The sequence below is a fragment of the Planococcus dechangensis genome, assembly GCF_042654465.1.
Lineage (GTDB): Bacteria > Bacillota > Bacilli > Bacillales_A > Planococcaceae > Planococcus > Planococcus dechangensis.
This window is the reverse complement of sequence record NZ_JBHSGL010000016.1, coordinates 1-95,683: the sequence shown is the minus strand read 5'-3', so window position 1 is coordinate 95,683 and position 95,683 is coordinate 1. Positions and strand designations below refer to the sequence as shown.

Sequence of the window (95,683 nt, the reverse complement as noted above, 5' to 3'; positions counted from 1 at the left end):
GTGAACGTCGAAGCGTTCAGTTCGTGGTCGGCATGCAAGACGAGCGCTTTGTTGAATGCTTCGACTTCGATGTCTTCCGGCAGTTCGCCGGACAGCATATACAGGAAGTTCGCCGCGAAGCTCAAGTCCGATTTCGGTTGAATCGGCTCTTTGCCGGCGCGGATGCGGCCGAATGCCGTCACCAGCGTCGAGATCTTCGCCTGGATCTTGATCGCTTTGCGGTAGTTTGCCGCGGGTTCCATCACTTCGGCTTCTTCGTCGAATAGGCCGAGCATCGACACAGCTGTACGCAGTGCCGCCATCGGATGGACGTGTTTGATGTCGTATGTCTTAAAGTGGTCGAGCACCGCTTGCGGCACCGCCATGTTGTCGGCAAGCTGCTGTTTCAACTCGGCCAGTTCGTCCGCTTTCGGCAAACGCTGATGCCATAGAAGATAGATCACTTCTTCGAAACTGGCGTTATCCGCCAAGTCATCGATATCGTAGCCGACGTATGTAAGTGTGTCATCGATGATCGAGCTGATCGCCGATTGTGTGGCGACTACACCTTCTAAACCTTTTGATGATGTCATGGAAATCTCTCCTTCTTCACTCTACTTCATCATTCCAAAAAAAAAACAGAACAATGAGCTATCTGCTTTTATGCATTTTACGAAAATAGACTTACCTAGTCATTATAATCAACTTTGTATAATTTGTGAATGAAAACGCTTGGTAAAATTTAAAAACGATTGCCCAATGATGAATGAACCCGGAATTATCCAACGATAATCCGGGTATTTTTCATCTTCTTCTGCAGCATCCGGTAAACAAGAGGCTTGTATAATTTTTGGGTCGGGCTGAACAATAAACTGAAACCGACAGCGTCTGAAATAAAACCGGGCGTCAGCAATAAGCTGCCACCGACCAAAATGAATGCCGCACCGATCAATCGGTCGCCAGGAGCTTCCATTTGGCTCATGCTCGACTGGATATCACGGATGGCTTTCAGGCCTTGGCGTTTTGCCAAGAAAGCACCGAGTAATCCGGTCGAAACGATTAAGCCAAGCGTCCAGAAAAATCCGATCTGTCCACCTGCCCATATTAATATTGCAAGCTCAGCTGTCGGTACGATTACCAATGCCAGAAAAATCCACTTCATCATAGTCAATCGACCTCCAAATTTTCTTTACAAAACGCTAGCATGTCCGTGGTAAACCACACCAGAATCCGCATCAATCGTTATTTCTTGGCCGGATTCGATTTTAGATACAGCATCTTTGACGCCAACGATTACCGGAATTCCGAGGCTTAATCCGACAACAGCTGCATGGCTAGTCAATCCGCCTTCTTCTGTTACGATGCCTGCACATTTGTTGATAGCATCCATCATGTCCCGGTCTGTGCCGTATGTGACGATGATCTTTCCATCAGTATCCATGGCAAGCGCCTCGTCAGCTGTACGTGCAACGACCGCTTCACCGAAGCCGACACTCTTGCCGATGCCTTGGCCTTTAGCCAGAATATCACCGATGACGCGGAGTTTCATGAGGTTAGTTGTTCCAGCTTCACCGACTGGCACGCCAGCTGTGATGATGACCAGATCGCCGTGCTTGATCAATCCGTGTTTCAACGCTTCCACTACTGCAATATCCAACACTTCGTCCGTCGACTCGACACGCGCACCGACGATTGGATGAACGCCCCAATTCAATGTCAGCTTGCGGGCTGTACGTGCTGAAGACGTGACTGCAATTACCGGTGAACCTGGACGGTATTTGGAGATCATTTTCGCTGTGTGGCCGCTTTCAGTCGGGGCGAGTATCGCTTGAACACGCAAATTGAGTGCGGTGTAAGCTACAGCTTGCCCGATCGCTTCAGTCATATTCGATTCTTTTTCTTTGCGGCGATTGGAGACGATTTGTTTATGGTTGAGAGCCGCCTCAGTCGTTTCAGCGATGCGGTGCATCGTTTCGACTGATTCTACTGGATAAAGCCCTGCAGCCGTTTCTCCCGACAACATGATCGCATCGGTGCCATCAAAGATGGCATTCGCAACATCGCTAGCTTCTGCGCGCGTCGGGCGCGGATTGCGCTGCATCGAGTCGAGCATTTGCGTTGCAGTGATGACAGGTTTTCCTGCGCTATTGCATTTGTCGATCATCGATTTTTGCACAAGTGGTACTTCTTCTGCCGGGATTTCAACGCCAAGATCGCCACGGGCAACCATCAAGCCGTCTGACACCATGATAATTTCATCCAAGTTGTCGACGCCTTCCTGGTTTTCGATTTTCGGAATGATCTGGATATGTGACCCTCCATTTTTCTCCAACAAGCTGCGGATTTCCATGACATCCGAACGTCTGCGCACAAATGAAGCCGCTACGAAATCGACGTCTTGGGAAATTCCGAATAACAGGTCTTCTGCGTCTTTTTCTGTGATTCCAGGCAATTGAACGGAAACTCCAGGCACGTTGACGCCTTTTTTCGTTTTCAAGGTTCCTGCATTCTCGATGATTGTGCGGATCAAGCCACGTTCACTATCGATACTTGTCACGCGCAATTCAATCAGGCCATCGTCGAGCAAGATAATTGAACCTTCTTGAACATCTTCGATCAGTTTGTCGTAAGTGATGGAAAACATTTCTTTGGTTCCAAGTACTTCTGTCATCGAAATGGTGATTTGCTCGTTTGTTTCAAGTTCGATGGCATCGTTCTCCATCTTGTGGGTTCTGATTTCAGGGCCTTTTGTATCCAATAGGATCCCGACCGTGATGCCGGTCTTCTCGGAAGCTTCGCGAATACGCTTGATGCGCAGTGCATGTTCTTCATGGTCACCGTGCGAAAAGTTCAAACGCGCAACATTCATGCCCGCTTCCATTAATTGTTCGAGTATTTCTGGTGATTCACTTGCCGGACCGATCGTACAGACGATTTTAGTTTTTCTCAATAAACTCACTCCATTTAACATTTTAAATTGATAATTCTTTTGAAAGCTTGTACAAACTCATATCGGCATCGTGTTCTTGATTGAACGCCGTTGTCATATCATAGTCTACCACCTGATGATTTTTCATGCCAATTGCCAAGCCGCCTTTGCCTTCAAGCAGCACTTCCACTGCTCTGGCTCCGAATAAGCTGCCTAACACACGGTCGCGTGCTGTCGGCGAACCGCCGCGCTGGATGTGCCCGAGAACGGAAACGCGTGTTTCAACATTGGTCTTGTCAGCGATCAAATCAGCCAGCTCACCGCCGCTCATGACACCTTCCGCTACGATGATGATGCTGTGTTTCTTGCCGCGCTTGCGGCCACTTTCGAGACGTTCAAGCATATCATCGATGTCATACGGGTCTTCAGGAATGAGAATTGTCTCCGCCCCGCCGGCAAGGCCTGCCCATAAAGCCAAGTCGCCTGCATCTCTCCCCATTACTTCGACGATGAATGTCCGCTCGTGGCTTGTCGCTGTGTCGCGGATTTTATCGATTGCTTCGATGACGGTGTTGAGCGCCGTATCAAAACCGATCGTGTAATCTGTTCCCGGAATATCGTTGTCGATTGTGCCTGGCACGCCTATGCTCGGAAATCCTTTTTTGGTCAAGGCCATAGCACCGCGGTATGAACCGTCGCCACCGATGACGACCAGTCCTTCTAAACCTTTTTTCTTCATCTGCTCGATTGCTTTCCACTGTCCTTCGTCCGTGCGGAATTCATCACAACGTGCAGAGTATAGCTTTGTACCGCCACGCTGGATGATATCCCCTACGTCGCCTGCCTGCAGATCATGGATATTGCCTTCAATCAAGCCTTGGTAGCCATAATATACGCCAGCTACTTCAATGCCGTGATAGATGCCTTTACGTACTACAGCGCGGACCGCCGCATTCATCCCCGGCGAATCACCGCCACTTGTCAACACTCCGATTTTTTTCACCCGAACCGCCTCCTACACTTCCTTTTTACTTTATTCACCTTACCACGCGAACTGTGCGCTGTCAGTCCTTAACACCTATTTGCTGAGCGTTTTTTTACTTCTCACCCAAAATAAAAAGACCGCAAAATGCGGCCTGATTTTATTCGCTGAACACACCGATTGCCCTGAATTTATCATAGCGCTGGGCAATCAATTCTTCTGGGCTTAAATCTTTCAGCTCATTGAGTGAATAACGGATCGCCCCGCTGATCAGTTCCCCTTGACGAGCAGGGTCGTGGTGGGCACCTCCACGCACTTCCGGAATCATGTGTTCGATGATGCCCATCTCCAGAAGATCCGGCGCTGTAATCTTCATGGCTTCAGCAGCCGTTTTGGCAAGTGCCGCGTCTTTCCATAGGATGGATGCGGCACCTTCTGGTGAAATGACCGAGAATGTCGAATTCTCCAACATCAGTATTTGATTCCCGACACCGAGTGCCAGCGCTCCACCGCTCCCGCCTTCGCCGATAACAATCGACAAGACCGGCACTTCCAGTCCGGCCATCTCCACAAGGTTGCGGGCAATCGCTTCACTTTGTCCACGCTCTTCCGCCGCTTTCCCAGGGTATGCGCCTTTAGTGTCGATCAAGCAAATGACCGGGCGTCCGAATTTTTCTGCCTGCTTCATCAAGCGCAATGCTTTGCGGTAACCTTCCGGATGCGGCATGCCGAAGTTGCGGCGGACATTTTCCTTCGTGTCTTTTCCGCGCTGATGGCCGATAATGGTCACCGGCTGGCCTTCAAAGCTGCCAATGCCGCCGACGATCGCTTCGTCGTCGCCGTAAAGGCGGTCGCCGTGCAATTCAATAAAGTCTGTAAAGACGAGCGGCAAATAATCTAGCGTCGTTGGGCGTTCCGGGTGGCGTGCCACTTGTACGCGGTCCCACGGCTTCATATTTTCGTAGATTTCCTCTTCTAATTTGGCGAAACGTTCTTCGAGCGAGCCGATTTCTGCGCTGAGGTCAACATCGGCTGTTTTAGTATATTCTTTCAATTCCAAGATTTTTCTTCTCAGTTCGATCAACGGTTCTTCAAATGCCATTGTTTTCACTTTCTTTTTAGGCATTGGATTCAACTCCTTTCACGTGCAGGCGAATGATGGTTGCGAGCGTTTCGCGCATTTTGCAGCGATGGACGACTGCGTCCAATTGACCATGCGCGAGCAGGAATTCGGCGGTCTGGAAGTCTTCCGGCAATTTCTCGCGTACCGTCTGTTCGATAACGCGGCGACCGGCAAAACCGATCAATGCTTTCGGCTCTGCCAAGTTGATGTCCCCGACCGAAGCAAAACTGGCTGACACTCCGCCTGTAGTCGGATGGGTCAAGATCGATACGAACAGCAAGCCTTCATTTGAATGGCGCTTTAAGGCAACACTTGTTTTGGCCATCTGCATAAGCGACAGAACGCCTTCTTGCATGCGGGCTCCGCCACTCGCCGTAAATATGAGAAACGGCACTTTTAACTCGGTCGCGAGTTCGACGGCACGGGTGATTTTCTCCCCGACAACCGAGCCCATCGAGCCCATTCGGAAATGAGAGTCCATGACCGCTATAACCACTCGCTGGCCTTTGATCATCCCGCTGCCTGTCAACACCGCTTCGTTCAATCCGGTTTTTTGGCTATCGGATTTCACTTTTTCGCTATAACCTGGAAAATTGAGCGGGTTTTCCGATGTCAAATGGTCATCCACTGATTCGAAGCTTGAATCGTCCATCAAATGAACAATGCGCTCGTGTGCGGTCATTTTGAAATGATGATCGCATTTCGGGCAAACTTTGCCTAATTGCTCGAGTTCTTTCGTCAAGGTAATGTGTTTGCAGTTCGGGCATTTCGTCATCAAGCCTTCCGGCACATCTTTTGCCGCTTTGGAAGGAATCGTTGCCTGTTTTTCATCGCGGTTGCGTTTGAATATATCTCGGATCATTGCCATTCTTTATTCTCTCCTTTAGTAAAAGCGCTGCTCCATGCTTTAAAGTCACGGATTGCTGTCTTTGCATCCCGCTCTTCAATTGCTTGCAGGATGTTCGTCAATAAGTTTTTTTCTTCTGGCGATACTTCACCATCATATGGGTTGCCGCTAAATTGTTTTAATAAAAACCAAATTTTCAATGATAACCGGTTATCGGATAATACCATCAATTCACGGACAAAATCTTCACGCTTGAAATCATGCGCATCCAGCCGTTCCAGAAAGCTGTCCCACACCGGTAGCTTTGCAGCATCGGACGAGCAAATTTGTTGGATCGCAGCGGTTTCGTGGATGCACATCGTCTCCCGGACATCTTCTTGCGACTTATTATCTTGAAGAATGAAGGTGGATAATAATTCGACCATTCGATGCTTTTTCGGATCTGCCAAAAAAGTACCTTCCCCGCGGCGCGTTTCAATGAGCCCCAGCAATTCCAGGCTGCGAAGCGCTTCGCGGATTGTTGAACGTCCCACGGCCAGTTTTTCTGCCAGTTCGCGTTCGGATGGAATCCGGTCGCCCGGGCGTATATTTTGTTCGCGGATCATGTCCCGCATCTCACTTACGATGTTTAAATAGCGCTTAGGCTGATTCATGAAAACTCCTTTTGTTTCCATTTTTTTGAAAGTGGTCTGACCACTAATCTTTCTATACTTTACAAAAAATTTCGGCTCCCGTAAAGAAAAAACTGCATTTCTTTTTAAGAAATGCAGTTTAATAGGAAAAGTTTATTCAATTTGCTTTCCAGAATTTCATTCATTGACGATTGTTTTGCAGATGATGGCGCTTTTGCCTTGGCGGTTTTCAACCGTTCCTTGGATTTCCAGCAACGCGTCTTTTTCCAATCGGTCATTGTACTCGGCGTATTCTCTCGGAAATAAGGTAATCGATGCCACGCCGGTTTCATCCTGCAAGGTGACGAATGCCATCGCATCCCCTTTTTTCGTGCGGATGCGGCGGACATCCTCCACCAAACCTAGCACTTCTATGCGTTCCCGGTCTTTTTTCTGTGGCAGGTCATGGAGCGCCGTATAGTTGTTGGCGCGCAGCTCTTTCTCCCTTGCCACCGGATGCGTACTCAAATAAAATCCGAGTGCTTCTTTTTCAAAATCCAGTTTGAGGCTTTCTGGCATCGGGTCGGCTTTTGTGTATTTCGGCTTCATGAATGATGACCCCATGTCGTCAAACAACCCTGGCTCTTCATTCGGCTTCACCAACTCCGCATGCTTGATCGCACTGTCAAGCGAGGCAAGCAGCACTGCGCGGTCTTTTCCAAGCACGTCGAGCGCTCCCGCTTTGATTAGCGGTTCCATCGCTTTGCGTGTAAAGTGGACCGCTGAGATCCGTTCGGCTATATTGAACAGACTATTGAACGGGCCGTCATTTCTGGCTGTTAGAATAGCTTTGATGGCCGTTCCGGGAACGCCTTTAACCGCGTTCAACCCTGTTCGTACTGATTTGTCTTCCGAGGAAAAGCCGTAACGGCTTTTCGTGATGCAAGGCGGGGCAAGCAGGATGCCCCGTTCTTTCATTTCGCGTATAAACTGTGCGGTTTTTTCCTGGTTGCCTTGGCTGTTCGATAGTAGCGACGCATAAAATTGCACCGCGTAATGAGCTTTCATATATGCCAGCTGATAGGAAATCATGCTATAGGCGACAGCATGGCTCTTCGGGAAGCCATAGTCAGCAAAACGGACGATCAAGTCATAGACTGCTTCAGCTTCAGTCGCTGCATACCCTTTGCCTTTTGCACCACCAACGAAGTGTTGGCGTTGTTCGTCGAGCGTCTGGCGGCTTTTTTTACTGACGGCGCGGCGCAGCAGGTCCGCTTCCCCTAAACTGAAGCCCGCCATCTCGGCGGCAATTTTCATAATTTGCTCCTGATAGACGATAACCCCGTAAGTTTCCGCGAGTATTGGCTCGAGCACCGGGTGTATATACGTGACCGCTTCCTGCTTATGTTTGCGCCTGGCGTAAAGCGGGATGAATTCCATCGGGCCCGGACGATACAAGGCGTTGACGGCGACAATGTCACCGAATGCGCTCGGCTTGATCAGCATCAACGCACGACGCATGCCGGGAGATTCCAGCTGAAAAATTCCTGCTGTGTCGCCTTTAGCCAATAATTCATACGTTGCCGCATCAATGAGCGGCAAACTCCGATAATCGATATGTTCGTTCAAATCGCGCTTGACCATATGCGCCATGTTCTCCAATATGGTCAAATTACGCAATCCGAGAAAATCCATTTTCAATAAGCCGATTGCTTCAAGCTCCTGCATCGGCCATTGTGTAATAAAAATATCTTCATTGCCTTTTTCAATCGGCACGTAATCCACCAGTGGTCCGGGGCTTAAAATGATGCCTGCCGCATGAATCGATGAATTGCGCGGCAAGCCTTCGAGTTTCAATGCGGTTTTAAACCAGCGTTCACGCACTTCATTCCCAATGATCCAGCTTTCCAACGCTTTTGATTCACGTAAGGCTTCGCGCAGCGTAATGCCGAGACGGCTCGGAATCATTTTGGATATTTTATCGAGCTCTTCAGATTCAAATCCGAACACTCTAGCCGTATCGCGTGCTACTGCTTTGGCGGACAATGTGCCGAATGTAATGATTTGGGCAGTTTGCAATGCGCCGTATTTGTGCGCCACATATTCCACCACTTCCTGCCGCCTGTGGTCTGCAAAATCGATATCGATATCCGGTAAAGTGACACGTTCCGGGTTTAGAAAACGCTCGAACAACAAGCCGTGTGCAAGCGGATCGACATCGGTGATGCGAAGCGCAAAAGCGACGAGTGAGCCGGCAGAAGACCCACGTCCAGGGCCTGTTAATATGCCTTTGTTTCGTGCGAATGCCATAAAATCCGAGACGATGAGAAAATAATCGATATAGCCCATCGATTTAATAATGTCCAATTCATAGCCGAGGCGTTCGCGATAATCTGCGGTGACTGCTTCGATGCGCTCCTCTAGACCGCGCATGCACAGCGTATGAATCACCTGTGCTTTGTCCTGACCGTCTTTCAACGGATAATGCGGTAGCAGCTGGCGGTGCAGCGGAATGCTAACTCGGCATTTCAAGAGCATCTTTTCTGACTCCTCGAGCCATTCGGGATGATCCGCAAACCATTCCGACAGCTCTTCGCCAGACGGTACGTATGCGTCAGTATGTTGCGGCCGCGGCCGCTCCGGGTCGCTTAGTTTAAACCCGCCGCCGATCGCACTTGCCACTTCGTAGGCAAAGGCGTCTTCTTTTTTTACGTAGCGGCTTTCTTGGCTTGCCATAACTTTCAAGTCAAACGAATCGCACAGCTCGCGAAAACCTGGCTCTGTCTCAAGGACCGCGCCCCCCGGCCTTTCGATACTCGCTAGCAAGCGGTCACCGAATATTTCTTGCACATGACGGAGGGCTTCGCTGCGGTCGGTCAATACCCACTCCGCTTTGTTCGGGATGACGCAGATCAAACCTTGCTGGTAAGCCTCCAGCCATTTTTTCGGTATCGCTCCCACTTGTCGCGTAGATAGTGCGCTTGTAAGCTTCAAGAGCATTTGATAACCTTCATTCGTTTCCGCGTATAAAATAATCGGCAATGCCGTCCCTTCAAAATCGATCGGCACGGTAAGGCCGAGCACCCCGTGGATGCCGGCCTTTTTGCATGCGTCCCAAAAAGGGAGAACGCCGTATAGTTTGGAATTGACAAGTGCTGCAGCGCGTGCATTTTGCTTGGTGAGAACAGAGAAAAGTTCTTCCAGGCGGACCGTGCTCTGCAGCGGATCAGCCGCTGTCACGATATGCGGATAGACCATTTCAACACCTTCTTTCCTCAAACGCTTGCGCAAATCTCCTCAAGGCGCTCGATGACGCGGTCCGCTTCTTCCCAAGAATACGCGACAGCACCAGAAGCCATCGGATGGCCCCCACCCCCGAATTCTTTTGCCAAGTTATTGATGACCGGTCCTTTCGAGCGCAGGCGTACGCGAATTTCCGATTCTTCTTCAATTAAAATGACCCACGCTTTGATACCTTTTACATTGCCGAGTGTCCCGACAAGCAAAGAAGTGTCGGTCGGCGTCACGTCAAATTCTGCTAAAATATCACGAGTGATTTTAACGAAGGCTGCGCCATCTTCATTCATTTCGAAGTTTTGATACATATATCCTTGCAGATGCAGCAGTTTACGGTCCATTTCGTACATGCCGTTATGGAGTTCGTTGCGGTCGAAATCGTATTTGATCAATTCCCCCGCCACGTCAAAGGTTTTCTGAGTCGTGCTCGGGAACAAAAAGCGTCCTGTATCACCGATGATACCGGCATATAACAACCTTGCGCTAGCGGCTGTCAGCGTCCAATTTTCTTCGATTTGCCCGTATGTAAATAATTCATAGATCATTTCAGAGGACGAGCTGGCGGTTACGTCGACTTGGCAAATATCGCCGTAATTATCGTCGTTCGGGTGATGATCGATTTTGATCAGTTTGGCACCCGTGTCGTAGCGTTGATCATCGATGCGGTCTGTATTTGCCGTATCGGTGACGATAACCAACGCGCCTTCAAAGTCCGTGTCCTCGACCGCATCGGGAAAATCGAGAAAATCCATTGTATAATCGTGTCCCCCTGCTGCCAACACACGCTTGTTAGGATAGTTGTGGCTGATCATATATTTCAGGCCGATCTGCGAACCGTATGCGTCCGGATCTGGCCTGACATGGCGATGGATGATGATCGTATCGAATTGCTTAATTGTGTCGATGATTTGACTGTACATTGGCTCAATCCTCCAAGCGCAAAGGAAATCCATTCGCATTTTCTCGCTATCCCCATTACAATGGATAGTAGATTTGCACAACAGGAGGTTCCCCATGCTCATATTTATATTTTTGATTATCGTTTCTGCTGCTTTTTATCTCTATTATAAAACGAAACAAATCCGCACACGCCTGCCTGTTCGGAAAAACTGGTATGCAAGCCGCGCTTCAATGGCGCTCGGAAGCTTTATCACCTTTTTCGGGATCAATCAGCTGTTCATTTTCCAAACAGCGGTCACGTATATCATTGCCGGGATCTTCATCATTCTTGGCGTCATGCTTATTTTCCATAATTTCAAAGCAAGCCGCCATTACCAAGAATTCCTTGACGAAGAAACACGCCTCAACCCATAAAAACAGCCTCTCCTCTGCGGAGAGGTTTTTTATGTTCACCGGTCAAGCAATTGGAACGTCATCATCGCCTTGCCGATGACTTTTTGCTGGTACAGCACTTCTACATCGACTTTGGCCGATTTTCGGCTGATGTCCAGAATCGACGGGCGGATGGTCAAGGTGGCATCGAGCTGGACAGGCTTTAAATAATACACCGTCATATTTTCCAGTACGCTGTCTTTACGGTTTTTCGTCTTTAAAGCCGTGGCCGCCGCTTCCGTAAGGATCATCGTATAGGCGCCGTACGAAATCGATCCATAGGCATTGGTCATTTGAGGGGTTACTTTAAACTCCAAACTCAGTGTATCATCTTGCAATAAAGTCAATTGGCTTTTGATGATGTCATCAATAGTCTCACCTTGCTGCGGCTGGCGCTGAGCGGTTTGAATAGCTTTTAGGACGTCCTGGCGGCTGATGATGCCCATCAGGTTGTGATGATCGTCGGTAATCGGCAAAAGGTCGATCCCTTCCCAGATCATCCGGTGTCCTGCTGCGGCAACGCTTGTTTGAAGCGATACGGTAATCGGGTCTCGCGTCATGACTTTGTCGATCACATCGGTAGATGAATAACCAATGACGTCACGGGAGGTCACGATGCCGACGAGTTTACCGTTGGAATCGACAACAGGGAAACCGCCGTGCGTCGTCTCATTGTTCAACTCGTGGTAACGGCTGATTGGATCTTTGTAATGCAAGAAATGGGTATTTTCAAGCGGTATTAAAATGTCTTCGATAAGCAAGATTTCTTTTTTGATCAATTGGTCATAAATCGCCCGGTTTATCATCGTCGCTACCGTGAACGTATCGTAGCTTGTCGAAATGACCGGCAACTCGTATTCATCGGCAAGTTTCTTTACTTGATCGGATGCCTCGAAACCGCCCGTCACCAGCACGGCCGCTCCTGCTTGAAGTGCATATTCATGGGCTTTATAGCGGTTCCCGACGATGAGCAGGTTGCCTGCCTCCGTGTAGCGCATCATGTCTTCAAGCTGCATTGCGCCGATAACGAACTTGTTCAATGATTTATGAAGCCCAGCGCGTCCCCCGAGCACTTGCCCATCAACGATTTTGACGATTTCGGCATAGGTCAGCCGCTCGATGTTTTCTTTTTTCTTGCGCTCGATGCGGATGGTGCCGACCCGCTCAATGGTCGAAACGAGCCGGTTGTTTTCCGCTTCCTTGATGGCACGGTAAGCGGTGCCTTCTGAAACTTGTAACTCTTTGGCGATGCGGCGGACGGATATTTTTTCCCCTACCGCTAAAGTTTCTATATAGTCTAAAATTTGCTCATGTTTTGTTGCCATTGTTTCACCAAACTTTCTGCTGTCCTCTATCCCTTAGTTTATCACAAACCGAATGGAAGTCGATAACCGCACAATGCTTGCGGCGAATCCATTTCCGCCCTGATAAATTGCATAAAAAAAGCCAGTGAAACGGCATAGTTTCACTGGTCTTTTGGTTCAGTTCAATTGCTTCTATAAATCGATACTGTCGCCGGGCTGCATGATATTGACTTGCGCACCGGTCACTTGCGATTTGAAGTGTTCGGGATCCTGCTTGATCGGCGGGAACGTATTGTAATGGACCGGCACGACCGTTTTAGGCTTGATGAGTTCCACAGCATAAGCAGCATCGTCCGGCCCCATCGTGAAGAAATCGCCGATCGGCACAAAGGCCAGATCGATTGAGTGGCGCTTGCCGATCAGTTCCATGTCGCCGAACAATTCCGTATCCCCTGCATGATAAACCGTCTTGCCTTCCGCCTCGAACAAGATGCCAGCCGGCATGCCGCCATAGACGACGTCTCCGCTTTCTGTCGTGTAGGAAGAACTATGGAATGCTTTCGTAAATTTTACCGTGCCAAAGTCGAAATGATGGGCACCGCCAAGGTTCATGCCGACCGTCTCGATGCCTTGAGTCCCTAAATAATTCGCCAGCTCGACTGTTGCCACGACAACCGCTCCGCTCGCCTTGGCAAGTTCTACGGTATCACCGACGTGGTCATTATGCGCATGAGTCAATAGAATGGCATCGGGCTGTTCGCCGCTGACTGTCAAATCGGTCAGTTCGTTGCCGTTGATGAATGGATCGATCAAGATGGTTTTGCCTTGTGTTTGAATTTTCACGACCGAATGGCCATGATACGAGATTTTCATAGTATCCCTCCAATGGAATTTTTCACTCTCTGCTATCTGCTGTTTTATACCCTGATTTTTGATATGCTACACATGAAGGGGAGGAATACATATGAATAAATTAACTAATATCCAGCAAATCCTGAAACAAATGCAAATCGATGCGGCATTAATTACCGACCCGCATAACGTCTTTTATTTAACCGGCTTTAACAGTGACCCGAAAGAGCGGTTGCTTGGGGTGATGGTTTTTGCACAAGCGGAACCGTTTTTGATTTGCCCCGCGATGGAAGCACCTGATGCCAAAGCGGCAGGCTGGATGGGTGAAATCGCTAGGCACACGGATACACAGGATGCCATGCACATCCTCTACGAAACTTCGAATAAGCGCAAACAGCCCATGAACAGCATCGCCATCGAAAAAGCACATATGACAGTCGATCGCTATGATGCCATCAACCGCTATTTCCAGTCACCCGAAATCCATGCGATCGATGACCAGCTAAATGCCATGCGCGTCGTTAAAGACGAAGGGGAACTCGACATCCTGCGCCATGCAGCCGGATTAGCCGATTATGCGATTGAAGTAGCTGCACAAACGATGCGCGAGGGCATGACCGAAATCGAATTGATGACTGAAATCGAAACCGCACTTAAAAAACGCGGAATTACCCATATGTCATTTGATACGACCGTCCTGACAGGACCGAAAGCGGCCTCACCGCACGGTAAAACAGGCGATCGAAAAATCACAAAAGGCGATCTCGTCTTGATGGATTTAGGCGTCATTTACGAAGGCTATTGCTCGGACATCACCCGCACATTGGCATTCGGTGAACCAGGTGAGCAAGCTAAAGAAATATACGAAATCGTCAGACGCTCGGAACAAGCAGCATTAGAGGCAGTGCGCCCAGGCATTACAGCCGCTGAGCTTGACGGGATTTCACGCAGCGTAATCGAACAAGCCGGCTACGGGGAGTATTTCACCCACCGCCTCGGACACGGGCTCGGCATTTCCGTCCATGAATTCCCGTCGATCCATGGCGGCAATACTATGCTGCTCCAAGAAGGCATGGTCTTCACGATCGAGCCGGGCATTTATATCCCAGGTCAAGTCGGCGTTCGCATCGAAGATGATGTGGCCGTCACGAATGACGGATATGAAGTGTTGACCAAATATCCGAAACAATTAACCATCATCAATCCATAAAAAAAGAGCTGTCCCATGAAAATCCGTCTAACGGATTCTCGGGACAGCTCTTCTTTTTATTGAAGCAATTCGTCGACTGATTTGTACTCGAGGCCTTGATCGTCTGCGACTGCTTTATAGGTCACATGGCCGTCCATCGTGTTGACGCCTTTTTTCAATGCTTCGTTGTCAATGATCGCTTGCTTGAGGCCTTTGTTGGCAATCTGCACCGCATAAGGAACCGTTACATTCGTCAAGCCGATCGTTGATGTACGCGGAACCGCGCCCGGCATATTCGCCACAGCGTAATGGACCACATCATGTTTGATATATGTCGGCGCATCGTGAGTCGTGATGCGGTCGCTCGTTTCGAAGATGCCGCCTTGGTCGATTGCGATATCGACTACGACCGAACCTGGTTTCATCGATTTGATCATGTCTTCAGTAATCAATTTCGGTGCTTTCGCTCCAGGAATCAACACCGCTCCAATGACCAGATCCGAGTTTTCAACCGATTGTGCAATGTTCAACGGATTTGAAATCAATGTTTGAACATCTTTGCCGAACAAATCGTCCAATTGACGGAGACGCTCAGGGTTCAAGTCAAGGATTGTCACATCAGCACCCATGCCGATGGCAACTTTTGCAGCATTCGTTCCAGCTACACCGCCGCCGACAACCGTTACTTTGCCTCGGGAAACGCCTGGGATGCCGCCGAGCAAGATCCCGCCGCCTCCGTGGATTTTCTCAAGGAATTGCGCTCCGATTTGTGTCGACATGCGTCCTGCAACTTCGCTCATTGGCGTAAGCAGCGGCAATGAGTTGTTGGCCAATTGAACCGTTTCGTATGCGACGCCCGTCACTTTCGAGTCAAGCAATGCTTTCGTCAATTCCACTTCCGGCGCTAGGTGCAAATAAGTGAATAGCACTTGCCCTTCGCGGAAATGCTTGTATTCGCTTGCTACCGGTTCTTTGACTTTCATAACCATTTCCTGTTCCCACGCTTGTTCTGCCGTTGGAACGATCACAGCACCTGCAGTTTCATAATCTGCATCCGTGAAGCCTGAGCCAAGTCCCGCTCCGGATTGGATGTAAACTTCATGGCCAAATAGTGCCAGGTTGACTACTCCCGCAGGTGTCATCGCCACGCGGTTTTCATTGTTCTTAACTTCTGTCGGTACACCGATACGCATTGCAAAACCCTCCAATATATTGTGTGTGAAATAATAAAATGATGCAATCTTTCAGTATTTGAAACCACATCCATTCTACCAGATTCTTTTGAATTGTGCTCTCTTATTTTCTTTATAAAAGAGATATATTTTTATTGGTAGAATTTCAGCCGAAGCCGCAGAATGCAAGATCTAAAAGTATTTCACAATAATTAACAAAAAACTAATTATAAAAATTTTAAGAATTTTCATCGATTAGGGAGGAACAATTCACATGTGCCTCGAAAGTTACAGTATAGACAAAGGAGGAATGCTGAGATGACATTAAAGTATAATCAAATTATGGTAGCGGTAGACGGTTCTAAAGAAGCGGAATGGGCTTTCAAAAAGTCCATCGGCATCGCCACACGGAACCATGCGACATTGAATTTAGTGAATATTATCGATACCCGTTCATTCGCCGCTATCGAAGCCTATGACCGCTCGATTGCAGACCGGGCGCAAAAGTTTGCTGAAGACCTGCTCGGGGATTATAAAAAAGAAGCCGAGGCTGGCGGCGTTGAAAAAGTCAACATCGTCGTTGATTACGGTTCTCCGAAAACGATGATTCCGCGTGAACTTGCAGAAAGAGTTGAAGCGGACTTGATCGTTTGTGGTGCGACCGGCTTGAATGCTGTCGAACGCTTCCTAATCGGCAGCGTATCCGAACATATTGTCCGCTCTGCGAAATGCGATGTGCTCGTCGTACGTACGGACCAGGCACAAAGTGATGCACCGGATGATTATTATTCGGAAGAACGCTCCGGCAAACCGGAATAAGACAAACAAAAGCACGCGGCCATTGATGCCGCGTGCTTTTTATGTTTCTTTCACCTTGATGACGATCTTCCCTCTGGCGTGGTGCGTTTCACTCAATTCATGCGCTTGGCGGACATCTTGTTCCGTCAAATGAAACACATGGCCCACCTCCGGCCTCACTTCCCCAGTGATGAACAAATCAGCGAGTTTCCTCAATTGCGCACCGTCCGGCTCCAGCCAGAAGCTGTTGACGGAAATGCCGAATTGTTCTGCTTTTGTTTCATCCGGCTGTCCTGCAATACTGACGAGCCTGCCACCACGCTTCAATACGCCATAGCTTTTCTCCAAGGTTTCTCCACCCATCGTATCCAAAACAAAATCGAAATCCTCCAGCACTTCCGAGAAATCTTCTTCGTGATAGTCGATAACGCGATTCGCACCGAGTGAAGTGACCAGTTCGTCGTTTTTATCGCTCGCTGTCGTCGCTACAAAACAGCCGATGCTGTTGGCGATTTGGATAGCCATGCTGCCGACGCCGCCTGCACCAGCATGGATCAGTACTTTCTCGCCTTTTTTAATATGGCCGATCTCCACCAGGCATTGCCAAGCCGTGAGCCCGGTCAGTGGAATAGCGGCCCCTTGTTCAAAACTCATGATTTCCGGCATTCGGGCCAGCAAGTTTTCATCAACCGGCACGAATTCCGCGTAGGTGCCTTGACGCGTCGTCGCTGGCCGGGCAAACACGCGGTCCCCAACATGGAAATGAGTGACCTGCGAACCGATCTCGCGGACGACGCCTGCTACATCCCATCCGAGAATAATCGGAAATTCCCAAGGCAGCATGTCTTTTAGGTAGCCTTCCCGCAGCTTCCAGTCGATCGGATTGACCGAGGTCGCATGCACTTCGACAAGCACTTGATTTTCGGCAATGGATGGTGTTTCAACATCCCGTTCTTTTAATTGCTCTTTCCCTCCATACTGATCTATGACAATCGCTTTCACTCGCAGCCACCCCTTCCATTTTAGTTATCTATACCCTTTTATGGCTTTACTACACACGAAAAAGCGCCATTGGTATTTCAATTATGCTATTATGGAAACTGTTTCATAAAGAGGTTCGCAAACTCCCTCTCAAAAAAACTAAGGAGCTGTAAGTCATGAAGAATGAAAAAGCTGTCGTTGTATTCAGCGGCGGACAAGATAGCACCACTTGCCTGTTTTGGGCACTTGAACAATTTCAAGAAGTGCTCGCTGTCACTTTCGATTATGGGCAGCGCCATGCCCAAGAAATCGATCACGCCAAACGCATTGCCGAAACACTCGGCGTCACGCTTCAAGTACTCGACCTCGGGCTGATCAATCAATTGTCCGCTAACGCCTTGACGCGCGATTCAATCACCGTAACGGGCCAAACGGACGGCTTGCCTTCGACATTCGTGCCGGGGCGCAATCTTCTGTTCTTATCCTTTGCCGCCATCTATGCCGATGCATTCGGTGCGCGTCATTTGGTGACGGGCGTCAGCGAGACCGACTTCAGCGGCTACCCCGACTGCCGCGATACATTCATCCGCTCGCTGAATGTCACCTTGAATTTGGCGATGGACAAGCAATTCATCATCCATACGCCACTCATGTGGCTCGATAAAGCAGGCGTTTGGGAATTGTCCGACGAGCTTGGCGCTTTGAAATTCGTCCAAACCGAAACATTGACTTGCTATAACGGGGTAGCCGCTTCAGGATGCGGAACATGCCCAGCATGCGTGCTGCGGAATGACGGGTTAGCTAAATACTTAGGCGAAAAAGCTGGTGACGAGTCATGATGCAGCAATTTTATCCTTCAGTCGCACACGCTTTTCGCTTTGAATTGAATAAAGACATGCATTTTTCTGCAGCCCATTATATCCCTGCAGAACAAGCGGGACAGTGTGCGCGCATGCACGGCCATACGTATACACTTAATATCACGATTGGTGGCAACGAGTTGAATGCGACCGGTTTTCTAATCGATTTTAAAGAGTTGAAAAACTTGATCCATAGACGCTATGACCATACGGTGTTGAATGACCACGCCGAATTCACCGAAACGTTTCCGACGACTGAACAACTCGCGGAACAAATATTTCTCATGACACAAAAAATGCTCGACGGGACCGACAACCAGCCGCGCTGCCTCCAGGTCATAGTCCGGGAAACCCCGACAAGTTATGTCGTTTATCGCCCATCGAAGGAGGAGTCATTATGAAGATTCCGGTAATGGAAATATTTGGCCCGACAATCCAAGGCGAAGGCATGGTCATGGGGCAAAAAACGATGTTCGTACGGACTGCGGGCTGTGATTATTCTTGTTCGTGGTGCGATTCCAAATTTACGTGGGACGGAACAGGAAAAAGCGTCATGATGACCGCACCGGATATTGCCGATCAACTGGACGAACTCGGAAAACAGGCATTTTCCCATGTCACCTTATCCGGCGGCAATCCGGCGCTTCACAAAGGCATTGGCGAATTGGTCGCCTTATGCCAGGAGAATGGCTGGCAAACAGCGGTCGAAACGCAAGGAAGCATCTGGCAAGATTGGCTATTGGAAATCGACGAGGTCACCGTTTCTCCCAAGCCACCCAGTTCCGGGATGATTTTAGATTACTCGAAACTGGATGCGATGCTTGGAAAACTTTCTTCAGCCAAAGCCAGCTTAAAAGTCGTTGTCTTCGACGAAGAGGATTTTTTCTTTGCCGAACAGCTTCACTTGCGTTACCCGGCATTTCCGTTCTTTTTGCAAGTCGGGAACGACGATACAGCGACTACCGACGATGAAAAGCTGACACAGCATTTACTGGAACGTTACCAATGGTTGATCGACCAGCATCTATCTTCCACTGTCATGAACGACGCCAAAGTATTGCCACAGCTTCATACATTGCTGTGGGGCAACAAACGCGGTGTGTAAGCGCAAAAGGGTGTTCATCCATTAGATGAACACCCTTTTTGCTTGCTGCTATTTTCTTGATGCACCCAAAATCGGCTATGCTTTTTTGACAAACTCGGATTTCAGCTGCATCGCGCCGAATCCATCGATTTTGCAATCGATGTTATGGTCGCCTTCAACCAGACGGATGCTTTTCACTTTGGTGCCGATTTTTAATGTGTTTGAACTGCCTTTCACTTTCAAATCTTTGATAACCGTCACTGCATCTCCGTCTTTAAGAATGTTGCCTACTGCATCACGTACAGTCTCCACTTCTTCAAGGTTTGGATTCCATTCATGAGCGCATTCTGGGCAGACGAGCATATCGCCATCTTCGTACGCATATTCAGAACCGCATATCGGGCAGTTCGGCAATTGCACCATTCTTATATCCTCCAATAATTATGCCTAATCGTTCAGCATGTCTAGTTCATTATACCAGACGGTCCAAGGTTTATCAGTGCTCCATTATTTAACGACAAGGACAGGGCATTCTGCATGGTTGACCACTTTGTGGCTGACACTGCCAAGCATCACTTCCCGGATCGGGGATAATCCGCGGCTGCCGATTACGACCAAATCGTATGGGGTTTCCTTCGTCATCTTGACGATAGAAGGGCCGGGAATTCCGTGCAATACCTCCACTTGATAAAACACTTTTAGGCGATCCATCATCTCAGTTACTGGCTGGATTTTTTTGCGCCGTGCCAAATCGAACTCCATTGCGGATGCATCATGAATCACTTCGTTTTGGTCTTCTTTGTAATCCGATACATAGACGACCGTCACTTCCGCCCCCTCAGTCGCTGAAGCAAGTTTGGCCGCTTCTTTTGCAGCACGGATTGAGTTATCGGACCCATCGACCGCCAGCAATATATGTTGGTACATACTCCCACTCCTTTCCATCTGATTACTATCCATCTTTCTACGCTATTCGCCATCCGCTGGAAAACTCCTGCCTTGTCCGCAAAACGGAAAAAGGCCGGCTCTTGTAATTTGAGCCGGCCTGTAGCTTATGCTTTATTTTCTTTGAACCATGCATTGACTTGCGTGAAAAACTTCGCCATCGTTTCAGGCTTGGACATATTTGGAACGCGTGCGAGCAAGACTTCCTTCGGTGCTTTCAAGCCTTCTTGTTTTTTTTGCAGCACGAGAATAGCCTTTGCATGCTTTTCATGCTTGAAAATATTGTCCGGCAATTCCATCACCGCTTGAATGTGTGCCTGCTGTTTCAGGAAACTATGCAAATCGCCGGCAAGCGGCGACTCGAATATATTTTTAGGGATAACGAAAAATAAATAGCCGCCTTCTTTTGTATGTTTCAGCGATTGTTCAATAAATAAATGATGCGCATAGGACATGCCTTCTTGGGCTTTCAATTCAAAGCCCGATGCGATTTGTTCATCCGGATAATAGCCGACCGGCAAATCCGATACGACACAATCGACCGGATCGATCAATAATGGCTGCAAGGCGTCCTGCAAATAAAATGTTACCGGCTGCTCGATTAAGTTGCCGATGTTCGAAGCAAGGCGGATCAACAAATCGTCTATTTCGACTGCTGTTCCCGTCATGCGGCCATCCAGATAATTCATGACCGTGAACAAAAGATTGCCGGTCCCCGCCGCCGGATCGAGCACTGTCGCTTGCGGTTCTTTGACAAACAGCTCGACAAGATAGCCGACGAGTAGGCCTAGCGCATCCGGCGTCATTTGGTGATGAGGTTGGACATGCTCTTTCATGCCTTTTAAAATCGCCAATTGAATGGCTTTGCGGGTGTCTTCTTTTGTTCCGCCTGTAGGTACGCTCAATTGCCCGTCGAGCCAGCTTTCTGTCGTGGTGAGCAGGCTTTCCAAATAGGACAGCTCCTGCTGCTTCTGGATCGACACCGTTTCGTTGTCGATCATGGTAAAAATGCTTTCCATCGATGAATTCATAAATCTCCGTCCTCATGATAAAACCCACTCCAGGAGAGTGGGTTTCTTGTATTAGTTGGTCAGTTCTCTTACTGCTTCAATCGCTTTATCGTAATCCGGGTGATCAGTGCCTTCGGATACATACTCCACATAAGCCACTTTATCATTTTCATCGACGACGAAAATGGAGCGTGCCAACAAGCGAAGTTCCTGCATCGTTAAGCCGTATGCATCTCCGAACGATAAATCGCGGTGATCGGACAATGTCGTGATCGAATCAACGCCATTGATTTCCGTCCAGCGTTTTTGTGCGAACGGTAAATCACAGGAAATCGACAGCACTTCTACGTTGTCGCCGAGAGCAGCCGCTTCTTCGCTGAAGCGTTTCGTCTGATCCGAACAAACTCCGGTGTCAAGTGATGGAACAACACTGATCAAACGTACTTTCCCTTCAAAATCCTGCAAAGTTTTCGGCTCCAAGCCATTGGATAATACCGTGAAATGCGGTGCCTGTTCGCCCACTTTCACTTCATTTCCGGGCAATGTGACAGGGTTTTGCTTGAATGTGATTTGTACCAATTGCAACGCCTCCCTTTTCAAATTAACTCTATCATACTAAATGCTTTCACTTTCATGCAACCGAGACCCTTCCAAACGGGTTCTTGCCATCTCGCGTTTGCGGTAAGATTCCTCATGGACGACCGTTGTATCGGCGATAAAATCATGTACCCCTTGCTTAAGCGGGGTAAAGCCGACAATCCAATATAACGGCAAAATCGTCACCGAGATAAAGCGGCCGATCCATTCACGGAACAATAATGTCGACCAAGTCAAATCTTCCGTTTTCAACGAAATGACACGCAAACCGAAAATCATTTTGCCGACAGTTTGTGCGAAAAATTTCGTCATCAAGACGAAATAGCCATAGAACACCATCGCCGTCAAAATCGCATACGGCGCATACCATGCGTTACCAGATGTCTCCCATCCGAATAGCGCAAACAGCGGCAGGATGACGATGGAAGAAACAGCGGAAATGACCAGGATGTCGATCAAGTATGCCCAAAAACGCATCCAAAATCCGGCTGGCCTCCGTTCATAAAACAGCACATTGTCAGCAGGCCGAACCGACGGCGCAGCCGGTTGAGGCTCAAGGTCTGTATTGACGTGATCTGTCATGCTTCTCCACCTCCTTAGTTGTCACCGTAAAGATACATCATACGCGGTCCGCTGTTTTGCGTTAGCATATCCGCGATCAATTTCGTTTCCATATCCATGCCGAAGAAAGAGCCTGCCTTCATGGCGAATAGGGAAGTCCAGTCATTGCTTACTCCGTACTCGAATACTTCACCATTCAAATTAAAATCATCCCGCATCGCCTGGATGACATCCTCTTCATAACCGAAATCATCCGCCAGGTTTGCTTCAACTGCTTGGCGACCGTTCATGATGCGGCCATCCGCATATTCCTTGACCTCCGCTTCAGTCATATCCCTGCCTTGCTCGATGACATCGACAAATTGTTCATAGGAACTATCAAGCATTTCCTGCAAGAGCGCCCGTTCGTCTTCGGTCATTTCCCTTGTCGGGCTCATAATATCTTTGTAAGGTCCGGATTTGATCGTGACAAAATCCACGCCGTAGCGTTCAGCAAGTTCGCCGTAATTGACGCTTTGCATGATGACGCCGATCGAGCCCGTCAAAGTTTCTTCGTTAACAAAAATCTTTTCCGCAGGTGCAGAGATGTAATAGCCGCCGGAAGCAGCCATCGAGCCCATTGACACGTAAAGCGGTTTACCTGTTTCTTCTTGGATCTCTGTGATTTTGTCATGGATCTGAGCAGATTCAACCACGCCGCCACCCGGTGAATTGACGTTCAAGACAACACCTTGCACACTATCGTCGGCTTTTACCGCTTCCAATTGTTCCATAAACAAATCATGGTTATATCCGGCTGCAGCAAATAACGAGGCATCTCCTGTATCTTGAATCGCCCCATCCACTGTCAAAACAGCAATTCGATTCGAGGCGTCACCAGTTTCAATGACTTGTTCGCCAAGACCTGTTTGTTCTGTCCCCATCCAGTCGTTAAAACCTGATGTGAAATCTGATTGCAGCACGGCGAATGCCGAGTTGATGACGAGTGAAATCCCGAGCAACGCAGCAGCGACGATCAATGCAATCCAACGTTTCGTATTCATTTTCGAATTCCCTCCTTAGTTAGTCCCCTATACTATACGGGAAAGCACTCGAAATGTTTCACTTTCCGTGTAATTCAGCATGAAGAATGTGGCGATTTTTCCTCATGCGCCTCGCTTCCATGATTTTGGATCCCGTAAATAAAATCAACGCGCCCCAAATAAAGGAGAACGAAACGATCGACACTAGCCCGAATGCTTCTCCGTAAATGAACACGCCAATCAACAGCATTAAGCTTGGCGCGATGTATTGTAGAAAACCTATCATGTATAAAGGAATGAGCGGTGCTCCCATTGCAAAAAGCAAAAGCGGCAATGCGGTGAGAAATCCGCTAAGGATGACGAGCAAGTCGGTCGAGACGCCGCTATGCAAAAATGCCGCGCGGTCGATGGAAAACAAATAAATATAATACGCGGTGGCGAACGGCAGGACGAACAAAGTCTCAATCGCCAAGCCCCTCAACGCATTCAATTGGATGGTTTTTTTGATCAATCCGTAAAATGCGAAGCTGAACGCCATGCCTAGAGCGAGCCATGGCAAGGTCCCGTAGGAAATGGTAATGATCGAGACACCGATCGCCGCCAATATAAATGCGACTTTCACTGCCGGAGACAGCTTTTCCTTTAGAAAAAATGAGCCAAGCAAAACGGAAATGAGCGGATTGATATAATATCCGAGGCTCGTCTCGACAATACGGTCGTTGGTTACAGCGTAAATATAAAAAAACCAATTGGCCGAAATAAGAAATGACGCAAGCATCAGCAGGAAAAATGTCTTTTTGGAAGCCCATAAAGACTTCACATCAGCCAATAGCTGTTTTCCGCCCCCCGTCAACACGATAAAACCAAGCGTCAGCCAAAACGCCCAGAAAATACGGCCAGCCAATAACTCATCAGCCGGCACATGGTCGACTTGCTTCCAAAATATCGGTAGGAACCCCCAAATCGTATAGGTTAGAATCGTCAGCAGTGTCCCTTTTTTCTCTTCAGTCATCTTTGCATCGCGCACCATTCTCAAAGTATTTTTGTAATCGAAATAACAGACTCATTATATGCCTGCCTCAAGAGAATGTAAATAAAGCAAAAGCCTCCGCTTTGAGCAGAGGCTTGATGATAAAATGCTATTATTTTGACGATTACGATCGCCGTTCGACAGACAAGCGTGAACTGAGCATGATCAAAAGCGTGATCGTTCATCTGCACATATTCCTAAAGAAGCATTACAGCATGTCTTCAAAGCGCTGCTTTTTGATTCGCGGGAACTTGATGACTTCCCGGGTCGCGACCGCTTTTTCGATCATTTCATCGAATGAAACAAAACTCTCGTAATGTTCCACTTTATCGGTTTTCGGTTTTGTTTTCGGATTGGCGGGTGTAAAAATAGTGCAGCAATCCTCAAATGGGCGTATTGAAATATCGTACGTATCGATTGCTTGAGCCGTTTCGATGATCTCCAATTTGTCTTGCGCGATCAGCGGCCGCAAAATCGGCGTCGTAGTGACCGCGTTGATAGCCTGCAGGCTATCTAGCGTCTGGCTGGCCACTTGTCCGAGGCTCTCACCGGTGATGATGGCCTTGCAGTCGGTTTTCGCGCGCACCGAGTCGGCTATGCGCATCATCATGCGCCGCGTGGAAGTCATGGTGATATTATCCGGCACTTGCTTATGGACTTCCTGCTGAATTTCCGTAAACGGAATAATATGCAATGTGACCGGTGAACCGAAACCGCTGAGCTTCTCTGCCAAATCGAGCACTTTCTCTTTTGCGCGCTCGGTCGTAAACGGCGGGCTGAAAAAATGGATCAAGTCGAGCTTTACACCGCGTTTTAGCATATGATAGCCGGCAACCGGGCTGTCGATGCCGCCTGATAGCATCAATAAAGCTTTTCCGCCGGCACCAATCGGCAATCCCGCAGCTCCTTTTATCGTTTCAGCCATCATATAGGCTGCATCTTTACGGATTTCTACATTCAAATCAATATCCGGATTTTTCATGGAGACGGTCAGTTCAGGTGTATTGCCCAAAACATAGCCGCCTATTGCCTGCATGATTTCCGGTTTCTCATAAGGAAATTCCTTGTATGGCCTTTTGACGGACACTTTGAAGCTTTTGCCTTGTGTGTCCATTTTTTTGATGATCGATAACGCTGTTTCTTTCATGACCGCAAGATCCAGACTCGTTTCCGTTACTGGACTGAACGATTGGATGCCGAAAACATTCGGCAGCCGCTTGATAATATCCTCCATATCCTGCTCGTCATCGCAAAATAAAAACATCCGGTCGCGCTCCGCTTTGATGCGAACGCTCGGGATACCCGCAAAAAGTTGCAGGATGTTATGCCGAAGACTTGCAATGAACGCTTTGCGGTTGCGGCCTTTCGTCGACAGTTCTCCGTAACGGATCAATATTTGGTTGGTTCTCATGATTGTTCGACTCCTTTAATCAATTTATACACGTGTATGAAATGTTTCTTGAACTCGATGATTTCCCGATGGGCCGTCAGAGCGCCGAAGCTCATGCGGATTGTGCCGTCGCGGTATTCACGCGGCAACCCGATCGCTTCGATGACATGGCTCGTCTGTTTGTTTTTTGATGAGCAGGCACTAGATGTCGAGACGAATACGTTTTCCTGCTGCAACCCACTCACCAAAGTTTCTCCGCGGACACCCGCAATCGCTATAGCGAGAATATGCGGGGCAGCTCCAATTGGGCTGACAATGTGTATGTCCTGAAAGCCAGCAAAAAACGACCGCAATTCAGCATTCCATGTTAAGTGGTCTTCAACAGGGCTGGCTAGGCGTATGGCTTTGGCGATTGCTGCGGCATTCGGTACAGAGACCGTGCCGCTCCGCAATCCCCCTTCTTGCCCGCCACCGAAAAGGATCGGCATAAGTTCCGCTTTATTGATGGCCAATAAGCCGCTGTTTTTCAATCCGTGCAGTTTATGACCCGATACCGTCAACAGATCCGGCATAGCCTGCGAATCGAGTGGGAGCCGCCCGATGCCTTGGACCGCATCCACATGCAATAGTGTCCGAGTTCCGCTCAGTATTCGGTGGATATCGGCTATCGGATGAATGGTACCGATTTCATTATTCACCTGCATGAGGCTTACAAGAATGGTATCTGCGCGCAATTTTTTCTTCAATTGTTCAAGGTCGATAGCGCCTTCGCTATCTACATCCAGTAAACTGACTTCAAAGCCTTCCTTTTCAAGCTGCTTTAATGGTTCAAGAACGGATGGATGTTCGGTTTTGCAGGAAATGATATGGCGGCCCTTCGCTTTGTTCGCATAAGCGACACCGCGCAGCGCAAGATTGTTTGCTTCAGTACCGCCTGAAGTGAATACGACCCGTTTAAACCCAAGCAATGTCTGGAGTTGTTTTCTTGCTGATTCCAGTAAATCTTCCGCTTCGTTCCCCAAACGGTGCAAAGAGGCAGGGTTCGCATAATATATGTTGCTCGCCTTGACGAATGTGTCGAGCACTTCGGCATGCGGCTTTGTTGTTGCACTATTATCCAAGTAAATCATAGAATCCCCCCGACAAGAAAACCACCAGCCTGTATGCTGGTGGTTTTCCGTTTTCTTAGTTGTTTTCTTTGACAAGTACTTCAATGCGCTTCATCGATCCCGGTTCGAAGTTTTCCACAGCGGTCGCTGCTTCTTCCAGTGCTTTCGTATAGCGCAGCTGGCGGAACGACTCTTCCGCTTCCATTAAATTGGCCTGGAGCTGTGGGTTCGTTTTGCGGTAACGGTTGCCGTATTGAATGATGCGTTCAGTAAGCAAAACATTTTCAATCATTTCTTTTGCTTTCGTCTCTACATCGACAATGCTCGTTTCCGTTTGTTCCATATAATTGTCGACGAGCTTCATGTTGAGCGGCACTTCACGAAGCGCGCGCATGGCGATGAAAAGATGCTCTTCGGCTTCTTCAAGGCGAACATCTAAATCTTCCGGCACTCCTGGAATGTTCGCTTTATGCAGCATGCGGTCTGTTTCCTGCAAGCGTCGTCTCAACTGCTCCACTTTAATACGGGCATTGTTTTCCTCCACGCGCAAGTTTTTCAAGGAATCGGTAAAGTCCATCTGTGTTGAGTCGACAATCGACAAATCTTCGCGGATATGCATCAGCTCGTCCTGTAAGCTGGAATAGGCGGATTGATCTTCTTCCAAACGGCTCGCCAACAGTTCAAAGCGTTTCGCGAGCTGTTCTACTTTATCGAGGCAAGTTTTCGGAATCGCCGCTTCCTGGTCGGTGATCTTATAGCTATGCTGCACGTAGCGACTTTCTTCTTCCAGTTCTGACGTATCGCGTGCCACGACTTGCAGATGACGCTCGGTTTCCATTAAATGCTGGTCGATATAATGTTTAGCGGCAACTTCTTTTTCCAATAGATCATACATCGCATCGATGCGATCTTTGATCTCATCGACTTGTTGTTTGCTGTCTGCCACTTCCAGCACTTCGAGCTTATGCTGTAGACCTTTCAGCTCCTGCTCAATCTCATCGAGCTTTTCAGTCAAGCCGAGGTGGTTCAAATAATACGATTGCTCTTCCATTTCTTGCTTGCCTTGGCGCAGCTGCACCAAATCCTGAGGAATCTTTTCATTGATTTCCGTCAGTAGCATCGGAATGTCGTCCACAAGCATGAATGCCTCATCGCTTTCAGCCGATAAATTAATGACGGTTTCACGCGCCTTTAAATAATTTCCTTCTCCAGTCAGCTGATCGTATTCCTCGAATCGTGGAACAAAAGACTCCAAGCGTTTTTCGAGCGGTTCTGCTGAAGCGCCATATGATGATTTATGCGCCAGCAAGTTTTTGCGGGCACGCACATATTTGTCTTGGATCAAGTCCATTTCGCTGCGATTTTTTTCTTCGCTGCCGATCAGTTCATCCAGCTCTGAAAAAATGACTGCAATTTGCTGGTCGGCATCGTCAATCTTCACTTCTGCCTGCTTTTCCAATTTGGACGCTTTCGAAAAATTAAAGCGTTTAATCGACTCTTCGGCATCGTACAAAGTGGCGTCTATTTTCGGGATGTCTACATCCATGATTTCAGTCCAATTTTTGCGCCAGCGCTCAAACATTTCCTCGGTCTGGCCGTTCAAGTTCAATTGTTTCACTTTGGTAAGTTCTTCCATAATAGGTTTTTCTGTCAGTTGCAGTTTCAGTTGTTCCAGGCGCTCGATTTCTGCATTATGTTTTTTTCGAAACACCATGCCGATGATAAGCAACGCCAATAGAATGATGACCGCAATGATGATATACTCCATCATAAGTCATTTAGCCCCCTGTTCCAAATACATTACCGGTTACATAAGTATATTCATGATTCTTTTATTTTAACATGTATTCTACTCTTTTGTTTGGCAAATTAGAAGAAAATAGGGAATAATTTTATCAATATGAAAAGATGGTGAACAGATGATAAAACGAGATGGCCATATCCATAGCCCTTTTTGTCCTCACGGTACGAGCGACCCTTTCCGCGCATACATCTATAAAGCGATCGACAGCGGTTTCCAAGACATCAGTTTCACTGAACACGCCCCGCTGCCTGAAGGGTTTTGGGATCCGACGCCCGCACAGGATAGCGGGATGAAACGCAATGAGCTGCTGCATTATTTAGCCGCACTCGAACAATTAAAAGAGGAATTCTCAGGAAACTTGCGGATCCGCTCCGGCCTGGAAGTGGATTTCATCCAAGGATTTGAACAACAAACCGCACGCCTATTGGACGAAATAGGCCCACAACTTGACGATTCCATTTTATCTGTGCATTTTTTGGCGCACAAAGACCAGTGGATTTGTGCCGATTTCAGCGCTGAGGTTTTCATGAAACTTGCCCAGGATCTAGGTTCGGTTCGAGCGGTCTATGACTTATACTACGATACTGTCGAAGCTTCCATTAAAGCGGACCTCGGCCCCTATAAACCGAAGCGCATCGGCCATGCGACCTTGATTCACAAATTCCAGCACAATCACAGGGAAGCAATCGACGATGATGCACGCATCCGGAAGATTTTGCGGCTGATCAAAGAACACGGTTATGAACTCGACGTCAACTCTGCCGGTTTGTCAAAACCTGGATGCCTGGAATTCTACCCGCCGCTTCCTTATATTGACTATGCCCGCCGACTCGGCATTCCGCTCGTCTTCGGATCGGACGCCCATAATGCGGCGGGCTTGCACAAATACGCCAATCAATTTTATACTGAACAATAAACTTCTAGAAAAGAGATGATTCCATGTTTGCTACAACAGCATATAGCGGTACACGTGAACAACAATATAGTTTACTCAATAAACAATTGGATGCCTTGCTCGATGGCGAGCCGAACCGGATCGCCAATTTATCGAACGCCTCTGCGTTGCTTGGCCAATTCCTGGACCGCATCAATTGGGTCGGCTTTTACTTGATGGAGGAGGGCGAACTTGTGCTTGGGCCTTTCCAAGGCATGCCTGCTTGTGTCCGGATCCCTGTCGGCAAAGGTGTTTGCGGAACAGCCATTGACAAGAACGAAACAATGCTCATCGATGATGTCCATGCATTCCCTGGCCATATTGCTTGTGATGCGGCTTCCCGCTCCGAAATCGTTATCCCAATCATTAAAGACGGTGAAGCGCTCGGCGTCTTGGATATCGACAGCCCTGAACTCGCACGGTTTACAGAAGACGACCGCATTGGCCTTGAGCAATTCGTCCAAACACTGATCAAACATATTTAATCAACCAAAAAGATCCCGGCAATAGATGCCGGGATCTTTTTTTAAATTTCCTGCAGATTGGATTTGATTTGCGCAAATGCGTGCTGCAAGTCCTGCATCAAGTCGTCGACATGCTCTAAACCGACCGATAAACGCACTAGGGAGTCGCTGATGCCCATTCGCTCGCGTTCTTCTGGCGGCACGACCGCATGGGTCATTGTTGCCGGATGTTGAATGAGTGTTTCTGCATCCCCTAGGCTGACCGCGATTTTTATAAGCGACAAAGCGTTAAGGAAATCCTGTGCTTGCTTTTTGCCGCCTTCTAGTTCAAAGGAAATCAAGCCGCCCCCTCTGCGCATCTGGTCTTTTGCAATGGACATTTGGGGATGGGCGGCGTCGAACGGATAGAATATCCGCTTGACGGCTTGTTCGCCGCGCAAAAATGCGACGATCTTTTCAGCATTGTCGACGTGGCGGTCCATGCGTACATGCAAAGTCTTCAAGCCACGCAGCAGGAGCCAAGCATCAAACGGGGACATGATGCCGCCGAAATCCTTTTGAACCGTCATGCGGATCGTCTGCATCTCCTCTGCTTCCTTGCCGACCAAAATCCCGCCGATGACATCGCCATGGCCGTTCAAATACTTGGTGGCGCTGTGGAGTACAAAATCAGCGCCGAACTGAATCGGGTTTTGCAAATACGGCGAACTGAATGTATTGTCTACGACGACGCGCAGACCATGCTTTTTGGCGACCGACTCGACTGCCCGTAAATTGACGAGTTCCATCGTTGGATTGATCGGGGTCTCGACGTAAATGACTTTTGTCTCGGGAAGAATCGCTTGTTCAATCTGCAGTACTGTCGTCATTTCAATAAGCGAATGTGTAATATTGTATTTCTCTTCCATGATGCCCAGCAAACCGAATGTGCAGCCATAAATCCCTCTTGAACACAGCACATGATCGCCTGCCTTCGTCAAATGCACTAAGATGGCACTTGCTGCAGCCATGCCGGATCCGAACGCCAAAGCGGATTGGCCCCCTTCGATCTCAGCCATACGTTCTTCAAGTACACGCACCGTCGGATTGCCGAGCCGTGAATAGATGTTTCCGGGAGCCTCTCCCGCAAAGCGCGCTTCCCCCTCCTGTGCAGAAGAAAACGAATAAGTAGACGTCTGATACAATGGAGTCGCCAAGCTGTCATGATGAACAGTGCTATCATAGCCTTTATGGATTACTGCTGTTTCAATTTTTGCTGATGGTTTCATCATCAAAACACCCCTTGCATCTTTTTAGTAAGCGCTTACATTAGTTATTATCTCCATTCTAACTTGTGGGCACAAAAAAAGAAAGCTCCCTGTACGAGCTTTCTTCCATTAAAGATTGACGGACACAACCCATATCGGTTATACTAGCCTTTGTGTAAAATAATCGCAGCAGTTGTATGTGCGGGTTCGTCCATTTTGTTCCTTGTCTAGAAAAGTGCAGAGCGTTCTTTCGAATACTCCCGTCTAGCACAGAGGTGTATCGCGTAACTCTTGGCTGCTGAGCGAAGGTACATGAAAACAAAATGGCTTGCAGCATGAATGCATCTGGTTTTTATTTTACTCTAAAAACCAAAACAGAGGAGGAGACTTATATGTCTCGTTATACAGGTCCAGCATGGAAACTGTCACGTCGCCTAGGAATTTCTTTGAGCGGCACAGGTAAAGAACTCGAAAAACGCCCTTACGCACCAGGTCAACACGGTGCTAACCAACGCCGTAAGGTTTCTGAATACGGTTTGCAATTGCAAGAAAAACAAAAATTACGCTTCATGTACGGCGTAAACGAACGTCAGTTCAAAACGATGTTCAACAAAGCTGGTAAAATGGACGGCAAACACGGTGAGAACTTCATGATCTTGCTTGAAACTCGCCTTGACAACGTTGTTTACCGCCTTGGCCTTGCGCGCACTCGCCGCCAAGCTCGCCAAATCGTAAACCACGGCCACATTCTTGTTGATGGCAAGCGCCTAGACATCCCGTCTTACAGCGTGAAACCAGGACAGACTATCACTTTCCGTGAAAAGTCCAACAACCTTGATGTAGTCAACGAAGCGATCGAAGTGAACAGCTTCGTTCCAGAATACGTTTCAATCGACGCTGACAAAAAAGAAGGCACATTCGTACGTCTTCCAGAACGCAGCGAATTGTCTGCTGAAATCAACGAGCAATTGATCGTTGAATTCTACTCACGTTAATCGATTCAACTAAAACCCTTCCAAGCAATTGCTTGGAAGGGTTTTTCTGTCTCCCGCAGTTTCTGGCTATGGTAAACTAGAGCCATGAAAAAGGAGGACTAATTATGCGAATCGTATCCATTTGCCCGAGCAATACAGAATTGCTCGCTTTCTTGAACGCTGATCATTTGCTTGTCGGAGTCGACGATTATTCCGATTGGCCTAAATCAATCGAACAGCTCCCCCGCCTTGGACCTGACCTGTCCATCCGGATGGACGAACTCCAAGCGCTCAACCCTGATCTTGTGTTGGCATCTTTAAGCGTGCCCGGTATGGAGAAAAATGTCGACGAACTGGTAAAACGCAATATCCCGCACCTCGTATTGGACCCTCAATCTTTTGCGGATATCCGCCACGACCTCGAAACGGTCGCTGCAGCACTCGGGATGGATGCACGATCACTTCTTGCGCAATACGATGCCACAATAGAAGAGCTAACAAAACGCGGACAGCAGGCAGATTCCACACCTTCTCTTTATTGGGAATGGTGGCCAAAACCTGTCTTCACTCCGGGCGGCATCAATTGGCTGAGCGAAATGAGCCGCATGGTCGGCGCACGCAATTGTTTCGATGATGAACAAATGGCCAACGTTCAAACAGACTGGCAAGATGTTCAGTCGCGGGATCCGGATTATATCCTGCTTGCCTGGGTCGGTGTTTTGACTTCTAAAGTGAAACCAGAACTTGTCCTGAAACGGCCTGGCACTGCCAATATGAAAGCGGCCGGACATATCCATGTCATGGAGGAAGCTTTATTTTGCCGTCCCTCACCTCGCTTGCTTGAAGGGGCTATCAAACTCGGCAAAATCGTCCATCCTCAAGCTTTTGCAGACTTTCCGCTTCCGCCATTTATCCAGGAAAAACAATTACGCTAAGAAAAACCCGCAAAGCTTCAAAAGCTTTGCGGGTTTTGTCTAATAAATTTGTTTATAATCGCTCTGAGCTTGGCCCTTGGCCACTGCGGTTTGTTGTTGAACGCTCGCTGCCAATCAATGGCTCATCAGTTTCGGTATAGGTATCCACGTCGTTGCGGTCTGCTGGCTGCACAGTTTCCCCATCTTCCAATAAAACGAGAATCCTGCCTTCTTTGAATTGTGTTTCATAATCTCTCGCCTCATCTTCCGGAACACCGATCCCAATCAAAGCTCCGGCAATACCGCCGACTCCCGCTCCCGCAACAGCCCCAGTTAGGCCTGCAGCGATGGGCCCTGCCGCAACGATGGGGCCGATGCCTGGAATCGCCAGTGCCCCAAGCCCTGCAAGCACCCCGCCGAGTCCACCTAGCGCACCGCCTGTCGCAGCTCCGGCTGCTGCTCCTTCACCAGCTTGCGTGCCCGTTTCTTGCGTCACTTGCTCGACATCTTTTTTATCTTTGCTAATGACCGAAATATCTTCACTGCGGTACCCTTGATGCTGCAAATCTTCAATAACTTCCACTGCTTCCATTTCCGTATCATATGCTCCGACTACTCGTGACATCTTGATCATCCTTTCGCGGTTTATCCGAATTTGGTATTGCTGCTTCTAATGTTTGTGATTCCCTGCCATGCCCAAACTAAACCTCACCCATTTAACAAAACAACACCGCCTGCTATGGTCAGGCGGTGTCGCGGTTTTATACGAACTGGACCATATGGTATTTTTTCTTGCCACGTCTGATGATGGCGAATTCGTCATCCAAGCGGTCTTTTTCATCGACGATATAATCCAAGTCGCGAATTTTTTCTCCGTTTATCGAAATCGCTCCGTTTGTAATATCTTCACGGGCTTGGCGTTTAGAAGGAGAAATTTTCCCTTCGACGATCAAATCGACGATGGAGTTTGGTTGTTTTTTCATTTCGACAGACGGCACGTCTTTGAATGCGGCTTTCATCTCTTCTGCAGTCAAGCTTTTCAGGTCTCCACTGAACAACGCTTTCGTGATGCGTTTAGCATCCTCGAGAGCAGACTCGCCGTGGATCAAGTGAGTCATTTCTTCTGCCAGCACGGTCTGCGCTTTTCTAAGGTGTGCTTCTGTTTCCACGCTTTCAGCCAAGGCATCGATGACGTCTTTCTCGATAAACGTGAAGATTTTCAAGTATTTGATGACATCCGCATCTGCTGTATTGATCCAGAACTGGTAAAACTCATATGGGGAAGTTTTTTTTGCATCAAGCCAGATTGCCCCTCCCGCTGTCTTGCCGAATTTCGTGCCGTCGGCTTTTGTGACGAGGGGAATGGTGATACCGAATGCTTTCGATTCCTCTTCGTGGGTTTTGCGGATGACTTCCAATCCTGAAGTGATATTCCCCCATTGATCGGAACCGCCTATTTGAACACGGCAATTAAACTCATTGTAAAGATGGTTGAAATCGATGGCCTGGATTAATGTATAGGAAAACTCAGTGAATGAAATGCCGCTTTCAAGGCGGGATGCAACCGAATCTTTTGCTAGCATATAATTGACTGAAATCAATTTGCCATAGTCGCGTAGAAACTCGATGACGCTCATGCCGCCGATCCAGTCGCGGTTATTGACCATTTTCGCTCCGTTTTCTGTCTGGAAATCAAAAATCCGTTCCATTTGTTTTTTGATGGATTCCACGTTGCGGTCGATTTGTTCGGTAGACTGCAACTGGCGCTCTTCATTGCGTCCGGACGGATCCCCGATCATCCCTGTCGCGCCGCCGACGAGTAGAATCGGCCGGTGGCCATGAAGTTGGAAACGACGCAGTGTCAAAAGCGGGACGATGTGCCCGATGTGCATGCTGTCGGCAGTCGGGTCGACGCCGCAGTACAATGAAATTTTTTCTTTGGACAGCAAATCCGCCATGCCCTCTTCATCTGTCTGCTGATACAGCAGGCCACGCCAGTTCAAGTCTTCTATTAATTTATTTGTCATATGATTTCCTCCTCTAACATTTTACTCTCCATGCATGGACATAAAAAAGCCCCTGCATGAAAAATCATGCAGGGACGCGTATGCGCGGTACCACCCAGCTTGAAGGACGAATCCTCCCACTTGAAATGTGCCAGACGGGACACTGCCGCAAACTCCAGGACTGTAATTCGCCACATGCGTTTTGACCGGTTTACACCACCCACCGGCTCTCTGGTTTCAAAACAGCATGTCCTACTTCGGACCTTTCATCGTTCGTTTATAAAGAATCTATTATGTAGTTTACTCGATTACAAAAGATTGTCAATATGTTTCGTCCCAATTATCGGAATATGCTATAATGGAAAAGATTTTTGAGGGGGGAATATTGTGCAAGACAAATTAAGAAGATGGATGCTGAAGGCAGAAGAAACAACAGATAGATGGACCTCGCATAAATGGTTCAGGCGTTTTAAAGTCACCACGGGAGTCATATGGAACTTGGCGATTATTTTTGCCGTTATTCTAGTGGCTGGAGGCGTGTTCGCCGCTTCAGTCGGAGCAGGTTATTTCGCTTCCCTCGTGAATGAAGAAGAACTCCGGACTCAAGAGGAGATGCTCGGGGACATCTACAGTTATGAAGAAACCTCGCAATTGTATTTTGCCGACAATACGTACCTGGGCAAATTACGGACCGACCTTGACCGCGAAGAAACCAGTTTGGAAAACGTATCGGATGCTGCCATCGATGCTGTACTGGCAACTGAGGATGAATATTTCTACGAACATGAAGGCATCGTTCCGAAAGCGATCATGCGCGGATTGTTCCAGGATGTCTCCAACTCGGACAGCCAAACAGGCGGCTCGACATTGACACAGCAATTGATTAAGAACCAAATTTTAACAAATGAAGTCTCCTATGAACGAAAAGCAAAAGAAATTCTACTGGCTATGCGCTTGGAGAAATTCATGAACAAAGAAGATATTATGGAAGCTTACTTGAACATCATTCCATACGGCCGAAACTCAGCCGGCACCAATATTGCAGGCATTGAAACGGCTGCTAAAAGCATATTTGATATTTCCGCAAGCGAATTGAACTTGCCACAGGCTGCATTTATTGCCGGCATTCCGAAAGCCCCCTTCAGCTATACGCCTTTTGCTTCAGGCGGCGACCTGAAAGATGAAGAAGGTCTTCAGCCTGGCCTTAACCGAATGAGAACGGTGCTATACCGCATGCTCGAAACAGGCTATATTACTGAAGCGGAATACCAAGAAGCGCTCGACTATGATCTTGCCGCTGATTTCCGGACAGATGAAACACGTTCGTATGACGATTTCCCGTTTGTAACAGCAGAACTTGAGCAGCGCGCCACACGCATCATCATGGATGTGCTCGCTGAACAGAACGGCGTCGATCCTGAAACACTCAATCAAGACCAGAACCTCTACGAGGAGTATGCGATTTTGGCAGACCGTGCTGTCCGTTCGAACGGTTACCGGATACACTCCAGTCTTAATAAAGATTTATATGTAGCACAAGAAGAAACACAAAAAGCTTACCAAGGTTACGGCACTACACTTTCTGAGGAATACGTCGATGAAGACGGCGAAACCAAAACCCGCCAATTGCCGGTGCAAGTCGGCAGTGTGACTTTGGAAAACAAAACTGGCCGCATCCTAAGCTTTGTCGGCGGGCGTGACCATGAAGTTGAAAATTTGAATCACGCTACCCAAGCCTACCGCTCGATCGGCTCTACCGTTAAGCCATTGCTTGTTTATGGCCCTGCACTCGAAGCTGGCGTTATCGGTGCCGGCAGCCCGGTAGTCGATGTCAAGTTCACCATGGATGATAATGGTACGGATTACGAACCGACGAACTTTATTCCGACGAGTGAACAAGGGATCATGCCTGCACGCGATGCACTGGCACAATCCCAGAACCTTCCTGCCCTCAGATTGTTTGCGCAATTGCGGGACGAGATGCCAATCCAATATTTGATGGACAATGGATTTTCCCGCGTTTCGGAAAGCGATGGCGTCGTCTCTTCCGCACTAGGCGGAGGAATCGAAGGTTCCGTTGAAGAAGTTGCCAATGCATACGCTACGCTTGCGAACGGTGGTAAATTTATCGAAGCGACGATGATTGATCGGATTGAAGATGCGGACGGCAATGTTATTTTTGAACACGAATCCGAAGCACAAGAGATTTATACGCCACAAGCTTCCTATGTCTTGACCGACATGCTGCGCGAAGTGTTTGAAAACGACCGCGGGACAGCAAACCGAGCCAACGGCATGTTGAATTTCAATGCAGACTTTGCCGGCAAAACAGGAACAACCCAGGCCACTCGCGATGTATGGCTCGTTGGCTATAACCCAAACATTACGATGGGCGTCTGGCTCGGATATGACAAAGAACGTTATTCACTAGACAATTTCAGCAATCAAAACTTGCAGCCTTCTGCACGCGTCAATCAATTATGGGCCAATTTGATGAATAAAACATATGAAGTCGTTCCTGAGCAAATCGGCTCGGGAGATCGATTCCAAGAGCCGGATGGCGTCGTCAACCGCTCATTCTGCGGCATTTCCGGCTTTGCGCCAAGTGATGCCTGCAAGAAAGCCGACCTCGTTCGCTCCGACTTGTTCATTGCTGACGTCATGGTACCAGAAGACGGCGATGACAGTTTAAGCACTGGGGAGTATACCACAATCAACGGCAAACGCTATGCTGCACTTTCAAGCACGCCAAGCGAATTTGTTTCTGGCGGAGGCATCGGGGTATCAGAAGAATACGTTGATCGCATGCTCGCTCCATTCGGCGGCGATGCAGACAAACTGTTCCCTGGCAACTCGATGTTCAGCAATGTCGTCTCCAGTGCGACGTTCGAAGCAGACAGCGCTGCACCTGCACCTGTTGGAACGTCCATTAACGGGCGGACCATCACGTGGAGCGACTCCCCATCCAATGATGTTGTCGGTTACCGTGTATTCCGCAACGGCAACAAAGTCGCATCCGTTTCTGAATCAAACAGCAATACCTATAGTGCGTCTGGTCCCGGTACTTATACGGTCGTTGCTGTGGATATTACCGGCAGACAATCTGCCGCGTCCAACAGTGTGTCGATAGAAGCCCCTCGACCAGAACCAACTCCAAAACCCGAGCGAAATGAAACTCCTGCTCCGGAACCGGAACGCCAAGAACCTGAAGAAGAGGAAGTGGAAGAGGAAGAACCTGCAGAAGAACCTCAGGAAGAACCTCAGGAAGAAGCAGCGCCGGAAGAACCTGAAGAAGAACCTGAAGAGGAAGATACACCACCTGAAGAACCCGAAGAACCGGAAGAGCCAGAAGAGCCGGACACTCAGGACTCGGAAAGCGATGAAGACGCAGCATAACGAAAAAGCCCCTCTGCAAATTTTGCAGAAGGGCTTTTTTCGTTTAATCTTCCATTGTAGACAAATCGCCTGTCGGTAAATCCAATTCCCACGCTTTCAAGACGCGGCGCATAATTTTTCCGCTTCTTGTCTTCGGAAGCTTATCTTTGAACTCGATTTCACGTGGTGCCGCATGGGCTGCCAGTTCTTTTTTGACAAATTGCCGGATATCCTCGATCAGCTCATCGGATGGTTCATAGCCTTCTACAAGTGCAACGAACGCTTTGATGATTTCCCCGCGCACAGGATCAGGCTTGCCGATGACCCCCGCTTCAGCGACTGCAGGGTGTTCAAGTAGTTTGCTTTCTACTTCGAATGGCCCGACACGTTCTCCTGAAGTCATGATGACATCATCGACCCGTCCTTGGAACCAGAAATACCCGTCTTCATCCATATAAGCCGAGTCGCCTGAAACATACCATTCACCCTTCAAGAAATACGAATCGTATTTCTGTGGGTTGTTCCAAATCTGGCGCATCATGGATGGCCAACCTTTTTTGATTGCCAAATTCCCCATCTGGTTCGGGGGCAATTCAATTCCTTGGTCATCGACAATCGCAGCGACGACACCAGGAATCGGTTTGCCCATCGATCCTGGCTTGATCGCCATCGATGGATAATTGCAAATGACTTGTGCGCCGGTTTCTGTCATCCACCATGTATCATGGATGCGTTTATCGAAAACTTGTGCGCCCCATTTGACGACTTCAGGATTGAGCGGCTCGCCGACAGACAGCACGTGGCGCAATGTCGACAGGTCGTATTCTTTCACCAGCGCATCGCCCGCCCCCATCAGCATGCGGAACGCTGTTGGTGCACTGTACCAAATCGTGACGCCAAAATCTTCGATCGTCTGATACCAAGCATCCGGCGAAAAACGTCCCCCTAGAATGACCGTCGTGACACCGTTGAGCCATGGCGAGAACACGCCATAAGCGGTTCCTGTCACCCAGCCCGGGTCGGCGGTACACCAATAAATGTCCTGCTCCTGGAAATCCAATACCCATTTGCCGGTTTGATATTGCTGCACCATTGCATATTGCGCATGCAATACACCTTTAGGCTTGCCTGTCGAACCGGATGTATAATGAAGCACCAGGCCATCTTCTTTATCGAGCCATTCCACCTGGAATTTATCCGAGCAAGAATGGAGGTGCTTGAGTACGTCCACATGGCCGTTGCCCTCTTCCACCCCTTCTTTTCCAACGAGGAAAATGGTTTTCAAGTTTGGAAGTCGATCTTTTGGAATGCGCGACACCAATTCAGGCGTTGTGATGATCGCTTTTGCTTCACTGTCATCCAAACGGTCGTAAATCGCGCCTTCCATAAACGCTTCGAACAATGGCCCCACGATCAAGCCCATTTTCAATGCACCAAACATCAGGAAATAAAGTTCAGGTGATCGCGGCATGAAAATAAAGATGCGATCCCCTTTTTCCATATCGGAATGAGCTTTCAATAAGTTTGCAGCACGGTTCGTCATGCGTTTCATTTCGTAGAATGTATAGGACTCATGGCGATGTTGATCTTTATAGTAAAGAGCAACTTTATTTTTGCGGTCGGATTCAGCATGGCGGTCGATTGCTTCATGAGCCATATTGACCTTGCCGGTTTTAGACCAGCTGAATTCCTTCTCGACTTCAGACCAATCGAATTGCGCGGCCTGCTCTTCATAATTATGTAAATGGTGTTCCCCTGGCTTTGCTGGTAACGCTTCCACTTTCATAAAAAATCACCCTTTCCCTTTGTTTCTCTATATTCTACCTCAATCATTGCGGCAAATGCCAATTTTTTTAATTTTTTAGAAAATAGCGTGTATTTGCTTGATCAACTTTCTTTTCTCTCATCTCTTCATGTATAATGAACCTAATTGCAACCACAGGCGGTGAAATGATGGAACATAAAAAATTATACAATGCGATGGAATTGAAAACGAAGCACGGTACTCTCGTCATCGAAGGTCCTGTCCCGTCAAGGGAATTAAAGGAGCTTGATTTCCATGAAGACTTAGTCGCTTTCCGCCCTCCGGAACAGCAGCACAAAGCCTTGACAGAAATCGCCGACTTGCCGGAAGGGCGCATTTTAATTGCGCGCGACCAGAATACCATCGTCGGTTACGTTACATATTTGTATCCAGATCCACTCGAACGCTGGTCAGAAGGGAAAATGGATAACCTGATTGAACTTGGCGCCATCGAAGTCATACCGAAATTCCGCGGTGCAGGTGTCGGCAAAGCACTTCTTCAAGTATCCATGATGGATGATGCATTCGAAGACTTTATCTGCATCACGACGGAATATTACTGGCATTGGGATTTGAAAGGCACCGGCCTGAACGTTTGGGAATACCGGAAGATCATGGAGAAAATGATGCAAGCGGGCGGTCTGGAGTATTTTGCGACAGATGACCCGGAAATCAGCTCGCATCCAGCCAACACATTGATGGCACGTATCGGTTCTCGTGTCGATCCGGAATCGATCCAAAAGTTCGATCAACTGCGTTTCATGAATCGCTATATGTACTGACGACAGAAGGGGTGTTTGCATGTTAGTCGAGGAAATCATGAAAAAAGATATTTTTACGCTTCGCTCAGATCAAACCGTACAAGATGTAATGAACCTATTCGAAGAAAAACGAATCCGCCATGCGCCGATCGTTGATGACGGCAAAGTGGTGGGAATCGTCACCGACCGCGATTTAAAAGATGCAATGCCATCAATGTTCACGGTGGCTCCTAAAGGTGAACCGTATAAAAAGAAAGTCTCGGAAATCATGACCAAAAATCCGATCATCGTCCATCCTCTGGACTTTGTTGAAGAGATCGCTTTAGTTTTCTACGAGCAGAAAATCGGCTGTCTGCCGGTCGTCAGCAATAATCAGCTGGTCGGATTTTTAACGGAAACCGACCTTCTGTATACGTATATTGAACTGACAGGCGCTCATCAGCCCGGATCACAGATCGAAATCAAAGTGCCGAACCGTTCGGGCGCTTTATACGAAGTGAGCAAAGTTTTCTACAACCATAAAGTAAATGTGCTGAGTGTTCTTGTTTACCCTGACCGCAAAGACAATTCGAATAAGATTTTGGCATTCCGGATCAAAACGATGAACCCCATTTCCATCATTGAAGATCTCCGAAAAGAAGGATTTGATGTCTTATGGCCGAATCTTCACCAGGAATGAAAAAGCACGCCGTCTTCATTTTTTCAGAAGATCAATTGGGGTATAAATTTTCTGAAACGCACCCGTTCAACCAAAAGCGCCTCATTCTGACAATCGACCTGCTGCGTGAAATGGATGCGCTTCCAGACGACTTGATTGTTCCGGCACGTACCGCAACAGATGAGGAATTGCTGCTTGCGCACGATCAACGCTATATCGATGTCGTCAAAAAAGCAAGCCGCGGTGAAATTACACCGGAAGCTGGCGAAGGCTACGGCATCGGAACAGATGATACACCCATCTTTGAAAACATGCACGAAGCGAGCGCCCGCTTAGTCGGCGGAACACTGACGGCTGTCGATCAAGTCATGGAAGGCAAAGCGGAACATGCATTAAATCTCGGGGGCGGTTTGCATCACGGTTTCCGCGGCAAAGCATCTGGTTTTTGCATTTACAACGACAGTTCTGTCGCTATTCATTATTTAAAACAAAAATATGGCGCACGCGTTCTCTATATCGACACGGATGCCCATCACGGAGATGGCGTGCAGTGGTGTTTTTACGACGATCCGGATGTCTGCACGGTCTCCATCCATGAGACGGGACGTTATTTATTCCCGGGGACCGGCAACATCAACGAGCGAGGAAGCGGGCAAGGCTATGGCACATCGTTCAATTTCCCGATTGATGCCTTTACCGAGGATGAGTCATTCCTAGAAATTTACCGGACCTCCATGCGTGAAATTGTGGAACACTTTAAGCCGGACGTTATCTTGAGCCAAAACGGTGCTGATGCCCATTACTTGGACCCCCTCACCCATTTATGCAGTACAATGGAGATTTACCGGGAAATCCCTAAAATTGCTCATGAGCTGGCACATGAATACTGTGGAGGCAAATGGATTGCGGTGGGCGGAGGTGGTTACGACATTTGGCGCGTCGTACCAAGAGCCTGGTCGTTGTTGTGGATGGAAATGAACAATTACCCGTCCCCGAGCGACAAACTTCCGGAAGCATGGCTTGAGCGCTGGCAGAAGGAATCGCCTGTAGCACTTATCGAAACATGGGAAGACCCTGAGACCATGTACAAGCCAATTCCGAGAAAAGCCGAAATCACCGAAAAAAATCAACAAATGCTCGATAAAGCTTTGTACATGATCCGCAATAACTAAAATGCGCTTTACTTATTCCGAATATTGCGTAGTTTACAAGCAAAAAAATGCCGTTTCCGATGGATTGAATTTCAATCCGGCCAGAAACGGCATTTTTATTTACAACAATATTAATGCTTAGTGGATTGGCGCTCTTCTATGCGATACGGAAGTACCACTTGCTTTTCTTCTATTTCTTCATTGTTCATGTATTTCGTCAACAAGCGCATCGAAACCGCTCCGATATCATACAAAGGCAGTGCAACTGCCGTCAGCATCGGCCGCGACATACGCGCCAATTTCGAGTTCTCGTACGTAATGATTTCCACATCATCCGGTATCTTTTTGCCGAACGCTTCCACTTCATGGATGACGCCGATCGACATTTCATCATTGCTGACGAAATATGCTGTCGGTTCCACTTCTTGTAAAGAACGGACCGCTTCTTTTCCTTCTTCATAGGAATTATTGCACTCTACGACCAATCGCTGATCGTAGCTGATGCCCGCTTTTTTCAGTGCATCTTGATACGCCTTCAGTTTATGTTCGCGGTTGATTTCAGAAGTTAATGGACCTGAAATATAAGCGATCTTTTTATGGCCGCTGTCGATGAACTTCTGGACAGCTTCAAACGCTGCTGCATAATAATCAATATTGACAGAAGCAATCGAGGCCGTGTCATCGATGGATGCTGCCAGGACGATCGGGGTTGGGGAGCGTTCCATTTCTTTCAGCAGCTCGTCTGAAATAATATCACTCATGAATACGATGCCGTCCACTTGCTTACCGAGCATTGTTTCAAGCAATTGCAATTCTTTGTTCGGGTTTTGGTCTGAATTCGACAAAATAATATTGTAACGGTACATTGTTGCGATATCCTCGATGCCCCTAGCCAGTTCAGAATACGTGCTATTGGAAATATCGGGGATGATGACGCCGACCGTTGTCGTCTTCTTGCTCGCCAGTCCACGTGCTACTGCATTCGGGCGATAGCCGAGCTCTTCAATCACTTTCAATACTTTTTTTCTTGTAGCAGGCTTAACGTTTTGATTTCCATTAACTACCCGGGATACGGTTGCCATGGAAACATTCGCTTCACGTGCCACATCATAAATCGTAACGGTCATAATGCGCCCTCCTGTTCCATTCTTTCATTCAATCATACGATAATCACTTTGTGAATATCAACACTTATTATGTATTGGGGCAATGCGATTCATGAAAGTTCATGAATCTGTTCATCTTTTCTGCTTTTTATAAGATTTTTTCCTGAATATCGATGCAAAAACAAAAAAGCCGGAGCAAGTCCGGCTTTTGCTTATACTTTCAATTCGTATTGCTTCATGAATTTCATTAATGAATCGTAGTATTCATCGAACTGTGGCAAGCTCATTTGCTGCTGCGCATCAGAAAGTGCAACTGCTGGGTCTGGGTGGACTTCCGCCATTACCCCATCAGCACCGATCGCAATTGCCGCTTTAGCAGCTGGCAAGAGCAAATCCCGACGGCCAGTAGAATGCGTTACATCGACGAAGACCGGCAAATGCGTTTCTTGTTTCAAAATCGGCACAGCGGAAATATCAAGTGTGTTGCGCGTTGCTTTCTCGTAAGTGCGGATGCCGCGCTCACAAAGGATGATTTGGTCATTGCCGTTAGCGATGATGTACTCGGCCGCTTTAATGAACTCATCGACAGTTGCTGACATGCCACGCTTTAAAAGTACAGGCTTGTTGATTTGGCCAACTGCTTTCAATAATTCGAAGTTTTGCATATTGCGGGCACCGACTTGGACGATATCAACGTAATCCAATGCTTCTTCCAAGTGGTGAGGTGTAACAATTTCAGATACGACGCCAAGCTTGTATTGATCTGCTGCTTTTTTCAGCATTTTCAAACCTTCTAGGCCAAGTCCTTGGAAATCATACGGCGATGTCCGCGGCTTGTATGCACCGCCTCGGATCAGCTTGAGGCCTTTTGCATTGATGGCTTGAGCCACTTGATCGACTTGTTCTTGAGACTCGACTGCACAAGGGCCAAAAATGAAGGAAGGCGTGCCTTGTCCGATATGTTCGCCGTTGACGGAAACAATAGTATCTTCCGCTTTTTTCTTGCGTGAGACAAGAAGCGCTTTGCGGCTATCTTCCTCTTGCATATCCAAAGCGGATTTAAAGATCTCCTTGAAAATATGATCAACAGTTTTCTGATCCAAAGGACCATTATTATTGTCTTTCAATAAATTCAACATATGGCGCTCGCGTAATGGATCATATTTTGTTGCACCTTGTTTTTCTTTGATTTTCCCGATCTCTTGTATCACGGAAGCTCTCTCGTTGATAAGAGATAGAATCTGCAGGTTCACTGCATCCACTTTTTCTCTAAGCTGATCTAATTCGTTATGACTCATTCTTCACTTCCCCTTTCAAGAGTAACCCTTTTTTAGTAGGTGTCTCATCTTATCATGATATGACCATTATAAGCAAAGTATTCAGGAAAGTCACGAAAAATGTTTAGCGATTCAACGCGCTAAAGCGTTTTCATTTTCTTTATTCACCCGAAAAGCTTATTATATCAGGGTTTTGCGACTTTATGTATATTTTTCACATAAGAAAAACGGATGGAATTGATCCATCCGTTTCGATCATTCTGTCATGAGTTAAGCAATAAACTCTTTCATCGCTTTGTTGGTGATCTTATTATGGCTTGCATGCCAGTCTACTTGTTGGCTAGAAAAATGGAAAAGCTGGGGAGATTCATGGCGGATCCCCGTGATTTCTTCAACTGCCGTAGAAAGACTACGGTCTTCCTGAACGACAAGATATAGAAACAATTGATGGGGATGCAGGGATGCATACTCCGAATACTCTTTCCATGCGCCCGCCGAGACTGGGCAAGTACTGCTATGCTTGAACAGCCAATAATGCTGTTCGTTGCCGACTGCTTGCTTCAACTCATCCAAGCTCTTTACATGTACGAAGTTTTCCATGTCAACCGCTCCTAAATTAATTCTTTTTGTTGGGATTATTTTGTGCGTTATTAGACCCTTTAGCGTTTGAAGACCCTTGGGCGCTAGAAGAATTTTTATCAGTGTGGCTTGATTTATTTTCTTCTTTCACTTCTTCGACCGCTTCTTTCAATGCATTGGCGGTTGAGGTGAATGCGTCGTTTCCAGCTTTTTCGCTGCTGTCTACTTTGTTTTGCACCGTTTCCAATAATTCGACGCTTTCTTCACCTTCTGATGAAGCCGTGCCATCGTCCATTGGGGAACTGCTTGTTTTCAGGTTTTTCACTTTATCGACAACTTTGTTTGACTGGTCTTTCAATTGTTGAGTGAATCCAGGGCCATCATTCGTATCACTAGAATCTTTAGCCTGCTGGGCTTTATCTTTCAACGTAGTGGCTTGTGTCTTCAAGTCAGCTTGTAATTCTTTCCCTGCTTTAGGTGCTAGGAATAAAGCTGCGGCAACTCCGACCAATCCGCCGACTAGAAGGCCGGTGACAAAGCCAGATCCGCCGTTTGAATCTTCATAATCGTACAAGTCGTCATATCGGCTAGATGAACCGTATGATTGCGGGACATATTCGCTTTGTTCATAGCGGCCGCCTTTGTCATTATATTTGCCGCCTTGTGTATAATACTCACCATTATACTGTGATTCGTTATAGTTTGGTTTTGAATAAGTGTTTTTATTTTTTCCCATTTTATATTCCTCCAGTTAATTTAGAATTCATTCAGGTTAGTATTGATCGCTGCTACCTGGCAATCTTTTTTGTCCAGGTACAGGTGTATAAGAAGATTGTGTACTGCGAGTTTGGTAAGCTTTGCGCTCTTTCCATTTGTCAGCGATGTTCATTGCTACATTGCTCCACTGGACAACTTGAGCGATTGTTTCTTCGTTCTGCTCCACTTGGACACCTACACGTGATGTGATGTTGCGCACTGTAGAGTTGAGATCCGTCACTGAATTGCCGACGCCTTTTACTGCGTCTACTACTCCATTCAGTTTTTCGGATTTCACTTGGATATCTTCTGCCAACTCATTTGTTTTATGTAACAAATTGGTAGTTTCCAAAGTGACGCCCTGTAATTGGTTTTCCAAGCCTGCTACGGTGCCGGAAACCTCTTTTAATGTGTTCTTCAATGAATTCAATGTCATTGCAAGCGCTACGCAAAGAACTAAAAATCCAATAGCTGCAACGATCGCTGCAATGTAAAGCAAAATTGACCAATCCATACTGTTTCCTCCTTTTGCGTAAGTAATGTTCGCATACTGTTTTCTACCCTGCGCATCGGGCTTTTAAACACCACCTTAATACTATTCGGCAAAAGTATTCTCCAGCCTGCCAGAAATTCTTGTCATTTATAACAACTAAATCGGGTCATAAAAAAAGCCTGACCAATTTAATTGGTCAGGCTTTTTTGGCGGCAGACAGCTTTTCTTTGAATGCTTGGTGGAATTTCGTAATGTCACCAGCACCCATGAAAAGAAATACTGCATGTTCATGCTTGGTTAATTGATCAATTTCTTCTAATTGTACGATATGGCTTTCAGCGATTTTCTCTTGTAAGTCTTGGATCGTCAAAGTACCGGCCTCTTCACGCGCCGAACCAAAGATGTCACATAGATATACATGGTCCGCTTCTTGCAGGCAATCCGCAAACTCCTGAAGGAAAGTCTGCGTGCGGCTGAACGTGTGCGGTTGGAATATCGCGATCAATTCCCGATTCGGGTATTTCTGATTCGCTGATTGCAAAGTGGCGCGGATTTCGGTCGGATGATGGGCGTAATCATCAATCAGCACGCTGCCGTCGATCACCGTTTCCGTAAAACGCCGCTTGACGCCTTCGTAGCTTTCGAATTGGCGCTGGATGATGTCAGCCGGGATGCTTTCATATTGGCACAAGGAAATCACGGCTAATGCATTCAATACCGCATGGTCGCCGAACATCGGAATGGTGAACGTGTTGTAGAACTCATTGCGGATAACAACATCGAAAGTCGTGCCCTCTGTCGTCTTGACGATATTGCGTGCTTGAAAATCATTTTCTTCACCGAAGCCGTAATAAACGACTGGCACCGGTGCTTGGATTTGCTGCAAGAACTCATCGTCGCCGCACGCAATGATGCATTTTTTCACTTGCTGCGCCATTTCTTGGAATGCTTTAAAAACATCATCCACGCTGCCGAAATAATCCGGATGATCGAAATCGATGTTCGTCATGATGGCGTAATCAGGGTGATATGCAAGAAAGTGGCGGCGGTACTCACATGCTTCAGCGACGAAGAAATGGGAATCCTGCTGGCCAAATCCTGTTCCGTCGCCGATTAAATAAGATACCGGTTTGTAGCCGTTCAGAATATGCGCCATGAGTCCTGTCGTTGAAGTTTTTCCGTGGGCTCCTGTAATGGCCACCGAAATATATTGCTTCATCAAGTCGCCAAGAAATTGATGGTACCTGATGATGGTCGCTCCGTTTTCGCGGGCTTTGACCAGTTCCGGATGACTGTCATTAAACGCATTTCCTGCAATAATCGTCATATCCGGAGTAATGTTTTCAGGATCGAAGGGCAAAATCGTGATGCCTCTTTCCCGCAGCCGATCTTCTGTAAAGAAATACTGCGCTATATCTGAGCCTTGCACCGATTCGCCCATATCGTGCATGATTTGGGCAAGTGCGCTCATGCCTGAGCCCTTGATGCCCGTAAAATGTAATACTGTCATAAATGAACCTCCTGTGGGAGTGGAAAATTAGTCTAGTCAAACCGCCGAAGCGGAGTCAATAGCCGGATAGCTTTTCACAATGCTCCGATTATAGCACAAAGTGAAGACGCACTGAAATAATCAATAATTCCTGAAATTTCTGGAATGCATAGGTTTAACGGAACGCCTCTTCAATCTCTTCTTCGGTAATAAGCACCGCTCTCGCTTTGCTGCCATTCTGTTCAGAAATAAAGCCGTATTCTTCAATCAAGTCCATCAAGCGTGCTGCGCGGTTGTATCCAATATGGAATTTACGCTGCAGCAGTGAAGTCGAAGCGCTGCCTTGAGACATGATAAACCGGCATGCTTCCTCGAACAAATCGTCCTGTTCAGCCGGAGAATGGCTGCGTTTGATCAGTTCTTCTTCTTTGAAGAAATAATCCGGTTCACCTTGTGAACGTACATGGGCGATAATTTTTTCAATCTCATCATCTGTAACGAATGTGCCTTGCAGGCGACTCGGTGCTGACATGCCATTCCCTAGATAAAGCATATCACCGCGCCCGAGTAAACGTTCAGCACCTTGCGTATCAAGTATCGTGCGACTGTCGACTTGCGATGACACCGAGAATGCAATGCGTGTCGGAATGTTTGATTTGATCAATCCGGTAATGACGTCCACTGAAGGGCGTTGGGTTGCGATGACCAAATGGATACCGCATGCCCGCGCCTTTTGGGCGATACGGCAAATGGCATCTTCTACATCTGAAGGCGACATCATCATCAAGTCGGCCAATTCATCGATGACAATCAAAATATATGGCAAATGTTGTGCTGGCTGCCCTTTGTCATTGACCATTTTGTTGTAGCGGTCTAAATCACGGACACCGCTATGGGCGAATAATTGATAACGGCGCTCCATCTCTTCTACCGCCCACTTCAAGGAAGCGGTCGCGGCTTTGACATCAGTGATGACCGGGCTGACTAGATGCGGGATATGGTTATATGGTGCGAGTTCCACCATTTTCGGGTCGATCAATAACATTTTCAAATCGCGTGGCGATGATTTGTAAAGCAGGCTGACTAATAAAGAATTGATGCAAACACTTTTACCAGAACCGGTAGCGCCAGCGATCAAGCCGTGTGGCATTATACGCAAATCGAGTGTTACCGGATTTCCAGCTAAGTCAAGTCCCAGTGCAGCTTCTAATGGCGAGATCGATGACAGGAAGGCTGGGCTGCCAATTACTTCCGAAATGCGCACGGCGCGTCCTTGGCGGTTCGGTATTTCGATCCCGATGGAACTTTTCCCGGGAATCGGCGCTTGAATGCGGATATCCCGCGCAGCTAGCGCAAGCTTTAAATCATCTGCTAAATTTCGAATTTTGCTGACTTTGATGCCTTGTGCAACGCGCAGCTCAAAACGCGTCACCGCCGGCCCTTGAACGGTGCCAAGGATATCGGCTTTGATCTGGAAATGGGACAGCGCTTCAATAAGCCTTATGCCTTGTTCTTCCATCCACTCTTCATCTTTCAAATCATTTTCCGGCGCCAATAAAAAATCATGGCTCGGCAATTGATAGGTTTTTAGGCTAATCGCCTCCCCTACCGCTTGTTCAGGTTCAGTTTTTTCTATTAATGCCGTTTTTTTTTCCGCTGAAGGCGATGTCGTCTGCGACAGCCGCTCTTTGTCCGACTTCAACATGAGAACGTTGAACGGTACGGTCCGCTCTTTTTTGCCGGTATCCATCTTTTTAGCTTGCGGCAAAGTTGTGGCCCGTTCTTCTCTATGTACGTTTTCTTCAGTTGAAGTTTCCGGCACAGCTGTTTTTGAGGGAGCTGTCTGCTCAATTACAGGCTCCACAAATCCCTCCTGCGTTGGTACTTCAGGAGTTGGCTCAGGCGCTTCATGATGTTCTTCAACTTGTCCAGGCTCAGCTTGCTCGGATACTTGCGGCTGTTGCGCTGCCGGGCGGTAAACGATAGCTTCAGTCTGTTCTGTGGCTTTTTCTTTTTTTTGGTTTTTCGGCAGCAAATCCTGCAAGCTGCGGTCCGCCCATTCGTATTTCGGTTCGGCTTTTGCTTGTTCCTGGTCGCTATCGTTTTGTCCTGTCGTGTCTGCAATAGGCTCTTCTTCAACCGGATGCTCGACTTCTGTTTGCGTTTCAACTGGACGGTAAACCGCAACTTTAGAAGCTGGCGGCGTCACGACCGCAGGCTGTTCACTGCTGCTTTTTTTGTAAAGTTCCTGCAAACTGCGCTGCGACCAATCATAACGGCTTTCAAGTTCTGCCTGCTTTCTTTCCGCTTCCTGCTGCAATAATTTATCGATTGGTGCTGGGCGGTCTGTAAATCCATGCACCGGCGAGGCCACGCGTGTCGGCTGGAAACGCCGCGTCGTATTGACAGGCAAGTCAAGTGAGCGTGATTCGCTGGTCTTCGGGACATGCGGGCGTTTCTTCTTATGGCGCCCGGCATTCGGTTTCGGCAGCTTCCCGCTTGGCTCAAGCGCTTCTAATTCATAAGTGTTCAGCGATTCTTCCTTAGGGACAGCCTCAATTTGCGGCTTTTCAGCACGGCGCTCGAGCTGAGGTTCACCCGTTTTCGGCAAGCCTTTTGCTTCTTCATCAGAAATTAACGGAAAACGAAATGGCGCCGGTTTGCTCGGCGCTTTTTGCGTTGTTGGCTCAGCATGCATTTCTTCTCTGCGGCGCTCAACTTGTGTCTCCTCGTCATCTACGTCACTAAACATTTTATTCCACATATTTTTCATCCAGCTCATCTTTACACCTTCATTTCAAATGGAGTTCCTGTTTGCGCATCTTCCGGCAAAACCAAAATCCCTTTTTCTGTTGGCGCTTCGGGCAATGCCAATTCCTTGGCAGAGCAAATCATGCCGCTTGACGGCACACCGCGCAGTTCCGCATCACGGATGACCATGCCAGATGGCATGACAGCCCCTACTTTTGCGACAACCACTTTTTGGCCAGCTTCGACATTTGGGGCACCGCAAACGATCTGCAATGTTTCATCTCCTACTGCTACTTGGCAGACGTTCAATTTATCGGCATTCGGATGCTTCTCTTTAGATTCTACATAACCGATGACGAATTTCGGCGACAAATCGACTTCCAATGTATAGGAGATACCGTTTTTCTCCAGTGCATTTTGTACAGCTGTAACAAATGTTTCTGTTACTTCCACCGGCTGTTGATCTTTAAGATCGACATAATGGGACGCTTGGAATAAATTGAAACCTGCAATTTCCTGTTTTTCATTTTTGATCAATGTGACATCACCAAATTGTTCGGTGTGGATTTTTTCTGGCTTATCAATGGTCAATTGGACGAGCAATACGTCGCCCACCCCTTGTTGGTTATAAAATGCATTCATTTTTTATCGTTCTCCTTGTCTGGTCTGTTTTTCGCTAGGATGAATATCGGTTCAAGCGTTCCGTTTTCATAGACAAACGACAGCGAAGTGATCGGCACTTTGCCGTTTGTAAAGAACTGCATCGCCATTTGGGCAAGCACATCGTAGCCGACCTCGTTGCGGATATCACCGATAATCATCACGTCTTGATGGGGCACTGAGACGGTCATGTCCCCTTGAATTTTTGTATTCATCTCTTTTAAGAAAGCTTCATTTAAAATTCGGCTTGCGTCGTAGCCATCATTTTCGTTAAGGAAATAAAACACGTTTCCTGCCACATGGTCTTCTTTAACTGCTGTTTTCAGTTTTTTCACTTGGAATTTGGCAATTTCCTTCACTTGCTCAGCTGTCAAAGCCAAACTTTCCATCACTTGTTCATCGATTAGCCGGTAAGTTGTTCCGCCATCTAACGCGTAATAAATCCGCGTTTCGGCAGTATGCGGCGCCGTCAGGAAACGGCTGCCTTCCCGGGACTCTTCAGGAAAAGATGTAGAACGGATCACCGGGAAAATATGCTGACCCCCCGGCAAATTGCCTTCGGACTCGCGTTCCATCGCATTGAAGGTTTCGGAAATCGTATAGACGATTTCGTCAATCGCGGCATCACCTTTTGATTCAAAGCGGTTCAGCACCTGAGGCAAGGAAATGGTCATGCCCTTGCCAAGCTTCAGATGCCTGACGTTCGCAGTATCTTTTTCGCGGTCAAACATCCAGCTCAACTGGTCATTTGCAGTGCGCTCTTTAAGTATAGTAAATAACTCTTTGGATTTCATTGTAAATTTCCTCCTTTTCAAAAACAAACGGCTCTTCCTGTGCTCAGGAGAACCGTTTTGCCCTTTATTTCGACAGCTCGGAGATAAACGATTCAATTTCCTCCTGCGTCTTGCGTTGGCGGCTGACAAAGCGCCCGCGCTCGACTCCGCCGCGGTATGCCAAGAAACTTGGAATGCCGTATATGTCATTGTCGATGCATAAATCGATGAATTCATCGCGGTCGACCGAAACGAACTGGTACTCGCTGAATTTTTTTTCGACTTCCGGCATGATCGGATCGATCACCCGGCAATCCGGGCACCAACCAGCCGTAAACATAAAGATAACCGAGCTATTATTTGCAAGCTGTGAGAACTGTTGTGCTGATTGTAATTTTTCCATTTTGATTACTCCTCTTGTGATGCTTCGACAGATCGAACCGTTTCCATCATCCAATTCATGTTCTGGCGCATCGCATTTTGTTCTGTTATCGTCGACAGTTTTGTGCCGCCGGAACTCACTACGAGCTCGTATCGCTCATCGGCAATTTCCCTAACTGTTGTAAAACCGAAACGCCCATGATGGCTGAACTTTTCATCCACAAGCCATGTTTCTTCTGGCATGGCTTTTTGCAAGTCATAATAGAATGTGCTATCCGGTGCTTCGTTCGGATTGAGGGATAATGCGAATGCCTCGTTTCCACGTGTCAGTAATAAGTTGTAATCGTCCGAAGGATCCTGCAGTTCATAGCCTCCTGGAACGTAAAGGTCTGTACCGCCTGTCGATTCATTCGGTTCAGGCGCCGGCTCTTCAAACACTGCCCGTGCACTGGAGACCCCTTTCATCAATTCATCCTGCGGGCTTTCCATACAACCGGCCAAAACGAGCACCGATGAAAAAAGCGCCATATGCACTCCCAATCGACGCACAGCTTTTCCCCCTCTTCATTCTCCTTGAACCATGTCCCCTTCACGCGGTTCAGGAATATGCCTATTTGGACTGTTTTTTCTTTTCTAGCTATATTTTAAAGATGTTTCCAGGCACATGCAACTTAATCGCTGTTTGCTTGCCATTGGCCGAATAGCAAAATGACAACTTGAGCAAACATTTCGACGCGGTTCAATTTGCCAGCTGTCAAAATGCCGATCGCGCCTTTGTGTTGCCGTATGCCTATTTCCTGAGCATAATTATCCATAACCGGCCCTAGTTCTTTACCTGCTCTCAGCGGCTGTTCGATGGCATCGGGCAATGGGACTTGTGCTCCTGCAGCTGTAAACAACTTGCCGTCGGCCGTTGCGAGTGCACCCCAATTGCATAAATATAATTTCCCTTCCAGTTCATAGACACCGCCTTCCAAACCGATCGCCATATCGCAGCCTCCGAGTGTATGCTGAGCCCTATTGATTGCACCCGTTCTTGTTTCTTCAATCGAAAAAGGCTGTGCCGATACCCCTGACGCTGACTGTAGAGATTCAAGCTGTGCTGGAATGGCCATTTGCTCGAGCGCTAGCGCGACGGCATCGATTTTAGCCGGGTTGGTTGAAGCCACACAAATATGCATCGATAATCCTCCTTAAGCAGGTTTGCTTTTCCCGCTAGATTTTCTCCAGATGAAAAGCGGCCCGCGGGCCGCTTTTTTAAACGTTCTGTTTTATCGTCTCGATGGTGGAACGGTCGGTTGCTTTGACCAACTTCACCAACAATTCTTTTGCTGCCGCGTAATCGTCTGTATGGATGATGGACGCTGAGGTATGGATGTAACGTGAGCAGATGCCGATAACGGAACTTGGAACGCCCTCGTTTGCTGTATGCACTCTTCCGGCATCTGTGCCGCCTTGCGAAACAAAATACTGATACGGGATGTTATGCGTTTCCGCCGTATCCAAGATGAATTCGCGCATGCCGCGGTGAGTCACCATGCTGCGGTCGAGAATGCGCAGCAGCGGCCCATTTCCGAGCTGGCCAAACTCATTTTTGTCCCCTGTCGCATCGTTCGCCGGACTCGCATCGAGTGCGAAGAAAATATCCGGCTGAATCAAATTGGCAGCCGTCTGTGCTCCGCGCAAACCGACTTCTTCCATAACGGTCGCTCCGGAGAACAATTGGTTCGGCAACTCTTGTCCATTCAATTCCTTCAATAGCTCAATCGACAAACCACAGCCGTAGCGGTTGTCCCAAGCTTTTGCCATGACCTTTTTATCATTGGCCATCGGCGTAAATGGGCTGAACGGGACGATTTGTTGGCCAGGGCGGATGCCCATCGATAATGCATCTTCTTTGTCATCGGCACCGATGTCGATGAGCATGTTCTTGATGTCCATCGGCTTTTTGCGTGTTTCCTCATCCAATAGATGTGGCGGAATCGATCCGATGACGCCAGGCACTATACGGTCGCCTGCAACGATATCGACACGCGTTGCCAACATGACTTGATTCCACCAACCACCAAGCGGCTGAAAGCGCAGCATGCCATTGTCGGTAATTTGCGATACCATAAAGCCGACCTCATCCATATGGCCTGCCACCATGACGCGCGGGCCATCTTCAGGGCCTTTTTTTACGCCGAAAATACTGCCGAGATTGTCCTGTATAATCTCATCCGAATATTTTTCTAGCTCGCTGCGCATAAACTTGCGGACAGCATGTTCGTTGCCTGGTGCTCCCGGCAGTTCAGTTAAGGTTTTGAATAATGCCAATGTATCTTGATTCATTATGAGTTCCCCCTTGGTAAATTATGTACGTGTCTCCTCTATCAGTTTAGAGCTTTTCGCCCCTTTATGCCAGTTCAGATAATTCGCATAACGAAATATTTTGGGCGTTCTAGCTTCAGTGCGTGAATCTTTCTGCTTTGTGGTACAATTTAGCCAGAATGCAGAGGAGGGATTTTTATGAAAAATCGTGATTTGCTTATTGGATTTGCTGCCGGCGCAGCCGCAGCGTATATCGCTAAAGAAGTTTACGAAAACAAACAGACGCTTTATCCGGCCGATGATGTGTTGAAAAAAGTCAAACAATCTTTCAAAGAGGAAGGTCCGATTGACGGCTCATGGATCTTTATGAAAACGGAGCCTTATAGCCAGCACGCGGTAACGACCGACGTGTACAAAGGCGGCATCACGCGCCACCGCGAAGATGCACTCGAGCAATATGAATTTTTAGCGGATGCTTATACCGGAGCGGTCGTGGAAGTCACCAAATCCTAGCATCCGACAGTCTAAATAGAAAAAACGCCCTGCAAAACTGCAGGGCGTTTTTTCTATTCAAACACTTTTTCTTTACGTTCAAGTGCATCGACAATTTGCTTGCCATCATCATTCCATTTGATGAGTCGGTAAAACGCATCATGATAAAAGCTGAAATAATAATTGCCGGGCAAGGCTTCTTTCATAAGCTTGTCTTTGGCATGGATCGAGTCCATCGGATAGTCATCAAATGCCAGAACCCAAAGCGGGCTTTGATGGGCATGGGTCGGCATAATATCGCCCATATGAAGGATGGTCTCTCCATTTTGCTCGAGCTTGATGACGCTATGGCCGTTGGAATGGCCGCCAGTATGGATTATCTGAATGGCACCGAATAATTCCACAGTGTCCGTAAAGGTTTCCACTTGTCCGACAATCGGCTCCCAATTTTCAGTCCAATACGTATTGCGTGAACGGATATTCGGATTTTGCATTTCGTCCCATTCAATGGCCGACACATAAATCTTCGCATTCGGAAAAGCGGAAACATAAGCTTCGCCCTGCTTTTTCGTCAAACCCGCTGCATGGTCACCGTGTAAATGAGTCATGAGAATCGTGTCGATGTCTTCTGCAGCCAATCCAAGTTCAGCCAAGTCCTCATCTACGCGCGATTCTTCCGAGACGCCTAAATTGCGTTTTTGCCGATCACTCAGTTTGCCATTTCCAAGTCCGCTGTCGATAAGGATATTGTGGCCGCCAAACTGCACCAAAATCGGATGGGTCGGCAGTTCAATCTGGTTCTGCTCGTTGGCAGGATAGCGCTTGGACCACACCACTTTCGGCACGACTCCAAACATCGTCCCCCCATCAAGCCAAGTTGTTCCCCCGTCCAACCAAGCCAAGTTCATATCGTGAAATTGAAATTTGTGCATACAGACTCCCCCTTATGAGTTAATGCGCCGCTTGGAATTTCGCCTCCAGCCGGTAAATCGGCTGGCCTTTTTTCGAAAATTTTTCTTCGTATTCCGTCATGATGTTCCATTCGGGTTCATTGGCGTGAAGATCCAGCGAGACATCTTTCAATAACATACCATATTCCGAAATACTAATGAGTGAATATTCAAAAAGACCGCGGTTATCGGTCTTGAAATGAACTTCCCCACCTGCCGGTAAGATGGCTTCATACAACTTCAAAAAACTTTCATGTGTTAAACGTCGCTTGGCATGGCGCGTTTTCGGCCACGGATCTGAGAAGTTCAAATAAACACGGTCGATTTCCCCAGCACTAAAAAATGATTCGATTTCTTGTGCATTGACTCTCAATAAGCGCAAGTTCGGTATTCCACCCGGTGTATCGAGCACTCCTTGCAATCCTGTGACGATAACGCTATCGAATAATTCAATTCCGATATAATTAATATGCGGATTGGCTTTAGCCATGCCGAGGATAAAGCGGCCTTTCCCGCTGCCTGCTTCAATATGGATCGGGTTGTCGTTGCCGAATTCTTCATGCCATTTTCCTTTGACCGTTTCTGGCTGAGGAATGATAATTTCCGGATGGGCGTCGATCAAATCCGCTGCCCATGGTTTAAATCTTGATCTCATGTAACATACATCCTCTTTCTTATTGTAATTTTGCTTGCCGCCATTTTTCTTCCGCTACCCGATACGTGAGTAGTTTATCGGCTTTTGTCAGGCCGGCGTCATCACCATCGACATGACGAGGAACCGCGTGGCCAGTCGACAGTGTAAAACTTGCACTGCTCAGCTGCACGACTTCTTGAAATCGCGTATGGCTTCCGCTGAATACCGTACCAAAAACGGCCAATAGTTTCAATCTCGATAAATGGTGGACGACCGTCAACTCCAAAACGCCATCATCTGCTTTCGACTGAGGCGATATTTTCATGCCACCCCCGAAAAAAGGCTGGTTGCTGACGGTTGCAAGCCACACTCTATCGAAGTTCACAATTTCTCCGTTCGACTCCACCGTCAGCTGAAATGTCCGGAACGTCATCAGCGTCGACACTACGAATAAAAAATACGATAGTTTGCCGAGCCGGATTTTATTGAGCCACTGTTTGATACGGGAACGGTTGACCGCTTGTGCAACCGCTGCATCAAAACCGATGCCCGAACTGCTAGCGAACAATTGGCAGTTGTGGCCCAGCACTTCCCCAATATCCGTATCTTGTGTCTGTGCATGTTGCACATACTGCTGAATTTCCTCCGCGCTGTAAAAACAGCCGTATGCCCGTGCAAAATCGTTGCCGGATCCCGCCGCTATGGAAGCGACGATCACATGTTTTGATCCGGCCGCAGCCGCAGCAATTTCACGCATCGTGCCGTCGCCTCCAAAGCCGATCACCAATATGTCCCTCCCCCGTGCCTTGAACGCTTCGACCAGCTGCAGCGCATGGCCAGGATACTCGGTGACGTATTGTTCGTATTCAAAATCGATGGTTTTGGAAAATCTATGCCAAGCCGATAATGCCGCGCCGTTTCCAGCTTGGGGGTTGATGATGAAAATAATATTCATATCGATTTTCTGCACAGCTATGCCTCGCCTTTCAATGGGTATGTATGAATTTCTACATAACGTGGATTTTCACGCGGGTGGATTCTAAACAACGAGAACGACTCGACTGAAAACTTCAGCTTTTCCAATTGCAGTCCCTTGCTAAAAAGGCCGCCGTTCCAGCGGCTTGCGAGCGTGATATGCGGGACGAACGGTTTCAGGTCGGTCGTCAGTTGCAGGGAAGCGAGGCGCCGCTTGACATCTGCTTGCAGCTCGAGCAATTCAGGGCTTTCCTTAAGCGCCGCATAGACGATTCGCGGCGTCTCGGGATTGCCGAAGGTTTTGACGCCGACGAGCTCGAGCTGGAATTTCCCTTGCCGAATATCGCTTAAACGCTCCACAATTTCCGGCAATTCTCCGAAACGGTCTTCCCCAATAAACAATAAAGTAATATGCATATCAACGGCCGGCGTCTTTCGTTTATGGGTCGTCAATTCCCAGGAATCCCTCGCTTGTGCGATGTGTTGTGCTATGTCAGCAGGGATCCGGATTCCGATAAAATAATGCGTGCTCATGTTTTCACCTCTATTCAGTTTACCAATAAGTTGTGCGCAATAAAATAGAGGCCGGCAGATTGCCGGCCCCACTTTAATATGAGTGCAGAATTCAGGAAATGACGCCCAATTTTATCCGCGCTTCAAATGCTTGCTGTAACTTGCGTGTCATTTTGCCAGGAGTACCGTTTCCGATTGTGTGGCCTGAAATTTCAACTACCGGCATGACTTCTGTAGTCGTTGAAGACATGAAGAACTCATCCATTTCCAGCGCTTGTTGTTTCGTAAATGGCTCTTCAACCACTTTGATGCCGAATTCTTCGCAAATTTCCAAGATGACACGTCTGGTGATGCCGTTTAAAATCAAATTAGTCGCAGGATGCGTATAAACCACTCCGTCTTTGATGCCGTACATATTTGAGGAAGATCCTTCCGTCACCGTATCGCCGCGGTGAAGCACTGCTTCAAAATACCCCTCTTCATATGCTTGCTGCTTTGCCATTACGTTGCCGAGAAGATTCAAGCTTTTGATGTCGCAACGAAGCCAGCGGACATCTTCGATCAATGTTGCTTTTACACCTTGCTCCATGAATGCAACGGGACGCTCCACAGATTTCGTGTAGCCGACCACGACAGGCTCCACATTGACAGGGAACTGATGGTTGCGTTCAGCTGCACCGCGTGTAATTTGTACATACACTTGGCCATTGTCGATGCTGTTCATTTCGACCAGGTCGTGCAGCATCTTGTGAAATACATCTTTCGTATAAGGCACAGTGATGCGGATTTTTTCAGCACTTTGGTAAAAACGGTCGATATGTTCGGTTGCCGTGAACAAATCCCCTTCGTACACGCGAATCACTTCGTAAATGCCGTCTCCGAATTGATAACCGCGGTCTTCTTTTGAAATTTCCAAATCTTGTTCTTTTACAATTTCCCCGTTAGACAAAATCCATTCCATTCCAATTCCTTCTTTCCTGTATTTATTTGCAAGCCAATTGATAAATAGCTTCTGCATATATGGCTGTTGCTTTGATTAAATTATCGATATCGACAAATTCGTCGGCCTGATGTGCAATGTCCGGCTCGCCGGGAAACAGCATCCCGAATGCGACGCCTTTATCGAGCACGCGTGCATAAGTGCCTCCGCCGATCGCCAGTAGTTCTGCAGTGTTTCCTGTCTGATTTTCGTAAACCTGTTGCAATGTTTTGATGAACGGATCATCCGCATCCACATGATGGGGCTTAGAATTAGATAAGATATCCACCTTGACTCCATCAATTTGATGGCCTTCCATCATGTCATCAAACGGACAGCTGACCGAATATCGCATGCTGACACGAAGCGTGGCTCTTTCTCCAGTTTTATAGCGCATAATCGCCGCATTGAAAGTGGTATCCCCCGAAGCTCGATCTGAATAATGAAGTCCGAGCTTGTTGCCGCGTGAATCGCCATCGAAATAATGAACGATAAACTCTACAAATCGTCCACCGACGCCCGTAACGCGGCCTTTCAAAAACTTGGCAAGCAAGATGCCGGCATTGACGCCCGCGTCCGGCTCCATGGCGTGTGCTGATTTTCCGGACAAGATCAACAGCACCCCGTCCTTATCCGGCTGGCACTCGCCTGGAACGCCTTCAGTTCTGCAAAACTCTACAAATTGCGCTTCTAGTTGCTTAGGATCGACGGCCAAGCGTGCGACGGCTCGGTCAGGCACCATATTGGTCCTTTCCCCCGAAGTGAACTCCAGCAATTCGGCGTGTTGCGCAGAATCGAAAGTATATTGAATATCCGCGATGCCTTTTTCCGCATTGATAATCGGGAAATCCGCATCCGGCGCAAATCCGATATCCGGCATTTCTTCCATCTGGAAATAGCGCTCCACACAGCGGAAGCCGCTTTCCTCATCCGTGCCGATGATCAACCTGACGCGCCGCTTGAAATCGAATCCGGCATCTTTGACCATTTTGAGCGCCATCCAAGCCGCGATGGTCGGGCCTTTATCGTCGATGGCACCGCGGCCATAGAGCTTGCCATCAGCAATTTCACCGCCAAACGGATCTTTCGTCCAGCCGTCGCCAGCAGGAACGACATCTACATGGCCGAGAATCCCGAGAAGTTCTTGTCCTTCTCCGATTTCCAAATGGCCAGCGACATTTGCGACGTTCTTCGCTTCAAAACCTGCCTGCTTGCCTTTCTCCAAAAACCAATCCAGCGCTCTTTTGACTTCTGTTCCATAGGGAGCGTCAGGTCTGCTATCTTCGCTTAGGACACTCGGGATTGCAATCAGTTCCTGCAATTCACTAAGTAGTTCGAGTTTACGCTGCTGTGCTTGTTGTTGCCAATCCATGCCTCACACTCCCTTTTGTTATGGCTATTGTACACCTTTTTCAAAAAATTTAAAGAATAGCTGGTTAATTTCCAAGAAAACTTTTTATTTCACTGACATTAAGTTCACGTAAAGAAACCCAAAATCATGGAATTTAGAAAGTTTTTCCGATATAATCAAATTGTCAGACAAGTCAAATTGACGGATATTCTAAAAAAGGAGCTGTCTACCGCTATTATTCCTTAATTGCTGTATACACCATACTCACGCGTCCGCTAGTCTTTGCCATTGGTACTAAAGATGAAGGAGTGGTTCTTAACTTATGAAACCCACAACTGACCGCATGCTCATTCGGATCAAGGACATGTATAAGTACATTCTCGAGAACGGGACTGTGACGACACAGGATCTGGTCGATGAATTCGGCATCACTCCTCGCACCATTCAAAGAGATTTGAATGTGTTGGCCTTTAACGAACTGGTCACAAGCCCAGTCCGGGGCAAATGGACAACGACGGAGAAGAAAGTCAAAATGACATCCTGAAAACAAAGAAAATGACCGCTTAGGCGGTCATTTTCTTTGTTTTAATTTAGATAGCTCTTGTTCAGTCAATTCGCGGTATTCCCCGAGTTCAAGCTTTTTGTCCAGTTCGAGCGGCCCCATCGACAAGCGTTTTAAATAAACCACTTGTTTTCCGATACTCTCAAACATGCGCTTGACTTGGTGGAATTTTCCTTCCGTTATGATCAATTCGATTTCGGATTCTTCCTCGCTTTGTAAGATGTGCAGCTGTGCAGGCTTTGTCTCGTAACCATCATCCAGCACAACGCCTTGTTTGAATGCTTCAATATCTTCATCCATAACGGGGCTGTCGATTTTCGCATAATAAGTTTTATCGACATGCTTTTTCGGCGACAGCAACTCGTGAGCCAATTTGCCGTCGTTGGTGATCAACAGCAGCCCTTCCGTATCTTTATCGAGGCGCCCGACCGGAAACGGCTCGAAGCGCTGCTCGTCTTCTGTCAGCAAATCGATGACCGTTTCATCGAAGCGGTCTTCTGTCGCTGAAACGACGCCCGGTGGCTTGTTCATCATGATATAGATAAACTCACGGTAGACGACCGGTTCTCCCGCCACCGATACGTCATCCACGTTTTCATCGACATGAAACTTTGGATCGCGCACCGTTTCGCCGTTTACTTCGACTGCTTTTCCCTTGAGCAAAAGCTTGACTTCTTTTCGCGAGCCGAATCCTGAATTCGACAATAATTTATCAATTCTCATGTTATTTCCTCCTAGAAGCCGAAGCGTCTTGTAATGCGCGTAATTCTCGCGCCGAGCAGCTTCTGGGCAAGCCCTGTCTTCAAGCTGAGGTATCCGTAGACAATAGCGCCTACTCCGCCAATCAGGATAATGCGGATCATCGACAGGAATTTATTGTCCATGCCGATCACAAAATCCAATCCGTTCATGGCAAAATACACAGCGAGCGCCATAATGGCATTCAATATGAGGATGAGGATGATCCGGCGAAACACCATTTTCGAACGGTAATTCATCGTTTTCGAAATGATGATCATATTCATTGTAATCGCCACTACATAGCCGATGATCGTCGCAGCAATCGCGCCATCCGTCTCGAACCACATAATCAGCGGCGTATTCAGCAATGCTTTCAAGCCCAGGCCTATCAGCAAGTTGATGATTATCCATTTCTGTTTATTGATGCCCTGCAAAATAGAGGCCGTCACAGGAAATGCGGCAAACAGAATCGCAACCGGCAGATAATGCGACAGAATCTCAGAGCCGATATCGCTCACTTGGTAAAAGACGTGATAAAGCTCATCCGACAACATTGTCATGCCGATAACTGCGGGCAAGGTCAAGAACAAGATCAGCTGGAACGACTGGTCCAATGTTTTTGTCACTTGTAGGTGTTCATTGCGCGTGAAATGCTTAGTGATGAGCGGAATAAGCGCCATCGAAAACCCTGTCGCGAGCATAACTGGAATCATGACCAATTTGTGAGCGGTCATATTTAAAATCCCGAGCAAATCCGTCTCCATTATGTTATTCCCTGCTGCCATTGCCCGGTTGAACGTCATCAAATCGACGAATTGAAACAATGGATTGGCAATCCCGAGGAAAATGACCGGCACGGCATACAACAGGATTTCACGATACATATCACGCAAGCGCACATCATACGATTCAACCGATGTTGCGAGCAGATGATTGTATTCGGGCTTCTTTTTGCGCCAGAAATAATAAAGCGTCATTAGTCCGCCAAGAGCTCCGATCGCGGCCGATAAGACCGCAAATTGAATCGCGGTTTTCGGTGTTCCCCCAAAAATATAAATGACCGCAAATGCGCCGCCGAGCAGGAAGATGATGCGGACAATCTGTTCGACCAACTGTGACACGGCGGTCGGCATCATGTAATTATAGCCTTGGAAAAAGCCGCGCCATAAACTCATGAACGGCACCACGATCAACGCGAAGCTGACCCAACGGATGGCATCGGCAATGTCGTCCACCGAATAGATCAACTCATCTTCCGAGATGGTAATGCGCGCCAATGGTTCTGCCAACCAGTAAAGTGCTAAGAACGAAACAAATCCGGTGACGAGCATCGTCAATAAGCCTGAACGCAACAATCGCCTGCCGGTTTCATAATCGCCGAGCGAATTGTATTTCGCCGTGAATTTTGAAAAAGCGATCGGCGCGCCGGAAATTGCGAGAGCGAGCATCAAGTTATACGGTATGTATGCATATTGGTAAAGACCGATATTGTCTGCTCCGACCATGCTGTAAAACGGGATGATATAAATGACGCCGAGCACTTTCGACAAAAATAAACCTAAAGTTAAAATGGCTGTACCTTTAATTAATGAGGACATTTTGCACTCCCTGACTTTATTCGAAATAAAAAGCAATCTACACGATAGTTTACACCTATAGACAAAATTACTCAACGTGTTTTGACTCATCGTGTATACTGAAAAGAAAAACGAAAGTGAGTTTTTATTATATGTATGACATCATCATTATCGGCGGAGGCCCATCCGGCTTGATGGCCTCGATCTCCGCTGCATCGAATGGCAAGCGCGTGCTGCTGGTCGAAAAAGGCAAAAAGCTCGGAAAGAAACTGATCATCTCCGGCGGCGGCCGCTGCAACGTAACGAACCGCCTGCCGTTAGAAGAAATCGTCCGCCACATTCCTGGAAACGGCCGTTTTATGTACAGCCCTTTCTCGGTTTTCAATAACGAAGACATCATCCAGTTTTTCGAAAATCTGGGTGTAGCGCTAAAAGAAGAAGACCACGGGCGCATGTTCCCGGTGTCTGACCGCGCGCAAGACGTCGCCGAAGCGATGTTCCGTGAAATGGATCGTCTCGGTGTCGAAGTCAAACTCGACTCGCCTGTCAAAAGTTTGCTGATGACCGACGATAAAGTGACCGGCATCCGCCTTCATTCCGGAGAAGAGTACCACTCCCTGGCCATCGTCGTTGCAGTCGGCGGCAAAGCCGTTCCGCAGACAGGGTCAACAGGCGACGGCTATCCTTGGGCAGAAAAAGCGGGACACACCGTCACCGACCTGTATCCGACGGAAGTTCCTTTATTATCAAATGAACCGTTCATTAAATCGCGCGACCTGCAAGGGCTTGCCCTGCGCGATGTTGCAGTCACCGTTCTCAACAAAAAAGGCAAGTCGCTCGTGACCCACCAGATGGACATGTTGTTCACCCATTTCGGGCTGAGTGGCCCTGCGATCTTGCGCTGCAGTCAATACGTCGTCAAGGAAATGAAGAAAAACGGCGGCCAAGAGGTTACCATGCGCATCAATTCCATGCCGGATGACAATGCCGAATCAGCTTTTCAGCTGCTTCATAAGCTGATGAAAGACGAGCCGAAAAAAGCGTTGAAAAATGTCTGGAAAAGCTTGGCACAGGAACGCTGGTTGCTGTTCTTGATGAACCGTGCGGGCATCGACCCGCAATTGACCGGTGCGGAGCTTTCATCCGATAAAGTCCGTGCGCTGGCTAATGAAATGACGGCGTTTACGATGACCGTTTCCGGCACGCAGCCGATCGAGAAAGCGTTCGTCACGGGCGGCGGTGTGTCTATCAAGGAAATCGAGCCGAAGACAATGCATTCGAAGAAAAAGCCGGGCTTGTTCTTCTGTGGCGAAATCCTCGACATCCATGGCTACACCGGCGGCTATAACATCACCTCCGCTCTCGTCACTGGACACGTCGCAGGAAAAAACGCAGCCGAATTTGCTGCTAATTATCAAGTCGAAAGCCCCATTGCCTAAGCAATCGGGCTTTTTTTATGGACTAAAAAGTGTTGTGACTGCGCTTCTTAAGATAAAACGGAATTAAATCAGTGTGAGGTTGCATGTGGAAATATTTCTGAGTATTGATTTGAGTTTTGTTTTGGTATTCGCCGCCGGGCTATGGGTTGGCCTCTTGCAATAAGCCAGGAAGACCACTTGTCTTATTGCATCGGCTCACCCTTGGCGCTAGGCGGCTGGGCAACTTCATTGTGTGAAGATTGTTTAAGCAGGTCTACTTCTGTATCCAGTTGCCGGCTAGTGGGGAAATCGCTTCCCGATATGAAGCATCTGACTGACCAGTCCTTGAATTGGAAAGATTGTTATTTAATTTAGCGGTTGAAGACTGATGTCACTTCATTCTCTGACCTGGTTGAAGCGAACTTCAAAATATGATGCATCTCCACACCTTCTAATGAGTGAACTAAAGAAATTAATCTCCAGTCTAAAACTAGAGACGGAGTGGAAGGGGGCTGACTCCTGAGGGACCGCGCGGGCTGGCGAGACAAATGTGCCGCGCTCTTTGGCACATTGGCTCAACACCCGCCCCTCGGAAAGCAGCCCCCTGCAATGCAGTCGAAAAGCGGAAGCTTTTCCTCTCACTTTTCTAGAATTCACTCTTCCAATCTCAAGGATCTTTAAAATTCACTGCTCTATTGGTATTCAATATGAAGAAAAGCCGCCAGGAAGATTTCACTGGCGGCTTTCATTATTTATCCTACAACGATATTAACCAATTTCCCTGGAATGGCGATGACTTTTCTCACTTGCTTGCCTTCTGCCGCTTTTTGGACGTGTTCGTCAGCGAGCGCCGCTTCTTCCAGCTGTTCTTTCGTGCTGTCTTTTGCAACGACCAATTTGCTGCGCACTTTGCCGTTCACTTGGACGACTATCTCGACTTCATCATCGACCAGTTTCGACTCGTCATATGTCGGCCACGCTTCGTACGTCACCGTTTCGCTATGGCCCAGTTTGTTCCACAGTTCTTCGGCTAAATGCGGCGCAATCGGCGACAGCAGCTTGACAAAGCCTTCGATATATTCTTTCGGCAAGCTCTCCGCTTTATATGCTTCATTGATGAACACCATCATCTGTGAAATTGCGGTGTTAAAGCGCAGGCCGTCAAAGTCTTCGGTCACTTTCTTGACCGTCTGGTGATACACTTTCTCCATCGCTCCATCATTGTGCTCTGTGACTTTACCCGAGATCGAACCGTCTTCGATCAATAAACGCCAGACACGGTCAAGGAAACGGCGCGATCCGTCAAGGCCATTTGTCGACCAGGCGATGGACGCTTCGAGCGGCCCCATGAACATTTCATACATGCGCAGCGTATCCGCTCCATGGCTTTCGATGATCTGATCCGGATTGACGACATTGCCTTTGGATTTCGACATTTTCTCGTTGCCTTCGCCGAGGATCATTCCTTGGTTGAACAATTTCTGGAACGGCTCTTTTGTCGGCACGACGCCAAGGTCATACAGCACTTTGTGCCAGAAACGCGCATACAATAAGTGAAGGACAGCGTGTTCCGCTCCGCCGATGTAAACGTCGACCGGCAACCAGCGTTTCAACAGCTCAGGGTCCGCGAGTGCTTCGTCGTTCGTTGGGTCGATAAAGCGCAAATAATACCAGCAGCTTCCGGCCCATTGCGGCATCGTGTTCGTTTCGCGGCGGCCTTTCATCCCGGTTTCCGGATGCGTGACATTAACCCATTCTTCGATATTGGCAAGCGGCGATTCACCTGTTCCGCTCGGCTTGATGTCTGTCGTGACCGGCAATTCGAGCGGCAAGTCTTTATCGTCCACTGGTGTCATTGTGCCATCTTCCCAGTGGATGATCGGGATCGGTTCGCCCCAATAGCGCTGGCGGCTGAACAGCCAGTCGCGCAGGCGATACGTGATTTTCTTCTCGCCGACGCCTTGTTGCTCGAGCCAGTCAATCGCTTTTTTGATTGCTTCGTTTTTAGTCAATCCGTTCAGGAAATCGGAGTTGATGAGTTCCCCGTCGCCTGCATACGCTTCTTCAGCGACATTGCCGCCAGAGACGACTTCGACGATCGGCAGTTCGAATTGCTTGGCGAATTCATAGTCACGCTCATCATGAGCTGGAACGGCCATGATGGCACCAGTTCCATATGTCGCAAGAACGTAGTCTGCGATCCATAGCGGCATTTTTTCTCCGCTCACCGGATTGATGGCATAAGCACCGGTAAAGACGCCTGATTTATCTTTTGCTAAATCAGTGCGCTCCAAGTCACTTTTCGTTTTCACTTTGTCGATATACGTTTCGACAGCTTCCCGCTGTTCGTCTGTTGTAATGTCATGCACCAATTTATGTTCCGGTGCCAAAACAGCATAAGTTGCACCGAAAATCGTATCCGGGCGCGTCGTGAATGCTCGGAATGAATGCTCAGTGCCGTCAATTTTGAATTCAAGCTCCGCGCCTTCTGATTTGCCAATCCAGTTGCGCTGCATATCTTTTAGGCTTTCCGGCCAGTCGAGTTCGTTCAAGTCTTCGAGCAAACGATCGGCATATTCCGTAATCCGCAGCACCCATTGGCGCATTGGGCGGCGTTCGACCGGATGTCCCCCGCGCTCGGATAGACCATCGATGACTTCTTCGTTCGCCAGCACCGTACCAAGAGCCGGGCACCAGTTGACGGCCACTTCATCGACATACGCTAAGCCCTTGTTATAAAGCTGGATGAAAATCCATTGCGTCCATTTATAATAGTTCGGATCGGTCGTGTTGATTTCACGGTCCCAATCATAGGAGAAGCCAAGTTCCTGGATTTGGCGCTTGAAGGTCTCGATGTTTTTCGCGGTGAATTCCGCTGGGTCGTTGCCGGTATCAAGTGCGTATTGCTCAGCCGGCAAACCGAATGCATCCCAGCCCATCGGATGGAGCACATCAAAGCCTTGCATGCGTTTTTGGCGGCTTAAGATATCAGTTGCCGTGTAGCCTTCCGGATGCCCTACGTGAAGTCCGGCACCTGATGGATACGGGAACATATCGAGTGCATAGAATTTTTCCTTGCCCGGTGTATTTTCTGTTTTGAAGGTTTTATTTTCTTGCCAATGCTGCTGCCACTTCTTTTCAATTTCTTTGTGATTAAAAGACATTTCCTTTTTTCCTCCTCTAAATACAAGCGGATGTCCGCATGCCTTGCGTAGTTTCCAGCAAAATAAAAAACCCCGCCCCTTAAAATAAGGGACGGGATTTTTCCCGCGGTACCACCCAAATTAGCGATTCCTCGCTCAACTTGATTCCTTAACGCGGAAAACGGCGCAATCACTGCGCAGACTCCAAGGCGAGTTCAAACGTTCTGCATGCCGGCTCGCACCAACCGCCGGCTCTCTGTGCTGCATAAACGTCTTATTATTCCTCTTCACGGCCATTTGCTATTAGTTTCATTTTAGCTGAGCCCCTGTTTTTATGCAATAGCTCAGTGTACTTTCACGCTGTCTGTGTTCAGTTTGGCGTCTGTTGCAGCGACCACATCGTCAACGGTGTAGCCTTCGAACACTTCTTTTAAAACCAGTCCGGAATCGGTCACTTCGATCACTGCGCGTTCCGTGATGATCAAATTGACGACCGCTTTACCGGTCAGCGGCAACTCACACGCTTTCTTGATTTTCGCTGAACCGTCTTTCGATACGTGGTCCATGATGACGATGACTTTCTTCGCCCCGTGCACCAGGTCCATCGCGCCGCCCATTCCTTTGATCATTTTCCCTGGAATCATCCAGTTGGCCAAGTCGCCGTTTTCTGCGACTTCCATGCCGCCTAGTATCGCGACATCGATATGGCCGCCGCGAATCATGGCAAATGACTCAGCGCTCGTGAAGAATGCGGAGCCCGGGATTGTTGTGACAGTTTCTTTTCCGGCATTGATCAAATCCGGGTCGACTTGGTCTTCAGTCGGATACGGCCCAATACCGAGTAAGCCATTTTCGGACTGCAAGACCACTTGTTTATTATCGGAAATGAAGTTCGCGACCAAAGTCGGCATGCCGATGCCAAGGTTGACGTAATCTCCATCGTTGATTTCTTTTTCCGCACGTTTTGCGATTCGTTCTCTAATAGCCTGTTTGTCCACTGTTGTCCCCACCCTTTCTTAACGCGTCGTCAAACGCTCGATTCGTTTTTCTTGGTCTGCTTGCAATAAGCCTTGCACGTAGATGCTCGGCGTCTGTACATGGTTCGGGTCGATGTCACCGATTTCCACCAAATGCTCGACTTCCGCGATCGTCACTTTTCCGGCAGCTGCCGCCAATGGATTGAAGTTCTGTGCGGTTTTGTTGTAGACAAGATTGCCCATTTTATCCGCAGTGTGCGCACGGACCAGTGAGAAATCCGCTGTCAACGCCATCTCGAGCACATGTTCCTTGCCGCCGAATTCGCGGATTTCCTTGCCTTCCGCGACTAGTGTGCCAACTCCAGCAGGTGTGAAGAATGCCGGGATGCCGGCTCCGCCTGCGCGCATTTTTTCAGCGAGCGTGCCTTGAGGCGTGAGTTCCACTTCGATCTCGCCGGATAGCACTTGGCGTTCGAATTCCTTGTTTTCGCCGACATATGAGCCGATCATTTTTTTGATTTGCTTGTTTTTCAACAATAACCCGAGGCCCCATTCATCGACTCCGCAGTTATTGGAAATGACGGTAAGATCTTTTACCCCTTTATCGACTAGCGCCAGGATCAGCTGTTCTGGAATGCCGACCAGCCCGAATCCTCCAACCATGATGGTGGCACCGTCTTGTATCGGTTCGACTGCCTCTTTAGCAGAATTGTAAATCGGTTTCATCGTACGTTTGCCCCCTCTGCAACATTAACTGAATTTTTATTCAATAAAACGCTTCCATTAACAATTTAACCAAAAGTCTATGGGAAACGCAACAAGGACAATGGGCGCACCATTCGAGTTGACGCCTTTTCGCCTTCTTCAGCGTGTTATAATCTTAGTAAGGAGTGATTTTAATATGAACATAGAATTCCCCTTCCCAAGCGATGGGAAGCGTTATTATACATGGAACCGCCATCTACGCGAGCAGTTCGGCGAAAAGATCATGAAAATCTCGCTGGACGCCGGATTTGATTGCCCGAACCGTGACGGCACGGTGGCATTCGGCGGCTGCACATTTTGCTCGGTCGCCGGTTCCGGAGATTTCGCCGGAGACCGGGTCGACCCGATACCTGTGCAATTCGAGCAGGTAAAAGCGAAAATGCACCGCAAATGGAAAGACGCCAAATATATCGCCTATTTTCAAGCCTATACGAATACCCATGCGCCGATCGACATCATCAAAAGACAATTTGAAGCGGCACTCGCACAGGAAAATGTCGTCGGCATCAGCATCGGTACACGACCAGATTGTTTGCCGGATGAAGTCGTTGAATACTTGGCCGAACTCAACGAACGCACGTATTTATGGGTGGAACTCGGGCTGCAAACCGTCCATGAGCGCACTGCGCGCCTCATCAACCGTGCGCATGATTTTGACACTTATAAAGAAGGCGTCGACAAATTGCGGGCACACGGCATCAATATTTGCAGCCACATCATTAACGGTTTGCCTCTTGAAGACCAAGACATGATGATGGAAACAGCCCGCGCAGTCGCAAAACTCGACGTTCAAGGAATCAAGATCCACCTGCTGCATTTACTCAACGGCACGCCGATGGTCAAACAATACGAAAAAGGCTTAGTCGAATTCATGGAAAAAGATGCCTATATCCACCTCGTCGCCGACCAGCTGGAAATCATCCCGCCTGACATGGTCGTCCAGCGCATCACCGGGGATGGCCCGATCGATTTGATGATCGGCCCGATGTGGAGTACGAACAAATGGGAAGTGCTGAACGGCATCGACGCCGAACTCGAGGCGCGCGGCAGCTGGCAAGGCAAGTATTATGCGGGGAGTGTGGCATTATGACTTTGCAGCGCGTCTTGCCTTTCACCAAATCTTTGCTTGAACAAGCCGTACATGCTGGTGATAGCGTCATCGATGCCACTGCCGGCAACGGCCACGATACGCATTTTTTGGCAGGGCTCACCGGCGATGCCGGAAAAGTTTACGCATTCGACATTCAAAATGAAGCCATTGAAGCGACCAAGCAGCGTACATCAGCATTCCATCATGTCGAATTAATTTGCGACAGCCACGCGAAAATCTCACAATACGTTACGGACCCGATCGCAGCCGCCGTTTTTAATCTCGGTTATTTGCCAAAAGGCGACCATGCCATCATCACCAAAGCTGCAAGCACCTTGCTGGCTCTCGAGCAAAGCCTGACGCTTTTGAAAGCTGGCGGCTTGGTATTGGTCGTCATTTACTCGGGCCACGAAGGCGGCAGCGAAGAGCGCGACGCGGTGATGGATTACGTCAAACAATTGCCGCAAACCTGCTACGACGTCATGAAATATGAATTCATCAACCAACAACATTCACCGCCATTTCTAGTTGCAATCCAGAAAAAACAACAGCGCCAAAAGAAATAATGGCTAATTCTAAAAGAGCAGCGTGCATGTGCACGCTGCTCTTTCACTTATTTCTCGACAGGGCCTTCCAGAACAATTTTCCCAATCGTCTTGCCGGACATCAGTTTTCCGTAAGCTTCTGTCAAGTTTTCCGGATTGATCGGTGCCAGCGTTTCATTGAGCGTCGACTGGATCTTCCCGTTGTCTGCCCACTCCGACAGCTCATTCAATAAATGATGCTGCTCGATCATATCTTCTGTCTGGAACATCGAGCGCGTGTACATCAATTCATAAACGAAGGTCACGCTTTTTCCGAACAAAGCCCGGGCAAGAGGTTTGAATGCAGGCAAGATCGAGCAAATTTTTCCTTGCGGGCGAATTGCTTCGGCCATGCCTGCCATATGGTCATCGGTATTGGTCAGGCAGAAAATATAGTCCACTCCTTCAATATCCAGTTCTTTCAATTGAGGCAGCAATTCCTGGTGATGGTTGATCGTGTGGTGGGCGCCGTGATCTTTGGCCCAGTCGACCGTTTCCTGACGCGAAGCTGTTCCGATCACGGTGAGCCCTGCTAGTTTGGCGATCTGAGTGGCGATCGAACCGACACCTCCTGCAGCGCCGATGATCAGGATGTTCTTGCCTTCATTGTCTCGCGGGTTTTTGGAAATGCCTAAGCGGACAAACAAAGCTTCCATCGCCGTCAATCCCGTTAATGGCAAAGCAGCTGCATGGGCAAAGTCTAACTTCTTCGGTTTGCTTCCAACAATGCGCTCGTCGACTAAATGGAATTCGCTATGGCCGCCTGCTCGGACATGGGTGCCGGCATAAAACACTTCATCGCCTTCTTTGAACAATGAACATTCACTGCCAACGGAAACAACCACTCCGGCGACGTCCCTACCGACGATCGTCAAGGAATCGTCGTCCGGTTTTTTCGAATCACGCGTTTTGTAATCGGTCGGATTCACCGATACCGCCTTTATTTCCACGAGCAAGTCGTGTCCCGTCGGTTCCGGCTTGTCCAATTCCACTGCTTCGAATTCGGGCGGTTGTTCCGTATTTCCAGGTTTATAAAATCCAAGTGCTGTCATTTTCGAATTCAATCCATTTCGCCTTCCTTTCATCTATTCATGTGCCTGTTGTAATTTCTTCTATAATACTGCCGAGATGTCTTCTACGTATGCATCGATGACGACCGGCTGTTTGCTTGCTTTCGCTTTCGACAAAGCGTCTTGCAATTCGGCACGTGTTTTCACCGTATAGCCCTCTCCGCCGCAAGCAATGGCGAACGCGGCAAAATCAATATTAGCAAGATCAACATTGGTTGGCTTATTGCCTGCCATTTTTTGCTCATCTTCAATCAATTGAAGTTTCTGGTTATTGAAGACGACGATGATCATTGGCAGCTCGTATTTCACTGCGGTAACAAAATCCTGCATGCCCATTGAAAATCCGCCGTCGCCGGCGATGACAATGGCTTGCCTATTCGGATAGGCAAGTTTCGCGGCCAACGCACCCGGCAAGCCGCAGCCCATTGTGCCAAGCCAGGACGACAAGACCAGCTTGTGTCCGGTCAGTTGCAAATATTTCGCAGTCCAAATGGTGATGCTCCCGACATCCAGTGAAACGACAGCGTCCCGCTCCATGATGTGCTGGATTTCACCCAGCACTTGCTGGGGTTGAAGCATGTCGGTTTGCTTATCGATATCAGCACGCAGCTTGTCATGCCAAGCACTTCTTTTCTCCTGAAATTGATTCAAAAACCCTGGATCTTTTTCGCCGAGCTGGCTTGTCAACCAGGCAAGCGCTGGCCCGAGTTCCCCGACTACGCCTACCGTAGCTGGATAATACTTTCCGATGACGCGCGGTTCGACATCAATTTGGATGGCAGGCGCTTTGTCCGGCAAATACTCCCTGTACGGGTAGGCTGTGCCGGCCAGGATCACCAAGTCGGCTTGTTTCATCGCCTGTTCGGCCGGTTCTGTCCCGAGTTGCCCGAGCTGCCCGAGGTTATTCGGGTGATCATCGGGAATCAATCCTTTAGCCGGAAGCGATGCAATGATTGGCGCTTTCAGCCTTTCCGAGAATGCCAATACTTCGCCGGGTGCGTCCTGTGCCCCTTTACCTGCCAAGATGACTGGCTTTTTCGCAGTCTCCAATAGCTTCAGCGCTTCCTTCAAATCTTCTTCCGCCGCCCGGATATGCGGAACGGAATACTGCGGCGAGGTCATCTCCTTTTCCCGTTTGATTTTCGTGCTGAATAGATCGTCCGACACAACGAGCACAGCCGGTCCTTTTTCTGCATAAGCTGCCCGTATCGCCTGATTGAGCATATCCGGCAATTGCTCGGCATTTTGCAAGCGGCGGTTATAGACCGATACGTCTTCGAACATCGATTCCAGCTTCAATTCTTGGAACGTATCGGTCCCGACAGAAGTGCTGGTCACTTGCCCGACAATCGCGAGCACCGGAGTCTTGTCTTTTTTCGCATCATACAAGCCGTTCTGCAGGTGAATCGCCCCGGGGCCTGCAATCGACAAGCATACTCCGATATGTCCCGTCAGCTTCGAATAGGCGGAAGCCGCAAGCGCACCTGTTTCCTCATGGCGGATCTGGATAAAGCGAATATCCACTTTGCGCAGTTCTTCCATCAATTCATTGATGGAATCTCCCGGCATTCCGTATATATGATCTACATTCCATTGTTTCAACAGCTCCACTACATGGCTGCCTGCGGTACGGTCAAACATCTGCATTCCCTCTTTCCTTATTTCTGTTGTTTCAACTCTTTATCCCCCCAGCTCATCTGTAAACCTTTTTCTACAAACAAGTAAAAACAGCAGGTTATTAATCAGCCTGCTGTTTCGGAGTGTTGAATAAGTCTTTGATTCACTAAGAATCATATAGACTATTATTTATTCTTCAATTTAAAATCAATGAACTATCTCAGTATTTGGAGAAGCATTTGCTCGTAAAACCTTCTGCTCAATAATGCTACGCATTACATCGCAAAGATAATGCCTCACGTAGTTCGGCTTTATCTTTCCTGTGGGAGCAGCGAGGCGACGGGTTTGAGAGACCCCGCAGGCAATGAATGAGCGAAGCGTAGCTGAGCGCATTCATTTGCGACGCATCTGTTGTGCAGATGTGAGAGCAACGGTTTTAGTGACGAGGAAACACGATTCCCGTCCCATGGAAAGCGAGCGATAAGCTTCGGAAAATGCGATTTTCCGAGTTTCTTGACAACTCGAAAAGGCTGACCATAAGTTATCCTAATACTTTTTTTTCGGACGTTCTTTTAGCCATTTCCTCTGCGATCAATCGGAATGTCGTTAACTTATCATTGAAATCATAGGCGACGGAAACGATCATCACTTCATTGGCGCCATATGCCTCGCCGAGTGCTTCTAATTGGTCCACTACTTGTACCGGGTCACCGACCACCATGCGCCGCCGGTTGTCCGCAACAAGCAGCTTTTCGAATTTCGAATATTCATAAGCCATCGCCTGATCCGGCGGCGGGGTGCCATCGGACGGCATCCCCTGAGCTCCCATGGCAAGCGATAAATCGAGTGATGATGCCACATATTCCGCCTGCTCTTCTGTTTCCTGGCACACCGTAAAAATTGCGAACCCGACATAAGGCTTGCTGTTGCGATGGGGGATAAAGTCTTTTCTGTAGCGCTGAGTGAAATCCTGTCCCCCTTCACCGTTAATGAAATGGGCAAACATATACGGCAACCCTTTCTGCGAAGCAAGTATGGATGAATCTTCACCAGATCCTAGCATCCAAATAAATGGCGCATTGGGCGGAACCGGTGTAGCTGTCATTCCGTGATAGCGGTGCTCAGGCGGAATACTGCCTTCTATATACATGCGCAGTTCATCCAATTGCGCAGGAAATTTTTCCACTTCGCGCATTCGGCCGTTCGATAAGGCAAGCGAAGCCCTCGGCATGCCGCCTGGGGCTCTTCCTACGCCAGCATCAATGCGCCCCGGATACAAACTCTCCAGTAAATTGAAGTTTTCGGCCACTTTAAACGCTGAATAATGAGGCAGCATCACGCCTCCGGAACCAAGCCGGATCGAATTCGTCTGTGCCCCGATATGGCTGATGAAAATTTCGGGCGATGACCCTGCCAATGTTTTCGCATCGTGGTGTTCCGATACCCAAAACCGGGTATAGCCCCAGGATTCAGCGTACTGCGCCAAGCGGACCGTGTCAGCTAACGCTTGTTGTGAGGTTTGGCCTTGAGAAATTGGGGACTGATCTAAAATACTATAGCGTAACGACAAATCCATCACTCCTTGTGCACAATTTACTGCTCATGAATACTTTATCAATGTGAGGATTCGAATTATACTTTCAAGCTTCAAGTTATTCCCTGTTTTTCTCTATTAGTAAATCAGTTACCGATCGGGCAAATTGCAAACTTTGTTGAAAGACCGCTTCTTGCTCCGGCTCCTGGAACAAATCGTGGTAACAAAAATCCCATTCCTTAAAATGGAATTCCGACAACTTTTGCTGATGCAACCAACTTCTGCTGGCGGACGATTTAGTGATCAAATCCCGCTTGCCGATATGGAGCATCAACGGAATGTCCGGTATACGCGTTTGTGCAGCTAGCTCCATATAACTTTGCAATTGTTTCCACCAAGCAGGCGTGCTGACTGAATTTATCGCTGTGCTCGCTTGGTGCCCGTCCTGGAATTTACGGCGCGTCAAATAGCTGAGCTCAAGGCCATGGTCGACTGTGCGTTTTCTTGTCAGCTTGCTGATTCCAGAAAATGCGAGTGATTGCTTTATTGGCATTTTCTTCAATTCGAACCACGGAGATGTCAAAATAGCCGCAGACACCGGATGGCGATTAGCGACTAGTGCCTGAATGGCTATGGCTGCCCCTAATCCGTGGCCAACCAACACAATCGGCAAGGAACTTTCAGCCGCTAAGCGCAGCAATTCGGCAGCCATTTTATCATATTCAAAAAAGTGCTCCCTATGCACTCCATCTTGCGCAGCATGTATACCATGACCCGGCAAATCTCCCATATAGACATCAAAACCACTCGTTCGCCATTTCTCGATTTGCCACGCATAGCGCCGGTGCTCTTCGTACGCACTATGGATCAATACCGCTACACCTCTTGCTTCCCCTTCCGCTTGCCATTTCCACATACCAGCGCCCCCTTAAGGCTTGTTCAATTGACCTTTTCGTTTGTTTTGATAGGATTAGAACTAATTACATCTTATCAATGATAAAGGAGCTTTGCCATGATTTATCCATATAAAGACAAATCACCAAAAATTGACAAAACGGTATTTATCGCGGATTATGCCACTGTGACAGGGGATGTGACGATCGGTGAGAACTCTTCTGTTTGGTTCAATACAGTCATCCGCGGCGATGTCGCACCGACCATCATCGGGAAAAACACCAATATCCAAGACTTGTCGATGCTTCATCAAAGCCCAAACAATCCACTCGTTTTGGAAGATGACGTAACAATCGGCCATCAAGTGACGCTCCACAGCTGCACAGTCAAAAAAGGCGCTCTCGTCGGCATGGGGTCGGTCATTTTGGACGGTGCAGAAATCGGGGAAGGCGCATTTATCGGAGCTGGCAGCCTTGTCGCACAAGGCAAAAAGATACCGCCCGGTACACTCGCGTTTGGCCGGCCCGCCAAAGTGGTCCGGGAACTGAATGAGACGGACAAAAAGGACATGGAACGCATTGTCCGGGAGTACGCGGAAAAAGCCGCCTATTACAAATCGCTACAATAGAAAAAAGCAGGCGGATATTTTCCGCCTGCTTTTTCTTATGCGTTTGCCTGTTGTTTCAAAGCTTCCACTTTGTCAGTGCGTTCCCACGGAAGGTCAACATCGGTACGGCCGAAGTGGCCATAAGCCGCTGTCTGCTTGTAGATCGGGCGGCGCAGGTCAAGCATTTTGATGATTCCTGCCGGGCGCAAATCAAAGTTCGCACGTACAAGTTCAATCAATTTTTCCTCGCTCACTGTACCTGTCCCGAATGTGTCGACAGCAATCGATACAGGGTGTGCAACACCGATCGCGTATGCGAGCTGAACTTCGCACTTATCTGCGAGGCCTGCAGCGACAATGTTTTTTGCAACATAACGTGCAGCATATGCACCGGAACGGTCAACTTTCGTTGCGTCTTTCCCGGAGAATGCACCGCCGCCGTGTCTTGCATAGCCGCCGTAAGTATCCACAATGATTTTGCGGCCAGTAAGACCCGCATCCCCTTGTGGCCCGCCGATAACAAAGCGGCCTGTCGGGTTGATAAAGTATTTCGTCTCGGCATCCAAAAGCTCTGCCGGTACGACTTCATTGATGACGTATTCTTTCAAATTGCGCTGGATTTGCTCTAGGCTGACTTCAGGATGGTGCTGAGTGGAGATGACGATCGTATCCACACGCAGCGGTTTGTTGTTTTCATCGTATTCGATTGTAACTTGTGTTTTACCGTCCGGACGCAAGTATGGCAAAATTTCTTCCTTGCGCACTTCCGCCAAGCGGCGTGCGAGTTTATGCGCCAAGCTGATCGGCAACGGCATCAACTCTTCTGTTTCGTTTGAAGCATAGCCGAACATCAAGCCTTGATCGCCCGCACCGATTTCGTCCAATTCCTTGTCGGTCATCTGGCCTTCACGGGCTTCAAGCGCCACGTTGACGCCGGCAGCGATATCGGGTGACTGTTCATCGATCGCTGTCAAGACTGCGCTCGTCTCAGAGTCGAAACCGTATTTCGCACGCGTATAGCCGATTTCTTTCACGGTCTGGCGGACAACTTTCGGAATATCCACGTATGTGGAAGTAGTGATCTCACCCGCTACCAATACAAGTCCTGTTGTCACGGTCGTTTCGCACGCAACACGCGCATTTGGGTCTTCTGTTAGGATCGCATCCAAGATTGCGTCTGAAATTTGGTCGCAAATCTTATCGGGATGTCCTTCTGTTACTGATTCTGATGTGAATAATCGACGGTTTGTCAAAAAAAGCTCCTCCTTATATCCTGCGAGATTGCTCTCGAAATTGATACGGTACTCATTTTCCCATGTCAAGTCCGTTTCCATGAATGGAATTGAACTTCCAGCTTTTTCAGCCTGCACACGAGGATTAAGGGCATTCCATAAAAAAATCCCTTCGCTCATCTAATTCAATGAGGAAAGGAATAATCATCATAAGCACCTTTCACTCTTATCGTCCAAGGCTTTCACCTTGCTTCAGGTTGGGCACCATCGCTGCAAAAGCAGCAGGTTGCCGGGTTTCATTGGGCCTGCACCCTCCACCAGCTCGGAATAAGAGTATCCGTTCAATTTCCCATCTTACGGAATGCCGCAACTGCTGTCAACGATTTTAGAACAAACAATTGACAGACTTTTATATGTATCCATCTTTCTTCTATAAAAATATGCACAAATCACGAACATTGAAAGATTTATGGTTATTAGTATAGACTAATCATCTTAATGTGTTATACTAATGTTCGAATATACAACTACCCCATCTTTATGGGAATACACGAAAAGGCAGGTACCTATATATGACTTCAGTGAACTTTGCAAATGATTTGAAAGAGCTTTTGAGCGGCTCAAACATTAACATGCAGCTGTCCGTTCCACAATTGGTGGAAGCTGCAACATCCCGTGGAGAGGCTGTTTTGACACGCGAAGGCGCTGTAAAAGCTGAAACCGGAAAATACACCGGCCGTTCGCCTAAAGACAAGTATATGGTAGAAGAGGCGATTTCGAAAGACAAAATTGATTGGGGCAACGTCAACCGCCCGATCTCTTCTGAAATCTTTGAAAACCTATATGCTAAAGTCATTAATCATTTGAAGCAAAAAGATGCACTGTTTGTCTTCAAAGGCTTTGCTGGGGCAGACCCTGAGTCACGTCTTGCGATTCAAACAATCAATGAATACGCATGGCATAACCTTTTCGCACACCAATTGTTCATCCGCCCGACCGCTGAAGAATTGGCTGCACACGAACCTGAATTCACTGTTGTCTACGCTCCGAGTTTCCAAGCGGACCCGGCGGTTGATGGCACGGATTCTGAAACTTTTATTATCGTTTCGATGGAAAAGAAAATCATTTTGATCGGCGGCACTGAATACGCAGGCGAAATGAAGAAATCCATCTTCTCGATCATGAACTATATCCTTCCTGAACGCGGCATTTTGCCGATGCACTGTTCCGCAAACGTTGGACAAGACGGCGATGTCACATTATTCTTCGGCTTATCTGGTACAGGTAAAACAACTTTGTCAGCTGACGAAGATCGCAAGTTGATCGGTGACGATGAGCACGGCTGGTCCGATAACGGCGTTTTCAATATCGAAGGCGGCTGCTACGCCAAAACTATCAATTTGTCCCGTGAAAACGAACCGCAGATTTTCGATGCTATCCGCTTTGGTTCTGTACTCGAGAATGTAGTCGTTGATGAAGATACACGCATTCCGGATTACGACGACGGTTCATTGACTGAAAACACACGCGCCGCTTATCCGATTGAAGCGATCGATAATATCGTCACGCCGTCTGTAGCAGGCCACCCGAAAACGATCGTCTTCTTGACGGCCGATGCTTTCGGCGTATTGCCTCCAATCAGCAAATTGACAAAAGAACAGGCGATGTACCACTTCCTCAGCGGTTACACGTCTAAACTTGCCGGTACAGAGCGTGGCGTCACATCTCCGGAAGCAACATTCTCAACATGCTTCGGTTCGCCATTCTTGCCGCTTCATGCAACAGTCTACGCTGAAATGCTCGGCGATAAAATCGACGAGCACGGTGCAGATGTCTACCTGGTCAATACTGGCTGGACAGGCGGCGAATACGGAGTTGGAAACCGAATGAAATTGTCTTACACACGCACAATGGTGCGCGCAGCCATCCGCGGTGAACTTAAAGGAGCGGACATGGAACATGAGTCGGTATTCGGCTTGCACATGCCGAAAGAGATTCCTGGTGTTCCGACCGAAGTCTTGAACCCTCGTAATGCATGGGCTGACAAAGCAGCTTACGACACGAAAGCCCAGCAATTGGCGAAAAAGTTCAAAGACAATTTCGAGAAATTCGGAACAGTCGATCCTGCGGTCAGCGTTAAAGGCGGACCTACCCACAACTAATCAAATCAAAAAGACCGAAGAAAATGGAATCCATTTTCTTCGGTCTTTTTTAAATGGTAAGCTTGTCGTTTCTACATGGCACTTTTACTTCAGCTCTGTCATGATCAGTGACATCTGTTCTCCTGACGGGTCATCCATTCTGTCAAAGCTTCGACGGTTTGCCGGTTCTGTGCCGGCGGGAAAAAATGCGTATACTCCGGAAAATACCATGTCTCATAATGGTGACCATGGACTTTCAATCCTTCCTCCAACAAAAAAGCCTGTTGCGCCGATACATGTTGGTCCTTCAAGCCGTGGATAATCAGAAACGCGGCGTCGCTATCGCCCAGGTGCTTAAGTGGGTTGCGTTCTTCAAATGCGGCAAGCGCAGTGTTCGGTGTTCCCCCATATAGCCGTTTCATCATGCGGCGCATATCGAGCCGCTCTTTATAAGTCAACACCGTATCGGTCACCCCGGCCCACGTAACGACAGAACATATATCGCGCCGCAACACAGCCGTCCATATCGCCATGATGCCGCCTCTTGAAAAAGCCAATAAGTGAATCTGGCCATTCGTGAATTTCTTCAGCACATCGACTGCATGCACTGCGTCCCAACGGTCTTCCCCTGCAAACTGATCTTTGCCTTCGCCGCCGCGATTGCCTCGGTAATAAGGAGCAAACACCGTGAAGCCCTTTGCAGCAAATTGCGCAATCCTTGCCGGCCGCACCATCCCGATCGACTGGATGCCCCCGCGCAAATATAGAATTCCACTCCTTGTCGCTCCGGACTTGGGTTGGGCGAGCATTCCTTTAATTCTTAAACCCTCAGACCAATACGTCAGCTCATAGAGGCGGACATGCGGATTCGGGGACGGATACCGTCGCGAGCTTTCAATTTCTCCATTTTTCAAGCTAATTCACCTTCTTTAGTAGTTCCTCCATGCCCTTATCGCGCATGAGGAAGCTATAGCGCTCATCCATATCCAACTGCGAAACAAGGACAGGCCCATCCGTTTCCATCCGCACAACATCATCGATTTCCGTGATAACGGCCGTGTAGACAGTTTTACAAAAAGGCGCATCCGTATGGACCGTATATTCTGCAAGCCATTCGAACTGCTCTGCTTTGGCACCGGTTTCTTCGTAAAGTTCCCGCCGTGCAGCTTGTTCAAGCGTCTCGCCCGTTTCTGCTTTGCCGCCTGGAAATTCCAAGCCGCGTTCGCGATGTTTCGTCAGCAGCCAATCGCCTTGCCATTTCGCAATGATCAGGACGTGCTTGCTTTCAAACTGCGATTGCCCTTGTTCAAAAAACAAACGGCATGGATAGCCATTCAAATCCTTGTATTCCATAGAAAGTCCTCCCGGCTGTAGAAAAAAGCGCACAACCGGCAAACGGTCGTACGCCCCATTTCTTCTATTCTACTTCTTTTCGCCGAGAAATGCAGAGAGCATCCACGAATGCTTTTCCAAGTTTTGATGGATGGCATTCAACATATCTTCTGTCATGTCATCGCCATCCTGTGCAGCAAGTTCCATGCCTTTTTTCAAGGACTTCATGACTTTGTCGTAGTCAGACACTAATGTGTCGACCATTTCTTCCGCATTTTCACTGCTCGAAGCTTCCTCGACAACCGAAAGTTCCAATTGCTCTTTCATCGTGGCAACCGGTTTTCCACCTAGCGCAAGAAGGCGTTCTGCGATCTCATCCATATGCGCTGTCGCTTCATTATATAATTCTTCAAATTTCACATGCAATGTAAAGAATGACGGGCCTTTCACATACCAGTGAAAATTATGTAATTTTGTGTAGACTACTGACCACGTTGCAACTTGGACATTCAATTCTTCGTTTAGTTTTTCCGACACAATCGATCACTCTCCATTTTTTATTGATAAGTTCTTCTGCTTTATAAATACCTTTAAAAGCCCTACAATAAACATCAATGAAGCGTACACCAACAGAAAGAAGTGGAATTAACATGAAAACCGCATTAGTGAAGTTGTTTCGTTTTTACCAGCGTTTCATTTCTCCCTTGTCACCGCCGAGCTGCCGCTTCTACCCGACTTGCTCGCATTATGGCATTGAAGCAGTGGAAAAACACGGAGCGCTAAAAGGCGGCTTTCTCGCAATGCGCCGCATACTAAGCTGCCACCCATTCCATAAAGGTGGAGTGGATTTTGTCCCAGAAAAATGGCCACCTGAAAAATAGGCGGCTTTTTTTCTTGTGTTCAATGGAGTTGTATTGTATCATTCTAAGAGTCAACAAAACGTAATCATTACATTTTAAGAAAATACACAGAATTTACGGAGGAACATTATGAAACGACTAGTAACGATATTGAGTTTGGCATTAATTCTACTGCTCGCTGCATGCGGCAGCAGCGAGGAACCTGTAGCTGAAAATGATTCGGCGGATGAGACGGCGGAAGAAAAAATCGATGTTTATGCAACGGTTTATCCGCTCGTTTACTTTACAGAGCGCATCGGCGACGACCGCGTTGATGTTAAGTCGGTTTATCCACCAGGGGCTAATGAACATACCTTTGAACCGACACAAAAAGACATGATCGATATGGCCGATGCCGATTTATTGTTTTATGTCGGGCTTGGGCTTGAAGGTTTTATCGACAGCGCGCAGCAAACATTAAAAGATGAAAACCTCGAATTCGTTGCGACTGCAGATGCCATTACAGATGAGCAATTAGAAGCCGCAGCAGCCAGTGATGCTCATGGCCACGAGGAAGATGCACACGGGCATGGAGAAGACGAGGAACATGGACATGAAGAAGATGAAGAACACGCGCACGAGGAAGACGAACATGGCCACGAAGGGCACGACCACGGTTCTACCGATCCACACGTGTGGATTTCTCCAGTGCTGAGCCAGCAATTGGCAGCTTCAGTCCGCGACTCGTTGACAGAGGCTGACCCTGAAGGCGCTGAGCAGTTTGAGCAAAATTATGAAGAGCTCGTTGCTGAACTAGAAGCACTTGATGAGTCTTTCCAAAACTTGAATTCACAAGTCGAGCGCGACACATTCTTCGTCTCCCACTCTGCATTCGGTTATTTGTCTGCTCCATACGGCTTTAACCAAGTAGCAGTAGCCGGCTTGAACAGCCAAGACGAACCGTCGCAAAGAGAATTGACGGAAATTGTCGATATGGCGCGAGAACAGGACATCGAATACATCGTCTTCGAACAAAATGTCTCATCGAACTTGACCGAAGTTATCCAAAACGAAGTCGGCGCTGAAGCGATTGAGATGCATAACCTTGGCGTCTTGACCCAAGAAGATATTGATAACAACGAAACTTATTTCACATTAATGGAAAAAAACTTGCAAGCACTCCAAACGGTCTTGCAATAACAAAAACTCGCCGAATAACTCATTCGGCGAGTTTTTTCATAGTGTCAGCCGGTAACCGATTCCAGCGTCCTTGCTCAGCTTGATCTTTCCTTGCTCTACACGGATGCTTGGAGTGATGATGTCTTTTTTCCAAAAGTGGTCAGAAGCGGAAAAGTCCCCGGTCCATGTAATTTCCGGTAATGAAGCCAGTGCCAAATTATGCGCCTTCGATACACCGAACTCAATCATTCCCCCGACCCACATCCCCACTTGTTCCTGACGACAATACTCCACCACTTTCAAGGTTTCTGCCCAACCGCCGAGTCTCCCCATCTTTAACACAATGATGTCTCCCGCCTGTTGTTCCACCATATGCTTTACATCCTCAAGGCATGTAATGCTTTCATCGAGGCAGATCGGCGTTTGCATTGCTTTTCGTGCTTCGCGATGCAAATGCCATTCTTGATCGCCATATGGCTGCTCGATCAATGAAAAGCCTACACCGTCGAATAGCGTCAATTCTTTTTGAGCTCTTCCTGAAAAACTGCCATTGGCATCTGCGTAAAAAATGGTATCGGGAAAGTTCTTTACGGCATTTTCCAATAGCGCCACATCAGAAGCCGGCGAAATCTTGAGTTTGATGCGCCGGTAGCCATGTTCTACTGCCTGCTTGATATCTTTTTCGATATCGTTTTTATTCGCCGCGACGACTACGCCAGCCGGCACCAAGTCTGAAGTGCCGCCAATAAACTGATGAAGCGGCATTCCCGCGCGTTTTGCGAAGAGATCCCATACGGCCATTTCCACACCAGCTTTCGCCATATGGTTGCCTTTAACAGCAGAAAACGAGCTATCTGCATCTGCCGGTTCACTCAAGGGCTGGCCGATCAATAAAGGAGCAAGAACTTTCTCCATCACGTAGCGGCTGCCGACAACGGTCTCTTCTGTATACCAAGGCGTATCAAAGGCGACGCACTCGCCGTACCCTTCAAAGCCATCCGCATCCCGAAGCGTCACGATTGTCGCTTCACGCGCTTCGACTTGTTGCAGGACGGTGAGAAAGGGCTGCTTCAATGGCTTTTTGACTGGATGAAATTGAATAGCAGATATCGTTACAGCCATTTCTTCAATTCCCTTCTCAACAACTTATTGGATGCACTGCGCGGCAAGGACCCAACCACCCGGAAAGTTTTCGGCACTTTATAGCCCGCTAACTGCGAGCGGCAAAATGCAGGCAATTGTTCTGCCGTCTCGCCAGCATCCAATACGACAAATGCTGCAGGCACTTCCCCCCACCGGTCATCGGGCATGCCGCAAACCCCTGCTTCTCTCACTGCCGGATGCGCCATCAGGACTTTTTCGATCTCCGCCGGATAAACATTTTCGCCACCTGAAACGATCAAATCTGAACGCCTGTCAACTACAAACAAAAAGCCTTCCGCATCGAGATATCCAATATCTCCAGTCGCCAGCCAGCCATCGACTAGGACAGGGCGGTCTTTGAACTGTCCGATATAGCCAGGGGTCACTTGAGGTCCTCTGATGAGAATTTCCCCGTGTTCACCCGCTGCTTGTGCGCCATCAATTTTCACTTGATACAAAAACAATGGTTTGCCGGCAGAGCCCAGTTTTGTTTTTGCATCAGCCGTCTGCAATGTCGTCGTCTGAGAGGAGGTTTCCGTCATGCCGTATGTCTGCAGCACTTGAATGCCATGTGCTTCCGCACGCTGCAAATACGAGACCGGCACTGGCCCGCCGCCTGCAAGGATCTGCTTGAAGCGCGGAGACACTCGCAGTTCCCGTTGTTCGATTTCGCGCAGCACTTGCTCCAGCATGACGCCGACCATCGAACTATGCGTCACCTGCCCTTTGCTCAATTCATCAGCGCACACCGCCGCATCAAATTTTCCGTAAAGCCTGACACCCATGCCATAGACGAGTGAACGCATCAAAATCGAGAATCCGCTAATATGGAACAACGGCACTGTGCATAGCCAGACATCATCAGGAGAGACGCCGAGATTCAGCGCAGAAGACACCGCACTCGAAAAATGGTTTTCAGCTGTCTGCCTGACCCCTTTAGGATTTCCAGTCGTTCCCGATGTATACATAATCGAAATCGTCTGTTGTTTCGCCCATTCCGTCTTGAGTGGAAACACAGCAGGTTTAGCAAGTTTCAATTCATCGAAGGAAACCGGTTGGGCCCCAGCTACTTTCTCGATCAGTTCAGCGTCCGCAAACACGCGGTCCACCCCGGCATCTTCTAGTTGATACGCAAGCTCCGCTCCAGCCAATCGCTCATTGAGCATGACCATTTCACAGCCGATCTGCATGCATCCGTATATGACAAAAACGGCTTCAGCATTCGACTTGGACAATAGCGCCACGCGGGAATGCTGCGTGATGCCAAAATGTGCGAGCTTCCCCGCATAGTCGAGTGCAAGCTCATTTACTTCGCTGAAAGTCCATTCGTTCTTGCCGAAAGATAATGCCAATTGATTGCCCGTCAGGTAAGCACGTTGCGATAACCAATTCGGATAAGTCATATTCAAAATCCTTTCTTTTACGTCCAATTGATTAAAAAAAGCTGCCTCCGAAGAAGACAGCTCTTTTCAAACTTATATAATCAAGGGAAACGCGGGAATTGGCCGAAGTCCGGTTTGCGTTTTTCCTTGAACGCATCGCGGCCTTCTTTCGCTTCATCAGTAGTGTAATAAAGCAAAGTCGCATCTCCAGCCATTTGCTGAAGCCCAGCAAGGCCATCCGTATCCGCATTCATCGCCGCTTTGACGAAACGCAATGCCGTCGGGCTCATTTCAAGCATTTCTTCGCACCATTTCACGGTTTCGTCTTCCAATTGCTCGTAAGGCACTACTGTGTTGACAAGGCCCATATCAAGCGCTTCCTGTGCATCGTATTGACGGCACAAGTACCAGATTTCGCGTGCTTTCTTATGTCCGATAATACGTGCCAAATAGCCGGAGCCGTAGCCTGCATCAAATGAACCGACGCGCGGTCCTGTTTGGCCGAAGCGTGCGTTGTCTGCAGCAATCGTCAAATCACAAACAACGTGAAGCACGTGTCCGCCGCCAATTGCATATCCAGCAACCATTGCCACAACCGGTTTCGGAATAACACGGATCAAGCGCTGCAAGTCCAAGACGTTAAGGCGCGGAATTTCATCTTCACCTACGTAACCGCCATGTCCGCGAACGGATTGGTCGCCGCCTGAACAGAATGCTTTCTCGCCTTCGCCTGTCAGAACGATGACACCTACTTCAGCATTATCGCGCGCACGTGAAAATGCATCGATCAATTCGTGAACCGTTTTCGGGCGGAATGCATTGCGCACTTCCGGACGGTTGATGGTAATTTTAGCGATGCCGTTATGCGTTTCGTATTTGATGTCTTCATATGTACGTTCTGTAACCCATTGTCGAGTTGTCATATTAGTCCTCCTTGATAATTCCAATTAATAGTTCCTCTACCATTGTAGCAAATTCCACTGGTTTTTCCACATGAATCGCATGACCAGCTGAAATGATCCTGTGCTGCGAGTTCGGCAACATTTTATCCATCTCGCGGGCGATTGAACAGAATTTCGGATCCCCTTCCCCGGTTACAAGCAAAACAGGCATATTAAGCGTCGGCAGACAGTCCCAATAAGAACGCTGCGATCCGGTACCCATGCCGAGCAGGCTATTCGCCAACCCCAACGGTGATTGTGACAAGCGCTCAGTTCGCACTTCCTGCTTTACACTCTCACTCAATGACTTTTGGCTTTCAAACAACGGGATCCTCTCCCACTTCTCGACAAACCGTTCTATGCCCTGTTCACGAATATAGCTGGCAAGAGCAGCGTCGCTTTCCCTTCTTTTGCTCCGCTCCTGCTCGACGTATAGCCCTGGAGAAGCACTTTCTAACAGCAGGCATTGCACCCGCTCCGGATACTCACAAGCATAAGCAAGGGCAGTCCGCCCCCCCATCGAATAGCCGAGCAATGCAAATGCCGTCAACTGCAAAGCTTTAGAGATCGCTTCCAAATCTTCCAGTTGCTGATCCATGTGATAGCGCTCGGCTTCAAAAGGGCTCTCTGTCTTACCATGGCCGATCAAATCGATTGCCACCAGTTTGTATCCCTTCAGCTGTCGCATCACTCTGTTCCACGTCACAGTGCTGCCCGTGAAACCATGCAGCAGCACGATCACCGGCGCTTCGTCTTGCCCTATTATTTCAATATGATAAGAGACGCCGCGAACCGTCAATTCCATTTGTCAAGCTCCTCGTTCAACCGGTTCCACAATTTTCGGTGCGTAATGACATTGTGTGCACGGTCCGTTTTTACTTCGATGATGCGGACCGGCTTTTCTTTCCGGGTTCTAAGAGCCAGCTGCAGCTCTTCTACCGTATCCGCAAAGAAATATTCGGCATCGTACATCTCGGCTGCCGATTTAAAGCCGATGCCTGTCGGAGTGCCGAACAATTCTTCGTAATAACGTTCTTCTTGCGATTGCGGCAAATATGAAAAAATACCGCCTCCGTCGTTATTCATAACCACAATAGTCATATCGGCTGCTTGCAGCTTCGACGCAATCAGTCCATTTAAATCATGCAAAAGCGCCAAATCACCAATCAATAAAAAACCTGGCCGGCCTTTTGCAGCTTGGATTCCAAATGCCGTTGAAACGACACCATCGATGCCATTTGCGCCGCGATTGGCAAAAACCTGGACATCCCGCTCCGTCGCTTGAAAGTAAGTATCCGCATCACGAATCGGCATGCTGCTGCTGACGGTTAAATCGCAACCATCCAATTCTTCAAAAAAGGCTTTTGCCAATACTCCTTCATCGAGCTGCTGAGCGCAATGCTCCGCAATAGCCGAACGCGCAATCACTGATGCTTCCTTCCATAGGTTCAAATAGCGGCTATCCTTATATTCACTTAAATCGAGCTGCCATAATACGGAGGAATCTTGCTGGATATGATGTGTGACAGCCGATTGCGGATCACGCAGCATTGGGCTTTCATCGATGACAATATATCGCTTTGGCTTTCTTTTCGTAAGGAACAAGCTGAGCGGTTTTGACACAGGCTGAGGGCCGATCCTTACTACTACATCCGGTACACTGCGCTCTGAAAAGCTTTCATTTTTCAGCAAGGCGTCGTATGAATCGATAATCATTCCGTGCAGATCGGCCGGAACATTTGAGCGTAGATTTGATAACGGGTCCGCCAGTACCGGCCACCCAAGCTGCCGTATAAATTGCCACTGTCTGTCTGAAATAGGGCCAGTATGTTCCCCGGCAATCAACAGTCCGCGTCGCTGTTCGAGCGACTCCAATAGAAATGCCTGTGCCTCAGCCGATAGTTGTTGGCTGCTGGCAAAACGCGTCAATTCTCCTCGACTTTCGTAAGGCTGATCAAAATCAATGCCTAACGGTTCACGAAACGGCACATTTAAATGGATCGGTCCCTTAGGAGCTGTCTCTGCCACCGCTGCAGCTCTAGCCAAATGACGCGTCAAATAATCTAAGCGGTTGCCTTGTTCTGGCAGCGGCAGATCTGCCGACCATTTCACATGCGAACCGAATAGATTTATTTGATTGATTGCTTGTGGCGCACCGACTTCTCGCAATTCGTGAGGACGGTCCGCAGTTACAACGATCAGCGGCACGCGCGCATAGAACGCTTCGACAATCGCCGGGAAATAATTAGCAGCTGCCGTTCCGGATGTACAAACTAAAACAACGGGACTGTTTGTCGCTTTAGCCAATCCGAGCGCATAAAAGCCTGCTGAACGCTCATCGATTTGCCGGTAAGTTTCCATGCCTTCCTGTTTCATGAAAGCATAGGCTAGCGGTGTCGACCTAGATCCCGGGCTGATGACCGCTTTTTGGACACCAGCCTGTACAAGCGAATTCGTAAACGCAAAAACATATTCAGTTAAAAACTCACGATTCGTCATGAAGATTGCCTCCCAATACACGAAGCATCGGGCGGAATTTGACCCATGTCTCTTCATATTCAGCTTCTGGAGTCGAATCAGCTACAATGCCACCGCCGGCATACAAATATGCTTTATTGCCATCAATCAATGCAGAACGGATAGCTACTGCAAATTCCCCATCGCCTTTTGCATCGATCCAACCGATAGGCGATGCATAATAGCCGCGATTCATAGGCTCATAAGAACGAATCAAACTCAAAGCCTGTTGCTTCGGTTCACCACCAAGAGCTGGCGTCGGATGCAATGCTTCGACAAGATCCAATAGCGAGCTGCCACTTTTCAACTGCCCTTTGACAGGTGTATGAAGATGCTGGATATCGCGTATTTTCATCAATTTAGGAATAAGTGGAATTTGTGGGTTGGAACAATGTTCTTCGAAAACATCCCCAATCATCTGGACCACGTATTGATGCTCTGAACGGTTTTTCGCATCGTTCAGCAAAGCTTCTCCCAACGCCTCATCTTCTTCCACTGATTTTCCTCGAGGGGTCGAACCGGCCAAACATGTTGATAATGCTTTATTCGCTTCTACTTTGACTAGCCGCTCGGGTGTCGCACCAAAGAAAAATTGATCTTCTGCTTCCAAGCCAAACAAAAAGCTTTCCGGTTGCTCATTCGCTGCTTGAGACAAAGCAGCTGCTGCGGATAAAGACTCTTCAAATCGTAGCCTTAAAGCACGGGCGATAACAACTTTATCCACTTTTCCAGAACGAATCACTTCTGTCACTTTTTCGATCGAACGCATATAATCTTCTTTTTTCAATTCCTTTTTTTCCAATACACGTGGCTTCTTGTATTCTTTTGGCTCCGATACTTGTGCTCCATGGATTAGCCGATCACGTTCTTTTCGAAGCGCTTCAAACTCTGCGAAACTATTTGACTTGTTTGTAATCAGATGAATGCTGACATAAGCCTGCTCCCCTTTTACAATCAGCTGGAAAGTCGGCACAGCAAAATAAGCTTGTGGAAAGTTTCTCCATTCACTCGGCTCATTATTCAGCGGATCAAATGAAAAGCCTCCGAATAATACTGGCTGAACGGCTGTTTCCTCGTTAACCATTTGTGAACTCAACTCTTCCCAGTCTTTCTTTATGCTTTTATAGCGACCTACATGATCATTTGCTGTCAAAACATATGCATGTCCAAGTCCGACCATCGTAAAGGATTTTTCACGATTCTGCCAGAACATCCGCTTTCCTTCATATGATTCTTGACCAGCTTCAAAAAATGCGAGTGAGGACATGGTGGAAACTTCAATTGTTTCGGTATAAAAGCGATAGCCGCTAAAGCGGTTCGCTGCTACTTTTTCGGTTGATGAATACGATTGTGGATTCACCGGATTACCTCCGTTTACTACAGCTCAAACAGCTGTGATGCATTTTACTCTCTGCCTTCTATCATACCCTTTTCTCTGTAATTCAGCACAACATATGCTGTAAATATCTTCGTTTTGAAGTACAATATAGGTTGGAAAGAAATGAATAGGAGAGATACAAATGACACATTCTATACAAGCCGATAGCGGTTGGCGCGTCTGGTGGCAACTTACTCGCCCACATACATTGACTGCATCATTCGCACCGGTTTTCCTAGGAACCATGATCGCTATCCATTACAGCACTCTAAATTGGCCCTTGTTCCTCGCTATGCTAATTGCTAGTTTGCTAATACAGGCAGCGACTAATATGTTTAATGAATACTATGATTATGCACGCGGATTGGATACCGAGGAATCTGTCGGTATCGGCGGTGCAATCGTGCGCAACGGCGTTTCACCTAAAACCGTTTTAGCACTCGCATTCTTACTATATGCCATTTCTGCAGTACTTGGCCTTTATATTGCAGCAGCAACAAGTTGGTGGCTGCTGGCTGTTGGGGGAATTGGCATGCTAGTTGGATTTTTCTATACCGGCGGACCTTACCCGATTGCATACACGCCACTTGGAGAACTTTTCTCCGGACTGTTTATGGGCTTTTTGATTGTCATCGTTGCATTCTTTGTTCAAACGGGTACAATCACTCCTACTGCTATTATGTTGGCCATACCGAGCACGTTGCTAGTCGCTGCTATCATGATGGCTAATAATATTCGTGACATGGTCGGCGACAAAAAAAGCGGCAGACGCACATTAGCGATTCTAGCTGGAAGACCCGCAGCTGTTATGATATTCATGTGGTTCTTTATTTTGGCTTACGTATGGATTATTCTATTAGTAGTCTTTAGCATTGTTACACCTTGGGCTTTGTTGGTCCTTCTAAGCATAAAAAAACCAGCAAAAGTCATTATGACATTCAAGCGCTATACAGAGCCATTACAAGTAATGCCAGCAATGAAAGATACTGGCATTACCAATACTTTATTTAGTTTTCTACTAGCAATTGGACTGCTCGTCGATTATTTTTTATAATAAATCAAAAAAGCTGCTGGGCCTGGCCCTTGCAGCTTTTTTCTATTTAAACTGTTGAAACAATAAGATTTTCGGAGAGTTTTAAAAGTAAAGCATAGTATTATCAATGGATTTGCGATATATTGTATTTAATATATGAAGAAATGAGTGATGTCATGAAGCCAATCGTTTTAGGTATTTTCGCTGCCTTATTTTTTGCTGTAACGTTTGTTATAAATGCCCTAATGGAAGCGAGTGGAGGCCATTGGATCTGGAGTGCTTCTTTGCGCTATATCTTTATGATTCCATTTCTGCTCCTAATCGTTTATCTCCGCGGAAACCTATCTTTATTATTTAGAGAAATGGCAAACCATAAGAAACAGTGGCTCTTGTGGAGCTTTGTGGGATTCGGGCTTTTTTACGCTCCTTTATGTTTTGCAGCCGCTTATTCTCCAGGTTGGCTAATTGCCGGTACATGGCAAGTTACAATCATTGCAGGCACCTTAATCACTCCCCTATTTCTCATTAAAACAGTAACTCGCGACCAGGTAATTATTCAACGACAGCAACTCCCGTTAAAAGGTTTGATGTTTTCATTAATTATCCTTGCAGGTATAGCTTTGATCCAATTAGATCACTTAACGAATGTTTCTATAAGTACTCTGCTTTTCGGTCTGGCTCCTGTATTAATCGCTGCTTTTGCCTATCCACTTGGTAACCGTAAAATGATGGAGTTGTGTGAAGGACGCTTGGATGCATATCAACGCGTTCTTGGAATGACATTGGCTAGTCTTCCTCTATGGCTAGTTTTGTCTGTATACGCCTTAAGTACGGTTGGCGCTCCCTCAGTCACCCAAACTTATCAAACACTATTTGTTGCAATCAGCTCTGGAGTAATAGCGACTGTCCTTTTCTTTATGGCAACTGACATGGTTAGGGACAATATGCCAAAGCTTGCGGCTGTGGAAGCAACGCAATCACTAGAAGTTATTTTTGCTCTTATTGGAGAAATACTTTTTTTATCCATCGTATTCCCTTCGCCGCTTGCACTAGCTGGATTAGTATTGGTTATGGCTGGAATGGCTATACATAGCTTTGCTAATAAGAACTCAACGCAAATAAAGAACGAAAAAAGCGCCATGCATATAAATGCATGACGCTTTTTTTATGACCCCTACGGGATTCGAACCCGTGTTACCGCCGTGAAAGGGCGGTGTCTTAACCGCTTGACCAAGGGGCCTATTACTGGCGGAGAAGGAGGGATTTGAACCCTCGCGCCGGTGTTACCGACCTACACCCTTAGCAGGGGCGCCTCTTCAGCCACTTGAGTACTTCCCCAGTATGGCTCCGAAGGTAGGACTCGAACCTACGACCATCGCATTAACAGTGCGGTGCTCTACCACTGAGCTACTTCGGAACAATGGTGGGCCTAAGTGGACTCGAACCACCGACCTCACGCTTATCAGGCGTGCGCTCTAACCAGCTGAGCTATAGGCCCATTGGAGCGGGTGAAGGGAATCGAACCCTCATCATCAGCTTGGAAGGCTGAGGTTTTACCACTAAACTACACCCGCAAACATGGTGGGTCAGGACGGAATCGAACCGCCGACACTTAGAGCTTCAATCTAATGCTCTACCGACTGAGCTACTGACCCATATTTAATAAAAATGGCGGTCCCGACCGGGATCGAACCGGCGATCTCCTGCGTGACAGGCAGGCATGTTAACCGCTACACCACGGGACCATTTGGTTGCGGGGGCAGGATTTGAACCTGCGACCTTTGGGTTATGAGCCCAACGAGCTACCGAACTGCTCCACCCCGCGATAATTATATAGAAGAAAAATTGTCCACACATTTTTTAAAATATGGAGGAGGAAGAGGGATTCGAACCCCCGCGGGATTTGACTCCCCTGTCGGTTTTCAAGACCGATCCCTTCAGCCAGACTTGGGTATTCCTCCATGGCAATATATTAAATGGTGGACCTTGCAGGACTCGAACCTGCGACCGGACGGTTATGAGCCGTCTGCTCTAACCAACTGAGCTAAAGGTCCTAATAAAGTGGCGGCAGAGGGGATCGAACCCCCGACCTTACGGGTATGAACCGTACGCTCTAGCCAGCTGAGCTACGCCGCCAGGATCTTTAAGGTAAAATAGTTGGTGGAGCCTAGCGGGATCGAACCGCTGACCTCCTGCGTGCAAGGCAGGCGCTCTCCCAGCTGAGCTAAGGCCCCATAAAATGGTCGGGAAGACAGGATTCGAACCTGCGACCCCTTGGTCCCAAACCAAGTGCTCTACCAAGCTGAGCTACTTCCCGAACTAAAATGCTGAGTGTAAAAATATGGCGCGCCCGAGAGGACTCGAACCTCTAACCGCTTGATTCGTAGTCAAGTACTCTATCCAATTGAGCTACGGGCGCATA

At 48.0% G+C, this 95,683-nt stretch carries 90 protein-coding genes, 14 tRNA genes, 2 riboswitches and 1 other annotated feature; of the genes, 25 read left to right on the top strand and 79 right to left on the bottom strand.

The window, feature by feature from the left end; translation table 11 throughout:
* The 9 genes from ACFO5U_RS16820 to ACFO5U_RS16780 form a co-directional block, all read right to left on the bottom strand.
* The coding region (locus ACFO5U_RS16820; protein WP_377280242.1) for a citrate/2-methylcitrate synthase at nt 1–572 on the bottom strand (572 nt) is incomplete at its 3' end.
* Nucleotides 573–757: 185 nt separating this feature from the next.
* Nucleotides 758–1,144, bottom strand: coding sequence for an FxsA family protein (locus ACFO5U_RS16815; protein ID WP_377280241.1), 387 nt, complete (start codon nt 1,142–1,144; stop codon nt 758–760).
* Nucleotides 1,145–1,168: 24 nt separating this feature from the next.
* Complete coding sequence (pyk, locus tag ACFO5U_RS16810; RefSeq protein ID WP_377280240.1) at nt 1,169–2,929, bottom strand: pyruvate kinase; 1,761 nt, start codon at nt 2,927–2,929, stop codon at nt 1,169–1,171.
* 22 nt (nt 2,930–2,951) lie between these two features.
* Nucleotides 2,952–3,911, bottom strand: a complete 960-nt coding sequence (gene pfkA, locus ACFO5U_RS16805; RefSeq protein ID WP_377280239.1) for a 6-phosphofructokinase — start codon at nt 3,909–3,911, stop codon at nt 2,952–2,954.
* 139 nt (nt 3,912–4,050) lie between these two features.
* Nucleotides 4,051–5,016 carry an acetyl-CoA carboxylase carboxyl transferase subunit alpha gene (gene accA / locus ACFO5U_RS16800; RefSeq protein ID WP_377280238.1) on the bottom strand — a complete coding sequence of 322 codons (966 nt, stop codon included), beginning with the start codon at nt 5,014–5,016 and terminating at the stop codon, nt 4,051–4,053.
* The gene (accD, locus tag ACFO5U_RS16795) at nt 5,009–5,881 is read right to left on the bottom strand and encodes an acetyl-CoA carboxylase, carboxyltransferase subunit beta (protein ID WP_377280237.1); all 873 of its coding nucleotides are present in this window, start codon (nt 5,879–5,881) and stop codon (nt 5,009–5,011) included. Before accD ends, accA begins: the two co-directional genes overlap by 8 nt.
* On the bottom strand, nt 5,872–6,513 hold the full coding sequence (locus tag ACFO5U_RS16790) for a FadR/GntR family transcriptional regulator (RefSeq protein WP_377280236.1): 642 nt from the start codon (nt 6,511–6,513) through the stop codon (nt 5,872–5,874). The genes accD and ACFO5U_RS16790 overlap by 10 nt, the downstream gene beginning before the upstream one ends.
* Before the next feature lie 156 nt (nt 6,514–6,669).
* Nucleotides 6,670–9,729 carry a DNA polymerase III subunit alpha gene (gene dnaE / locus ACFO5U_RS16785; protein ID WP_377280267.1) on the bottom strand — a complete coding sequence of 1,020 codons (3,060 nt, stop codon included), beginning with the start codon at nt 9,727–9,729 and terminating at the stop codon, nt 6,670–6,672.
* A gap of 17 nt (nt 9,730–9,746) precedes the next feature.
* Nucleotides 9,747–10,688 carry a DHH family phosphoesterase gene (locus ACFO5U_RS16780; RefSeq protein ID WP_377280235.1) on the bottom strand — a complete coding sequence of 314 codons (942 nt, stop codon included), beginning with the start codon at nt 10,686–10,688 and terminating at the stop codon, nt 9,747–9,749.
* A gap of 94 nt (nt 10,689–10,782) precedes the next feature.
* Between ACFO5U_RS16780 and ACFO5U_RS16775 the strand changes: the two genes are divergently transcribed.
* Nucleotides 10,783–11,082, top strand: coding sequence for a YtpI family protein (locus ACFO5U_RS16775; RefSeq protein WP_377280234.1), 300 nt, complete (start codon nt 10,783–10,785; stop codon nt 11,080–11,082).
* A gap of 35 nt (nt 11,083–11,117) precedes the next feature.
* On the opposite strand, the gene ACFO5U_RS16770 is transcribed toward ACFO5U_RS16775, so the two are convergent.
* Nucleotides 11,118–12,425 (bottom strand): DRTGG domain-containing protein, encoded by a 1,308-nt coding sequence (locus tag ACFO5U_RS16770; RefSeq protein WP_377280233.1) that lies wholly within the window; start codon nt 12,423–12,425, stop codon nt 11,118–11,120.
* Between the two features lie 171 nt (nt 12,426–12,596).
* Nucleotides 12,597–13,277: a metal-dependent hydrolase gene (locus ACFO5U_RS16765; RefSeq protein ID WP_377280232.1), complete on the bottom strand. Its 681-nt coding sequence runs from the start codon at nt 13,275–13,277 to the stop codon at nt 12,597–12,599.
* Between the two features lie 91 nt (nt 13,278–13,368).
* On the opposite strand from ACFO5U_RS16765, the gene ACFO5U_RS16760 reads away from it, so the two are divergent.
* The gene (locus tag ACFO5U_RS16760) at nt 13,369–14,466 is read left to right on the top strand and encodes a M24 family metallopeptidase (RefSeq protein ID WP_377280231.1); all 1,098 of its coding nucleotides are present in this window, start codon (nt 13,369–13,371) and stop codon (nt 14,464–14,466) included.
* A gap of 56 nt (nt 14,467–14,522) precedes the next feature.
* Here the strand turns inward: ACFO5U_RS16760 and ald are convergent, their stop codons facing one another.
* The gene (gene ald, locus ACFO5U_RS16755) at nt 14,523–15,638 is read right to left on the bottom strand and encodes an alanine dehydrogenase (RefSeq protein ID WP_377280230.1); all 1,116 of its coding nucleotides are present in this window, start codon (nt 15,636–15,638) and stop codon (nt 14,523–14,525) included.
* 297 nt (nt 15,639–15,935) lie between these two features.
* Between ald and ACFO5U_RS16750 the strand changes: the two genes are divergently transcribed.
* A complete protein-coding gene (locus tag ACFO5U_RS16750; RefSeq protein WP_377280229.1) occupies nt 15,936–16,436 on the top strand; it encodes a universal stress protein in 501 nt (166 codons plus the stop codon).
* 39 nt (nt 16,437–16,475) lie between these two features.
* Here the strand turns inward: ACFO5U_RS16750 and ACFO5U_RS16745 are convergent, their stop codons facing one another.
* On the bottom strand, nt 16,476–17,417 hold the full coding sequence (locus ACFO5U_RS16745) for an NADP-dependent oxidoreductase (protein WP_377280228.1): 942 nt from the start codon (nt 17,415–17,417) through the stop codon (nt 16,476–16,478).
* Nucleotides 17,418–17,521: 104 nt separating this feature from the next.
* Nucleotides 17,522–17,565, top strand: a riboswitch (PreQ1 riboswitch).
* Nucleotides 17,566–17,572: 7 nt separating this feature from the next.
* Here ACFO5U_RS16745 and queC point away from each other — a divergent pair.
* Genes queC through queE form a run of 3 tightly spaced genes read left to right on the top strand, consistent with a single transcriptional unit; the run spans nt 17,573 to nt 19,361 of the window.
* Nucleotides 17,573–18,235 carry a 7-cyano-7-deazaguanine synthase QueC gene (gene queC, locus ACFO5U_RS16740; protein WP_377280227.1) on the top strand — a complete coding sequence of 221 codons (663 nt, stop codon included), beginning with the start codon at nt 17,573–17,575 and terminating at the stop codon, nt 18,233–18,235.
* The gene (gene queD, locus ACFO5U_RS16735) at nt 18,232–18,657 is read left to right on the top strand and encodes a 6-carboxytetrahydropterin synthase QueD (protein ID WP_377280226.1); all 426 of its coding nucleotides are present in this window, start codon (nt 18,232–18,234) and stop codon (nt 18,655–18,657) included. The genes queC and queD overlap by 4 nt, the downstream gene beginning before the upstream one ends.
* Nucleotides 18,654–19,361, top strand: a complete 708-nt coding sequence (gene queE / locus ACFO5U_RS16730; RefSeq protein ID WP_377280225.1) for a 7-carboxy-7-deazaguanine synthase QueE — start codon at nt 18,654–18,656, stop codon at nt 19,359–19,361. The genes queD and queE overlap by 4 nt, the downstream gene beginning before the upstream one ends.
* Before the next feature lie 75 nt (nt 19,362–19,436).
* On the opposite strand, the gene ACFO5U_RS16725 is transcribed toward queE, so the two are convergent.
* The 10 genes from ACFO5U_RS16725 to ezrA all read right to left on the bottom strand — a co-directional run bounded on the left by ACFO5U_RS16725 (nt 19,437) and on the right by ezrA (nt 28,775).
* Nucleotides 19,437–19,763 (bottom strand): zinc ribbon domain-containing protein YjdM, encoded by a 327-nt coding sequence (locus tag ACFO5U_RS16725; RefSeq protein WP_377280224.1) that lies wholly within the window; start codon nt 19,761–19,763, stop codon nt 19,437–19,439.
* 84 nt (nt 19,764–19,847) lie between these two features.
* Nucleotides 19,848–20,267, bottom strand: a complete 420-nt coding sequence (locus ACFO5U_RS16720; RefSeq protein ID WP_377280223.1) for a universal stress protein — start codon at nt 20,265–20,267, stop codon at nt 19,848–19,850.
* 125 nt (nt 20,268–20,392) lie between these two features.
* Nucleotides 20,393–21,316: a class I SAM-dependent methyltransferase gene (locus tag ACFO5U_RS16715; protein ID WP_377280222.1), complete on the bottom strand. Its 924-nt coding sequence runs from the start codon at nt 21,314–21,316 to the stop codon at nt 20,393–20,395.
* A 51-nt stretch (nt 21,317–21,367) separates the two neighbouring features.
* Nucleotides 21,368–21,874, bottom strand: a complete 507-nt coding sequence (tpx, locus tag ACFO5U_RS16710; RefSeq protein WP_377280221.1) for a thiol peroxidase — start codon at nt 21,872–21,874, stop codon at nt 21,368–21,370.
* Between the two features lie 36 nt (nt 21,875–21,910).
* Complete coding sequence (locus tag ACFO5U_RS16705) at nt 21,911–22,474, bottom strand: RDD family protein (RefSeq protein WP_377280220.1); 564 nt, start codon at nt 22,472–22,474, stop codon at nt 21,911–21,913.
* Between the two features lie 14 nt (nt 22,475–22,488).
* Entirely contained in the window at nt 22,489–23,496 is a 1,008-nt protein-coding gene (gene sppA, locus ACFO5U_RS16700; RefSeq protein WP_377280219.1) for a signal peptide peptidase SppA, read from the bottom strand.
* Between the two features lie 58 nt (nt 23,497–23,554).
* Nucleotides 23,555–24,487 carry an EamA family transporter RarD gene (rarD, locus tag ACFO5U_RS16695; RefSeq protein WP_377280218.1) on the bottom strand — a complete coding sequence of 311 codons (933 nt, stop codon included), beginning with the start codon at nt 24,485–24,487 and terminating at the stop codon, nt 23,555–23,557.
* 226 nt (nt 24,488–24,713) lie between these two features.
* The gene (thiI, locus tag ACFO5U_RS16690; RefSeq protein WP_377280217.1) at nt 24,714–25,916 is read right to left on the bottom strand and encodes a tRNA uracil 4-sulfurtransferase ThiI; all 1,203 of its coding nucleotides are present in this window, start codon (nt 25,914–25,916) and stop codon (nt 24,714–24,716) included.
* On the bottom strand, nt 25,913–27,025 hold the full coding sequence (locus ACFO5U_RS16685) for a cysteine desulfurase family protein (RefSeq protein ID WP_377280216.1): 1,113 nt from the start codon (nt 27,023–27,025) through the stop codon (nt 25,913–25,915). Before ACFO5U_RS16685 ends, thiI begins: the two co-directional genes overlap by 4 nt.
* A 55-nt stretch (nt 27,026–27,080) precedes the next feature.
* Nucleotides 27,081–28,775: a septation ring formation regulator EzrA gene (gene ezrA / locus ACFO5U_RS16680; protein WP_377280215.1), complete on the bottom strand. Its 1,695-nt coding sequence runs from the start codon at nt 28,773–28,775 to the stop codon at nt 27,081–27,083.
* A 151-nt stretch (nt 28,776–28,926) separates the two neighbouring features.
* Between ezrA and hisJ the strand changes: the two genes are divergently transcribed.
* Together hisJ and ACFO5U_RS16670 are read left to right on the top strand one after the other, a co-directional pair.
* A complete protein-coding gene (gene hisJ, locus ACFO5U_RS16675) occupies nt 28,927–29,724 on the top strand; it encodes a histidinol-phosphatase HisJ (protein WP_377280266.1) in 798 nt (265 codons plus the stop codon).
* A gap of 23 nt (nt 29,725–29,747) precedes the next feature.
* Complete coding sequence (locus tag ACFO5U_RS16670; RefSeq protein ID WP_377280214.1) at nt 29,748–30,227, top strand: GAF domain-containing protein; 480 nt, start codon at nt 29,748–29,750, stop codon at nt 30,225–30,227.
* A gap of 41 nt (nt 30,228–30,268) precedes the next feature.
* Here the strand turns inward: ACFO5U_RS16670 and megL are convergent, their stop codons facing one another.
* Nucleotides 30,269–31,477, bottom strand: coding sequence for a methionine gamma-lyase (gene megL / locus ACFO5U_RS16665; RefSeq protein ID WP_377280213.1), 1,209 nt, complete (start codon nt 31,475–31,477; stop codon nt 30,269–30,271).
* 368 nt (nt 31,478–31,845) lie between these two features.
* Here megL and rpsD point away from each other — a divergent pair, with 368 nt between their 5' ends.
* Together rpsD and ACFO5U_RS16655 are read left to right on the top strand one after the other, a co-directional pair.
* Nucleotides 31,846–32,448, top strand: coding sequence for a 30S ribosomal protein S4 (gene rpsD, locus ACFO5U_RS16660; protein WP_377280212.1), 603 nt, complete (start codon nt 31,846–31,848; stop codon nt 32,446–32,448).
* Nucleotides 32,449–32,552: 104 nt separating this feature from the next.
* Entirely contained in the window at nt 32,553–33,362 is an 810-nt protein-coding gene (locus ACFO5U_RS16655) for an ABC transporter substrate-binding protein (protein WP_377280211.1), read from the top strand.
* Between the two features lie 52 nt (nt 33,363–33,414).
* Here ACFO5U_RS16655 and ACFO5U_RS16650 read toward each other — a convergent pair whose 3' ends face one another.
* Together ACFO5U_RS16650 and tyrS are read right to left on the bottom strand one after the other, a co-directional pair.
* Nucleotides 33,415–33,966: a general stress protein gene (locus ACFO5U_RS16650; protein WP_377280210.1), complete on the bottom strand. Its 552-nt coding sequence runs from the start codon at nt 33,964–33,966 to the stop codon at nt 33,415–33,417.
* A 136-nt stretch (nt 33,967–34,102) separates the two neighbouring features.
* Entirely contained in the window at nt 34,103–35,368 is a 1,266-nt protein-coding gene (gene tyrS / locus ACFO5U_RS16645) for a tyrosine--tRNA ligase (RefSeq protein WP_377280209.1), read from the bottom strand.
* A gap of 366 nt (nt 35,369–35,734) precedes the next feature.
* On the opposite strand from tyrS, the gene ACFO5U_RS16640 reads away from it, so the two are divergent.
* Complete coding sequence (locus ACFO5U_RS16640) at nt 35,735–38,743, top strand: transglycosylase domain-containing protein (protein ID WP_377280208.1); 3,009 nt, start codon at nt 35,735–35,737, stop codon at nt 38,741–38,743.
* A 43-nt stretch (nt 38,744–38,786) separates the two neighbouring features.
* Here ACFO5U_RS16640 and acsA read toward each other — a convergent pair whose 3' ends face one another.
* Nucleotides 38,787–40,508 carry an acetate--CoA ligase gene (gene acsA, locus ACFO5U_RS16635; RefSeq protein ID WP_377280207.1) on the bottom strand — a complete coding sequence of 574 codons (1,722 nt, stop codon included), beginning with the start codon at nt 40,506–40,508 and terminating at the stop codon, nt 38,787–38,789.
* 167 nt (nt 40,509–40,675) lie between these two features.
* On the opposite strand from acsA, the gene ACFO5U_RS16630 reads away from it, so the two are divergent.
* Genes ACFO5U_RS16630 through ACFO5U_RS16620 form a run of 3 tightly spaced genes read left to right on the top strand, consistent with a single transcriptional unit; the run spans nt 40,676 to nt 43,117 of the window.
* A complete protein-coding gene (locus tag ACFO5U_RS16630) occupies nt 40,676–41,308 on the top strand; it encodes a GNAT family N-acetyltransferase (RefSeq protein WP_377280206.1) in 633 nt (210 codons plus the stop codon).
* Nucleotides 41,309–41,327: 19 nt separating this feature from the next.
* A complete protein-coding gene (locus ACFO5U_RS16625; protein ID WP_377280205.1) occupies nt 41,328–41,966 on the top strand; it encodes an acetoin utilization AcuB family protein in 639 nt (212 codons plus the stop codon).
* The gene (locus tag ACFO5U_RS16620) at nt 41,942–43,117 is read left to right on the top strand and encodes an acetoin utilization protein AcuC (protein ID WP_377280204.1); all 1,176 of its coding nucleotides are present in this window, start codon (nt 41,942–41,944) and stop codon (nt 43,115–43,117) included. Before ACFO5U_RS16625 ends, ACFO5U_RS16620 begins: the two co-directional genes overlap by 25 nt.
* 110 nt (nt 43,118–43,227) lie before the next feature.
* Here the strand turns inward: ACFO5U_RS16620 and ccpA are convergent, their stop codons facing one another.
* From ccpA to ACFO5U_RS16555, 13 genes are all read right to left on the bottom strand, one after another.
* Nucleotides 43,228–44,223, bottom strand: coding sequence for a catabolite control protein A (gene ccpA, locus ACFO5U_RS16615; RefSeq protein ID WP_377280203.1), 996 nt, complete (start codon nt 44,221–44,223; stop codon nt 43,228–43,230).
* Between the two features lie 191 nt (nt 44,224–44,414).
* Nucleotides 44,415–45,500 (bottom strand): bifunctional 3-deoxy-7-phosphoheptulonate synthase/chorismate mutase, encoded by a 1,086-nt coding sequence (locus ACFO5U_RS16610; RefSeq protein ID WP_377280202.1) that lies wholly within the window; start codon nt 45,498–45,500, stop codon nt 44,415–44,417.
* Between the two features lie 249 nt (nt 45,501–45,749).
* Complete coding sequence (gene ytxJ, locus ACFO5U_RS16605) at nt 45,750–46,079, bottom strand: bacillithiol system redox-active protein YtxJ (RefSeq protein WP_377280201.1); 330 nt, start codon at nt 46,077–46,079, stop codon at nt 45,750–45,752.
* Between the two features lie 16 nt (nt 46,080–46,095).
* Entirely contained in the window at nt 46,096–46,794 is a 699-nt protein-coding gene (locus tag ACFO5U_RS16600) for a YtxH domain-containing protein (RefSeq protein ID WP_377280200.1), read from the bottom strand.
* 36 nt (nt 46,795–46,830) lie between these two features.
* Nucleotides 46,831–47,328, bottom strand: coding sequence for a DUF948 domain-containing protein (locus ACFO5U_RS16595; protein ID WP_377280199.1), 498 nt, complete (start codon nt 47,326–47,328; stop codon nt 46,831–46,833).
* A gap of 175 nt (nt 47,329–47,503) precedes the next feature.
* Nucleotides 47,504–48,817, bottom strand: a complete 1,314-nt coding sequence (gene murC / locus ACFO5U_RS16590; RefSeq protein WP_377280198.1) for a UDP-N-acetylmuramate--L-alanine ligase — start codon at nt 48,815–48,817, stop codon at nt 47,504–47,506.
* A 154-nt stretch (nt 48,818–48,971) separates the two neighbouring features.
* Nucleotides 48,972–51,578, bottom strand: a complete 2,607-nt coding sequence (locus tag ACFO5U_RS16585) for a DNA translocase FtsK (protein ID WP_377280197.1) — start codon at nt 51,576–51,578, stop codon at nt 48,972–48,974.
* A 2-nt stretch (nt 51,579–51,580) separates the two neighbouring features.
* Nucleotides 51,581–52,189, bottom strand: coding sequence for a YtpR family tRNA-binding protein (ytpR, locus tag ACFO5U_RS16580; RefSeq protein ID WP_377280196.1), 609 nt, complete (start codon nt 52,187–52,189; stop codon nt 51,581–51,583).
* Nucleotides 52,186–53,001, bottom strand: a complete 816-nt coding sequence (locus ACFO5U_RS16575; RefSeq protein WP_377280195.1) for a DUF1444 domain-containing protein — start codon at nt 52,999–53,001, stop codon at nt 52,186–52,188. The genes ytpR and ACFO5U_RS16575 overlap by 4 nt, the downstream gene beginning before the upstream one ends.
* 64 nt (nt 53,002–53,065) lie before the next feature.
* Nucleotides 53,066–53,383: a thioredoxin family protein gene (locus ACFO5U_RS16570; RefSeq protein ID WP_377280194.1), complete on the bottom strand. Its 318-nt coding sequence runs from the start codon at nt 53,381–53,383 to the stop codon at nt 53,066–53,068.
* A 5-nt stretch (nt 53,384–53,388) separates the two neighbouring features.
* Nucleotides 53,389–53,910: a hypothetical protein gene (locus ACFO5U_RS16565; protein ID WP_377280193.1), complete on the bottom strand. Its 522-nt coding sequence runs from the start codon at nt 53,908–53,910 to the stop codon at nt 53,389–53,391.
* 122 nt (nt 53,911–54,032) lie between these two features.
* Complete coding sequence (locus ACFO5U_RS16560) at nt 54,033–54,542, bottom strand: DUF84 family protein (protein ID WP_377280192.1); 510 nt, start codon at nt 54,540–54,542, stop codon at nt 54,033–54,035.
* A 76-nt stretch (nt 54,543–54,618) separates the two neighbouring features.
* Nucleotides 54,619–55,692 (bottom strand): M42 family metallopeptidase, encoded by a 1,074-nt coding sequence (locus ACFO5U_RS16555; protein ID WP_377280191.1) that lies wholly within the window; start codon nt 55,690–55,692, stop codon nt 54,619–54,621.
* A 177-nt stretch (nt 55,693–55,869) separates the two neighbouring features.
* Between ACFO5U_RS16555 and ACFO5U_RS16550 the strand changes: the two genes are divergently transcribed.
* Nucleotides 55,870–56,184 (top strand): PepSY domain-containing protein, encoded by a 315-nt coding sequence (locus ACFO5U_RS16550; protein WP_377280190.1) that lies wholly within the window; start codon nt 55,870–55,872, stop codon nt 56,182–56,184.
* A 53-nt stretch (nt 56,185–56,237) separates the two neighbouring features.
* Here the strand turns inward: ACFO5U_RS16550 and ACFO5U_RS16545 are convergent, their stop codons facing one another.
* The 6 genes from ACFO5U_RS16545 to pepV all read right to left on the bottom strand — a co-directional run bounded on the left by ACFO5U_RS16545 (nt 56,238) and on the right by pepV (nt 61,586).
* Nucleotides 56,238–57,095, bottom strand: a complete 858-nt coding sequence (locus ACFO5U_RS16545; protein WP_377280189.1) for a YtnP family quorum-quenching lactonase — start codon at nt 57,093–57,095, stop codon at nt 56,238–56,240.
* Nucleotides 57,096–57,114: 19 nt separating this feature from the next.
* On the bottom strand, nt 57,115–57,768 hold the full coding sequence (trmB, locus tag ACFO5U_RS16540; protein WP_377280188.1) for a tRNA (guanosine(46)-N7)-methyltransferase TrmB: 654 nt from the start codon (nt 57,766–57,768) through the stop codon (nt 57,115–57,117).
* A gap of 19 nt (nt 57,769–57,787) precedes the next feature.
* Nucleotides 57,788–58,717: a diacylglycerol/lipid kinase family protein gene (locus tag ACFO5U_RS16535; protein WP_377280187.1), complete on the bottom strand. Its 930-nt coding sequence runs from the start codon at nt 58,715–58,717 to the stop codon at nt 57,788–57,790.
* Nucleotides 58,718–58,719: 2 nt separating this feature from the next.
* Entirely contained in the window at nt 58,720–59,256 is a 537-nt protein-coding gene (thpR, locus tag ACFO5U_RS16530) for an RNA 2',3'-cyclic phosphodiesterase (RefSeq protein ID WP_377280186.1), read from the bottom strand.
* A gap of 91 nt (nt 59,257–59,347) precedes the next feature.
* The gene (gene dat / locus ACFO5U_RS16525; protein ID WP_377280185.1) at nt 59,348–60,196 is read right to left on the bottom strand and encodes a D-amino-acid transaminase; all 849 of its coding nucleotides are present in this window, start codon (nt 60,194–60,196) and stop codon (nt 59,348–59,350) included.
* A 22-nt stretch (nt 60,197–60,218) separates the two neighbouring features.
* On the bottom strand, nt 60,219–61,586 hold the full coding sequence (pepV, locus tag ACFO5U_RS16520) for a dipeptidase PepV (RefSeq protein ID WP_377280184.1): 1,368 nt from the start codon (nt 61,584–61,586) through the stop codon (nt 60,219–60,221).
* Between the two features lie 301 nt (nt 61,587–61,887).
* Between pepV and ACFO5U_RS16515 the strand changes: the two genes are divergently transcribed.
* Complete coding sequence (locus tag ACFO5U_RS16515; protein ID WP_377280183.1) at nt 61,888–62,109, top strand: DeoR family transcriptional regulator; 222 nt, start codon at nt 61,888–61,890, stop codon at nt 62,107–62,109.
* A gap of 27 nt (nt 62,110–62,136) precedes the next feature.
* Here ACFO5U_RS16515 and ACFO5U_RS16510 read toward each other — a convergent pair whose 3' ends face one another.
* Entirely contained in the window at nt 62,137–62,850 is a 714-nt protein-coding gene (locus ACFO5U_RS16510; protein ID WP_377280182.1) for a pseudouridine synthase, read from the bottom strand.
* Between the two features lie 11 nt (nt 62,851–62,861).
* Nucleotides 62,862–64,466: a putative polysaccharide biosynthesis protein gene (locus ACFO5U_RS16505; protein WP_377280181.1), complete on the bottom strand. Its 1,605-nt coding sequence runs from the start codon at nt 64,464–64,466 to the stop codon at nt 62,862–62,864.
* Between the two features lie 131 nt (nt 64,467–64,597).
* On the opposite strand from ACFO5U_RS16505, the gene ACFO5U_RS16500 reads away from it, so the two are divergent.
* Entirely contained in the window at nt 64,598–65,884 is a 1,287-nt protein-coding gene (locus ACFO5U_RS16500; RefSeq protein WP_377280265.1) for a BaiN/RdsA family NAD(P)/FAD-dependent oxidoreductase, read from the top strand.
* A 731-nt stretch (nt 65,885–66,615) separates the two neighbouring features.
* On the opposite strand, the gene leuS is transcribed toward ACFO5U_RS16500, so the two are convergent.
* The 3 genes from leuS to ACFO5U_RS16485 all read right to left on the bottom strand — a co-directional run bounded on the left by leuS (nt 66,616) and on the right by ACFO5U_RS16485 (nt 70,709).
* Nucleotides 66,616–69,027, bottom strand: coding sequence for a leucine--tRNA ligase (gene leuS, locus ACFO5U_RS16495; RefSeq protein WP_377280180.1), 2,412 nt, complete (start codon nt 69,025–69,027; stop codon nt 66,616–66,618).
* A gap of 84 nt (nt 69,028–69,111) precedes the next feature.
* Nucleotides 69,112–69,306: a binding site (T-box leader), on the bottom strand.
* A 44-nt stretch (nt 69,307–69,350) separates the two neighbouring features.
* Complete coding sequence (locus ACFO5U_RS16490; RefSeq protein WP_377280179.1) at nt 69,351–70,004, bottom strand: 3-oxoacid CoA-transferase subunit B; 654 nt, start codon at nt 70,002–70,004, stop codon at nt 69,351–69,353.
* 18 nt (nt 70,005–70,022) lie between these two features.
* On the bottom strand, nt 70,023–70,709 hold the full coding sequence (locus ACFO5U_RS16485; RefSeq protein WP_377280178.1) for a CoA transferase subunit A: 687 nt from the start codon (nt 70,707–70,709) through the stop codon (nt 70,023–70,025).
* 175 nt (nt 70,710–70,884) lie between these two features.
* On the opposite strand from ACFO5U_RS16485, the gene mnmL reads away from it, so the two are divergent.
* A complete protein-coding gene (gene mnmL, locus ACFO5U_RS16480) occupies nt 70,885–71,838 on the top strand; it encodes a tRNA modification radical SAM protein MnmL/YtqA (RefSeq protein ID WP_377280177.1) in 954 nt (317 codons plus the stop codon).
* Nucleotides 71,835–72,404, top strand: coding sequence for a tRNA 5-(aminomethyl)-2-thiouridylate-methyltransferase MnmM (gene mnmM / locus ACFO5U_RS16475; protein WP_377280176.1), 570 nt, complete (start codon nt 71,835–71,837; stop codon nt 72,402–72,404). Before mnmL ends, mnmM begins: the two co-directional genes overlap by 4 nt.
* A gap of 47 nt (nt 72,405–72,451) precedes the next feature.
* Here the strand turns inward: mnmM and ACFO5U_RS16470 are convergent, their stop codons facing one another.
* The 4 genes from ACFO5U_RS16470 to ACFO5U_RS16455 form a co-directional block, all read right to left on the bottom strand.
* Entirely contained in the window at nt 72,452–73,474 is a 1,023-nt protein-coding gene (locus ACFO5U_RS16470) for a zinc-binding alcohol dehydrogenase family protein (protein WP_377280264.1), read from the bottom strand.
* A gap of 60 nt (nt 73,475–73,534) precedes the next feature.
* Nucleotides 73,535–75,133: a pyruvate oxidase gene (locus ACFO5U_RS16465; protein WP_377280175.1), complete on the bottom strand. Its 1,599-nt coding sequence runs from the start codon at nt 75,131–75,133 to the stop codon at nt 73,535–73,537.
* A 517-nt stretch (nt 75,134–75,650) separates the two neighbouring features.
* Nucleotides 75,651–76,679, bottom strand: coding sequence for an LLM class flavin-dependent oxidoreductase (locus ACFO5U_RS16460; RefSeq protein ID WP_377280174.1), 1,029 nt, complete (start codon nt 76,677–76,679; stop codon nt 75,651–75,653).
* 82 nt (nt 76,680–76,761) lie between these two features.
* Nucleotides 76,762–77,559: an alpha/beta hydrolase gene (locus tag ACFO5U_RS16455; protein WP_377280173.1), complete on the bottom strand. Its 798-nt coding sequence runs from the start codon at nt 77,557–77,559 to the stop codon at nt 76,762–76,764.
* A gap of 96 nt (nt 77,560–77,655) precedes the next feature.
* Between ACFO5U_RS16455 and ACFO5U_RS16450 the strand changes: the two genes are divergently transcribed.
* On the top strand, nt 77,656–78,165 hold the full coding sequence (locus ACFO5U_RS16450; protein WP_377280172.1) for a gamma carbonic anhydrase: 510 nt from the start codon (nt 77,656–77,658) through the stop codon (nt 78,163–78,165).
* Between the two features lie 35 nt (nt 78,166–78,200).
* On the opposite strand, the gene metK is transcribed toward ACFO5U_RS16450, so the two are convergent.
* Nucleotides 78,201–79,397 carry a methionine adenosyltransferase gene (gene metK / locus ACFO5U_RS16445; RefSeq protein ID WP_377280171.1) on the bottom strand — a complete coding sequence of 399 codons (1,197 nt, stop codon included), beginning with the start codon at nt 79,395–79,397 and terminating at the stop codon, nt 78,201–78,203.
* 202 nt (nt 79,398–79,599) lie between these two features.
* Nucleotides 79,600–79,710: riboswitch (SAM riboswitch) on the bottom strand.
* A gap of 238 nt (nt 79,711–79,948) precedes the next feature.
* Between metK and pckA the strand changes: the two genes are divergently transcribed.
* Nucleotides 79,949–81,538, top strand: a complete 1,590-nt coding sequence (pckA, locus tag ACFO5U_RS16440; protein WP_377280170.1) for a phosphoenolpyruvate carboxykinase (ATP) — start codon at nt 79,949–79,951, stop codon at nt 81,536–81,538.
* Between the two features lie 104 nt (nt 81,539–81,642).
* On the opposite strand, the gene ACFO5U_RS16435 is transcribed toward pckA, so the two are convergent.
* The 3 genes from ACFO5U_RS16435 to ACFO5U_RS16425 all read right to left on the bottom strand — a co-directional run bounded on the left by ACFO5U_RS16435 (nt 81,643) and on the right by ACFO5U_RS16425 (nt 83,386).
* Nucleotides 81,643–82,431: an alpha/beta hydrolase family protein gene (locus tag ACFO5U_RS16435; protein ID WP_377280169.1), complete on the bottom strand. Its 789-nt coding sequence runs from the start codon at nt 82,429–82,431 to the stop codon at nt 81,643–81,645.
* Nucleotide 82,432: 1 nt separating this feature from the next.
* Nucleotides 82,433–82,870 carry an NUDIX domain-containing protein gene (locus tag ACFO5U_RS16430; protein WP_377280168.1) on the bottom strand — a complete coding sequence of 146 codons (438 nt, stop codon included), beginning with the start codon at nt 82,868–82,870 and terminating at the stop codon, nt 82,433–82,435.
* Between the two features lie 69 nt (nt 82,871–82,939).
* Nucleotides 82,940–83,386 carry a Dps family protein gene (locus ACFO5U_RS16425; protein WP_377280167.1) on the bottom strand — a complete coding sequence of 149 codons (447 nt, stop codon included), beginning with the start codon at nt 83,384–83,386 and terminating at the stop codon, nt 82,940–82,942.
* A 113-nt stretch (nt 83,387–83,499) separates the two neighbouring features.
* On the opposite strand from ACFO5U_RS16425, the gene yidD reads away from it, so the two are divergent.
* Both yidD and ACFO5U_RS16415 read left to right on the top strand, forming a co-directional pair.
* A complete protein-coding gene (gene yidD, locus ACFO5U_RS16420) occupies nt 83,500–83,730 on the top strand; it encodes a membrane protein insertion efficiency factor YidD (RefSeq protein WP_377280166.1) in 231 nt (76 codons plus the stop codon).
* A gap of 108 nt (nt 83,731–83,838) precedes the next feature.
* The gene (locus ACFO5U_RS16415) at nt 83,839–84,888 is read left to right on the top strand and encodes a metal ABC transporter solute-binding protein, Zn/Mn family (RefSeq protein ID WP_377280165.1); all 1,050 of its coding nucleotides are present in this window, start codon (nt 83,839–83,841) and stop codon (nt 84,886–84,888) included.
* 36 nt (nt 84,889–84,924) lie between these two features.
* On the opposite strand, the gene menC is transcribed toward ACFO5U_RS16415, so the two are convergent.
* The 6 genes from menC to ACFO5U_RS16385 form a co-directional block, all read right to left on the bottom strand.
* Nucleotides 84,925–85,989, bottom strand: a complete 1,065-nt coding sequence (gene menC / locus ACFO5U_RS16410) for an o-succinylbenzoate synthase (RefSeq protein WP_377280164.1) — start codon at nt 85,987–85,989, stop codon at nt 84,925–84,927.
* Nucleotides 85,980–87,413, bottom strand: coding sequence for an o-succinylbenzoate--CoA ligase (locus ACFO5U_RS16405; RefSeq protein ID WP_377280163.1), 1,434 nt, complete (start codon nt 87,411–87,413; stop codon nt 85,980–85,982). The genes menC and ACFO5U_RS16405 overlap by 10 nt, the downstream gene beginning before the upstream one ends.
* An 80-nt stretch (nt 87,414–87,493) precedes the next feature.
* Complete coding sequence (gene menB, locus ACFO5U_RS16400; protein ID WP_377280162.1) at nt 87,494–88,315, bottom strand: 1,4-dihydroxy-2-naphthoyl-CoA synthase; 822 nt, start codon at nt 88,313–88,315, stop codon at nt 87,494–87,496.
* Between the two features lies 1 nt (nt 88,316).
* Entirely contained in the window at nt 88,317–89,138 is an 822-nt protein-coding gene (menH, locus tag ACFO5U_RS16395; RefSeq protein ID WP_377280161.1) for a 2-succinyl-6-hydroxy-2,4-cyclohexadiene-1-carboxylate synthase, read from the bottom strand.
* Complete coding sequence (gene menD / locus ACFO5U_RS16390; protein ID WP_377280160.1) at nt 89,129–90,832, bottom strand: 2-succinyl-5-enolpyruvyl-6-hydroxy-3-cyclohexene-1-carboxylic-acid synthase; 1,704 nt, start codon at nt 90,830–90,832, stop codon at nt 89,129–89,131. The genes menH and menD overlap by 10 nt, the downstream gene beginning before the upstream one ends.
* Nucleotides 90,819–92,210 (bottom strand): isochorismate synthase, encoded by a 1,392-nt coding sequence (locus ACFO5U_RS16385; RefSeq protein WP_377280159.1) that lies wholly within the window; start codon nt 92,208–92,210, stop codon nt 90,819–90,821. Before ACFO5U_RS16385 ends, menD begins: the two co-directional genes overlap by 14 nt.
* Before the next feature lie 160 nt (nt 92,211–92,370).
* On the opposite strand from ACFO5U_RS16385, the gene ACFO5U_RS16380 reads away from it, so the two are divergent.
* Both ACFO5U_RS16380 and ACFO5U_RS16375 read left to right on the top strand, forming a co-directional pair.
* The gene (locus tag ACFO5U_RS16380) at nt 92,371–93,282 is read left to right on the top strand and encodes a 1,4-dihydroxy-2-naphthoate polyprenyltransferase (protein ID WP_377280158.1); all 912 of its coding nucleotides are present in this window, start codon (nt 92,371–92,373) and stop codon (nt 93,280–93,282) included.
* 155 nt (nt 93,283–93,437) lie between these two features.
* A complete protein-coding gene (locus tag ACFO5U_RS16375; RefSeq protein ID WP_377280157.1) occupies nt 93,438–94,418 on the top strand; it encodes a DMT family transporter in 981 nt (326 codons plus the stop codon).
* Between the two features lie 11 nt (nt 94,419–94,429).
* Here ACFO5U_RS16375 and ACFO5U_RS16370 read toward each other — a convergent pair.
* The 14 genes from ACFO5U_RS16370 to ACFO5U_RS16305 all read right to left on the bottom strand — a co-directional run bounded on the left by ACFO5U_RS16370 (nt 94,430) and on the right by ACFO5U_RS16305 (nt 95,680).
* Nucleotides 94,430–94,501 (bottom strand) — tRNA-Glu (locus tag ACFO5U_RS16370).
* 6 nt (nt 94,502–94,507) lie between these two features.
* A tRNA-Ser gene (locus tag ACFO5U_RS16365) sits at nt 94,508–94,599 on the bottom strand.
* A gap of 4 nt (nt 94,600–94,603) precedes the next feature.
* Nucleotides 94,604–94,678: transfer RNA gene (locus ACFO5U_RS16360), tRNA-Asn, on the bottom strand.
* 4 nt (nt 94,679–94,682) lie between these two features.
* A tRNA-Ile gene (locus ACFO5U_RS16355) sits at nt 94,683–94,759 on the bottom strand.
* 2 nt (nt 94,760–94,761) lie between these two features.
* Nucleotides 94,762–94,835 (bottom strand) — tRNA-Gly (locus ACFO5U_RS16350).
* 5 nt (nt 94,836–94,840) lie between these two features.
* A tRNA-Phe gene (locus ACFO5U_RS16345) sits at nt 94,841–94,916 on the bottom strand.
* 14 nt (nt 94,917–94,930) lie between these two features.
* Nucleotides 94,931–95,006, bottom strand: a tRNA-Asp gene (locus ACFO5U_RS16340).
* A gap of 3 nt (nt 95,007–95,009) precedes the next feature.
* Nucleotides 95,010–95,086 (bottom strand) — tRNA-Met (locus ACFO5U_RS16335).
* 43 nt (nt 95,087–95,129) lie between these two features.
* Nucleotides 95,130–95,222, bottom strand: a tRNA-Ser gene (locus ACFO5U_RS16330).
* A gap of 16 nt (nt 95,223–95,238) precedes the next feature.
* Nucleotides 95,239–95,315, bottom strand: a tRNA-Ile gene (locus ACFO5U_RS16325).
* 8 nt (nt 95,316–95,323) lie between these two features.
* Nucleotides 95,324–95,397, bottom strand: a tRNA-Met gene (locus tag ACFO5U_RS16320).
* Nucleotides 95,398–95,419: 22 nt separating this feature from the next.
* Nucleotides 95,420–95,495, bottom strand: a tRNA-Ala gene (locus tag ACFO5U_RS16315).
* A 6-nt stretch (nt 95,496–95,501) separates the two neighbouring features.
* Nucleotides 95,502–95,578 (bottom strand) — tRNA-Pro (locus tag ACFO5U_RS16310).
* A 25-nt stretch (nt 95,579–95,603) separates the two neighbouring features.
* A tRNA-Arg gene (locus ACFO5U_RS16305) sits at nt 95,604–95,680 on the bottom strand.
* Nucleotides 95,681–95,683: the final 3 nt, after the last annotated feature.

What these genes read in the sequence shown, in the direction of transcription:
- ACFO5U_RS16815 (WP_377280241.1), bottom strand. Translation starts at nt 1,144, where the DNA reads ATGATGAAGTGGATTTTTCTGGCATTGGTAATCGTACCGACAGCTGAG.
- accA (WP_377280238.1), bottom strand. Translation starts at nt 5,016, where the DNA reads ATGCCTAAAAAGAAAGTGAAAACAATGGCATTTGAAGAACCGTTGATC.
- accD (WP_377280237.1), bottom strand. Translation starts at nt 5,881, where the DNA reads ATGGCAATGATCCGAGATATATTCAAACGCAACCGCGATGAAAAACAG.
- ACFO5U_RS16790 (WP_377280236.1), bottom strand. Translation starts at nt 6,513, where the DNA reads ATGAATCAGCCTAAGCGCTATTTAAACATCGTAAGTGAGATGCGGGAC.
- dnaE (WP_377280267.1), bottom strand. Translation starts at nt 9,729, where the DNA reads ATGGTCTATCCGCATATCGTGACAGCGGCTGATCCGCTGCAGAGCACG.
- ACFO5U_RS16780 (WP_377280235.1), bottom strand. Translation starts at nt 10,688, where the DNA reads ATGTACAGTCAAATCATCGACACAATTAAGCAATTCGATACGATCATC.
- ACFO5U_RS16775 (WP_377280234.1), top strand. Translation starts at nt 10,783, where the DNA reads ATGCTCATATTTATATTTTTGATTATCGTTTCTGCTGCTTTTTATCTC.
- ACFO5U_RS16770 (WP_377280233.1), bottom strand. Translation starts at nt 12,425, where the DNA reads ATGGCAACAAAACATGAGCAAATTTTAGACTATATAGAAACTTTAGCG.
- ACFO5U_RS16765 (WP_377280232.1), bottom strand. Translation starts at nt 13,277, where the DNA reads ATGAAAATCTCGTATCATGGCCATTCGGTCGTGAAAATTCAAACACAA.
- ACFO5U_RS16760 (WP_377280231.1), top strand. Translation starts at nt 13,369, where the DNA reads ATGAATAAATTAACTAATATCCAGCAAATCCTGAAACAAATGCAAATC.
- ald (WP_377280230.1), bottom strand. Translation starts at nt 15,638, where the DNA reads ATGCGTATCGGTGTACCGACAGAAGTTAAGAACAATGAAAACCGCGTG.
- ACFO5U_RS16750 (WP_377280229.1), top strand. Translation starts at nt 15,936, where the DNA reads ATGACATTAAAGTATAATCAAATTATGGTAGCGGTAGACGGTTCTAAA.
- queC (WP_377280227.1), top strand. Translation starts at nt 17,573, where the DNA reads ATGAAGAATGAAAAAGCTGTCGTTGTATTCAGCGGCGGACAAGATAGC.
- queD (WP_377280226.1), top strand. Translation starts at nt 18,232, where the DNA reads ATGATGCAGCAATTTTATCCTTCAGTCGCACACGCTTTTCGCTTTGAA.
- queE (WP_377280225.1), top strand. Translation starts at nt 18,654, where the DNA reads ATGAAGATTCCGGTAATGGAAATATTTGGCCCGACAATCCAAGGCGAA.
- ACFO5U_RS16725 (WP_377280224.1), bottom strand. Translation starts at nt 19,763, where the DNA reads ATGGTGCAATTGCCGAACTGCCCGATATGCGGTTCTGAATATGCGTAC.
- ACFO5U_RS16720 (WP_377280223.1), bottom strand. Translation starts at nt 20,267, where the DNA reads ATGTACCAACATATATTGCTGGCGGTCGATGGGTCCGATAACTCAATC.
- ACFO5U_RS16715 (WP_377280222.1), bottom strand. Translation starts at nt 21,316, where the DNA reads ATGAATTCATCGATGGAAAGCATTTTTACCATGATCGACAACGAAACG.
- ACFO5U_RS16705 (WP_377280220.1), bottom strand. Translation starts at nt 22,474, where the DNA reads ATGACAGATCACGTCAATACAGACCTTGAGCCTCAACCGGCTGCGCCG.
- sppA (WP_377280219.1), bottom strand. Translation starts at nt 23,496, where the DNA reads ATGAATACGAAACGTTGGATTGCATTGATCGTCGCTGCTGCGTTGCTC.
- rarD (WP_377280218.1), bottom strand. Translation starts at nt 24,487, where the DNA reads ATGACTGAAGAGAAAAAAGGGACACTGCTGACGATTCTAACCTATACG.
- thiI (WP_377280217.1), bottom strand. Translation starts at nt 25,916, where the DNA reads ATGAGAACCAACCAAATATTGATCCGTTACGGAGAACTGTCGACGAAA.
- ACFO5U_RS16685 (WP_377280216.1), bottom strand. Translation starts at nt 27,025, where the DNA reads ATGATTTACTTGGATAATAGTGCAACAACAAAGCCGCATGCCGAAGTG.
- ezrA (WP_377280215.1), bottom strand. Translation starts at nt 28,775, where the DNA reads ATGATGGAGTATATCATCATTGCGGTCATCATTCTATTGGCGTTGCTT.
- ACFO5U_RS16670 (WP_377280214.1), top strand. Translation starts at nt 29,748, where the DNA reads ATGTTTGCTACAACAGCATATAGCGGTACACGTGAACAACAATATAGT.
- megL (WP_377280213.1), bottom strand. Translation starts at nt 31,477, where the DNA reads ATGATGAAACCATCAGCAAAAATTGAAACAGCAGTAATCCATAAAGGC.
- rpsD (WP_377280212.1), top strand. Translation starts at nt 31,846, where the DNA reads ATGTCTCGTTATACAGGTCCAGCATGGAAACTGTCACGTCGCCTAGGA.
- ACFO5U_RS16655 (WP_377280211.1), top strand. Translation starts at nt 32,553, where the DNA reads ATGCGAATCGTATCCATTTGCCCGAGCAATACAGAATTGCTCGCTTTC.
- ACFO5U_RS16650 (WP_377280210.1), bottom strand. Translation starts at nt 33,966, where the DNA reads ATGTCACGAGTAGTCGGAGCATATGATACGGAAATGGAAGCAGTGGAA.
- tyrS (WP_377280209.1), bottom strand. Translation starts at nt 35,368, where the DNA reads ATGACAAATAAATTAATAGAAGACTTGAACTGGCGTGGCCTGCTGTAT.
- acsA (WP_377280207.1), bottom strand. Translation starts at nt 40,508, where the DNA reads ATGAAAGTGGAAGCGTTACCAGCAAAGCCAGGGGAACACCATTTACAT.
- ACFO5U_RS16630 (WP_377280206.1), top strand. Translation starts at nt 40,676, where the DNA reads ATGGAACATAAAAAATTATACAATGCGATGGAATTGAAAACGAAGCAC.
- ACFO5U_RS16625 (WP_377280205.1), top strand. Translation starts at nt 41,328, where the DNA reads ATGTTAGTCGAGGAAATCATGAAAAAAGATATTTTTACGCTTCGCTCA.
- ACFO5U_RS16620 (WP_377280204.1), top strand. Translation starts at nt 41,942, where the DNA reads ATGGCCGAATCTTCACCAGGAATGAAAAAGCACGCCGTCTTCATTTTT.
- ccpA (WP_377280203.1), bottom strand. Translation starts at nt 44,223, where the DNA reads ATGACCGTTACGATTTATGATGTGGCACGTGAAGCGAATGTTTCCATG.
- ACFO5U_RS16610 (WP_377280202.1), bottom strand. Translation starts at nt 45,500, where the DNA reads ATGAGTCATAACGAATTAGATCAGCTTAGAGAAAAAGTGGATGCAGTG.
- ytxJ (WP_377280201.1), bottom strand. Translation starts at nt 46,079, where the DNA reads ATGGAAAACTTCGTACATGTAAAGAGCTTGGATGAGTTGAAGCAAGCA.
- ACFO5U_RS16600 (WP_377280200.1), bottom strand. Translation starts at nt 46,794, where the DNA reads ATGGGAAAAAATAAAAACACTTATTCAAAACCAAACTATAACGAATCA.
- ACFO5U_RS16595 (WP_377280199.1), bottom strand. Translation starts at nt 47,328, where the DNA reads ATGGATTGGTCAATTTTGCTTTACATTGCAGCGATCGTTGCAGCTATT.
- murC (WP_377280198.1), bottom strand. Translation starts at nt 48,817, where the DNA reads ATGACAGTATTACATTTTACGGGCATCAAGGGCTCAGGCATGAGCGCA.
- ACFO5U_RS16585 (WP_377280197.1), bottom strand. Translation starts at nt 51,578, where the DNA reads ATGAGCTGGATGAAAAATATGTGGAATAAAATGTTTAGTGACGTAGAT.
- ytpR (WP_377280196.1), bottom strand. Translation starts at nt 52,189, where the DNA reads ATGAATGCATTTTATAACCAACAAGGGGTGGGCGACGTATTGCTCGTC.
- ACFO5U_RS16575 (WP_377280195.1), bottom strand. Translation starts at nt 53,001, where the DNA reads ATGAAATCCAAAGAGTTATTTACTATACTTAAAGAGCGCACTGCAAAT.
- ACFO5U_RS16570 (WP_377280194.1), bottom strand. Translation starts at nt 53,383, where the DNA reads ATGGAAAAATTACAATCAGCACAACAGTTCTCACAGCTTGCAAATAAT.
- ACFO5U_RS16560 (WP_377280192.1), bottom strand. Translation starts at nt 54,542, where the DNA reads ATGCATATTTGTGTGGCTTCAACCAACCCGGCTAAAATCGATGCCGTC.
- ACFO5U_RS16555 (WP_377280191.1), bottom strand. Translation starts at nt 55,692, where the DNA reads ATGAATCAAGATACATTGGCATTATTCAAAACCTTAACTGAACTGCCG.
- ACFO5U_RS16550 (WP_377280190.1), top strand. Translation starts at nt 55,870, where the DNA reads ATGAAAAATCGTGATTTGCTTATTGGATTTGCTGCCGGCGCAGCCGCA.
- ACFO5U_RS16545 (WP_377280189.1), bottom strand. Translation starts at nt 57,095, where the DNA reads ATGCACAAATTTCAATTTCACGATATGAACTTGGCTTGGTTGGACGGG.
- trmB (WP_377280188.1), bottom strand. Translation starts at nt 57,768, where the DNA reads ATGAGATCAAGATTTAAACCATGGGCAGCGGATTTGATCGACGCCCAT.
- thpR (WP_377280186.1), bottom strand. Translation starts at nt 59,256, where the DNA reads ATGAGCACGCATTATTTTATCGGAATCCGGATCCCTGCTGACATAGCA.
- dat (WP_377280185.1), bottom strand. Translation starts at nt 60,196, where the DNA reads ATGGAATGGATTTTGTCTAACGGGGAAATTGTAAAAGAACAAGATTTG.
- pepV (WP_377280184.1), bottom strand. Translation starts at nt 61,586, where the DNA reads ATGGATTGGCAACAACAAGCACAGCAGCGTAAACTCGAACTACTTAGT.
- ACFO5U_RS16515 (WP_377280183.1), top strand. Translation starts at nt 61,888, where the DNA reads ATGAAACCCACAACTGACCGCATGCTCATTCGGATCAAGGACATGTAT.
- ACFO5U_RS16510 (WP_377280182.1), bottom strand. Translation starts at nt 62,850, where the DNA reads ATGAGAATTGATAAATTATTGTCGAATTCAGGATTCGGCTCGCGAAAA.
- ACFO5U_RS16505 (WP_377280181.1), bottom strand. Translation starts at nt 64,466, where the DNA reads ATGTCCTCATTAATTAAAGGTACAGCCATTTTAACTTTAGGTTTATTT.
- ACFO5U_RS16500 (WP_377280265.1), top strand. Translation starts at nt 64,598, where the DNA reads ATGTATGACATCATCATTATCGGCGGAGGCCCATCCGGCTTGATGGCC.
- leuS (WP_377280180.1), bottom strand. Translation starts at nt 69,027, where the DNA reads ATGTCTTTTAATCACAAAGAAATTGAAAAGAAGTGGCAGCAGCATTGG.
- ACFO5U_RS16485 (WP_377280178.1), bottom strand. Translation starts at nt 70,709, where the DNA reads ATGAAACCGATTTACAATTCTGCTAAAGAGGCAGTCGAACCGATACAA.
- mnmL (WP_377280177.1), top strand. Translation starts at nt 70,885, where the DNA reads ATGAACATAGAATTCCCCTTCCCAAGCGATGGGAAGCGTTATTATACA.
- mnmM (WP_377280176.1), top strand. Translation starts at nt 71,835, where the DNA reads ATGACTTTGCAGCGCGTCTTGCCTTTCACCAAATCTTTGCTTGAACAA.
- ACFO5U_RS16470 (WP_377280264.1), bottom strand. Translation starts at nt 73,474, where the DNA reads ATGACAGCACTTGGATTTTATAAACCTGGAAATACGGAACAACCGCCC.
- ACFO5U_RS16465 (WP_377280175.1), bottom strand. Translation starts at nt 75,133, where the DNA reads ATGTTTGACCGTACCGCAGGCAGCCATGTAGTGGAGCTGTTGAAACAA.
- ACFO5U_RS16455 (WP_377280173.1), bottom strand. Translation starts at nt 77,559, where the DNA reads ATGTGGAAATGGCAAGCGGAAGGGGAAGCAAGAGGTGTAGCGGTATTG.
- ACFO5U_RS16450 (WP_377280172.1), top strand. Translation starts at nt 77,656, where the DNA reads ATGATTTATCCATATAAAGACAAATCACCAAAAATTGACAAAACGGTA.
- pckA (WP_377280170.1), top strand. Translation starts at nt 79,949, where the DNA reads ATGACTTCAGTGAACTTTGCAAATGATTTGAAAGAGCTTTTGAGCGGC.
- ACFO5U_RS16430 (WP_377280168.1), bottom strand. Translation starts at nt 82,870, where the DNA reads ATGGAATACAAGGATTTGAATGGCTATCCATGCCGTTTGTTTTTTGAA.
- yidD (WP_377280166.1), top strand. Translation starts at nt 83,500, where the DNA reads ATGAAAACCGCATTAGTGAAGTTGTTTCGTTTTTACCAGCGTTTCATT.
- ACFO5U_RS16415 (WP_377280165.1), top strand. Translation starts at nt 83,839, where the DNA reads ATGAAACGACTAGTAACGATATTGAGTTTGGCATTAATTCTACTGCTC.
- menC (WP_377280164.1), bottom strand. Translation starts at nt 85,989, where the DNA reads ATGGCTGTAACGATATCTGCTATTCAATTTCATCCAGTCAAAAAGCCA.
- ACFO5U_RS16405 (WP_377280163.1), bottom strand. Translation starts at nt 87,413, where the DNA reads ATGACTTATCCGAATTGGTTATCGCAACGTGCTTACCTGACGGGCAAT.
- menB (WP_377280162.1), bottom strand. Translation starts at nt 88,315, where the DNA reads ATGACAACTCGACAATGGGTTACAGAACGTACATATGAAGACATCAAA.
- menH (WP_377280161.1), bottom strand. Translation starts at nt 89,138, where the DNA reads ATGGAATTGACGGTTCGCGGCGTCTCTTATCATATTGAAATAATAGGG.
- menD (WP_377280160.1), bottom strand. Translation starts at nt 90,832, where the DNA reads ATGACGAATCGTGAGTTTTTAACTGAATATGTTTTTGCGTTTACGAAT.
- ACFO5U_RS16380 (WP_377280158.1), top strand. Translation starts at nt 92,371, where the DNA reads ATGACACATTCTATACAAGCCGATAGCGGTTGGCGCGTCTGGTGGCAA.
- ACFO5U_RS16375 (WP_377280157.1), top strand. Translation starts at nt 93,438, where the DNA reads ATGAAGCCAATCGTTTTAGGTATTTTCGCTGCCTTATTTTTTGCTGTA.